Origin of the sequence: Streptococcus himalayensis (genome assembly GCF_001708305.1) — a bacterium.
Taxonomy (GTDB): Bacteria; Bacillota; Bacilli; order Lactobacillales; family Streptococcaceae; genus Streptococcus; species Streptococcus himalayensis.
On sequence record NZ_CP016953.1, the window covers coordinates 475,001 to 572,500 of the forward strand.

Consider the following 97,500-nt stretch of genomic DNA (forward strand, 5'->3'; position numbering starts at 1 on the left):
ACAGTCATGGATAACATGCATTACATGTTGGGTTCCCCCATTCGGACACCCCTGGATCTTCGCTTACTTACAGCTCCCCAAGGAATTTCGTCGTTAGTCACGTCCTTCTTCGGCTCCTAGTGCCAAGGCATCCACCGTGCGCCCTTATTAACTTAACCTTATTTCTTAACCTAATTCTTTCAAATTAGAAAACTCATTAATTCACAGCGTTTTCGGTTTATTTTCTTGTTACTATTTGATATAGATATTCAATTTTCAATGTGCAAATCTCTACAACTGTCTCCAGTTGTATGGAGCCTAGCGGGATCGAACCGCTGACCTCCTGCGTGCAAAGCAGGCGCTCTCCCAGCTGAGCTAAGGCCCCACAAGACCTCTCAAAACTAAACATGACGACCAATATGCAGTTCCTTTTCCTTAGAAAGGAGGTGATCCAGCCGCACCTTCCGATACGGCTACCTTGTTACGACTTCACCCCAATCATCTATCCCACCTTAGGCGGCTGGCTCCTTACGGTTACCTCACCGACTTCGGGTGTTACAAACTCTCGTGGTGTGACGGGCGGTGTGTACAAGGCCCGGGAACGTATTCACCGCGGCGTGCTGATCCGCGATTACTAGCGATTCCGACTTCATGTAGGCGAGTTGCAGCCTACAATCCGAACTGAGACTGGCTTTAAGAGATTAGCTTGCCGTCACCGACTTGCGACTCGTTGTACCAGCCATTGTAGCACGTGTGTAGCCCAGGTCATAAGGGGCATGATGATTTGACGTCATCCCCACCTTCCTCCGGTTTATTACCGGCAGTCTCGCTAGAGTGCCCAACTAAATGATGGCAACTAACAATAAGGGTTGCGCTCGTTGCGGGACTTAACCCAACATCTCACGACACGAGCTGACGACAACCATGCACCACCTGTCACCTCTGTCCCGAAGGAAAACTCTATCTCTAGAGCGGTCAGAGGGATGTCAAGACCTGGTAAGGTTCTTCGCGTTGCTTCGAATTAAACCACATGCTCCACCGCTTGTGCGGGCCCCCGTCAATTCCTTTGAGTTTCAACCTTGCGGTCGTACTCCCCAGGCGGAGTGCTTAATGCGTTAGCTGCGGCACTGAGTCCCGGAAAGGACCCAACACCTAGCACTCATCGTTTACGGCGTGGACTACCAGGGTATCTAATCCTGTTCGCTCCCCACGCTTTCGAGCCTCAGCGTCAGTTACAGACCAGAGAGCCGCTTTCGCCACCGGTGTTCCTCCATATATCTACGCATTTCACCGCTACACATGGAATTCCACTCTCCCCTTCTGCACTCAAGTTAAACAGTTTCCAAAGCGTACTATGGTTAAGCCACAGCCTTTAACTTCAGACTTATCTAACCGCCTGCGCTCGCTTTACGCCCAATAAATCCGGACAACGCTCGGGACCTACGTATTACCGCGGCTGCTGGCACGTAGTTAGCCGTCCCTTTCTGGTAAGATACCGTCATACAATGGATTTTCCACTCCCATCGCTGTTCTTCTCTTACAACAGAGCTTTACGATCCGAAAACCTTCTTCACTCACGCGGCGTTGCTCGGTCAGGGTTGCCCCCATTGCCGAAGATTCCCTACTGCTGCCTCCCGTAGGAGTCTGGGCCGTGTCTCAGTCCCAGTGTGGCCGATCACCCTCTCAGGTCGGCTATGTATCGTCGCCTTGGTGAGCCTTTACCTCACCAACTAGCTAATACAACGCAGGTCCATCTGGTAGTGATGCAATTGCATCTTTCAAATGCTTACCATGCAGTAAGCACTATTATGCGGTATTAGCTATCGTTTCCAATAGTTATCCCCCGCTACCAGGCAGGTTACCTACGCGTTACTCACCCGTTCGCAACTCCTCCGCTCGGTGCAAGCACCAAGCTTCAGCGTTCTACTTGCATGTATTAGGCACGCCGCCAGCGTTCGTCCTGAGCCAGGATCAAACTCTCATTTAAAAGTTTGAGCTCTTCACTCATTCTGTCCACCGACAGATTTATTGTTTCTTGTGTTTGACTGACTAAGCTTTCGCTCAGTCGCCCTGCACATTGGTTCGTCTTGTTCAGTTTTCAAAGGTCTTTGTCGCTCTCTCGCGACAACTATCTTAGTATATCACCTATCCATTCCTTTGTCAACACTTTTTTTCTTTTTTTTTGTTTTTTTTTGAACTTTTTTCATTCTTTTCTTCCATTAATTCTAATTCCCCCTCTAAAACAACTTCCCTATCACCCCCTTACCTTTCTTCTTCTTGGAGACTGATTTCAATAATCTTTTCAATATAGGATCGATAACTTCTATAATCCATCCGTAAATGTAAGCCGCTTTTGTAATAATAGCCTAAATAGCTCCCTGCGTGTTTGTCGTATCTTTTCATTTCTTCTCCTTTCATCTCTACTACCTACTCCCAATCCGATAGGTACTCCCGTAACTCTCGTAGGAGTTCCCGGCGCCCCTTGAAGCGTTCATCGGCTATGAGGCGATCGTATCTTTCTTGAGAGGCTTGACTGAGGCTGGAGCGATACCGAGTCAACTCTGCCTGTAATAGATACTGATCATCTGGTAGTAATCCTCCTTGGGTTAACTTATGTCCTATCTCGCTTACTTCTTCATAGGCCATTCTGTTTAATTTTCGTTTTTGGCTTTCTTGTTTGCGGATAACATCTAGCACATGGTTGCGAAACTTTGTTTTATAGTAAACATACAATTTCTCTTCCCCTAACTCAGGGTATTGCTTGAGTAATTGATACAACACGAGCATCCCTTCTTGTTCCCAATCTTCTTGTTCCCACAACTGGACATAGTAGTCTTTTCGGCATCGTAGGACTATTCCTCTGACTTTGGCATACATAGCTTCAAACTGTTCCATCATTTTCTGTCTCACTTTCTTATTCTGTGAAATCAGTATAGCATCCTATGGAGCGCTTTAGGGGGTTTGCCCTCTTCTGTTTCTTAAACTCCCCCTAATGACAAGCACGTAGACAAAGTTAGACACTTCAGGCACAGTTTGGAGCAGTTCAGAGAAATGGTCTATGGGCAGAAGAAAAAACTGACCTTTGTACTTTAAGATTTAAATCCAACCAAAGTCAGTACATTTCTTGATAATCGGTGCAAAGCATCCAAAATCCTTTCTTTAAATACACCAAAGAATCTAGAAAAAAGCTCGTCAGAAACATCAAATGAAATGCTTTTAGTTATAGAAACGTTAAACTTTATGAAACGAATTCATCTTTTTTGAACATCGAAAAAGAGAAGACCAGATTAGTCCTCTCTAGATGCTCATTATAGATTACCCAATACAGTTGACAAGAGGTAAAAAAATCCACTTGAGATATCTCAAGCGGATTAGCAATAGTCCGTACGGGATTCGAACCCGTGTTACCGCCGTGAAAAGGCGGTGTCTTAACCCCTTGACCAACGGACCATGTATATATCATATCGAAAAAAAATGAAAAAGTCAATCTTTAATTTTCGAAATATCGAGAAAATTTTCTAAGATAGTTTCTCTGTAAATTTCAAACTGTTCATCTAAAATCTTTGGCATTCAAGCTTTTATTCAACTATAGAATCACAAACGCCAATATTTTTTCAAATCAACTACATATTATGTTCGCTACCTAATTGATTAACCAAAAATAAGCTAATACTGGATTGCTCAACCTGACAAAATCAGCACTCTTTTCTCACTTGCATAAATAATCATATTATCTTTCCTATTCTATCCTTGAATAAGCTGATGAGAATTTACCTGCGTTTAGATGCCGTTATATTTCCCAATTAACATAAAAAATATGTTTTCTTGATTTTCTACCTATTGCTAATAAATTAAACTTCAGCTAGTCGACAACAGAATATATTCTCTTTCCTTTACCTAAACTAATAAACCCCATAAGATTTCCTGTTTTAAGTAATTTTTGTATTACTCTTTTCTGCAAGAAAATCTTATGAGGTTTTTCATATTGAAACTTTTATGTACACTATCTATCACATGGCATTGCTAGTGATGACTAGTCACAGCAGCCTAATTGCTGAAATAGGGGAAATAAATAGCTCTCTTCTCCTTCACCTCGCCGTTTTAATCCATCACGACTCAAGTTTAATAAAGAGTAGGAAAATTGACGAATAGCCTCTTTTTCTTCTCTCTCTAATGTCCATTCAGAGAACTTTCGGCGTAATGATTTATAATCTCGACCAAATTGTTGAAAGAAGGGTGCTTCTTGCAGTAATACTTCCAATTGATCAAGTTCTATTAGGAGCCCTAGATGGAAAGCGGCTGAAGCGAATGTCCGATTAAACTGCTGCGTGCAGACGCTCCGAAATTCAATCGTTCCTCTCGTCGTTAAATCTTGATATTGATAGCTCCTATGTGTTAAAAAATCACGTTCAGATGGCTGAATCACCCGTTTTTCACCAGCTAGGTTAAAAGCTTCTATAGTTTCTTGTTCCAAATAGTTTGTCACTTGAATGGGGTAAAAATAATAACTTTCTCCTTCTCGTTCTGCTGTAAAAATAACAGAATGATCCAGATACTCGAAAAATTCATCCTCTGTTTTAAAATCACGCGGAAAAACGCCCACATTTTCTGAAAAAATACCATGCATAGAATCTTCCCAAAAGACATCTCGTGCAATTCTAGTCGTCCATTCTGAACCCCAAAATTCTGAATTAGCAAATAAGAAAGCCTTGGCTACTTCCACTTGATTAAAGGCATTTATCACTCGAAGATAATTCTTTTTCGTCACATCTAGTTGAACTTGGCTGCCGCAAATAAAGGCTCCATATTCTGGGTAGTCATGAAGAGAAGCATCCTGTACTCTTTGAGGTAAAGCAAGGTATTGCATCAGCATTTCATAACGCGGAGATGCCACTGGTCGATTGTCATTTTGAGCCCATTGGGGGTGAACTCCCCATCCTTCCAATTCATGGCCATGCACCCGTAGATAGGATTGAATTGTCGATAAATAAGCCTTAAATCGATTTTCAACCTCACCAATCACTCGAGCTTTCCCGAAAGCAAATTCTAAAATATTGTAAGAAACTTCAAAAAGAAGACAGTCCCCTGTCTGCGGACATAAAAGCTGGATGGGATTTCCATTTCTATCATACTTCTCAATAAGAAAATGAAATTCCTCTGCTACATGTTTCATCATCTCTTGGCAAACAGTAATATCCGTAGAGTCCGCTTTTTTATTGACAATCGGGAATTCTAGTTCAATTCCAATAAATAAATCCACATCGTCCTTTAAAGAAGTTGTATACCTCTCTCGTAATAGTTCTATTGAACGTTTCATAAAACTCTCCTGAAAACCTTTTTTCTATTATATCAAATATTTTAGTTTCTTACTAACTGTTTATGCTTTTTTATCAATAGAAAAAAGAAAAACACCTACTTACGAAATTGTTTTTCTTAAAAGCAATTTCGTAAACAAGCGTCTACGGAATGATATCAGATGATGAGTGTTCCCGCTGGGAAATCCCAGCGGTAGACCAGAGCTAGACTAAGAATGCAAATGCATTCCATCATCATAACACTCAACAAAATTGATGATCTTATACAAGTTCAATGATTGCCATTGGAGCAGCATCCCCACGACGTGGTTCTGTTTTAAGGATACGAGTGTATCCGCCATTACGCTCAGCATAACGAGGTGCTAATTCAGAGAACAATTTTTGAAGAGCTGTTGTTGATGTATATTTATCAGTAGCTTCATCATAGTTTTCTGATGCAATTTCGTTACGTACAAACGCTGCTGCTTGACGACGAGCGTGCAAATCACCACGTTTACCTAGAGTAATCATTTTTTCAACTGTTTTACGGATTTCTTTCGCACGAGCTTCAGTTGTTACGATAGACTCATTGATAATCAAATCTGTTGTCAAATCGCGAAGCATTGCTTTACGTTGTGAGCTAGTACGTCCTAGTTTACGGTAAGCCATGTATTCCTCCTTTATTTATCGTTTTTTAGGCCTAAACCAAGATCTGCCAATTTAACTTTGACTTCTTCAAGGCTCTTACGACCTAGATTTCTTACTTTCATCATTTCAGGCTCAGATTTTTCTGTCAAATCAAAGACAGTATTGATTCCAGCACGTTTCAAACAGTTGTATGAACGCACAGATAAATCCAATTCTTCAATTGTACGATCCAAGATACGGTCATCTGACGATTTATCAACCTCTTTCATCACATCGGTAGCCTTCGCTACTTCTGTCAAATCTGTAAAGAGATCCAAATGTTCTGTCAAAATACGTGCAGAAAGTCCTAGAGCATCTTCAGGGATAATCGTCCCATCCGTCATGATTTCAAGAGTTAGTTTGTCAAAACCATCATTGCTACCAACACGAGCTGGCTCAACTTGGTAATTAACTTTTTTCACTGGCGTATAGATTGCATCTACCGCAAGTGTTCCCACTGGTGCATCATCTGCCTTATTTTCATCCGCTGGAACATAACCACGACCAGTATTTACTGTCATGATTGCTTTAAAGTGTGCTCCTTCACTAATGGTAAAGAGATAATGATCAGGGTTTACAATTTCAATATCACTATCTGTCAAAATGTCTCCGGCGGTAATTTCCGCTGGACCTTCCACATCAAGCTCAATTGTCTTTTCGTCTTCGACGTAAGATTTTACAGCAATCCCTTTGACGTTCAAAATAATTTGCATCACGTCTTCACGGACTCCTGGAACTGTATCAAATTCGTGTAACACTCCTTCAATATTGATAGAAGTAACTGCTGCTCCTGGTAAAGAAGCAAGAAGGACACGACGAAGAGAGTTCCCAAGCGTTGTACCATAACCACGTTCTAGTGGTTCTACTACAAACATGCCATAATCTTTATTTTCATCAATTTTTGTTATATTTGGTTTTTCAAACTCAATCATTTAGTTACTCCCTCTTAAACGAAAAGCAGTGTAAGATTCTGAATTATACACGGCGACGTTTTGGAGGACGAGCACCATTGTGTGGTACAGGAGTCACATCACGAATTGCTGTTACTTCAAGACCAGCGGCAGCAAGAGCACGAATAGCAGACTCACGACCTGAACCTGGACCTTTTACAGTAACTTCAACTGATTTAAGACCGTGTTCTTGTGCTGATTTAGCAGCTGCTTCAGATGCCATTTGAGCCGCAAATGGTGTAGATTTACGAGAACCTTTGAAACCAAGGGCACCAGCTGATGACCAAGCAATTGCGTTACCATGCACATCAGTAATCATAACAATAGTGTTATTAAATGTAGCGTGAATATGAGCAATACCAGATTCGATATTCTTTTTCACACGACGTTTACGTGTTGGTTTAGCCAATTTTTTTACCTCCTATTTTATTTTTTCTTACCTGCAATCGCAACAGCTTTACCTTTACGAGTGCGAGCGTTATTTTTGGTGTTTTGTCCACGGACAGGAAGTCCACGACGGTGACGAATACCACGGTATGAACCGATTTCCATCAAACGTTTGATATTCAAGTTTACTTCACGACGAAGGTCACCTTCAACTTTGATTGCATCTACTTCGCGACGGATAGCGTCTTCTTGATCAGATGTCAAATCTTTCACACGAATATCTTCTGAGATTCCTGCTGCTGCAAGAATTTTCTTAGAAGTTGGAAGACCGATACCGTACACGTATGTAAGTGATACGACTACACGTTTGTCATTTGGAATGTCAACTCCAGCAATACGAGCCATGTTTTCTCCTTTCTAAATTATCCTTGACGTTGTTTGTGTTTTGGATTTGCTGGGCAAATTACCATAACACGACCATTACGGCGAATAACTTTACAGTATTCGCAAATTGGTTTGACCGATGGTCTTACTTTCATTTCTTATCCCTCCAATTTTTTCGACTATTTAAAGCGGTAAGTGATACGTCCACGTGTCAAGTCGTATGGACTCATTTCCACAGTAACACGATCTCCCGCTAAAATACGAATATAGTTTTTACGAATTTTACCAGAAACTGTTGCTAAAATCTGATGTCCATTTTCAAGTTCAACCGTAAACATAGCATTTGGCATGGTATCGACTACCTTACCTTCTACTTCAATCACATCGTCTTTTGCCACGCAAAAGTACCTCCCTAAATTTCGATTCGCACCTCTGCATACAGAGGTAACAATTATAAGTCAGACTATCTCATTTTACCACTACTTCGCCACTAATGCAAGTAGGAAAACCACTTTTATTGCAATTTTGTAAGGACTTTTTCGATATCTGCAAAGACTGTATCGATTTCTTGATTTCCTTCAATATCATGTACAAGACCTTTAGCACGGTAATGTTCGATAATAGGCTCACCTTGTGCAATATTCACATCTAAGCGGCGTTTGACAGTTTCTGGCTTATCATCTTCCCGTTGATAATAATCCTCTTCGTTGTAATCACCTGCAGGTGGGTTGAATACCTTATGGAAGGTTTCCCCGGTTTCTTTATGGATAATCCGACCGCTCAAGCGCTCTAATAGGCTTGCTGGGTCAACTTGAATGTTGATGACCCCCTCAAGCTCAATCCCAAGACTTGCAAGAGTTTCATCTAGAGCATGTGCCTGCTCAATTGTCCGCGGATAACCATCTAGTAAAAAACCGTGTGCCTTGATATCGTCCTGTGCCAAACGCTCTTTGACAATCCCATTGGTCACTTCATCTGGTACCAGTTCACCCTTATCAATGTAAGACTTGGCAAGTACACCCATCTCTGTTTGATTTGCCATAGCAGCACGGAACATATCCCCTGTTGAGATATGAGCAACATGAAATTTGTCAACAATTTTTGCTGCTTGTGTCCCTTTACCTGCACCCGGTAAACCCATAATCAAAAGATTCATGATTGTTCTCCTTATTTTGTTTTTAAAGAAAGCTATTCACTTGGAATAAATTTCTTTAAAAACAAAATAGAAGGCTGGGGATTCCAACGAATCCACAGCACTGCTATTTTTAATGTTTCTACTCAGTTTCCATAAAGCCAGTGTATTTCCGTTTAAGGAGATACCCTTCCAACTGTTTCATTCCCTCGATACCAGTCGAGATGATAATCAAAAGACTCGTACCTCCAAGAGCAATCGCATCTGAAAGTCCAAAAACATCTTTTGCGACAATTGGTAAAATAGAAATGAAACCTAGGAACAGAGATCCTACAGTCGCTAAGCGGCGAAGGAGTTTTGTCATATACTCTTCCGTTCCCTTACCAGGACGAACGCCATGGATATAAGCACCACTCTTTTGCAGATTTTCCGCTGTTTTTTCAGGGTTAATCTGTACAAATGTGTAAAAGAAGGTAAATAGAATGATCAAGAGTGCATACATGGCAATTCCGCTTGGAGTTGACGTTGCAAATAAGTCTTGAATCGTTCGTACCCATTGTCCATCATGTCCTGTTGAACGCAAAAATTGCAAAATAGCTGCCGGAGCGGCTGTAATAGAACTTGCAAAGATAACAGGAATAACTCCTGCTGGGTTTACTTTCAACGGAAGATAAGAACTAGAAGGTGCACCTTGCGCCCGTTTGGTATACTGAATAGGAATCTTATATTCTGCTTGTTGAACAAAGGTTGTAAAATAGATAATCAACAAAACTGCTACAACCAAAATGCTGACAAAGATAATGGAAGATTGAATCCGTTCACTTGGAACATTGACAAAGTAATCTTCATAGATTCCTTTAATCATACCAGGAATTGCAGAAACAATCCCGGCAAAGATAATCATGGATACGCCATTTCCATATCCCTTATCTGTGATTTGCTCTCCTAGCCAGGTCACAATCATGGATCCTGTCGTAAGAATCGAACCAATCAAAAGATAGGTCTGCCAGTTTGGAGTCGCCACTAATTTTGCACTCGATAGAGTGTGAAAACCAGCTGTAATCCCAATCGATTGCACAAAGGCAAGGACAAGGGAAATGTAGCGTGTCGCTTGATTCAGCTTTCGGCGTCCAACCTCCCCCTGTTTTCCCCACTCTACAAACTTAGGAACGATGTCCATCTGCAAGAGTTGCACAACGATAGAAGCTGTAATGTAGGGGCTGACTCCTAGTGCAAAAACCGAGAAATTTTTCATCGCATTTCCTGACACTAGGCTGAGCATATTCAAGAAGGATAGCCCACTCAAGGCTTCTAAACTCTTTGCATTCACTCCCGGCACAGTAATATTTGTTCCTGCACGAAAGACAAAAATGATGAATAGAGTAAAGAAGATTTTCGAACGGACTTGCTTAATTTTTAGAGCATCCTTTAATAACTTAAAAAACATAGGTCACCTCTCTTAGATGACTTCAACTGAACCACCTTTAGCAGTGATAGCTTCTTCAGCTGATTTAGAGAATTTAGCTGCTTTCACAGTCAACTTCTTAGTCAATTCGCCGTTACCAAGAATTTTAATTCCTGATTTTTCAGCTTTAACGATACCTGCTTCCACCAAAACAACTGGTGTTACTTCAGCACCATCTTCAAATACGTTCAATTGATCAAGATTTACAATTGCATACTCTTTTGCATTGATGTTTGTAAATCCACGTTTTGGAAGACGACGGAACAATGGAGTTTGTCCACCTTCAAAACCTAGACGTACGCCACCGCCACTACGAGCTTTTTGACCTTTTTGTCCGCGACCTGAAGTTTTACCGTTACCTGATGATGTCCCACGACCAACGCGGTTACGAGTTTTACGAGAACCTGTAGCAGGTTGCAATTCATGAAGTTTCATTTTTTCTTTCTCCTTATGTGTAAAATGCTAGCGCCTTTAGGCTGGGTAAGGCCTCAACCTAAAAACTCGCCTATACTAAATGATTGACAGCAAGCCGCAAAGATTTCTCTATGCGACTTCGTCCTGTGTTTATATAATGAAGTGCGCAAGTTTCAACTAGAAATAGATTATCTTTCTCTGTCACTCCCGCAAAAACAAGAATTTTATTCTTGCCTTATTTTACTTCTTCTACTGTTACTAAGTGAGATACTGCTGTGATCATACCACGGATAGCAGCGTTATCTTCTTTAATAACTGAGCTGTTCAATTTGCCAAGTCCAAGTGCTACAACAGTTTTACGTTGTGACGGAATGCGTCCGATTGGAGACTTAGTCAAAGTAATTTTAATTTGAGCCATGTTATCCCCTTTCTTAAGCCAAGTCAGAAACTGAAATACCACGAAGGGCAGCAACTTCTTCAGCGCGTTTCAATTGTTTCAATCCTTCAACAGTTGCACGAACAATGTTGATTGGAGTGTTAGAACCAAGTGATTTAGAAGTGATATCAGCCACACCTGCCAACTCGATAACGGCACGAACCGCACCACCTGCAGCAACTCCAGCCCCTTCTACAGCTGGTTTCAACAATACACGAGCTCCACCAAATTCAGATGTTACTTCGTGAGGAATTGTTGTTCCAACCATTGGTACTTCAATCAAGTTTTTCTTCGCATCTTCTACTGCTTTACGGATAGCTTCTGGTACTTCTTGAGCTTTACCAGTACCAAAACCTACACGACCGTTGCGATCTCCTACAACTACAAGAGCTGCAAAGCGAAGACGACGTCCACCTTTAACAACTTTTGTAACGCGGTTAATCGCAACTACGCGTTCTTCAAGTTCAACTGCATTGTCTTTAAATGCCATTTTTTAGTGTCCTCCCTATTAGAATTTCAATCCGTTTTCACGAGCTGCATCAGCCAAAGCTTTTACACGTCCGTGATATAGATATCCACCGCGGTCGAACACCACTTCAGTAATACCTTTAGCAACTGCACGTTCAGCAACTAGTTTACCAACAACAACGGCTTGTTCAGTTTTAGTTCCTTTTGAAACTTCTTTGTCAAGAGTTGAAGCGCTTGCGAGCGTTACACCCGCTACGTCATCAATTACTTGAGCGTAGATGCCTGTATTAGAACGGAATACGTTCAAACGTGGGCGATCAGCAGTTCCAGAGAGTTTTCCGCGTACACGTTTGTGGCGTTTTTGGCGGATTTTATTTTTATCTGGTTTCGAAATCACAATTTTCACCTCTTAATTTTTTTCGTGTGCTTTATGCACAGGTTAAATAGTACTGACGGAAGATTGAAACAATCAATCCATCAACCTTATTTACCTGTTTTACCTTCTTTACGACGAACGAATTCACCAACGTAGCGGATCCCTTTACCTTTATATGGTTCTGGAGCACGTAAGCTACGAACGTAAGCAGCTGTTTGTCCAACTACTTCTTTTGAAATTCCACTAACTACAATTGTAGTTGGGTTTGGAAGTTCAAATGTAATACCTGCAGGAGCTTCTACTTCATCTGGATGAGATTTACCAACAGCCAAGACAAGTTTTGTTCCTTGAAGTTGTGCACGGTATCCAACCCCACGCATTTCAAGTTCTTTTTTGAAGCCTTCTGATACACCAACAACCATGTTGTTCAAAAGGGCACGACTTGTTCCGTGGATTGTTTTCATTTCTTTTGAATCGTTTGGACGGTGAAGAGTTACTTCAGTACCTTCCACACGGATTTCAATATCTTGTGAGAACTCACGAGTAAGTTCCCCTTTAGGTCCTTTTACAGTTACCACACCGTTGTTTTGCGAAAGCTCAACACCAGCTGGCAATGTAATCACTTTATTACCAATACGTGACATATTTTTTCTTTCTCCTGTTAGATTATCAAGCCAATAAGGCTCGTTTTCACGGGAGCTTATGATACTAAGGACGTAAAGAGCAAAGCGAAATTAGGAAATCGACGATTGTTCGATGAACAAGAGAAGATTTATCTGCTTCGCACGGCTCTTAGTCCCTGTTTTCATCCGTAATATTCGGATGGAAAGTATCCTAAGCTAAGTTTCTATTTGATAAATGATTTGAACTCGGACTAAAATCCTCGTATCATTCTATTACCAAACGTAGGCGATTACCTCACCACCAACATTCTTTTGACGAGCTTCTTTATCAGTCAACAAGCCTTCAGAAGTTGAAAGGATGGCAATTCCAAGTCCGTTTAAAACTTTTGGAAGATCTTCACGTTTTTTGTAAATACGAAGACCTGGTTTTGAAACACGTTTCAAGTTTGTGATAACTTTTTCACCATTTGGTCCGTATTTCAAGAATACACGAATAACACCTTGTTTGTCATCTTCGATGTACTCAACGTTTTTTACAAAACCTTCACGTTTAAGAATTTCAGCAATTCCTTTTTTGATGTTTGATGCAGGCACTTCAAGCACTTCATGTTTTGCTTGGTTGGCATTACGAATACGTGTCAAAAAGTCTGCAATTGGGTCAGTCATAACCATTTTAAATTTCTCCTCTTACTAGTAGTTTGAAGTCTTCACTTGCTAGTTAATTTAGGATACAAAGAGCTCACAACCATTGAAAAATAGGACAATTAGTGTAGGAACAGTGCTCCTAGACAACTACCTTTTCAGAAAAGGTCATAGCTCGTGTTCAAATCAGCTAGTGTGATAATGTTGTATCTTATTTGAGCACGGACTAAAATCCTAGTGAAAAAGACAGTCCGCCTTGAGTTCTTAAAAAACTCTACGTCAGACTCCTATTTTCATACGGATTTTTTAATGTCCGTTGCATCATGTTATTACCAAGAAGCTTTGGTAACGCCTGGGATTTGTCCTTTGTATGCTAATTCACGGAAGCAAACACGGCACAATTTGAACTTGCGGTATACTGAGTGTGGACGTCCACATTTTTCGCAACGAGTGTAAGCTTGCGTAGAGAACTTCGCTGGGCGTTTGTTCTTAGCAATCATTGATTTTTTAGCCATTAGATTTACCTCCTATATTATTTTGCAAAAGGCATTCCAAGGCCTGTAAGCAATTCGCGTGACTCTTCGTCAGTGTTAGCAGTTGTTACGATAACGATATCAAGACCACGAGTCTTATCAACATCGTCAAAGTTGATTTCTGGGAAGATCAATTGTTCTTTCACACCAAGTGTGTAGTTTCCACGTCCGTCAAATGATTTTGTTGGCACACCATGGAAGTCACGAACACGTGGAAGTGATACAGTAACCAATTTATCCAAGAATTCATACATACGTTCGCCACGAAGGGTTACTTTTGCACCGATTGCAACACCCTCACGAAGACGGAAGCCGGCGATAGATTTTTTAGCTTTCGTGATAAGTGGTTTTTGTCCTGAGATAAGTGCAAGCTCTTCAGCTGCTTTTTCAAGATTTTTAGCGTTTGATACAGCGTCTCCGACACCCATGTTCAAAACGATCTTATCTACTTTTGGCACTGCCATAACGGATGAATAGTTAAATTTCTCTGTCAAAGCAGGAACTACTTCATTAAGATATTTTTCTTTTAAACGATTAGCCATGTTACTTCTCCTTTCCTTCGTGATTAATCAAGCACTTCGCCTGATTTTTTATTGTAACGAACTTTTTTGCCATCTACAAATTTGTAGCCAACACGTCCTGCAACACCATTTTTGTCAAGAACTTGTACGTTTGACACATGGATTGGTGCTTCTTTTTCAACGATAGCACCTTGAGGGTATTCGTTATTTGGTTTTTGGTGTTTTTTAACGATGTTTACACCTTCAACAACAACTTTGTTTACTTTTGGAAGAGCTGTAAGGACTTTAGCTTCAACGCCTTTGTCTTTACCAGCGATTACGCGAACTTTATCGCCTGATTTTACAAACATTGGTTTCTCCTTTTATTTCTTACGCCCACAAGGGCACCCTGAAAGAAATCCTTTCAGGGGACTGCGTTTGTTTTTTGATTAAAGTACTTCTGGGGCAAGTGACACAATCTTCATGAATCCACCCTCACGCAATTCACGTGCAACTGGACCAAAGATACGTGTTCCGCGAGGTGTTTTATCTTCACGGATAATAACCGCAGCATTTTCGTCAAACTTGATGTAAGAACCATCAGCACGACGAGCACCTGATTTAGTACGTACGATAACTGCTTTTACAACGTCACCTTTTTTAACCGCACCACCAGGAGTTGCTTGTTTTACAGATGCTACGATGACATCACCAATACTTGCGAATTTACGTTTTGAACCACCAAGAACTTTGATTGTCAAAATTTCGCGAGCACCGCTGTTGTCAGCAACTTTCAAACGAGTTTCTGTTTGAATCATTTCACTTTTCTCCTTTCAGGTTTGATTAGATGATGACCGCTTCTTCAACGACTTCTACAAGACGGAAACGTTTTGTAGCTGAAAGCGGACGAGTTTCCATGATACGAACGATATCGCCTTCTTTAGCGACGTTGTTTTCATCATGAGCTTTGTATTTTTTAGAGTAGTTAATACGTTTACCATAGACTGGGTGGTTACGTTTTGTTTCAACTACAACTGTGATTGTTTTGTCCATTTTGTCAGAAACGACACGTCCGACAAGAACTTTACGATTATTGCGTTCCATTGAAATTCTCCTTCCCTAGTCTATTATTTAACTTCTGATTGAACAGTTTTGATACGAGCGATTTGTTTTTTCACTTCTTTCAAGCGTCCTGTTTGTTCTAATTGACCAGCAGCTGCTTGGAAACGAAGTTCGAACAATTCTTTTTTCAATTCATTTTCACGCTTCGCGAGCTCTTCTTGAGAAAGTCCACGAAGTTCTTTAACAAATTCTTTTACTTCATTAAGTTTCATGTCTTCTCCTTACTCTGCTTCACGTTTTACGAATTTGCATTTCACTGGTAATTTGTGGCTTGCAAGACGAAGAGCTTCACGTGCGATTTCTTCTGAAACGCCAGCTACTTCAAACATCACTTTACCACGTTTAACTGGTGCTACCCAACCTTCAGGTGCCCCTTTACCAGATCCCATACGTACCCCGATAGCTTTCGCTGTGTATGATTTGTGTGGGAAGATTTTAATCCAAACTTTACCACCACGTTTCATGTAACGAGTCATCGCGATACGGGCTGCTTCGATTTGACGGTTTGTAATCCAGTGGCTAGTTGTAGCTTGAAGACCGTATTCACCGAAATCTACTTGTTTTCCGCCTTTTGCTTCACCGCGCATTTTTCCACGGAATTCACGACGGTGTTTAACACGTTTAGGTACTAACATTGGTTATTTACCTCCTTTAGTGTTTTTGCGAGCTGGAAGAACTTCCCCACGGTAAATCCATACTTTAACACCAAGTTTACCGTAAGTTGTAAGAGCTTCTTCCCAAGCGTAATCAATATCCGCACGAAGTGTGTGAAGTGGAACAGTTCCTTCAGAATATCCTTCTGCACGGGCGATATCAGCACCGTTCAAACGTCCAGATACTTGAGTTTTGATTCCTTTTGCTCCAGCACGCATAGCACGTTGGATTGCTTGTTTTTGAGCACGACGGAAAGCGACACGTTGCTCTAATTGACGAGCAATTCCTTCACCAACAAGGTGTGCATCCAAATCAGGTTGTTTGATTTCGATGATGTTGATGTGGACTTGTTTTCCAGTCATTTTGTTTAATTTGACACGAAGAGCATCAACGTTTGATCCACCTTTACCAATAACCATACCTGGTTTTGCAGTGTGAAGTGAAACGATGACTTTATTAACTGCGCGTTCGATTTCAATAGTTGAAACTGCTGCATCAGCCAATTCTTTTTGAACAAATTTGCGGATTGCAAGATCCTCATGAAGGTAATCCGCGTATTCTTTTTCAGCATACCATTTGGCATCCCAGTCACGGATGATGCCGACACGCATACCAATTGGATGTACTTTTTGACCCACGATTTTACCTCCTTATTTTTCTGCAACAACCACTGTAATGTGGGCTGTGCGTTTGTTGATTGGTGAAGCTGAACCTTTCGCACGTGGACGGAAACGTTTCAATGTTGGTCCTTCGTTTGCGTATGCTTCAGATACTACCAAGTTTGCTTTTTCCAAACCAAAGTTATTTTCAGCGTTGGCAATTGCTGAGTTCAATACTTTCTCAATAATGCCTGCAGCTTTGTTTGGAGTGAATTTCAAGATTGCGATTGCGTCAGCGACGTTTTTACCACGGATATTGTCAAGAACTAGACGAGATTTACGAGGTGAAACGCGCACTGTACGGGCCATTGCTTTAGCTGAAGTAATTTCTGCCATGTTTTTCTCCTCTCTTATCTACGTGTTTTCTTATCGTCAGCTGCGTGACCTTTGTAAGTACGAGTTGGTGCAAATTCACCAAGCTTGTGACCTACCATGTCCTCTTGGATGTAAACAGGTACGTGTTTACGTCCATCATAAACTGCGATTGTGTATCCGATAAAACTTGGGAAAATCGTTGAACGACGTGACCAAGTTTTGATTACTTTTTTCTTTTCGTCGTTTGCTTGAGCTTCAACTTTTTTCATCAAATGCTCATCGACGAAAGGTCCTTTTTTAAGACTGCGTCCCATTGTATATGTTTTCTCCTTTAAAATATGTACCACAGCGGCCTGCCTTGCAACTGCAAGGCTACCGAGCTGGCGGATATGCTTATGCTACTTGTAACAGATTATTTTTCGTTACGACGACGAACGATAAGCTTGTTAGATTTTGCTTTCTTGTTACGAGTTTTAAGTCCAAGAGCAGGTTTGCCCCATGGAGTAGATGGTGCCTTACGACCAACTGGTGCTTTACCTTCACCACCACCGTGTGGGTGATCATTCGGGTTCATAACAGAACCACGAACAGTTGGGCGAATACCTTTCCAGCGGCTACGTCCCGCTTTACCAAGGTTTACAAGTCCGTGTTGTTCGTTACCGACAACACCAACTGTCGCACGACAAGTTCCAAGAATCATACGAACTTCGCCTGATTGCAAACGAACAAGTGTATATTTACCTTCTTGTCCCAATACTTGAGCAGATGCTCCAGCAGCACGAACTAATTCTCCACCACGACCTGGTTTCAACTCGATGTTGTGGATAAGAGTACCGACTGGAATATTTGCAAGTGGAAGTGCATTTCCGACTTTGATATCTGCTTCAGGACCTGAAACGATACGTTGACCGACTTCAAGACCTTTAGGAGCAATGATGTAAGCTTTCACACCGTCAGTATAGTGCACAAGTGCAATATTAGCTGAACGATTTGGATCGTACTCGATTGTTTTTACGACTGCTTCAACAGCGTCTTTATTCCGTTTGAAGTCAATCAAACGGTAGTGACGTTTATGTCCGCCACCTTGGTGACGAACGGTGATACGACCGTTGTTGTTACGACCAGCTTTGCTCTTCAATGAAACAAGCAAAGTTTTTTCTGGAGTGCTAGTAGTGATCTCAGCAAAATCCAAAGAAGTCATATTACGGCGACCATTTGTAGTTGGTTTATAAACTCTGATTCCCACGATATTTCCTCCTTAGATTATTCTGCATCAGCAGCTGCAAACAACTCGATTGCTTTTGAATCAGCTGTAAGCGTGATGATTGCTTTTTTCGTTTTAGAAGTAAAACCAGTATAACGTCCAACACGTTTTGCTTTTGGTTTTACGTTAATAGTGTTCACATTTGCAACTTTTACACCTTCAAATGCTGCTTCAACAGCTTGTTTGATGAGAAGTTTGTGAGCACGAGTGTCTACTTCAAAGACATATTTGCCTGCTTCAAGCTGAGCCATTGAGCTTTCAGTGATGACAGGCTTTTTGATTACGTCATACAAATTCATTATGCAAGAACCTCCTCAATTTTAGAGATAGCTGCTTGAGTGACAAGAAGTTTGTCTGCATTTGCAATATCAAGAACGCTTGCAGTTGTAGCAGTTGCAACTTTTACGTTTGGAAGGTTACGAGCTGAAAGTGCTGCGAATTCATTTCCTTCTTCAAGAATTACAAGAACTTTTGTATCAATGCTAAGTGCTGCAAGAACTTTTGCAAATTCAGCAGTTTTTGGAGCTGTAAATGAAAGGCTGTCAACCGCTACAAATTTGCTGTCAGCAACTTTTTCTGAATACACAGATTTAAGTGCCAAGCGACGAACCTTTTGTGGAAGTTTGTAAGCGTATGAACGTGGAGTTGGTCCGAAGACTACGCCACCACCACGCCATTGTGGAGAACGGATAGACCCTTGACGAGCACGTCCAGTTCCTTTTTGACGCCATGGTTTGCGTCCACCGCCTGATACTGCAGAACGGTTTTTAACAGCGTGAGTTCCTTGACGAAGGCTCGCACGTTGGCTGATGATGACATCAAACACAACTGCTTGGTTTGGTTCGATACCAAAAACTGCATCGTTAAGAACTACTTCACCAGCTTGTTTACCAGTTTGGTCAAATAATGTTACGTTTGCCATTGTGACTGATTTCCCCTTTCTTTATTATTTACCAGCTTTAACTGCTGATTTGATGGTGATAAGAGATTTCTTAGCACCTGGTACGTTACCTTTGATAAGGATAACGTTTTTCTCTGGAACAACTTGTGCAATTTCAAGATTTTGAATTGTTACACGGTTGCCACCCATACGTCCTGCCAAGTGTTTGTTTTTAAACACACGGTTTGGCGCAACTGGCCCCATTGAACCAGGACGACGGTGGTAACGAGAACCGTGAGCCATAGGTCCACGAGATTGTCCGTGGCGTTTGATAACACCTTGGAAACCTTTACCTTTTGAAGTTCCTGTTACATCAACAACATCTCCAGCTGCGAAAGTGTCAACTGTGATTTCTGCACCTACTTCCAAGCCTTCAATGTTTTTGAATTCACGAATGAAGCGCTTAGGAGCCGTGTTAGCCTTAGCTACATGTCCTTTAGCAGGTTTGTTGCTCAATACTTCGCGAAGGTCATCAAAACCAACTTGAACTGCGTTGTATCCGTCTGTTTCAACTGTTTTTACTTGAAGAACAACGTTTGGAGCTGCTTCAACAACAGTTACAGGGATTAATTCGCCAGCTTCAGTGAAGATTTGAGTCATTCCCACTTTTTTCCCTAAGATTCCTTTTGTCATGAGAAAATGTTTCCTTTTCTATAAAGTTATTCAAAAAGTTTTTAACGAGCGTTTTTTATGCTCAAATCAAGATACATAGGACTTGGGCGAACAAGGCAAAACAAGAAAGTTCCTCAGAAGCCCTAAGACTTCAAGGACATATAGTGTTTTACACCATCCGTAGTCCATGTTCTATTACAATTTAATCTCTACGTTAACGCCACTTGGTAAATCAAGTTTCATAAGAGCATCAACTGTTTTTTGAGTTGGGTTCACGATGTCGATCAAACGTTTGTGAGTACGCATCTCAAATTGTTCGCGAGAGTCTTTATATTTGTGAGTCGCACGAATGATTGTGTAGAGGCTACGTTCAGTTGGAAGTGGGATTGGTCCTGCAACTTCTGCACCTGTACGAGTAGCTGTTTCTACGATTTTTGCAGCTGCTGTATCAAGTGTACGATGTTCGTACGCTTTCAAGCGGATGCGGATTTTTTTGTTTGCCATCTTTTTCTCCTTTTCGTCTATTTAAGATAATAGGCTAGCTCCACAAGAAAACCGACAAGTGATTGCGTGGCAATGCAACCGAGCGTGTCGCAACCTCTTGTATCAAAGCTACAGCCGTATTTTTCACGGCACCATAGTAGAATAACACAAAGAACTAGAGATTGCAAGGGTTTTGCTTGTTTTTTTCGAAGAAATTTAATGAAATGGCTTTCTTAGTTGAAAATGCAAAAAAAGGCGGACAGAAATCGGAATTTCATAGTCACCGATTGCTGCCACACCTTTATTTTTACTACTAGAAAGCTCGGTTTCTTTTGATGACAAACTGATTGTCAGATTGACAAATGAGAACATCTGCTTGAGTTTGGTAAGGTTCGTAGTAAATTCTGTATTGGTTTCGTCGCTCCTTTTCCATTGCTTTGACGAATTCTCGACTGCGATTACGGCGAGAAACATCTCGCTCCAATCGTCTGGCGAGTGATGTTTCTTCGTCCGTATATAGGTAAATTCTCATATCAAACAAATCTGGTGACAAAAAAGCAACAGACATCCCTTCCACGATGAGAATTGGCTTTTTTCCTGACAAACGCTTGCTCGGTTGCCAGTCTTTTCCAATCGTCAAAATATTTAAACCAGCTTGCAGAGCTTTTATATCACGCTCTAAACTGCCCAATTCATGAGCAAGAGACATACAAGCTGTCACTTTCTGATTTGGAAATGCCCGAGGTGCCACTAAATCACGCACCGAACCATCTAGGACATAGACATTCGTTTCTAACAGATTGGCTCTCTCTTTGCCAATCAAGGCCCAAAGCTCCTGTGCTGGCACGCTTTTCCCTGAACCGCCATGACCATAAATTCCAAGAGTTTGTAGGTCCCTCTTATCCATTTTCTGGTAGAGAACGTTTAGCAGAACGTGGACAAACCCTACTAGAGATAGAAAAATTTTTATTTTTGGAGTTAACTACCATATAACAGAAATTCTTAGAAATGCTGATATAGCTGTATTGTTAAGAGTTTTTTTATTTCTCAAGTAAAAGAAAAAAGATTGAAGAAAATTGTCCAAAATGGACTTTTTCTTCAATCTGAGTTTAGAAAGACTTCTTTTTCCATGATTAAAAATTACGTTTTGAACTGTTGTAGCCATAACGCTCGATAAAGTCTTCACGGAATTCCAAAAGATTGTCATCCATGATTGCCTGACGAACATTCTTCATGAGCTTAATCAAGAAGTAGAGATTGTGGTAGCTAGTCAAGCGAATACCAAAGGTTTCGTCTGCCTTGAGCAAGTGACGAAGATAAGCCCGCGTATAGTTGCGACAAGTGTAGCAATCACAATCATGGTCAAGTGGGGTGAAATCTTCTGCAAATTGAGCATTTTTCACTACCAAACGACCCTCGCTGGTCATACAAGTCCCATTTCTTGCAATCCGTGTCGGCAAGACACAGTCAAACATATCTACTCCACGAATTACCCCATCAATCAAGCTATCTGGTGCCCCCACTCCCATAAGATAACGTGGTTTATTTTCTGGCAAGAGGGGCGTTGTGAAATCAAGCACCGCATTCATCTCTTCATGCGACTCACCAACAGCCAGACCACCAATCGAATAGCCTGGAAAATCCATGCTCACCAAATCATGGGCAGATTGACGACGAAGATCTTCAAAACCAGCTCCCTGCACAATGCCAAACAAGCCTTGGTCATGTGGACGGCGATGTGCTTTCAAGCCACGTTCAGCCCAACGACTAGTCCGTTCGATTGATTTTTTCACATAATCATAGGGCTGGTAGAACTGCGGGCATTCGTCAAAACTCATCATAATATCACTTCCGAGATTATTTTGAATGGAAATCGCCTTTTCTGGTGATAGAAACATTTTTGAACCATTAAGGTGGTTCTTAAAAGTGACCCCTTCTTCAGTAATATTTCGGCTATCCGCTAACGAATAGACTTGGAAACCACCACTATCTGTCAAAATAGCTTGGTCCCAGTTCATAAATTTATGCAAACCACCTGCACGTGCAATCAACTCATCCCCTGGACGAAGCCAAAGGTGATAGGTGTTGGATAAAATAATGCCTGAACCCATTTCTTTGAGCTCCTCAGGCGACTGGGTCTTAACCGTTGCCTGGGTCCCAACTGGCATAAACATAGGTGTTGGAAAGGTCCCGTGTGGTGTGATAATCTCCCCCAAACGAGCCCCTGTGTGCTTTTCTTTTTTGATCAACCGATATTGAATAGGTGATGTCATTGCTATACCTCCGACTCTGGGAAAGACAGTCCCAGATCTTTTTTATACTTACAAACCTCAACCTGTCAACTTTCAACTATCCCTAGGTTAATCTCAAAACAGATTGAAGATGAAGTATGTTCTTCAGCCGACTTTGCCGACTGAGTTCTGTATGATTGTATCAAAAATCTTAAAAAATAAAAAGGCTTTTCCTTAGAATGGGCAATTTATGATATACTAGAGGGAAAGAAATGGAGGTTTTCGATGGATATTCGTGCCATTCGAGCAGAAGCTCGTCAAGTTCAAGCGACAGTAAAAGGCATTCGCTTACTCTTTCTAGTCCCAATTCTCACTACTATTTGCTCATCCTTGTTCAATTTTTTTAGTCCCAATGTTTTCTCTGTTCAGAGCCAATTGCAGCCACAGACTTTCTTCAGTCTCCTCTTCAATCGGTCTCTCTTTCCAATCGTCATCAATTTTGTCCTTTTGATTTTTATCACTTCTGCTTTCTCAGCTTTATCGGAAGTTCTACGCGGGAAACAAAAGGAAGTGAATTTTCAAGATTCGATTCGTCTATTTCAAGGAGATGTGTTTGGAGCTGTTTTTTCGACCCTCTTTGTCAAACGATTTGTCCTCTTTCTCTGGAGCTTGGTTGCTACGATTGGCCTCTTTCTAATTTGCTATTCAAGTATTGTAATTCTCAATCTTGCCTTTTCCTATCCTAATGGCATTCCTTTGGCCTTAGAAGGGCGTTTTGGAGAGCTGGGAAATTATTTGATAGCTGGATTGATCCTGATGTTCATCGGTTTAGCCATTAGCATTCCTCAAATCTATGCCTATTCCCAAGTGGAATTTATCCTTTGTGACCAATTAAAATCCAATCACTATCAAGGCCCTTGGGCCATCCTAAGAGCAAGCCGCCGAATGATGAAAGGATACAAAGGAAGTCGATTTATCCTGGATCTGAATTTCATAGGCTGGTATATCCTATCTAGCTTTACCTTTGGTATTTTAGCTATTTATGTATATCCTTATATATATGCTAGCCACGCTATTTTTTACGAACACTTAAAAGCTAAACAAGCTAACCTATAAAAAGAGAGAGCTCATTTGTGAAAAGAACCACTTCTAATGAACTGTATAAAAAGGTCTATACTGTTCATATCAGAAAGTTCTTTTCATTTTGAGACTCTCTTTTTTTGCTTATTTAATCTTCTTTCTTACGAGTGCGAATCCAAGTTGCAACTCCTGCCATTAAGACACCTACAAAATGGACAAGACTGGAAGCTTCACCTGTTTTTGGCAAACTGGATAGCTTCTTATCTGAAGAAGAGCCATTTTTGTTCTTCCTTATATCTGCCATTTTTTGGATCTTATCCATATCCTTATCACCTATCGATGGAGCATGCATGCTATTTTCCCTTGATAGGTTCTGATTCGATCTTTGCTCCAATTGAGACTTGTCATTTTTTTCTTCTTTTGGAGAATTAGATGGAGGATTATGATTGACATCATCTGAAATTTTAGGATTGCTTTCCTTTGGCGGTTGAGGCAATTGCCCATCACTTTCTGGGGGCATTGGCGAATTTTGAGGATTTTTAGGTAGTGGGGATTCTGGAACTATAAGTTTTTCCTTTTTCGGAGCTGAAGGTTGCCCTTTTTCAGATTTCACTGGAGGAGTTTTTGGAACCTCTGGTACTTTGGGGGCTGGTTGTTGTGGAATTGGATCTACCTCTGGCTGAACTGGAGGCATTTCTGGAACCTCTGGTACTTTGGGGGCCGGTTGTTGTGGAATTGGATCCGCCTCTGGTTGAACTGGAGGCATTTCTGGAACCTCTGGTACTTTGGGGGCCGGTTGTTGTGGAATTGGATCCGCCTCTGGTTGAACTGGAGGCATTTCTGGAACCTCTGGTACTTTAGGGGCCGGTTGTTGTGGAATTGGATCCGCCTCTGGCTGAACTGGAGGCATTTCTGGAACTTCTGGTACTTTGGGGGCCGGTTGTTGTGGAATTGGAAGTGGCGTAGCGACTTTCGTACCAATCTCAACAATCTGAGTTACAGCTTCTTTCGTGACTGTATTTGACAACACTCTGCGCGATAATTCCTTGTCACCTTGGGTTTTGATTTCTTCAATAATCGTCCGTTCCCCTTTTACGCCAAAGACTTTCACTCGACGTTCACCTTGTGGTAACTCTGGATTTGATTCTTCTTGTACCCCAAATGGAATTTCTTCCGTTCGTGCTTCTTGAATTGTTTTAATAGCTGGAGTTAATGGAGTAAGCGGTTCAGTTTTTCTTTCTTCCTTAGTACCAACTTCGACAATCTGAGTCACCGCAGGTTTCGTAATCATCTCAGACACCTTTGTCCGTGACAACTCCTTATCTCCCTGTTTTTTGACCTCTTCAACAATCGTTCGGACACCCTTTACACCAGCAACTTTCGTTCTACGCTGACCTTTTGGCAACTCTGGATTTGATTCTTCTTGTACCCCAAATGGAATCTCTTCGGTTTTAGTTTCCTTGATTGTCTGAACCACAGATGTCAACGTGGTCAAGGGACCTACCTGCTGTGCTTGCAGCTTCTCAAACAAATTCTCAAATTTCTTTTGTTTCGGATAGATATCCTCTGCTAGGAAATGATTAAAATCAGCAAATTTCCCCGTTTCAATCGTTGCATAGGGAGTTCCTGTAAACATGGACTTGAGAATCTCTTCTAACTCTGTATTATTCGGATATTTCCGACGTTTTTGCTCCAATTCACGCGCAATTCGTTCAACTTCTCCAAACTGCGTCACAAAGTAAAGATTATCTCGAATCCGACGCAGTTCCTGATCGTTTGTATCTGGCGATTTTAGCTTCTCAAAGGTATCTGTATAGGCTCCTAATAACTCTTTAATGTCTTGCCACACACGCATACTTGTCCCATAAAGACTTGGATCGGTCAATTCTGGTAATGTTCTGAGCGTTTTAAGAATCTCTTTCGCTTTTTTTAGCGTGCCCTTTTCTTCTGCCTTTAAATCTTCAAGGTTTTTTTGTTTGGCATCCGCTAAAACGCTATCTAGTTGACTTTCAACCTGAGCTTGCTCTAATCGTTCATTTAATGCTACGCGATGGTCCGCAGTCAAGAAACCAAGAGCTGCAATCTCTTTTGCAATTTGCTGACGTTTGTCAAATATCACTTTATTGTTAGCTGATCGAGTATCTGCCTCGCGTAAAATAGCCTCAACCTCTTCGACGCTAGATCCATTTTCAACTCGATTGACAAAATCCGTACGCTCTTGAGGGTCAAGATCATTTTTCCCGAGTAGCTCTCTTCTAGCCTCTTCCTTTTTCTGTTTGAGCATTTCCTGTGCTTTGACTGCTCCTACAGCCTCCGCTTGAAGAGTATCTAATTCTTCCTTACTCTTAGCATTTTGGATTTTTTCCAAATAACTATTTTTTAGAGCTGTTGGAAGCGAAAGCTTTTTAACAGCTTCTTGTACAGTCTTTTTATAAACAGCTAGATTATTTTTGGCTTCGACCTCTTCATAACTCTTTTGAAATTCTTTTGTCAGCTCCTCATAGTCTTGCTTTTTAGCAACTTCCTCTAGTCTTTTTATATAGTCAGGACCAGCATCTTTTAAAATATTTTTTGCCGTTTCCAATGTCTGCTTCAATAGCTTTGCGTAATCCTCTGCAACCGCATGTTTGTAATTTTGAAATTCTACATTGTTATCAGAAGAATTCGCCTTTGCGACCAATTCATCCTTGATGGACTCAAGCGTTTGTACCTCTACATCTTTAAAATCCTTTTCAACAATTTCCTTTAGTTGTGAAAATGCCTGTGATTTCTCTATCGTTGCATAAGATTTACTATAGCCTTGACGACCTGTATCGTGATTTGCTAAAGCCTTTAGTTGCTTATACAGGGTTTTCAAGTCTGTCTTTAACTGGGTATGTTGGTCTAACATTTCTGCAGAAACTCGTACAACAGGGGAAACCTGAGGTACGGCTGATAAAAGTGCCACACTAGTAGCCACTAGACAAAATTGTTTTTTCATATCTATGTCTCTCTTTCTAAGCTCTCACGAACTACCTTCTAATCGCTCTCATTATACATGAGACGAAAGCTTCAAACAAACCTAGATAAAATACAGATAATAGCCTTTTCATAGACTTTTTTGAAAAACATAGATGATTGATAGAAAAGGTTCCTCTAGTACGAACATTTCTTATCTAAGCTGTCCTTCTACCATTTTTCCCCGTACAATCATTCAGGTGTGTATTTTGTGTAAATTTTAACGAGCTATCGATTTGAGAATTCTACTCTATCAAAATCAGACTAGGCAACGAAACCTAGAGTTCAGCAAGGTGAGCTACCCACATCAGATTTTGATTTTTGACGATTATAAAGCTCAGTAAGGCATGTGAACAATGGCAGAGTTGGATGTGCCTAGTCCATCACTCTAATCACTGCGATAAGATGCTAAGAAAACATTCTTCATACTCATTTAATTTCAAAAATAGCTAAACCATATATAAAAATTTATTTTTTGCTATGAAATGAAGTGGACTAAATAAGTCAAACAGGATGCTTTTTCAGCAAATGAAAAGGATAGTGATAAAAAAGAGGTAGGAAACATCTAAGAAAGGCCCAAAATCGCTACCTTTGATTTTCATTGAGTATCAACATAGAAAAACGCATGATAGCAAGACTTCAAAAAGCTTGCTATCATGCACTTTTTATCACATCTACTATTGACACAACCTCTTTAGGATATTTCTAGTCTTCTTTCAGCTGAACACCATTAGCAATCAAGCGCTCTACACTCACCTTGCCAATCCCTTGCAAAGCCAACAAATCCTTTTTCTTAAATGACTGAAAATCTTCTGGTCGAATCAAGCCTTCTTCAAGCAAGGATTCAACGGCTCCACTTGGTAAACCTGCAAATAGCGGATTGCGTTCAGTATGAAGCTCAAATTCTGCCTGATAATACTCTTCATAGTGCTTCCGTAACCATTCAAAGACAATTTCTGTCCCAAACAGAAACTCCTCTAATCCATCGAATAAGGAAAGACTTGAAACTTCGAAATACCCCTCTTTTGAAATCGAAAACATCGTACGTGCACTTTTTACATCTCTAGAAAAGTCAAGAGCAGCTAGAAAATTCTCATCCAGATCTATCATTTTCTTAAAGAGATGCTGGGCATCCAGGCTCCGCTCTGTGATAATCGCCAACACAAGGAGTTTCCCAATCATCTCCGCATCCTCTTTGTGTTCTTTCTGGTTTGCAAATTTCACAGCCTTATCCCATTGGTAAAGAAAACAATAAAGTACCATCATCATATACCGACTTCCCAAATTATCACTAGGGTTCATCCGATAGAGTTCTTCAAAATGTTTCAAAGCCTGTGGATACATTTTTTGGTTAAAATACTGAAAAGCCAAACGATTTTTCAAACGCATGTAGGGCCGTTCTTTGAAATTCACCCAACCAGACCGTTCTCCTTTTAACCACTTTTTCCGCTCCTGACTCTCGAATTCCTTGAGTTGGGATAATACTTCCAATTGGTTAACTGACTCTACTTCCAACTGGGCAATCTTTGCATCTATATTCTCTTTGTCTCGTTCTAGAATCTGTTGAGCGAGTTGTAAACGTCTTGTATCCTCTCTTTCGTAGGCTAATTCTTCCAGCAAATCAGACAATTCCATGAAACCTGCCTGGCCTTGACGTTTTTTCTGATTTTGCTCATTGTATAGGTTCATATAAGCTGCAACCGCTTCTTCAACACTTTCATATTCTGTGAGGTGCTCCTCTAAAAATGTTTCAACATTCCCAAATAATTCCTCTGTTAAATAACTCATTCCGTTTTCCTTTATTTTTTACAAAAACAATGCTACTTTTTTCAATCCATTCATCAGCTATGTTCAATTGCTTGACAAATCAGTTGAACAGTCGCTTCTAAACTCAGCTCAGCTGACAGCAAGACTTCTTCTGCCCATCCAAGATAATCCTTCTCTTTCCACCACCGCTTCATATCGTCCGGTGTAAAATCAGCCCTTTTGGAGCGAGTAGCATGCCGCTTAACCGTTTCTTCAAAGGGGATATCATAGTAATAGGCATAGACACGAGGAGCAAACAGCTGACGCAATTGCGCTAGCATCTCCCCATAAATATCAGCTTCATAAAAGCCTTCAACAATGACCAGCAAATCCTCTGCATACCCGAAACGTGCGATGGTTTCTGTCAGCCCAATGGATAGATTTCCTGGCTCAACTTTTTCTTTCAACATGGTTCTTCTAACATTATCTTGAGAAACCACTAAGGTTTTACGGTCATAGTGATGTTGCATGGCCTCTGCCAGACTCGTCTTTCCTGAACCAGAATTGCCGCGGATAATGACCAAGGTAGACACTAGCTTACTCCTGTCATCAAGCGAACGTATTCTCGCTTGATACAACGATTCATCACCACATCGTCACGACCGGCAGTTTCTAAAATAGCGGCTGCCTCTTCGTTTTGAAGCTCTAATTGGGCCCAGAAAATCTTGGCATTTGTTTCAACAAACTCCCGTGCCACATCTGGCAAAAACTCGCTTCTACGAAAGACATTCACGATGTCAATCGCTACAGGCACATCCGCCAGAGTTGCATAGACCGTTTCCCCTAAAATCTCGCTGCCAGCTAGACGAGGATTGATTGGGATAATCTGATAGCCCATGTCCTGCATAAATTTCGCAATGCGGTTGCTGACTGTTTCTTCACGATTGGACAAGCCAACCACTGCAATGGTCTTACTATTAGCTAGATAACTCTTCACTTGTTCGTCTGTTGGATTTTGAAATTCGTACATGGTACTTCCTCCTTTTTCCTCTATTATACCACATTGAAAAGGCTTTCGAATAGAAAATGCAAAAAGAAGAGCCCTTTACGAGCCCTTCTTTCGGAGATTATTATGAAAAAGTTTAGGATGTTATCAAAATAAAGTTAGGAGGTCTTTATTTGATGGTATTAGTATATCGCCTGTAGCTTAAAATAACCTAAAACGAGATTATTTTGCTTCATACCAGGTTTTTCCTGCATTTTCATCTGCCTCCAGGGGAACGGAGAGAGCAATAGCGGTCTCCATCGTTTCTTTGACCAACTGACGAATAACGGTCAACTCCTCATTAGGCACTTCAAGGACAATTTCATCGTGGACTTGCAACAGCATCCGCGTTTTAAACTGACCATCGGTCAAAGCCTGATCCAAACGAATCATAGCAATTTTTAAAATATCAGCGGCACTTCCTTGAATAGGAGAGTTAATCGCTGTTCTCTCCGCAAAACTACGCACATTGAAATTCCGAGAATTGATATCTGGAATTTCGCGACGGCGGTGAAAGAGGGTTTCTACATAGCCTTTATCCCTTGCTTCCCGCACGACCGTTTCCATATACTCCTTGATTTTAGGATAGCGTTCAAAATACATATCAATGTAAGATTTCGCTTCTTGACGTGTGATGCCAAGGTTATTGGACAAACCAAAGTCTGAAATCCCATACACCACCCCAAAATTCACAGCCTTGGCATTTCGGCGGTCATTAGAGGTGACATCCTCGGCCTTTTCAATACCAAAGACCCGCATAGCTGTCGAGGTATGGATATCCGCTCCATGGTTAAAGGCATCAATCAAATGCTCATCTCCTGAAATGTGGGCCAAAACCCGCAATTCAATCTGGGAATAGTCCGAACTCAACAGCACACTGTCCTTCCACTCTGGCACAAAGGCCTTACGAATCAAGCGTCCTTGATCCAAGCGAACAGGGATATTTTGCAGATTTGGGTCAATGCTGGACAGGCGACCTGTCTGGGTCAAATCCTGCACATAACGCGTATGAATCTTCCCGTCTGCTAAGATGGAATCTTGCAGGCCAATCACATACGTTGATTGCAGTTTGGCAATTTGGCGATATTCCAAGATTTTGGCCACGATGGGTGCAATGGGAGCCAAACGCTCCAAAACATCAACTGCTGTCGAATAGCCCGTTTTGGTTTTCTTAGTCATCTCCAAAGGCAATCCTAACTTTTCAAAAAGAATCACACCCAGCTGCTTGGGGGAATTGATATTAAATTTTTCGCCAGCCATCTCGTGGATTTCTTGGGTCAAACGAGCTAAGACAATCTCATTTTCTGCCTGCATGTCTTGAAGAGTGGCCTTCTCCACTCGGATTCCTGCGATTTCCATCTTGGCAAGGACATAGGCCAAAGGCTGCTCCATTTCTTCTAACAAGGCCATTTGCCCGTGCTCTTGCAAAGCCTCTCTCATCGGCTGCTCTGTCTCGACCAGCACTGCTACCTTCCTTGCTAAATGGGCAAAAAGCACATCCTTTTCTGGAACAGCTTGCTTGGCCCCACGGCCGTAGAATTCTTCATCCGTCGGAAGAATCGTTGTTCCATACAAGTTCGCGATGGTTGAGATAGCATTATCTTCTACGGTTGATAGAAGGTATTTAGCCAAACGACTATCAAAAGCTGGACGCACAAGGTTAATCCCCAGTCGGCTCAATAGCACCTTGGCCCGCTTGAAATCATACACACAGAGAGCTGTACTCTCTAAAAACTCCTTAAAAACGGGCTGGGTCAGAAGGGTCAAGTCATGACTGACATAGATTTTCTCCTTATTGCCCCAAGCAAAGCCAACCATTTCTTCCGTATGGTAATTGTCCTTCACGAGCTCAAAATGGAAAAATTGGTCTTGAGAGAGCATGGTTGGGTCAACACTTGTCACCTCTGTAAAAGCTACTTCCGTCGTATCAGTGGTTTCCTCAGCCGCATTCATCGCTTTTTTCAGCTGGGTAAAGCCCATTTCATCATAGAAACGTCCAAGTTCCTCGACCTTGGGACCCTTGTAGGCTAAATCTGTCAGGCCAATTTCAATCGGTGCTTTTGTATCAATGGTCGCAAGCGTCTTAGACAAGAAGGCAATGTCCTTGTCATTGATGAGATTTTCCTTCATCTTGGACTTCTTCATCCCCTCGATATTTTGGTACAATCCTTCTAAACTACCATATTCCTTGAGCAACTTCAGACCTGTTTTTTCTCCAATCTTCGTCACTCCAGGGATATTGTCCGAAGAATCTCCCATCAAGGCTTTTAAGTCAATAAATTGAGCAGGCGTGATGCCCATCTTTTCCATCAGATACGCAGGAGTGAAGGCTTCAAACTCTGCGACCCCTTTTTTCGAAATCTCAACCACCGTATGATCATCTGCCAGCTGAATCAAGTCCTTATCCCCGCTGACAATGGTCACAGAAAAACCATCAGCCTCTGCTTGTTTGGCCAAGGTTCCGATAATATCATCTGCTTCGTACTGCTCCAAATCATAATGCTGAATGCCCAGTACCTCAATCATCTGGCGAATAAAAGGAAATTGCTCACGAAATTCATCTGGAGTTTTGGCACGACCGCCTTTGTAGTCTGCATACATCTCTGTCCGAAAGGTCGTCTTGCCCGCGTCAAAAGCGACTAAAATGTGGCTTGGCTGAATCCGCTCCAAAAGATGATGGAGCATAAGATGAAAGCCATAAATCGCATTGGTATGAAGGCCACTCGGACTCTTAAATCGATCCATCTGCTGGTAAAGGGCAAAAAAGGCCCGAAAAGCGACGGAAGAACCGTCAATCAGTAATAATGTTTTCTTCGTTTCCATAAACCTATTATACCATAGACCTAGGCAGAAGCGAGCAAATCACCATCATAGAAAAACTCGCTGACATCTTAGCTAAAGATTCCAAGCGAGTTTTAGGCTAATTTATCTGATGCTGCGGCTCAGGAAGGTAAGTATACAGTATCACACGTTCATTTCAAACAGAATCAATAGACTGTTTTTTCTGTCTCAGGATCAAAGAAATGAGCCTTATTCAAATCAAATCCAAGCTCTATCTGACTCCCCGCTTTCAAATGATCTCGCGCATCTACACGCGCGATGAATTCATTGTGTCCTAACTGACAATACAAATGAGCTTCAGAACCAAGTAATTCTGAAACCGAAATGGTCGCTCTCACAACTGAATCTGGAAATGTTTTAAGAAATGCAACTTCCATATTCACATCTTCTGGTCGAATACCAAAAATCAGTTTCTTACCTGCATAGCCTTTATCGCGTAGTACTTTAAGGCAACCTTCAGGTACCTTCAACCGCAATTCTTCAGCTACAATTTCATGGCCTTCTAAAGTCACATCCATGAAGTTCATGGCTGGGCTTCCGATAAATCCTGCTACAAATTTATTGACTGGGTGATGGTAGAGCTCTTCTGGACTGCCAACTTGCTCAACGCGACCAATCGTTCCTGTACCTGCTTCATTTTTCGTAGCAGACATGATAACGATACGGTCTGCCAAGGTCATCGCTTCTGTTTGGTCATGGGTTACATAAATCGTAGTCGCACCGATACGACGGTGGATTTTTGCGATTTCTGCACGCATGGATACCCGCAATTTCGCATCCAAGTTTGACAAAGGCTCATCCATCAAGAATACTTTGGCATCACGGACAATCGCACGTCCCATAGCTACCCGCTGACGTTGCCCCCCTGACAAATCTGCTGGTTTTCTTTGCAAGAATTCTGTCAGAGATAGGATTTCCGCAGCTTCGCGTACCCGTTTGTCGATATCTTCCTTGGAATACTTACGAAGTTTCAGTCCAAAAGCCATGTTATCGTACACTGTCATGTGCGGATATAGGGCATAGTTTTGGAAAACCATGGCAATATCCCGGTCTTTTGGAGCTATGTCATTCACCAAGTCTTGGTCGATATACAACTCTCCTTCAGTAATATCTTCAAGCCCAGCAATCATGCGGAGCGTTGTTGATTTCCCACAGCCAGACGGTCCAACGAAAACGATAAATTCCTTGTCCTTGATATCCAGATTAAAATTTTCAACTGAATAATGTTCACTATTTGGGTATTTTTTATAAATACTTTTTAATTTTAATTCGACCATGGCAACTCCTTTTTGTATGTTAAGCGTTTTCATTTCTATTATATCACTTTTCCTTGTTTAGTCAAACGTTTGCATAGCTTCTTCTAAAAGTTTACAATAAAAACAAAAAATGATGAGAGTCTCGTTCTCAACCTCCTGAAAGGTCAGATTTTCAACAATTTGGTGTAATATAGCGAACCTTCAAGCATACTCCATAAAAATCAAAATCTGACTAGGGAGTTTGGGACAAAAAATTTTCACGTTAGAAATTCTATAGCTTCATATAGTATCTTTTACTAAAATAGATACAAAAAGCGAACAAAGAGAGAGTTTTAAGATTTTAACTCTTCCTTTGTTCGTTTTTTACTTTTCTAATCAGACTTTTGTCCCAAACTCGGTGATAGATAAAACTAGCGTAGCTTGTGTCCTAAAAACCGCAGGGATAACTGAGGTTAGCTGAGGATTATTTCATAATCCTTATTTCCAACCTTCAACAGTTCTCTGGACTGTTGAAGCAAGGTAAATTAACGACGTCAGATTTTGATTGTTGATGAGTATTAAAGATTATTGAGAAACACGGTAGTAAAACTGACCTTGCTCCGCAAAACTGTTCATTCCAACACCTGTCCAAATTCTGTCTTTCTTAGAATCAGATGTATCTGTAAAATTCTCATGATTTTCAATCGTCACACCAGCGGGGATAAATTCGATAAGAAAACCTCCTGTTTCACCTCCATAGATACCTCCTGAAGCCGTTCCATAATCTGTCGCAGATAGACCATAGCCTTCATAAACATCTGATACAAGACCCTTATCGTCAAAAGTTAAGGTATTTCCTTCTTGGTCCTTCCAGGTACCTTTCACCGTCTGATAAGCCCCATTGACTAATTCCGTGATATTCATCTTACTGCTTTCTTCTTTCGTTATTTTTGTAGAACTTGTGCTTCCATCACTACTTGAAGCGCTGTCCATAGCCTTTTCACTACTCGAAACTGTCGTCTGAACTTTACTGCTGCTCGCGTCTCCTTCTGGCTGAGCTTGATTTGAACAGGCTCCTAAAACAAGAGCAAGAACAGATAAACCGACAAGATAGATTCTTTTTTTCATGATTGACTCCTCTCTGTTTACTTTTCCTACTCCCATTATATACCTTTTTATTGTTTAGAGCAAAAAAAGCCGAGTTTTCTCGACTTTTTCTTTACTTCAACAACAAAATGCTCAAAAGAGCTAAAATAGCTGGGCCACCTTGTTTGAGGAGAATAGACTTATTAGAGGTTGCTGCTCCATAAAGGGCAGCGCCAATCACATACAGGACAAAAATCGTAACGATTTCCAAGCTGTGTGAAATGAAAATCCCGTAGAGAAGAAAAATTGCTAACAAGCCATTGTAAATGCCTTGATTTTTAAAGAGAACCGTCACAGAGGGGCGAGCTAGCTCATCCTTAGCCATATTGAAAGTCTGACTAGTCTTGTCAGAAGTAGTGGCAATAGTCTCTAAGTAAAAAATATAGAGGTGCTCAAGGGCAACAAGAGTTGCTAAAATAGTCGTAATCAGGGACATAGGATTTCCTTCTTTCTAATCTTTTTCAATAGCAAGATTTTCCAAACCAACAACCAGCTTATCCAGCAAGGTTTGAAGGGTGATACTTTCCTCCTCGGAGAGAACCCCTTCCATTTGCTCTTTTACGGCCAAGTGATGACTGGGCGGTGCAGTGATAAGCTGTTCTTTGGCAAAATCCGTCACATCAACCAGAATTTCACGCTGATTTTTGGGATTGCGCGTTCTGCTCACATAACCTTTTTCTTCTAAAATCTTAAAATGCCGAGTCAGGGCTGCCTGATCGATTTTTAGAGCGTTCTGAACCTGAATCTGGTTACAAGGTGCCTCTTTTAACAAGACCTGCAATAACTCATAGCGTGTCAAACTGATGCCCAAGCCTTTTTCAAACAACTGAGTCACCGCTTGATCCGTTACATGAAGCTGGTAGAGAATGTGATGGATGGCTGTCATGCTATTTCCTTTTTATAATTGATTTGTCAATCATTGACTAGTCAATTATAAACCGCCAAAAAGAAAAAATCAAGCTATTTGCTTGATTTTCTGAAAAACTTAGTTTGATTTACGTGAATAGGCTAATCCCAACATACTTAATAATCCTGCTCCTACAAAGCCTAATAAACTCACATGATCCCCTGTTTTTGGAAGTAGTTTACCTTTTTCAGATTTTGCAGCTGTTTGGCTAGTACTGCTAGCATTCTCTGGTTCGTAAACAATACCATATTGAGAGAACTGGCTCATGGTAAAAATGACTTGATTAGTCCTTGCATCGTAACGAAACGCAAGATCTTCTATCGTACCTGTCTCTGGCAAGTAATAAATGACTTTTAAGACTTTTCTTCCTTTTGCAACTGGAAGTGTCACTGTAGCATTCTCACTGAACTGCACTACATTGCCATTTTCATCCAGAGGATTAATGTCATACAAATCGACATCCTTCATCGAAAGTCCATTTGGTAATTGTGCATTTGTGACTGGCGTACTACGAATACTCTTAATACGCTCAGCATCTTGGCTTGATACAGTCACCGTCACACCCGCTGATGAACCTTGAAGAACAGATGGAGCTGATGGTGCACCTAGCGGAATTTCAGCTATTAAAGTGCTATCTGTACCCACAGGTTGGCTCGTCGTAGTTCCTGATGGGCTAGCTACTGTCTCTGATGGTTGAGCGCTGTTCTCCTTATCTATTGGAAGAGGCACATTTTTCTTAGGAATCGAGCCGTGCTCTGCTTTATAGTCTGCCCAAGCTTTAGCAAATGTATGAATATAATCATAAGCTGATACACCTCTACCAATAGTCTCTGCAAGTTTTCCATCAGGTTTAGTTAAACGAAATTTATAGGGAGGAATTTTATCTTGCTCGGTCACTATATAATCCGACAATTCTTCAAAAGATAAGCCATATTCGGCTAAGATAACTTGTAAATCGTAACTAGAATCTTCTTTTTGGACCTTTCCTTGAAGATAGGTATCCAAAGCCTGTTCTAAACGTTCTCGTTTCGTCTTCAGTTCTGACTCAATTTTACCTAGCTGAGGTTCTTTTTCTGCAAGTTGCTTTCTCAATTCTTGCTTTTCTTCTTCTGTTAACTGTTTCCAATCAACATCATAAGTTCTGAGACCTCCTTCGGGTATAGGTTCTTTATTTGGATCTGTATCCAATAATCTAAATTTTAAAACACCAACCTCATATTCAAGTGATTGTTTCAGTAGCCATAATTGCTCCAATTCTTGATTTAACTGTGCAATTTCTGCTAAAGAATCCGACGATGTTTGCATAGGAACGCCATTTTCCTCTGCATAAACCCCGACAAGCGGACTAATAGTATTTAATACGGTTATAGTCGTCAAGCTTACAGCAATTTTTTTAATATTCATCTTATTCTCCTTTTGGCTATATAATATTGTTTTGAGACTATTTTATCACAAAATATAGTTTGCGGTCAAATATTTTTATTATTTTTATAGTCTGTAAGTAGGTTCTTTGTCACCCAAAATACCTGTATCATAGAATAAAAGGAAAGAACATGACGAATTACAATTTACAAAAATACATAGGTTCTCGAGTAAGGGTTTTGCGAAAACGGAGAAAAATGAGCCAGCAACACCTTAGTGAATCTGCTGATGTGGGTACTGATTACATCTCAACACTCGAAACCAAAGGTTCCAACATTAAAATTGATACCCTAGAAAAAATCATTATTGGACTAGAGGCAAGCCCAGCTGAATTTTTCCAATTTCATACTAACCTCGAGAATCCTGACTTATTGGAGTTTGTAGAAGAAATCTCTACGCTAGATTCAGAAGAACAAAAGGAATTACTCCATTCTTTTAAAACAATTCTATCTATTATAAAACAGAAAAAGGCAGATTAGTGTACCGACCTCCCTATTGTTAGATTTTGGTCTAACTTTTGGGAGCGTACATAAAATCCACCTTTTTATTTTTATATCTTCAAAGTTTTGATATCCAATAATATCGAAATTTCCTGATTGACAGGTGATGGGTAGGCTTGAAAATTAATACTTTGAATACCGGCATGGATTGCTACCTCCACATCCAGCCGACGGTCCCCGATGTAGTAGGTGCTAGCCTTGTCTAAATCATATTTCTCCACTAGATAATCAATGGCAGCTGGATGAGGCTTTCTCGCAAAGCCATCTGCACTGGTCACAATTTTCGTGAAATACTGGGCAATCCCCAAATCAGCTAAGACCTGATGGGCATTGGCTCCCTTGTGGGTGTAGACAAAGTTAGCAATTCCTGCGTCTTCTGCCCAAGTCAACACTTCTTTGGCCCCTGCCATTAGATGAATCTGCGCATTTTTCTCCTGCAAGCTACTACCGCGGTAGGCATTCAGCTTACGTGCGTCCAAATCATTTTCTGCCGCTACCTTTTCTAGCAATTCCCAGACCGAATGCTGTAAAATAAAGCTCCGAATCGCCTCACGATTAAACTCCAAGTCATAATGAGCATAGGTTTCCTCAATACCTGCCAAAATCGCATCATAGGAATCCAGTAAGGTGCCGTCTAAATCCCAAATAAAGCTCGTCATATCGTCCTCCTTTGTTTTCATTGAAAAAATACTATCTATGATATACCTAGTGTAGCTTAAATTTTAGAATGCTGGAACTTGTTACGCAGACCTAGCACTTTTTGGGAGTGGGACTCAATCGTTATTTCGAAGAAATCGATTTTCCTCACTCCTTTATCTTTAGGTTCAGGCTAAACGAATCCACTGGATTCGTTTACTCCCACCCACCACCACAAGTTGACTGGCTTTCACAATTGAGAATTGCGAAAGGTTGGAAATAGAGCTAGCGAACATTTCGCTAACCTCTTCTACTAGAATGTTGATTTATCAACGTTCTACAAACCAGACAACTTGTGATAGTTTGCAATATGGCTATAACTCTCGGTATTTCTTGAAGTAGTTCATGCTCTAGACAATACTGGACTTCCTGCGAAATTGCAAACCTAACTCTCTGTTGATAATTCCAGCAATGAAATACATTCATAATCCCAACCATTTACGATGATGGCGATAAGGTATCAAAAAGACTTTGAAGGTTTTGAATGTGCAAAGATATTTTCTATCTTGATTCTGACCCTTGAAAGCAAGCAATTATAAATTTACTTAATTCCCGTGGTGTCTGTTCCCCCTAGGTTCACAATCACTTGTTCTTTTAGGGCATGAAATTTTTTCTTACCAGAGTAACTAGGAAGATTACTTTTTTAAGGCGGTTTCTCTTGACTTCTGTCGCATCAACGATAACCGTTTCCTCTGCTTTCATACTTCAGTTGATGTGCTTTCTATCAACACGACCAATATAACTTCAAATATAGAGCGTTCAAGACCAATAAGACGCTTAAAATGAGGTTCACTTAATGTTTTACTTGCTTCATCATTCCTAACTTTATTATATCACTTTGTTTGACAAGGAGTCTATTCTATAAATCCACTAAAAAGAAACACCGTTTTTAGCAAAACAAATGAATACGTTATTTTACTATAGGTATGCTATAATATTCTCTATTAAAATAGAACGAAAAAGAGGAAATATGAAACAGAAAACAACTCTATTGCATTCTCTTGGGCTAACACTTTTTAGTACTACTTTACTATTGAATATTGAGCATGTAGCTTTTGCCGATGATTCAATGAATGTGACCGACAGCTATATTGATTACAATTCAGATTCTTCTCCGCAAACACTTGATTCATCCATTGAAGCTGCATTGCAAAATGGGGTTATCCTAGTTGAGACTGAAGAATAAGTATTTCATAATAAGAATGCAGCCAATCAAGATACTAAGTTACAAATCAACGCTATCAACCAAGTAATAGAATCCTCTAAAAGTGAACATCCAAAATATCATCAAGAACTACAAAATTACCAAACTTATCTTGAGGAGACCATCACTAAAATTGGTGAAACAGAAAAGCAAAAAACACAATTATAAACTAAAACTAGTCAACATTTATTTGATATGGTAAAAACTTTTTTTCTAAATTATTACCTAAAAAGAAAAATTAACCCCTAATAAAGCTAAGAAAAGAAGGTAATCATGTCACTAAGAAAACTACTTAAACAGCTATTTTTATCTACAATAATATCTATGCTATCAACGTTTTGGTTATACAACCATTTGGGAACTCACACTGTCTATTACTTTAAGCACTCCCACCTTACCCCTAAAAAAGGCATTCCGTTTATATTAGTTGATTATTTATATTATCATATAAATCCAGACTTTGTAGAAAGAAAATCAGAAAATGGGATATTTAGATACTCTTATGATGGTATTAATTACATTACATACCTCCATTTAAAAGATAGTGAGAATTATAGCTATTCATTGTCACAAGTTAATTATTTTAATTATAAATATAAACTAAGAATGCCAGATCCATTAAAAACTGATGGAGAAAATGCGTATTACTTCTTTGATCGTAATTTTAATCCTTTAGAAAAAACACATTATCCAAGTAATAGCGTCAAGCAAACCTCCTTTTCTGACGAGGAAAAACATTTAATGTATCAAACCACTAATCAAACTGCTAGCCAATTATTGGATAATCTCCCCACTCCTATCATCGATTTACAGTGGTTCTTTGATTGGACTTATAAAGGACATAAAATAGTGAAAATTTTTCTACTATCCTTTCTAATGACGAATTGCTTGACTGGCATTAAAATATGGTGGAAGCGAAGATTAAAAAGAAACAGTGATACATCAAGTCAATAGGAAACAAACATGAAAAAACTACGAATCATACTTGCTATAATATTTTCTTGCCTCATCCTTTGGGGTGTTGGAAAGCTGTATATCGCCTATAATCTATCTCATTATGCAGGTTACTATGTCCAACAGTTACCTCGGAAAGAGGGGACAAATCCTGAATTGGTTATTATATTAAGTCGTCTAGATGATATAGAGAAACCTACTAGAAATAAATTATCCTACGATTTCGATGGGAATGGTGCTATTTTATTGGATAACTCTTTAATATTAAGTCGAAGATCATATATTCATCTTTGGGATCATACTGAAGATAAGAAATATGTTTTTAATAAATTAGGCGGTTTTTCTTATTATTACACGGATGATATCGACAATACAAATTCTGATATACAATATCAAAAAGAAGCTGAATTACTTCTGGATAAAATCTTGTCCCCAATCCTAGAAGCGCAACCCAAACCTAAAATAAACCTTCAAAAGTTGTTTAATGAGAAGTATTATAAACAATTTAATTAAAAACTTCCTACTTAAATCCATTTAACTCTAGATAAATTTCTCGAATTATTCTACTGAATTTTCCTACGAGAAGTTTGGAGACTATCTCCAGATATAAACAATGGTTTACGGGGAGTTCATGACAAGTGATTTTTTTGAATGGTCATTTCAGAAATCTTTGTTACCGACATCAGGTATACCATCGGTCATTATGATGGATAATGCTAGGTTTCAAGGGAACAAACATTTACCTCTTTCTCCCCACTCACCTGGGTACAATCCTATCGAGAAAAACCAGGCTTATATCAAAAAATACCTCAGAAAAGCATGACCAAATGGCGATACTTTTCTTGAGGTCTTTTCTTATTTCTGTTGATTATATCTAGTAAAAATCTTTTTTATACTCATTTAACATCAAAATCTGACTAGGCAACGAAATCATAGCTAGAACTGAAGTTCAGCAAGGTGAGTTAACGACGTCAGATTTTGATTTTTGACGAGTATTAAATGGTTTGGAGAGCTTACGCTCCTATTCTTTTTTTATAAAGCAGTCCCAAAAATAGCCAGCGAAAGGCATTGTCTAAAAGCGTTCCAGCCCAGATACCGGGTAAGCCAAGACCCAAGGTCACGCCAAGCAGGTAGCCTGTGCCAATTCGAATTCCCCACATACCAATCGTTGTCGCGTAAAAAGGAAGTTTGCCATTGCCTAAGCCCTGCCATACCGCCGTGTAGATGACAGTTCCTATTGTAAATGGCGTCCCTAAAAGCGAGAAGAGGATAACCAAGAGACTGGCAGCGACTGCTTCCTTATCCTGTGTATACAACTGCGTTAAGGGAGTTCCAAAAGCGTAAATCAAAAGCGCCAATGGCAGCATGAAACCAAGGGTTAACCAATAGCTTTTCCTTGCTATCTGGCTAATTTCCTCTCTATTTCCCTGACCCAAGCTACGTGCTACCAAGAGGACGGTCGCTGTTGCAATCCCAAATGCTGGCATATAATTGAACTGGGTGAGTACCTCGCCAATCGCATTCCCTGCGACAGCCTGCGTTCCAAAGCGTACGACAAGGGCGATAATGACGACATCGCCTGCCCGCATCATGAGACGCTCTCCTGCCGCTGGTAAGGATAGGCGAAGCAACTCCCTATCTAGGCTCCAGCTAGGCTTAGCAAAGGAAATCGTGAGGGATTTCCACAAGACCACAACCCCCACTAGGCGAGCCAAAACGGTTCCTAGAGCAACACCTACAATCCCCCAGTCAAGGATGAAAATAAAAAAACTAGAGAAAAATGCATTTAAAACATTGGTTAGCAAGCTAACATACATGGGCAAACGAGGATTGCCAGTCGTGCGTACCAAGGCCCCCAGACTGGTCATTAAGCCTAAAAAGACAATCGTCCCACCTACAATGGCTAGAAAGATGCCTCCTGCTTCTGCCACAAGTTTTTCAGTTCCTAATAAACTGAGAATCTCTTGTCCAAAGCAAAGGGAAATCAAGCCCAGGATGAGACTCATCAATAGGGTCATTGTCAGTGCTCCCGTTGCATGATTAGCCTGTGATTTTTGGTCCCCTGCACCCATACTGCGTGCTAACACACTTGAAATAGCTGCTCCTAAGGCAATAAAAATGGCCTGATAAATCGCAATGATATTTCCTGCGACAGATACGCCTGAGATAGCGACTAAGCCTAAACTAGCCACCAAGTAACTATCCACCATCCCCATGAGCATTTGCAAGACATTTTCTGCCATAGCTGGCAAGGCTATCTGCATTATTTTTTTGTATTCTACCATATCGCAAAGAGGCGAAGAGCTTGCTCCTGCCTCCACTTTCTATTATTTTTAACAATGATTTCTGACTAAACTCCTAGGTAGCGCTCAACTTCTCTTTGCATATCAGCTGCTGCAACAACTGTCTTATGGCGAACAGGGGCTGTTTCTAAACCGTCTACTGCTGGTGGAAGAGCCACTCCTGATAAACTCTGTAAAGTTGCAAGAGCCTCAAAATCACTCAAGCCTGTTTCTCCTGTGATGGCTTCCACTGCAACAACGGGGAATTTATAAGGACTAGCCGTTGAAGCAATCACTGTTTTTCTGCTGTCTTGACTGGCTATGGCATATTTTTGGTAGACGCTAGAAGCAACTGCTGTATGCGGATCTTCGATGTAGCGAGACATATCATACACACGCTTAATTTCTTGAGCGGTCTCTTCTTCCGTCGCCCATTCTGCTGCAAAGAGGTCCAATATCTCTGGATCTACTGGGTCTAATTGGTACTGACCCTCTCTTGATAAGGCTGTCATCAATTGAGCTGTTTTTGCCGCATCATTTCCTAACAGGTGGAAAACCAGGCGTTCCAAGTTTGATGAAACAAGGATGTCCATGGACGGACTGGTTGTTACCTTAAAGGCACGTTTCTTATCATACACCTTGGTCTTAAAAAAGTCGGTCAAGACGTTGTTTTCATTCGAAGCACAAATCAATTTTCCAACTGGTAAGCCAATTTGTTTGGCATAAAAAGCCGCAAGAATATTCCCAAAATTGCCTGTTGGAACTGTGAAATTGACTTCCTGTCCTGCTACAATTTCACCTGCCTTAACCAATTGCGCATAGGCATAGACATAGTAAACAATCTGTGGCACAAGGCGACCAATATTCATTGAATTAGCAGATGAAAATTGCATCTTCTGTTCTGCTAATTTCGCACGCAAGGTTTCATCGTTAAACATTTCCTTGACATTGGTCTGTGCATCGTCAAAGTTTCCGTCAATAGCAACCACATGGGTATTGTTGCCTGTTTGAGTGGTCATTTGCAATTCTTGAACTTTGCTGACACCATCTTTGGGATAAAAGACAATAATTTCAGTCCCTGGAACATTCGCAAAACCAGCCATCGCAGCCTTTCCAGTATCGCCAGAAGTTGCTGTTAAAATGACGATTTTATTTTCCAATCCATGCTTTTTAGCTGCTGTTGTCATCAAGTAAGGCAAGATAGACAAGGCCATATCCTTAAAGGCAATCGTTGAGCCGTGGAATAACTCGAGATTGTATTGTCCATCTAGCTTTACCAAGGGTGCAATGTGCTGATCATCAAACTTGCTGTCATAGGCATTGGTAATGCAATAATCTAATTCAGCTTCCGTAAAATCATCCAGGAATGCTCCTAAAATGACCTTTGCTACTTCCTGATAAGACAGGTCTTTCAAACGTTCAAAGTCCAATTCTACTTTAGGATAGGTCAGCGGGGTAAAGAGGCCTCCATCTGTTGCCAAACCTTGCAAAATAGCCTGACTGGCGGTTACGGTATTGTGGCTATCTCGTGTTGATTGATATACTAATGTCATCTTCCTAGTCCTTTTTCGTGGTATTTCTACTATTATAGCATGTTTTTTCAGAAAATTCTCGCATCGTGATGAGAAAAATAGATTTTACATTTAACAATCCGCTTCATCTAAAATTCTAACAAAAATCTGACTATACCGTTCTGCCTTATCTGTATCTAACTGCTCCAATTGCTTGATCAATAACTGCATATTGGGTCCATATTTAGGCTGCTTAGGTTCTGTCAGGGAAATCAAATCAGCAATGGTCACCTTCAATACTTCCGCAATAGAGGATAGTTTGTCAATACTGATATTTTGTTTTTCCATCCTCTCCATTTTGGAGATAAAATTCACAGAAAGGTCACTATATTCTGCTAATTTTTCCTGGGTCAACCCCCGCATAATTCTATATTTACGAATGTTTTGCCCTAGTTCTAATTTATGTTCCATACCTAGTCCATCCTTCATTCTTTATATAATAAAGATAGGACTTTTTAAAAGGTTTCTAAACCCAATATAGAAACAGTTTTAAACTTGAATTATAGTACATGTTTTGGTATAATCCTGTTATATTCATCAATAGGAGGATTTTTTATGAAATTATTCAGCGGCATGTTCCAAAAAGCAGGAGCTAAAATCATCTATCTATTCGTTCTGATTGCATTAATTGTTGGAGGATGGCTTTTCATGACTCGAAATGCCAATCAAACAAAAATCAATTCGACTGTCGTATCTGCCAAATTAGAGGCTGCCAAAGAACTTACGACTGCCAAATATATCTATACAGATGTTGAAGAATACAATAATACTCAAAAACTATTCGGTACTCTCGACATCCCATTTTTAACCTCAAAACACCTCATGATTAGTTTTAACGGCATTATCCATGCAGGAATTGATTTGAAGGATATTAAGGTGGATGCACACGGGAAAAACATTGCAATTCAGCTACCGAAACCCAAAATTCTCTCTCATGAACTAGATGAAGAGTCTATCAAATACTATGACCAGTCTTCAGGACTCTTTAATCCCATTACGATTGAGGATTCTACCAAAGCAAAAAAAGAATTGAAAGAAAACATTGAAGAAAAAGCTATCGAGAATGGACTGTTAACAGAAGCGACCGAATCTGCCAAGAAGAGTATTACCGAACTGCTAACATTCGATGATACGATTAAACAAGAATACACTATTACATTCCCATAAAGCCTAAAACTCGGCTCTATAATATCTGTAGTGGGTAAATCCACTGTGGAGATTATGGAACCTTTTTCAGTGTAGAAAAAAAAGTTCCATATGACCTATAATGAAAAGCGACAAAACCATCATTTAGAAAGACTCATATGGAACAACTAAATCTTATCACAAATTTTCTCAAAATGAAAGACAAAAATATCACGATCACTAATGAATGCGACATGGGAACACACTTAGAACTCCACGGTCACTTGGATTACACAGCCCCTAAATGCTCTTCCTGCAAGGGACAAATGGCTAAGTACGACTTCCAGAAAGCCTCTAAAATCCCCTACTTAGAAACTGCTGGCTACCCGCTACTTATCCGCCTTCGAAAGCGTCGTTTCAAGTGCAAAGACTGTGGGAAAATAGCGGTCGCTGAAACTCCTATTGTTAAGAAGAACCATCAAATCTCTGTCGCTGTCAACCAGAAAATCGCACAATTACTCATCGAAAAGCAAGCAATGACACATATCGCACACAGACTCTCCATTTCAACATCTACAGTTATTCGAAAACTCAATGAGTTTAAGTTTGAAACGGATTGGGCTAAGCTTCCAGAAGTCATGTCCTGGGATGAGTATGCCTTCAAGAAAGGGAAAATGAGCTTTATCGCTCAAGATTTTGACACAAATAACATCATCGCTATCCTTGATGGAAGAACGCAAGCAACCATCCGAAATCACTTTCTGAGATACCCTAGACAGGTCAGAAACCGCGTTAAATTCATCACTATGGACATGTTTAGCCCTTACTATCAACTAGCCAAACAACTTTTTCCTCATGCTAAAATCGTGCTTGATCGTTTCCACGTTGTGCAACATCTCAGCCGTGCTATGAACCGTGTCCGCATACAAATCATGAATCAATTCGATAGAAAATCCCAGGAATACCGTGTCTTAAAACGCTACTGGAAACTGGTACAACAAGATAGCCGTAAACTCAGTGATAAACGATTTTATCGCCCTACATTTCGCATGCATTTGACCAATAAGGAAATCTTAGACAAGCTCCTATCCTACTCAGATGAGTTACGACAACATTATGAACTCTATCAACTTCTTTTATTCCATTTCCAAGAGAAGAACTCAGAGCATTTCTTTGACCTAATTGAGCAAGAAAGAGCCACTGTTAACCCTATTTTCCAGACGGTATTTAAGACCTTTCTAAAGGATAAGGACAAGGTTTTAAACGCTTTGGAATTGCCTTATTCCAACGCTAAATTGGAAGCTACCAATAATCTTATCAAAGTCATTAAACGAAATGCCTTTGGTTTCAGGAACTTTGAAAACTTCAAAAAGCGGATTTTGATTGCCTTAAACATCAAAAAAGAGAAGACCAAGTTGGTCCTCTCTAGATGTTAGCTGACATCTACCCACTACAGTTGACAAAGAGCCTAAAACTCTCGCGGTAAATGACGCGAGAGTTTTTGATTATCCCTGTTTTTGTTTGAAATGATAGTAAGCTCCAAACATCCCTGCTGTATTTTGGTGTTGGGCAAAAACAATCTTGGTTTTTTCGGCGATACTGGATACAAGATTGGCTTTCACAGCCGCTTCGATTTTTGGTTTTAAAATCGCTTCTTGCCCCATGATACCACCGCCTAAAATCACCACTTCTGGATTGGCCACATAGCAGATATTGGCAATTCCTTTTGCCAAATAATGCACCATACGGTCCACTCCCTGCACGCAGAGCGGATTGCCTTTTTGAATTTCTTGGAAAATCCGCCGTCCATTCCAATCTTTGACATCATCACCATGGGCTTCTGCCACATAGCGAACCAAGGCAGTCGTTGACGCCAAATCTTGGAAAGCTCCGTCTGGTAAGTGGAGATAGCCCACTTCACAGGCCGAATTGCTAAAACCGTGGAAAACATGGGAGTCAATCAAGAGACAACCCCCGATACCTGTACCGACTGTCAAGCAAACAGCTACCTTTGCCCCTTTCCCACTTCCTGAAACAACCTCAGCAAGCCCTGCGCAATTGACATCATTTTCAATCTCACACGGAATGCCAAACTGGGCTTCTAAATCTTTTTTAAACTGCGTACCAGCATAGTTTGGAATTTGTGGTCCAGCGTAGAAAATCTCTCCCTTATCTGGATCGACCATTCCTGCTGAGGAAATGCAAATGCCAGATAAACTAACTTCTTCCAAGTAAGTTGAGACAATCGTCGCCACCTTTTTCAAAATCTCTGGACCGCCTTTATGAGCCTCTGTCGGCATTTCTTGGCTGACCAACAAATGAGCTTCCTCATCAATCAAACCGTACTTGATACTAGTCCCACCAATATCAATGGCAACATATTTTTTCATGAGTCACCTCTTCTCCTCTTCCTCTAGTAAAACGAGCTTAGTGTAGCAGACACCTTAGTTGAACGGGTACTACTCACCGTTCGCACCCCACCCAACTATGCAGGAGACACCAACATCGCATTCGTTGAAATCGTGCTGCTAATTACGCTCCCAAGAAACGCTCTTTGGTTTCACGAATTAAGCGGGCAGCTCCTTCGACAACGGCTTTATCAGACTCACATACTGGAGTTAAAGGTGCACGTACGCTTCCTAGATTTAATCCTTCGTTGATACGCAATACTTCTTTGATCACCGCATACATATTGCCATGTGCAGCTACTAAATGCTTGATAATATCGTTAATCGCAAATTGCAATTCTTTAGCTGTTTCCAAATCCTTGTCTGCAATCAATTGGTTGAGTTTCAAGAAGAGTTCTGGCATGGCACCGTAAGTTCCTCCGATACCAGCAGCAGCACCCATGAGACGACCACCTAGGAATTGCTCATCTGGACCATTAAAGACGACATGGTCATCGCCACCAAGACTAGCAAAGGTTTGGATATCCTGAACTGGCATAGAAGAATTTTTCACCCCAATAACCCGTTCATTTTTGAGCATTTCTTTGTAAAGACTAGGAGTGAGGGCTACACCTGCCAACTGAGGAATATTGTAAATCACAAAATCCGTATTTGGAGCTGCTGCACTCATGTCATTCCAGTATTGGGCAACAGAGTATTCTGGCAAGCGGAAATAAATCGGTGGAATTGCCGCAATCGCATCCACTCCAAGACTTTCTGCATGGCGTGCCAATTCGACGCTATCTTTTGTATTGTTACAAGCAACATGGGCAATAATGGTTAATTTCCCTTTGGCAACAGCCATGACTTCTTCCAACACGACTTTACGGTCGGCCACACTTTGGTAGATACATTCGCCAGAAGAACCATTGACATACAAGCCTTGCACGCCTTTTTCGATAAAGTATTCTGCTAGGCTACGAACGCCTTCTCGGCTAATCTCCCCATTTTCATCATAACATGCATAAAATGCAGGGATAATTCCATGGTATTTTTCTAAATTTTTCATTTGTTTTCTCCATTACAAAAGAAAGAACATCTGCTTTCTTTGTCTTTCTATTACGTAAAAGTCCAACCCAAGAGAGGGTCTTTTCTAGGTTATGAAAACCTCATCTGACCCATCTTGCGAAGGAATTTTTCATCTAATTGGTATTCGTAATTCCCTTATTGAGGGGAATTGTCATATTTTCTAAAAATCGGCTCCAGAATTCCAAGTTGTAGATAAACTAAACTTGAAAATCCTGCTAACAAGAAGAACATGCCTCCAAAGACAATGGTCCAGCTTGATCCTATGAGTAAAAAGGTAAGCAAGGCAACAAAGCCTAACATCCCAAAAGTCCACAAGAAATGCAGACCTGCCAGCACGAAAGCGGTTTGTAAGAGTTCTTGCAAGCTTTGTTCAAAGCGTGCCGCCAAAGGATAGGCATAGAGCATCACCATGATCATCAGGAAAAAAAGCCCAAACGCCAGCATTTTCATCCCTTGAAATACCATCGCTGTCTGACCTCTAAAAAGTAGGAAGTTCATCAAGCAAATGATACTGACCAAAATCTCAATCCCCCCTAAAGCCAGACCGTGCTTCCATTCTGCCTTAAAGGTATGGACATAGAGGCGAATCACTCGAACTCCTCGACTTTCTCGCACTTCTTGCAAGCTTCGATACAGGCTAATTTTAGCAATGCCAATCGTCACAATCGGTAAACAAGAAATCAGAAACAAGAGATTGAGCGTGACTAAATCCAAGATTTTTTCACAGACTCTCATCAGCCAATTATCGGTATTAAAAATAGATGATAACAACTGTGTACTCCTATTTCTCATTTCTCGTCTCCCTCTTTTAGTCAATAAGCACTTTCACTACGCATTTCTTGACCCGCTCACCTGCCCGATCATACAGATTAGGCTGGTGCGGTTCATTTGGTAGGAAAATGGCAATATTCTCTTCTGTCAGATGAAGAGGAGTCGCTAGGTTACAAGAAACAAAACCAATATCGCTCTCTTCTTCGTAATCCTTGATAACTTCTTTCACCTGCTGACCGTAATGCATCAATTCTCGACCTTCTAGTAAAAAGTGGAAATCTGCAAAACGTTCATGGTATTCAAAACAATCATCTGGCTCTTGATTAAGCTGATTATCCTGTATAAAGAAGAACACCTTGTCTTCATTGATGGCGTAGCGCCCTAAAGCAAAACTCGCCATATCATGTGTTAACAAATAATCGATCGCTTGATCCAGATGGGGATGCAAACCACGATAACGACCTATCTGTTGTAATTGATCAAAAATCATCCGATTTCCTCATTTTCTACAATTCCTTGAAATAAATTTGGGAGTGTTGGAAACCTGGCTCGTTTTTATTGCTGGCTTAGGGTGATAACCCCCACCGAGCAAACAGTAAAAACTCTGCTTTGCAACACCTACCGATTGAAAATCCATTGGACTAAGCTGAACACAAAGCTCCGCTTTGCCTATTTCCAACTTAGAATGGTGCACTGCACTGTGTGGAAAGCAAAACGAGGTTTTGCAACATCCACCGATTGAAATAGTTCACTGGACTAAGCTGAACACAAAGCTTCGCTTTGCCTATTTCCAACTTAGAATGGTGCACTGCACTGTGTGGAAAGCAAAACTGCGTTTTGCCTATTTCCAACTTGAAACAATCCACTGGATTGTTTCAACCTTTCACAGCTCCCATGGTGATTCCTTGTGTGAATGATTTTTGGAACATGAGGAAGACGGCTACGATTGGGACGGCTGCCATGGCTGCTCCGGCCATGATAAGTCCGTAGTCAGTTGCCATTTCGGCCTGCATGGTCGCAACCCCTAGTGAGATGGTCAAGTTTTGACGGGATGTCAACATAACCAACTGCATAAAATAGTCATTCCAAGAATTGATAAATGTGAAAATCGCAAGAGCTGCAAACCCTGGTTTAACGATTGGGAAGGCTACACTCCAGAAGGTCCGAACTTCGCCACAACCGTCAATCTTAGCTGATTCCAGCAATTCTGTTGGAATATTTTCACTGAATTGTTTCATGAGGAACACCCCAAACGGCCAACCAATCAATGGTAAAATAACCGCAGCAAGTGTATCATGGATTCCCAAGAAATTGACAATCCGTACAAGTGGTACCAAGACAACTTGTTTTGGAAGGGCCATAGCGGCAATGAAAATCGCAAAGAGAATGCGTTGGCCATAGAAGCGTTTCTTAGCAAGAACATAACCTGCTAGAGAAGATGTCACACAGACCAAGAGCATAGTAGCTAGCGAAATGAAGACACTATTCCACATCCATTGAAGGGCAGGATTTTGCACCATCAAGCGTTCAAAGTTTTCCATGGTTGGCATTTTAGGCCACCACTGAGGCGGAATCACAATCGTATCTGGTTGAGATTTAAAGGCTCCTGTCAAAATCCAGTAAAATGGGAAAATAAAGAGCACTGTCAACAAAAGCAAAATGATTGTTGAAATCACTGTAAATGGAGTTAATTTTTTCTTTTTCATACAAACCTCCTAGTATTCCACATCATTTCCAAGAATCTTGAATTGGGCAAAGCTGATAAGGGCAATCATGACCGCAAGGAAGACACCCATCGTATTTGCATAGCCATATTCAGAGAGCTTGAAGGCTTTTTCGTATAGGTAGTACATCAAGGTACTAGTTGAGTAGTTTGGTCCTCCAGATGTCAAGAGCTGAATGAGCGCGAAACATTGGAAAGAGTTAATCGTTGTGATAATGGCGATATAGAGTGTTGTTGGCAACAGGCTTGGCCATTTGATTTTCCAAAAGACTTGCAATTCTGTCGCACCGTCCACACGCGCCGCCTCAACAAGAGAATTGTCGATATTTCCCATTGCAGCGATATAGAGGATAATCGGTTGACCGACAGATGTGGTCAAGAGAATGACAATGATAGCGAGCAAAGCCCAGTGCTTATCTCCAAGCCAACTGATATTTTGTTCAATTAAGTGACCAGATTTGAGCACGAAGTTCAAAATCCCTGATAGTGGGTCATAAATCCATTTCCAAACAACCGTTACGGCAACACTCCCTGTAACAACAGGTAGGAAGAAGACAAAACGGTAGAAAGAACGGGCAATCGCATTTTGACTATAAGTTTGAGACGCCACAAAGAGTGAAAATAGAACTACGACTGGCACAGAGCCAATAACGATAATCACTGTATTGATTAAGGATTTGATAAATACAGGATCTTGGAACATCCGCGTATAGTTGTCCAAACCGATAAAGGTAAAGGATGTCATCGAATAGTTAAAGAAACTAGTGATAAATCCCATAATCATCGGTGCTAAAACAAACACGATGAAGAATACTAAAACTGGTGCTAAAAATGCATACGAAACTAAGGTTTCCCTCATTCTTATTTTATTAACCTTCACATTAAACACCTCTCCTTTTTTGAAATGCTAGAGTTATGTATATCATACAAACTCTGAGTATGACGGATTTAACTCGAAGAGTTGGAAATCACGTCCACTTCTCCTAAAATATCCTAAACTTTTTGATAAAAATTCCCCCTTTTTCATTCGAAAATCATTGAAGAGAAAAAGGGGGATAGTGGGATGGTTGAGAAGGAGACCACCCCTTCTAACCCGAGATTGATTCAGACAACTGTGTAGTCATTTTTATGGATACAAACAGTCATCACTATTAAGCATGGTTATCATCAAACTCATTCACATTCATGAATCATAACCTATGCAGAACTCTAAAACCTTGCGGGTCGGTCAACAGTATTTATTCTATAAACAAATACTGTCTATCCTACTCCTTATTGCATTGCTTTTTTAATGGTTTCGTTCGCTTTTTCAGTGAATGCTTTCAAAGCGTCTTCAGCTTTTTCATCTCCGTTTGATACTGATTGCAACATTGGGAACCAAAGTGTTCTCATTTCTGCAAATCCATCAATTGTGTTGTAGTATGGTGAATAGTATTGAGTCCAAGAACTTAGAGTTTCCATACGTTTGTCATCATACAATTTACCAAATGAAGTACGAACTGGGAATGCTCCTGTACGTTGTACGTCTTTTGGTCCCCATTCTTTATCATCAGCGATGAATTGAAGGAATTTCTTAGAAGCTTCGACTTTCTTGTCGTCTTTGTTGTTGAAGACTGCAAAACCATTGATAAGGTATTCAAGTGCTGGTTTACCGCTATCTGATGGGAATGGTACTTCAACAACTTCTACTTTACTTGCTTCCAAAAGTTTACCTTGGATACCATTTTGTGATGGTGCCCAAAGAATAGTGTATGAAGTTTGTCCGTTAGCGAAGTTTTGGATGTCTGCTCCACCATCAAATTGAGAACCGTTAGATAGAAGGCCATCTTTAATCCAGCCAGATGCTGTTTCAAGACCTTTTACAAATTTTGGATCATCTGTTGTATATTTGCTAACAGCTTCGTCTGTGATAGAACCACCGTAAAGGTTTGCGATGAAGGCACGAGTACCTTGGTCACCCCCTTGACCACTAGCAAAGAGTGACCCTGGTGTGTAACCTTTGTCTTTAAGCGCTTTCAAAACTTTTTCAAAGTCAGCAGTTGTCCAACCTTCTTTTACAAGGTCAAGAACTCCAGCATCTTCGAGCATTTTCTTGTTCATCGCCATGTAGAATGGTGCTGAACTGATTGGATACATGTAAGCTTTGTCGCCTGCCTTGCTGGCATTGATAATGTTGTCGTTGTTAACATCTTTTACAAAGTCGTCTGTAAATAGGTCATTCAAATCAGCCAATTTACCATTTTTACCGTATTGAATGATACGACCTGGTGCGTCAAAGAGCACATCTGGTGCAGTTCCTGCTTCGATAGCAGTGGTAATTTTTTCTGGTCCAGATTTGAAGTCGATGGTTTCCAATTTAACTTTTACATCTGGGTTTGCTTTTTCAAATGCATCGATGATTGATTTTTCATAAGTACCAACGGCATCTGTCGCATTTTCCTGTGTAAATACTGGGAAAGCCCACCAAGTGATTTCTGTTTTGCCTGAGTCATCAGACATACCTTTATCAGCGCTACCGCCTGAATTTCCGCAGGCTGCAAGAGATACAATAGCAGCGCCTGTCAACAATGAACAAAATAGTTTTCTAAATTTCATCCTTTTTCTCCTTTTTTTCTAGGTCCTTATAGGACAGTGACACGACAATAGGGTTTCTAGTTCTTTTCTTTTTCGACTAAATCACCACTTCCCCTTTTGATAGTTGCTTAGCATCCATCTTATTTTTATAACCAATAATGATCCCAACACATATTTAGTAGGTAATTCGTTTCTGTGTTTCTACGTCAAACAAGTGCGCTTTTGGCATCTTGATTGTGAAACGAATTTTTGAACCTGGAGTCAAATAATGACTGGCTTCTACCTTAGCAGAAATCTCTTGTTTTCCAACTTTGCAGTACAAGACAGAGTCACTTCCCAAAAGCTCAGATACGACAACCTCAGCATCTACGACGCTACTTGGGAATGTAGTTTCAACGATAAGATCTGCTGAAATGTCCTCTGGACGAACACCAAGAATCACTTTCTTGCCTTGATAGCCTTTTTCTGCCAACAATTTCTTTTGAGGTTCTGTCAAACCAACATTGAAGGCTGCACCGTCTGTCAATGTATCTCCGTCCACCTGTACTTCAATGAAGTTCATCGCTGGGCTTCCGATAAATCCTGCCACAAATTTATTAGCTGGTTCGTTGTAGAGTTCTTGCGGTGTACCGACTTGCTCAATACGACCAATCGTTCCTGTACCTGCTTCATTTTTCGTAGCAGACATGATAACGATACGGTCTGCCAAGGTCATCGCTTCTGTTTGGTCATGGGTTACGTAAATCGTAGTCGCACCGATACGACGGTGGATTTTAGCGATTTCTGCACGCATGGATACCCGCAATTTCGCATCCAAGTTTGACAAAGGCTCATCCATCAAGAATACTTTGGCATCACGGACAATCGCACGTCCCATAGCTACCCGCTGACGTTGTCCCCCTGACAAGTCTGCTGGTTTTCTTTGCAAGAATTCTGTCAGAGATAGGATTTCCGCAGCTTCGCGTACCCGTTTGTCGATATCTTCCTTGGAATACTTACGAAGTTTCAGTCCAAAGGCCATGTTATCGTACACTGTCATGTGCGGATACAGGGCATAGTTTTGGAAAACCATGGCAATATCCCGGTCTTTTGGAGCGATGTCATTCACCAAGTCTTGGTCGATATACAACTCTCCTTCAGTAATATCTTCAAGCCCAGCAATCATGCGGAGCGTTGTTGATTTCCCACAACCAGACGGCCCAACGAAAACGATAAATTCCTTGTCCTTGATTTGTAAATCAAAGTTTTCAACGGAATAGAAATCACTATTTGGATACCGTTTGTAGAGATTATTAAGTTTCAATGTTGTCATACGTCATCTCCCTTATTTTTTTAATGCAGCGATAAACCGCTGAGTTATTTCTTTTGGTCTAGTAATAGCTCCACCTACGACAATGCCACAAACGCCTAAATCTTGTACCGCTCGAGCTTCCGCTGGTGAATGAATCTTACCTTCGGCAATCACATCAACCCCTGCATCGCATAATTGTTTCATCAACTCAAGGTCTGGTCCATCAGCCTGACGACTATAAGAGGTATAGCCCGATAGAGTTGTACCAACAAAGTCTACACCGGCTTCCACAGCAGCCATGCCTTCTTCATAAGTGCTAATATCTGCCATCAACAACTGATCTGGATACTTATCTTTGACCTGCCTGATGAACTCTGCCACCGTTAGACCATCGTAGCGTTCTCGTTTGGTACAATCAAGTGCAATGACCGCAATATCTAGAACAGCTAACTCATCCACTTCTTTCATAGTCGCGGTGATAAAGGGCTCTTGCGGTGGATAATCCCGCTTGATAATGCCGATAATCGGTAGTTCTGTCACTTCCTTAATCTGCTCAATATCTCGAACACTATTGGCACGAATACCAACTGCGCCTCCTTCTTCGGCAGCTTTGACAAGAAGTGGCATTACACCCCCTTCTTCCGTGTATAGAGGTTCATGGGGTAGAGCTTGGCAGGAAACAATCAAGCCTCCTTGAATCGCCTTAACCAGCTCTTCTTTTGTCCATTTTGACATAAATCCCTCCTAAATCTTTTGCTTTTAAAGCGCTTTCTTTTTCTGATAAAAAGTAAATCTACCTTAACTTTTCGAAATCAGCCTCACTTAAACTCTGTAAACAAAGACTTACTTTCAAAATGTGTGCCACAGAGCCAGTTAAAGACCTTATTGTTTGTATAAACGAACATTCCTTCGTGAGCGTATTCTGGCATGAGGTGGTATTCTTTTTCACATTCCAAGCGGTTATACATGGCAAATTGTGTGATTGGGTAACAAACATCATCATCAAGACCTGTAATCATCTTGACAGAGCCTTTAATCCGATGCGCCAGATTTTTCACATCAATATAGCCCAGTGTCGCAAAGACTTCTTCTTCTGTCTCATGGAATGGATCATGGAATTTGAAATAGCGGAACAACTCATCGTAAGCCTCGCTGGTATTGCCAATCTCCAAGACCCGTCTGAAATCACAGAGGAAGGGATAAATCGCAACGGTATTAGTAATTCGTGGATTAAGAGCCGCCGCAACAAGGGCTAAGGCACCCCCTTGGGATCCACCATAGCTCGATAGACGAGTTTCATCAACTCGCTCAAAACCAGCCACCAGCTCTACCAAACTATAAATATCCAAATACACATCCTTGTAGAAAAGATGGTCTGGACCATCCACTACACCGCGGATAATCTGTCCCTTGACTGTATTTCCTCGAACATCTCGAGGCCCATCAAGAGAGTAACCAGACTGACCACGCACATCCATGGAGACAATCCCATAACCTGCTGTCGTATAAGACAACATATCTGCCCAGTCATATCCTCTACCCATGTAGCCATGAAAATGGAAAATCACAGGAGATTGGTCAGCTCCCTTTGGCAAAACCATCCGAGCATACACCTTACCACCATTGGTCCCGTCAAATTGAATCTCATAGCAATCAACCGTCGGAAGGCCGAAGTCTTTCTCAATCAGTCGATGGTCCACAGGAAGTTTCAACTCTGCAATGGCACCATTCCAAAATTCGTCAAAATCCGCAGGAACCTCATCACGACCACGATAGGTCTTCATCTCCTCTAGCAACGCTGGATTTTTCATAATTATCTCCCTTTTTCTTTCTTTGTAAGCCCTTACATAAATGTTAACATATTATGAAAATAATTTCAAGAGGATTTGATTAGTTTTTTTATTTTTCTATTAAAAATATTATAACATAGGCATTCTAATACTCTCTAAAAAAGAGGCTGAGCACTCGCTCAACCTCTGGCTGATAACTTATTTACGGCGTCCTGGACGCTCTTTGTAACCATAGTAGGCATCTTGAATAATTTCTTGCATGTGATCAACCATTGGCAAACGTGGGTTTGCTGGTGAACATTGGTCTTCGTAGGCAAGGAAGGCCAAATCACGCGCTGATTCTTTCCATTCTTTTTCATCGATCCCTTGATCTTTGAAGTTCATCTTGATGCCAATACGCTCACCGAGTTCATACACAGCTTTGGCATAAGATTCTACCCCTTCTTCTGGTGTTGAAGCTGGAAGACCAAGCATTTTGGCAATATCTTGGTATTTCTCGTCTGCACGGTAGTAATTGTACTTCGGCCATGTCGCAGTCTTGGCTGGACGAGTACCGTTGTAACGAATGACGTACGGCAAGAGAATGGCATTAGTGCGTCCATGGATAGTGTGGAATTTACCACCAATCTTATGAGCCATTGAGTGAGAAATTCCTAGGAAGGCATTGGCAAAGGCCATCCCTGCAATGGTAGAAGCATTATGCATCTTCTCACGAGATTCAAAATCAGCATTCTTCACAGAACTTTCAAGGTTTTCAAAGACCAGTTTAATCGCTTGTAACGCAAGTCCATCGGTGTAGTCATTGGCCATCTGTGATACGTAGGCTTCTGTCGCATGCGTCAAGACGTCCATACCTGTATCAGCTGCAATAAAGCCTGGAACTGTCATGACAAGCGCTGGATCTACAATCGCTACGGTCGGTGTCAATGAATAGTCTGCAATTGGGTACTTACGATTATTGGCCTTATCAGAAATAACCGCAAATGGTGTGACTTCTGATCCTGTACCAGATGTCGTTGGAATAGCGACAAACTTGGTTTTCTTGCCTAATTCTGGGAATTTGAAGGCGCGTTTGCGAATATCCATGAATTTTTGCACTAAGTCATGGAAGTCAACTGTTGGTTGCTCATAGAAGAGCCACATGACTTTGGCAGCGTCCATCGGAGAACCTCCCCCAAGAGCAATAATGGTATCTGGTTTGAAGCTCCGCATCAACTCTGTACCCTTATAAACCGTTGTAATATCTGGATCAGGCTCTACATCCGCAAAGATTTGGTACACCACCTTATTGCGACGAAGTTCAAGCTGTTCAAGAATTCGCTCTAAGAATCCAAGCTCAACCATGGCATGGTCTGTGACAATCATCACCCGTTCTACATCACGACATTTTTGAAGGTATTGAATAGAATCGCGCTCGAAGTATGTTTTTGAAGGAACTTTAAACCATTGCATATTATTTCTACGTCTTCCTACTTTTTTGATGTTCAAGAGATTAACAGCACTTACGTTGTCACCGACTGAGTTGCGTCCGTAAGAACCACAGCCCAGTGTCAAGGATGGCAAGAAGGCATTGTAAACATCCCCGATTCCACCAAAGGTAGATGGAGAATTACAGATAACACGAATAGCACGTACGGCTTTCCCGAATTCTTTGGTCAATTCTTCGTCTGCTGTGTGGATTGCTGCAGAGTGACCAAGTCCATGGAATTCCACCATTTGGCGTGCTTTGTTAATTCCGTCCTCACGAGATTCTGATTTCAAAACAGCGATAACTGGAGATAATTTTTCGCGTGTTAGCGGTTCTTTTTCGCCTATTTCTTTACACTCTGCTGCAAGGATATTAGTTCCTTCTGGTACGCTAAATCCTGCTTGCTCCGCAATCCAGACTGCTGATTTTCCGACAATATCTGGATTGAGTTTCGCTTCGGCACAGTTTTTACCATTGGCTTTTGCCCCAAAGCAGAACTCTTCTAGCAAGGCTTTTTCTTTTTTATTTACAAAATACGTATGATAGGATTTGAATTCTGCGACAAATTCATCGTAGATTTCTTTGTCGATAATCACTGCTTGCTCAGAGGCACAAACCATACCGTTATCAAAGGATTTAGACATAACAATGTCATGAGCTGCCTGACGAATATTAGCAGTTTTTTCGACATATGCAGGAACATTCCCCGCACCTACCCCAAGAGCTGGCTTGCCGCAAGAATAAGCCGCTTTTACCATGGCATTTCCACCGGTTGCAAGGATCGTTGCAATGCCATCATGATTCATCAAGGCAGAAGTCGCTTCCATAGATGGTAGAGTAATCCATTGAACACAGTTCTCAGGAGCACCTGCCGCAATAGCTGCATCACGAACAATTTGAGCTGCATGAGCTGAAGAGGCTTGTGCAGATGGATGGAAGGCAAAGATGATTGGATTACGAGTTTTTAAGGAAATTAAAGATTTAAAAATCGTTGTTGAGGTTGGATTTGTCGTTGGAGTAATCCCACAAATCACTCCCACTGGCTCTGCAATCAAGGTCAAACCATTGACATCATCTTCTTCAATGATTCCAACTGTTTTCGTATGACGCATGTTGTTGACAACGTGCTCACAGGCAAACAAGTTTTTTGTTGCCTTGTCTTCAAAAACACCGCGCCCTGTTTCTTCAAAAGCATGAAGCGCTAATTCTCCATGGGCATCCAGCGCTGCAACAGAGGCTTTTGCCACGATATAGTCTACCTGATCCTGCGTCAAGGTGCGCATTTGCTCCAATGCGACAAGCCCTTTTTGGACCAATTCATCCACATGGGTTTGGGCAGCCAAGACTTTGTCTTCTGGTGCTACTGTTTTCTTATCAGCCATAGTTTCCTCCAATGGTTCAAGGTTTGACCTTGTTAATTATTTCACAAGATTATTATACCGTATTTTAATTCTTTTGTAAACACTTTCAAGAACATTTCACAAAGTTTTTTTGATTTCTTTGTGAAAAAATTATCCAAAGACTAATTTATAGATATTTTTCTCTCTATTTTGTGAAATAATTTTTTAAATTTTTTTATTTCACAAGATTTCATTTTCTGGATTTTCTTGGGAATAGGGCACCATTTTTAGTAAGCGTTTTCATAATATCGGTAGAAGAAAACCGAGTTTCCTCAGTTTCCTAACCTTAATCGATTATTTTCCACCTTTAACAGGTTTTTTAGCAGCTTCTTTCAGAGCCTCTTTTATTGTTTGAGCATACAGTTTAGCTCCCTCTGCCATTGTATCTCCGTCCCCACCAAAGTGGATATTGTCACTTCCTGCCCAGATTTGTGGATTTTCTTTAGAGGTTGTATACCAATCTGCAATTGTGATAAAATCATATTCTTCTGCTAGTGCTAATTCAACCTGTCTATGTTTTTCGGCAATTGGATCTGCATAACTTCCTGAATTTCCATCATAAGGGGTCACAAAAATCAAGCTATAGCCTTTCGGCAACATTTCTACCGTTTTTTTCAATTCTTCTTCGTAATTATTTACGACATTGACACCGGTTGTAATCACCACATTTTTAACCAAGTTTCCATTTTCTATGGAATTTTTTAAAATGTCATTTGCTTGGGCAATATTACGACTTCCTTGTGAATCTAATTGGGCATCTGGAAAGGCTTCTTCTAAGGCTTTCGCAGCACGTAAGGAAACAGAGTCTCCGATTAGCATCATGCCATCTGCTATTTCAAATTTAGAGGCTTTCGCATTTTCAGCCAGGCGTCTGGTTGTCATCATTTTTTTGTCTGATTGATTTAAAGCATTGACCATCAAGTCTGTCTCAAAAGGACCTACTTTCGGTGCACGAGCGACTACAACCAATAAAACAACTGTCAATAAAACGGATAGAGATAGCAGGGGTTTGATCATTGCACTAAAATCAAATTCCATACCAAAGAGTTTTGGTTTTCTACCTGCAATCATCGGCTCTAAGATATAAAAGGACAAGGCCGCAAAGCTAAACGATAAGATTGTTGTCGAGAGAACTGTTAATCCATTATTCATTACTTGTGAGAAAATCACATAAAAGGGCCAATGGAACAGATAAACTCCATAGCTCGTATCAGCAATAAAACTGATGATTTTTGGCTCTTTTGCCTTTGGAGTCTTTTCGTGCAAAATCCGCGTCATCAAAATCATCGTAGTCCCTAGTATCGTAGACGCTAAGAAGCCGACTAAATAAGTCCAAAGATTATCAAATTTCAACACGAGGCTAAGCACGCATAAAACAACAAAGCTTCCGACTAACCCCCCGAGCACTTTTTTCAAAGGCATCGAACGCGTTAAACGCTTCAAGATTCCTCCGACATTGTTAACGCCTGTTACAGTTGCCAAGGCACTTCCCATAAAGAAGGGGAAGACATGGGTAAAGGTTGAAAAGTAGATGGTTGAGTAATTGGGTGACAAAAAGGCACCTGCAAACATAGCTCCAAAGCTGAGGACAAAGAGCACAATAGAGGTCAGAAAAATCATCCCTCGGTATTGACCGACCGTTTTACTGCGTTTTCCTAAAAACCAAGCAAAAACTCCCCATAATACATAATAATGAACTTCCAGCGCCAAACTCCAAGTATGGACAAACAGATGGGGAATAAATTGAGCTTCGTAATTGCCCCCTGAGAGAATCTCATAGATATTGGTCACAAAGCCCAGAGCAGCCGCAATTTGCATGCCAATGCTCGCCACAAAGTCTTGTCTTACTAAAAATGTAAAGGGAATGGTCACCAAAACCATAAGTACGAGAGGCGGAACGATGCGATAAAAACGACGCTTTAAAAATCCGAGCAAATCAATACGATTACTCCGAGCAAACTCATCAATCAACAGAGCTGTAATCAAGAACCCAGAGAAGGTAAAGAAAATATCAACCCCGATAAATCCACCTGGAAAGAGTTCTTTAAAATAATGGTAGAGTAAAACCAATAACAGTCCTGTTATCCTCACCAATGAAAACCACTTAATGCGCATTTTGATAAATCCCCTGTTTAAATTTTCCTTTGTAGACTGCCTTTCCTTCTGTTGTCAACACTCCTTGCCCTTCTGGTTGACCATTCACAAAGTCTCCCTCGTACTTCCAACCAGCCTTGGCTGTAAAGGTCCCCTTGCCATTAAAGGAGCCATTTTTAAAACTCCCTTTATACACATCTCCATTTTTAAAGGTTAGGGTTCCTTGACCATTCATTTTTCCACGGACAATATTACCGTCATACTTGATCGTCTTATTATCCAAGGTCAGTACTCCTTGGCTCGGAATGCTTGATGTAAATACAATCAAGGCAAAAATCACAATCATCATCACCGAAAAAATCTCAAAATTTTGGCGTGTGAGATAGATGCTATATTTTTCGTATAAGTCTTTCATTCTTTCCATACCACTAGTTTTTTCGTAATTTCTCCAACCATTCTTGGCAGCCTTGTTGAACGATGTCATAGGTTTCTTGAAAATCACCCGTGTACCAAGGATCTGGGACGCTCTGAGAGGTAAAGGGAACAATCTTGTCCTGATACGCTTCTTTTGCCATCGCTTTTAAATCTTCGATATTGGAGCGATCCATGCCAATAATATAATCAAACGTTGCAAAATCCTCTGCTGAAATCTGTTGCGACGTTTTGTGTCGATCATAGGCAATCCCGTAGTCTTGCAAGATTTTCTGAGTGCCTTGATGAATAGGATTGCCATGTTCCCAACTAGAGGTCGCGCGACTTTCAATCTGTAATTCATCTGTCAAACTCTTCATCACAAATTCTGCCATAGGGCTTCTGCAGATATTGCCCAAACATACAAAAACAATTTTTTCCATATCGACTCCTCTATTCCATTATAGCGTAAAATAAGGAAAATATCTGTTCAAAACTTTCTGATTTCAAGAAGTTTTTCTATCTGTTGCACCAAAATCCTGTCATGGATAAAAAAAGCCCTCGAAAGGACTTTTTTATCTGGTCGGTACATAAGCCAACTGATCCCCGTGTGCAGCTAGGAAATCTGTCAACTCTCCGTCTGGAACACGACGAAGGTAGAGATTGGCACGAAGGGTAGAATCGTCTTCGCGACAGGTTGACAGTACGAGGTAATGGTCTTTTGCGTTTACTTTGACATTTGGTTTTTTGATACCAGCAAGATCATAGACATTTTGCAATTGATTTTGGAAATCTTCATCGCTGTCAAAGGATGTTCGGTAAAAGGCTGTATTTTCTGGTACAATCACCATAGCCACAGCTTCATAATAAAACTTGCGTTCAGGTGTTTCAACGACTACATAAGGATGTTCATTAAAGTAAGTTTGGTCACTGTAAAAGTTAACATCATTAAACATCCGACTATCTGGCACTAAACTACCACGTGCATGGCCAAATAGCCATGTCAAGCGATCGCTGAAGTCTTTTTTATTGTCCGTATCCATAAAGACGGTCCCCATGAACGGCTCATATCCACCATCAAAGGTCTTGTCTAGGTAGGTTGCATTGTCTGTCCCTTGTACAACTGGCTCATCCAAGTTGGTCCCTGGTGCATAGACGTAGGCGATAGTCTCTGCGTTGGTTTGAACCAAGGGTTCAAATCGTTGATTGAGGTAATCTTTTTCTTCTTGAGACACCGTGTAAGGTTTTGCGGCAGCGTTCGTTGTTGTTTGGTTTGCTGTCGGAGTTGTCGTAGTCGTTTCTGGGCCACTTAAGAAGGTTTTCCAAACGAAAAATCCTAAAGCTGCTAGAAAGACAAGGATACTCAAAATTAGGGAAATGCTAAGCCCTTTTTTGGATTTTCGACGAGATGATCGACTCATAATTCATTCCTTCCTCTAAAAAAATATCACTAGAGCAAAGCTCTAGTGATATGCATTTAGCTCAAAACTAAATTATTTTACTGCAGAAGTTTTTGGAAGAGCTTTAGATGTAGTACCAGCTTTAGCTGTTACTTTAGCTGCTTCTTTTTTATCTGCTTTAGCATCGCTATGGTCGTCGATGAAAATAGCTTGGTTTCCTTTATCATCTTCAACAATCATTTTATCATGCTTAGTGTCACCACCTGTTTGGTCAAGTGCTCCTGGCTCATCAATGATTGCAACACGTTCGTCTGGGTTCCCTACAACTGTACCCACTTCCTTATCAGCTGTTACTGCTCCTGGGAAGTTATCTGCTGCAAATGCAGTACCGATTGATGCAGCTGCAAGAAGAGCTGCTGCGCTTGTCAATAAAACTTTTTTCATTTGTTTTATCTCCTTCTATATTTTTAAATTATAACATAGTTACCTACGTTGTACTTTCATTATAGACCTATGTATATCTGTTGTCAAGTGTTTTTGTAAAAAAACTTAACTTTTTTTAATTTTTTTGTAAAAAAGCCTCTTTTTTACGCTCTTTTAGAAGAAAAATAGGCGTGAAATTTCATCTTATTTTCACTTTGTTTTCTAGAAAACGAACATTCTTTAATATTTTTACAATCTTAGCCTTTTGATTTCCGTACAATTGTAAAGCTAGCATCTTTAAAAGTTCCAATTTTAAGTATACACTTTTGGAAACTCAGTGCCTGAAATGTCGGACATCGGTGAAAATCATGGTGAGACCATGTTTATCTGCTGCTGCAATGGATTCTTGGTCACGGACGGAACCCCCGGGTTGGATAATAGCCTTGATACCAGCTGCCGCGATTTCTTCGATATTATCTGCAAATGGGAAGAAGGCATCACTAGCCAGAACGGCTCCCTCTAGGCGGTCTTTTGCTTGTTCAATGGCAATTTTAACGGAAGCCACACGATTGGTTTGCCCAGGTCCAACACCTAGCACCATATGGTCATTTGTGATGATAATGCCGTTTGACTTGACATATTTGATGGACTTCCAAGCAAACTCAAGGGCTGTTTGCTCTTCAGAACTCGGCTGACGCTTGGTGACAACCGTCCAGTCGCTTGGGCTTTCTGCTACAACATCTTGATTTTGGACAAGAAGTCCACCTAGCACACCAGTCACTTCTTTTTCAGCTGTACTGGCTAGGTGCTGGCTAAAATCAAGCTCCAGAATTCGAAGATTTTTCTTTTTATTGGTTAAAATCTCCAAGGCTTCTGGTGTGTAGCTTGGTGCGATGATGATTTCAAGGAAAATCGGGTGCATTTTTTCAGCAGTTGCCGCATCCATCTCACGGTTCAAGACGACAATGCCACCAAAAATTGACACAGGGTCTGATGCATAGGCGTAGTCCCAAGCTGTTTCAATATTATCTGCCTGCCCAATGCCACATGGATTCATGTGTTTGAGGGCTACAACAGTTGGGCGATTCTGAAAATCACGGATAATACGAATCGCTGCATCAGCATCTCGAATGTTATTAAAGGATAATTCTTTGCCGTTCAGTTGCTTGCTAGCTGCAATCGAGTAAGCAAGGGGCAGGGCTGTTTGGTAGAAGTCTGCATTCTGTTGCGGATTTTCACCGTAGCGCATCGGTTGTTTAAGTTCATAGGTTAGAGTGAGCTTCTCTGGCTTTTCTTCTCCGACTTGATGGGTAAAGTAGTCTGCAATTAGAGCATCATAGGCTGCGGTATGGCGAAAAACTTTTGCCGCTAGACGCTTGCGGGTGGCAAGACTGGTATCAGCTGTTGCTTGCAATTCCTCCAATACCCCTTGATAATCTGCTGGATCAACGACCACAGTTACACTGGCATGATTTTTTGCAGCTGAGCGAAGCATGGATGGTCCACCGATGTCAATATTTTCTACTGCTTCCGCATAGGTGACATCTGTTTTTGTAATCGTTTCTTTGAAGGGATAGAGATTCACCACCACTAGGTCAATCAAGTCAATCCCCTGTGATTTTGCCGCTTCTAGATGACTATTTACATCTCGTCTCGCTAACAGACCCCCATGAATCTTAGGGTGGAGGGTTTTCACCCGCCCATCCATCATCTCTGGAAATCCTGTCACCTCATCAATCGCAATCGTCGCTACACCTGCCGCATCTAAGGCTGACTTGGTTCCGCCAGTCGAGATAATGTCCCAGCCCAATTGGACTAATTCCTGTGCAAATGCTACAATGCCTGTCTTATCCGATACACTAATCAAGGCTTTTTTTGTCATGATTTCTCCTTATTTTTTGTTACTTATTCGTTGATTTTCTTTCGTCGATGCGTGGCAGTACAGATGAGTTAGTCCTTAGCTCCTGTGCTTTAGTCGTTCGTACTCTCTAAGCCCATCAGGAGCTCCTCTATCACCTCTGGATAGAGTTGGTATTCCATCGCATGAATGCGCTCTTCAAAACTCTCAAGGGTATCATCTGCAAAAATCGGCACCCGCTCTTGTCTGATAATCTGACCGCTATCAACACCTGAATCCACCCAATGAACAGTCACGCCAGATTGAGTAACACCTGCATTCCAGGCATCTTCAATGCCGTGAGCTCCTGGAAATTCTGGCAGATAAGCTGGATGAATGTTGATCATCCGCCCCTCATAGCGAGATAGCATGGTGTCTGCCACGATTTTCATATATCCTGCTAGGACAACCAAGTCTACTTGGTGCTGGTCTAATAGCTCCACAATCGCATGTTCATAAGCTGCTTTATTCTCAAATTCCTTGAGTTCAAAGGCATAAGCTGTTACACCAAGCTTCTTGGCTCGCTCGAGTACATAGGCATCTCGGTGATCCGAAAAGACAAATTCAAGAGGAAATCGCTCCGCAATCACTTGAAAATTAGACCCATTCCCTGAAGCAAACACAGCTATTTTCTTCATTGGATGACCACACTTTGATTTGTTTTTTCAATGATACGGCCAATTTCATAGACTTCCTCATCCACAAGTTCCTTGATACGCGGTACATCTTCTGCTGCTACTGCAAGAACCATTCCTAAGCCCATATTGAATATTTCAAACATTTCTGCATGAGGAATATGACCGTATTTCTCCAAGGCCTTGAAAATCGGCAAAACAGGCACCTGACTTTCCTCAATCACAGCGGCTAGCTCTTCGCCAAACATCCGCGGAATATTTTCGATAAAACCACCGCCTGTAATGTGGGCAATCCCATGCACTAAACCTTCCTTAATTAGAGGAAGAAGTGTCTGAACGTAGATTCGTGTCGGTTCAAGCAAGACTTCCTTGATAGGCTTCCCTTCTAATTCAGGCAAGCATTCCTCGCCTGTATAATCTGCGAAAACACGGCGAACAAGAGAGTAACCATTTGAATGAATACCACTGGAAGCAAGACCCAACAGAACATCGCCTGCCACGACCTTAGAGCCGTCAATGATTTGGGATTTTTCTGCAATACCAACGGCAAAACCGGCTAAATCATAATCATCTTCACCATACATTCCAGGCATTTCAGCCGTTTCTCCACCAATCAGAGCAGCACCTGCTAGACAGCAACCATCTGCAACTCCCTTGACAACCTGCTCAAGTTTTTCAGGGATGTTTTTCCCAGTCGCAATATAATCTAAGAAATAAAGCGGTTCTGCACCTGCTGCGACAATATCATTGACACACATGGCTACACAATCCTGACCAATGGTATCGTGTTTGTCGTACTGAATAGCCAGCATCAGCTTAGTCCCAACTCCGTCTGTTCCAGAAATCAGGACAGGTTCTTTGACCGAGAGTTTACTCAAATCAAACATGCCCCCAAAGCCCCCGAGAGCCCCCATAACGCCTAAACGCTCTGTCTTTTTAACATGCTTTTTGATGCGCTCAACTACTTCATATCCAGCTTCCACATCCACACCTGATGCTGCGTAGGAATTTTTTGACATCCTTTTCTCCTTTCTTATCACTAAATACAGCAACTAAACGACTAACATTTAGTAGAAACTCGTTTTTTCTGCCAGACTTTCCAAATACCGCTCCTCGTAATCATACAGCGGAATCGGGTACTTCCCATCAAAATAAGCAACACAGAGACCACCATTTGGAGCATCTGTTTCCATTCCTACTCCCTCAATCAAGCCCTCTAAGGATAGGAAGGTCAAGCTATCTGCTCCAATAATCTCGCAAATCTCCTCATTGCTATGATTGGCCGCAATCAATTCGCTCCGATTTTGAATATCAATTCCGAAAAAACAAGGGTACTTGAGAGGAGGGCTTGCAATCGCTACGTGGACTTCTGCCGCTCCTGCATCTCGCAATAATCGGACAATTCGCCGACTAGTTGTTCCACGAACAATCGAATCATCGACCATGACCACGCGCTTATTCCTGACAATGCTCGATACGGCAGATAATTTCATCCGTACCCCTTGCTCCCGTAATTCCTGGGTTGGTTGAATAAAGGTCCGCTGAGTATATTGGTTCTTAATCAAGCCCATTTCGTAAGGCAAGCCTGATTCTTCCGCATAACCACTAGCCGCAGACAAAGAAGAATTTGGCACACCGACCACAATATCTGCTTCAATTTTTGCTTCTTGTGCCAAACGGCGTCCCATTTTTTTTCGTGCCGCATGAACATTGACCCCATTGATCACACTATCTGGTCGTGCGAAATAGACATATTCCATGGAACAGATAGAGAGCTGGGTATCGTCTGTGTAGCGATCATGTTGAATTCCTTGATCATCTATGATGACCAACTCCCCTGGTTTTACATCTTCGATCCAATCTGCGCCAACAACTTCAAAGGCACAAGTTTCACTTGAAACAACCCAAGCTCCATTTTTCATCCGACCAATCGAAAGAGGACGAAAACCATTTGGATCAAGCGCTGCAATCAGCTTATCTTCCGCCATAATCAAATAGGCAAAGCCACCCTTAACTTGATTGAGAGCCTCCTTGATTTTAGCAAGGAGCGTTTCTTTTTGACTTCGACGAATGAGGTGCATGAGAATTTCTGTATCAGAAGAACTAGCAAAGATAGCCCCTTGCGCTTCTAATTCTCTCTTTAAACTTTGAGTATTAGTTAAATTCCCATTATGAGCCAAGCCTAATTGCATATCAAAAAAGTCAAATAGAAAGGGCTGAACATTATTGATTGACGCACCGCCTGCTGTTGCATAACGAACATGACCAATAGCTGCTTGACCTGTCAAGGCTTCCAAATCTTCTTGATGCTTAAAGACTTCAGAGACCAGGCCTAAGCCACGATGACGGCGCAAGGTTCCTGCTTGATTGGCCAAGATGCCCGCTCCTTCCTGACCACGGTGTTGCAAACTATGCAGTCCAAAATAGGTCACTTGGCTAGCCTGTGGATGGCCCCAAATACCAAACAAGCCACATTCCTCATTGAGCGATTTTACTTCGTATGTCATATCATCCTCTTATTTCTTTGTGAAATACCGTACAGCACTTTCAAACAGCTTCTGGTCTTTTTCTCCCGGAATATTTTGGAACAAACCAGTTTCATAACGTTCAGAATGTCCCATTTTTCCAATGATTTGTCCGTTCTTGCTGGTAATCCCTTCAATCGCATAGAAGGAGCCATTTGGATTGTAACGACTATCCATACTTGGCTGCCCTTCAAAATCTACATACTGGCTGAATATCTGCCCTTGATCACGAAGTTCTCTAAATTCTGCTTCTGTCACAACGAATTTCCCCTCTCCATGTGATACTGGGATGGCATGAATAGCACCTACTTCCACACCAGCTAACCACGGTGAATTAGTGTTTGCAATACGCGTTTCCACCATTTTCGCTACGTGCTGATTGGCATCATTGTAAAAGAGAGTTGGGCTCGTCTCGCCTGCCTCTTCAAAATTACCATAAGGAAGAAGACCTGATTTGACAAGAGCTTGGAATCCATTACAAATACCGATAATCAGACCACCACGCGCAATAAATGCGTCAATCGCAGCCCTTATTTTTTCATTGAGCAAAATATTCACAATAAATTTTGCAGATCCGTCTGGCTCATCTGCCGCTGAAAATCCACCTGCAAAAAAGAGAATATGGGCTTGGCTAATGGATTGAACCATTCTCTCAACAGACTGAGCCAGTGCTTCTTCATCCAGCGTTACAAATGGTTCTAAGCGCACCTTAGCACCAACTTGTTCAAAGGCCTTAGCCGAATCATACTCTGAGTTTGTTCCCGGAAAAACGGGAATATACACCAAGGGTTGGCTGATTGTTTCTTTATTTTCACGCACAAAATCGGTCACAACTGGTGCTACTTCTGCCATAAGGCTGTCCTGCTCAAATACAGTCGGATAAATATCCTCGAAAGTCCTCTCAAAACTTGCTAACAAATCAGTAATCGGTAAATCAACACCATTGATGACGAGGCTTGCTTCACTCGTTGTCTGTCCGATTTTCAAAACTCCCTCAATCTCATCTGGGCTAGTAAAGACAAAGCCACCCAACTGCCCCTGTAAGCTGTTTTCAAGCTGAGGAAGGTCAACGCTTGCTCCAATCTGGTTGCCAAAGGTCATAAGTGCAAGTGTTTCTGCTACACCACCGTATTTTACAGCAGCTGCAGCTGTTATCTTGTATTTTGCTTGAATGTGAGTGAAGGTTTTGAAATTTTCTTTTATGGTCTCAAAATCAATTTCTGCAGAAATAGCAGTCCCTGGAATGTAATAGATGTATTCTCCAGTAGCCTTAAATTCTGGCGATAAAATCCGTCCAACCGTTGAAGTCGTCACTCCGAAGGCTACTAAGGTCGGAGGAACGGTTAATTCTTCAAACGTTCCAGACATCGAATCTTTTCCCCCAATTGATGGGAGACCTAGTTGAATCTGAGCTTCAATAGAGCCAAGAAGCGCAGCGACTGGTTTTCCAAAACGTTCTGCCTGCTTGTCCATTCTCTCAAAATATTCTTGATAAGAGAAACGGGCTTTTTCCCAATCACTTCCTGTTGCCACCAAGCGACTGGTTGCTTCAATGACCGCATAAGCTGCTCCGTGGTAGGGAGACCATTCTGCAATCAAGGGATTATAACCTTGTGCCATCACAGAAACGGTTTCTGTCACACCATGCGCAACTGGCAATTTCTGAACGGAACTTTCCGACGGTGTGATTTGATAGCGACCACCAAGAGGATGATTGACCGTTGAACGACCGACAGAACTATCAAAAATGGTTTGTAAGCCCTTTTGACTAGCATGATTTAAATCAGATAATACAAACTGCACATCCTCTTTCAATGTATGGATGGAGGTTACACGTTGCTCTGGCAGAACACATGGACTATCTGTAACCTTCGCATCCACAACTACTCGCACACCGTTACTATCAAGGAAAGAACGTTCAATATCGACAATCTTCTGCCCTTTCCAAGTCATGACAAGATGTGGCCTTTCTGTCACAGTTGCTACAGGGACAGCTAGGATATTTTCTTTAGCCGCAAAGGTGATGAAAGTCTGCACATTTTCTGGTGCAACAACGACTGCCATACGCTCTTGACTTTCTGAAATGGCAATTTCTGTCCCATTCAATCCCTGGTATTTGAGTGGTATCTTATCCAAATCAATCTCTAAACCGTCTGCCAACTCCCCAATCGCAACGCAGACTCCGCCTGCTCCAAAGTCATTGGATTTTTTAATCAGACGGGTCACTTCTTTCTCTCGAAAAAGTCGTTGAATTTTCCGCTCTTCAATGGCATTTCCTTTTTGAACCTCTGCACCGGCTGTTTCAACAGATGTAGCCGTCTGAACTTTTGATGATCCTGTCGCTCCACCAATCCCATCTCGACCAGTTTTCCCACCAAGAAGAATGATGACGTCCCCTGCTACTGGTTTTTCACGAATCACATTTTCACGAGGAGCAGCACCAACAACCGCACCTAACTCCATCCGCTTTGCGACAAACCCTGGATGAAAATATTCCCGGACATAAGTCGTTGCGAGACCAATCTGGTTTCCATAAGAAGAATAACCATGGGCTGCTGTTTTTGAAATAACCTGCTGCGGTAATTTTCCTAATCGAGTCTGAGACAAGGGTTGGGTAATATCACCCGCCCCTGAAATTCGCATGGCTTGGTAGACATAGGAACGACCTGAGAGCGGATCGCGAATAGCTCCGCCAATACAGGTTGCAGCACCACCAAAAGGCTCAATTTCTGTCGGATGATTATGGGTTTCATTTTTAAACATGAGTAGCCATGGCTCTTTTACCCCATTCACATCTACGTCAATCTCTACTGAGCAGGCATTGATTTCATCGGACACTTCAAGGTCTTCCAAACGGCCATTTGCTCGTTCATACCGTCCAAAAATCGTTGCCATATCCATCAAGGTTTGTGGTTTATTGTCACGACCTAATTCTGTTCTCATAGCAAGATATTTCTCATAGGTCGCCTGTAATTGATCTTGAAATTGTGATGCTGAAAAATCAATCTGACGCAATTCTGTCTCAAAGGTTGTGTGACGACAATGATCTGACCAATAGGTATCCAAAACTTTCAACTCTGTTTCCGTCGGACAACGTCCAATCGAAGCAAAGTAATCTTGAATAAAGAGCAAATCAGCTACTTCCATAGCAAGTCCTTGATTTTGTTTATACTGAGCAAAATCAGCCTCTGTGTAATCCTTGAAAAAATCAAGCACTGGAATAACCGTATTCGAACTGGAGAAATTAGGATCTTCCAACTCTTTCGTAACATCCTTAAAACGAGAATCGACAGGATTGAGCAAATAAGCCTGAATCGCTGCTACATCCTCATCGCTCGTATCAGCATTTAAAAGATAGAGCTGAGCAGTTTTTACGAGTACATCACTACCTGCGCCTAAAAGAAACAGGGCTTCCTGACTGCTCGCTGCACGCTGATCAAATTGACCAGGAAGAGCTTCAATCGCAAAGAAACGACTAGCAGCAAGACTTGCTGCCACTTCTTGCTCTGACAATACAATATCTGTTACTTTTTCTGAAAAAACACGCTCCTCAGCTAACGTCATCAAATCTTCACTCAGACCAAAGACATCATAGACCTGCACCAAGCGTACATTCGTCAATGAGTCAACCCTTAAACGCTCCTGCAATTCCCTCAATAAACTCTCTGCCTTGATTTGAAAACCAGCTTTTTTTTCGACAAAAATTCGTTTCTCCATCTTAGTCCAACTCCTGTAATTTTTCCCATACAATTTGATACACATCCGTCATATTTCCTAACCCACGGCGAAAAACATCCTTATCCATATGGTGTCCTTCGGCATCCCAGAGCCTACAATTATCTGGAGAAAATTCATCTGCTAAAATAATCTTTCCGTCTTGATCCTTCCCAAATTCCAGCTTGAAATCAATCAAGGTCAAGCCAATAGCTGCAAACCACTCTATCAATAATTGATTGATTTTCCTCGTTTCTGCCTTGATATAAGTAAGTTCTTCGGTTGAAGCAATATCCAGAAAAGCTACATGTTCATCATTGATAAAAGGGTCATCTAGCTCATCTTTCTTGTAATAAAATTCTACAATTGGCTCCACCAACTTGAGCCCTTCTGCCACACCAAAGCGCTTTGAAAATGAGCCCGCTGTATAATTTCGCAATACTACTTCTAGCGGGATAATCGCCACTTTTTTATTCAGTTGCTCCGTATCTGATAGTTTTTCTAAAAAGTGAGTGGCAATTCCTGCTCGATTTAATTTTTCAAAAATCAAAGACGAAATCTGATTGTTCAATTGCCCCTTACCAAGCACTTGTTCCTTTTTTAACCCATTTAAAGCCGTCGCCTGGTCCTTATACACTGCAACAATCACCTCATCATTTTCTGTTGCATACAGATCCTTAGCTTTTCCCGAATATAATAATTCTTTACCAGTCATTTTATTCGCCTTTCGAAATTTTATGGCTTAAGTCTAACATAAAAAATCAAGTCTTTCAAGTAAAATCCGTATTATTTAAAGTTAAAAACCAAAAAAAGACCAGCTTTTGCTGATCTCCTTTGTCTGATTTCAAAAAATAAAGATAATTTCTTCGGTTTTAGCGAGTTTTTCGCTCAATCAAATCAAGTATATCTTGGATATTTTGCAGGTCATCAATCTCCTCATCTGAGATTTCAAGGCCAAACGTATCTTCGATGGTCAAGATAAATTCCATTAAATCAACCGAATCCACCTGTAAATCATCTTTGAGGCTCAAGGCTGGATGAATGTCCAATTCCTGCCCTTTTCGCTCTTCAATGATAGCCACCAGTTTTTGATAGATTTGCTTATCTGTCATCTGATTCTCCTGAAAATTCTGCTACTGCCTTTTCCACGACAGTTGTTTCTAGCATGGTGCGGATTTGGCGAAGGGTGCTATACACCGCCTTAGCGTCACTAGAACCGTGCGTCTTCACGACAGGCGCTGCTACACCAAATAAGACTGCTCCACCCACATCTGAGTAATCCAAGGACTGCTTGAGCTCTCGAAGACTGCCCTTGAGCAACATAGCTCCTAATTTAGCTCTCCAGCCTCCTGCAAGAATACTGGATTTCAACTGCCCCATGATGCCCATAGCTGTACCTTCCATCGTCTTTAGCACAGCATTGCCCGTAAAGCCATCCGTCACCACCACATCAGCAACTCCTGTCATCAAATCACGTGCCTCAACATTGCCAATAAAATGAATAGCCTCATCGCTAGCCAGCAACTCATAGGTCTCCTTGCGAAGCGGGTCGCCCTTACTGCTCTCTGTCCCGTTATTTAAAAGTCCCACACGAGGACGCTTGATTCCCCGAACTTGCTCAGCATAAAAGGACCCCATAACAGCATATTGGTGCAAGTGCTGCGGTGTATTTTCTGCATTTGCCCCCAAATCCATCATATCAAATCCCTTACCATCTACGGTCGGCAGGGTCGATAACAAGGCCGGACGGTCAATACTCTTCATACGCCCAACGATGAAAAATCCAGCCGCTAGAAGTGCCCCTGTATTTCCAGCAGATAGGAGGGCATCTGCCTCTTTTTGCTTAACCGCACGAGCAGCTAGCACCATACTAGCATTTTTCTTGCGTCGAATGGCTCTAGTCGGCTCATCATCCGAATTGATTTTTTCATCGGTATGCACAATACTCACACGCTCATGTTCGATTAAATACTTCTTGATTTTCGCTTCATCTCCGTAGAGAATGATTTCGATATCTGAAAATGCTTGGATGGCTTGATTGACCCCTTCAACGATGGATTGGGGAGCGTAATCACCGCCCATGGCATCTACTGCTATTTTTTTCATTCTGGCTCCTTTAAAATACTTCCCCAGTCTCCCAGAGAATCAATAAATTTCTTGGCTTTCAAGTGAATGCCAACGTACTCTTCATAAATCTGATCAATGACCATCCGGAGGGCTTTTTTGAGTTCAGGATTGAGGGAAATTTTTTCCAATTCTTGAAATTCCACCGCTTGAAATTGGTCCAAGAGAAAGACCACATTGGGATGAAGGCAGGCACGATATGAATCTTCCTGATAATGCTCGGGGCAAAGCACCCCGCCAAAACGAAAGGAAAAATCAAATGGCAAGCCTACCCGATGGCAAAAACAGCACTCGTGAAAATTCAAGGATACGCCAAAACGGCTTAAAATCTGAATTTCAAAAATATTGGTCAAAACCTCATAATCCAATCCCTGCTCCATCAGCTCCAAAGTCTTTTGCAAAAAAGCAAAGAGGGCAGGGTCATAACGATTGTCCTCCAGACTAGCATCTGCCAAGGCTGCTACATAGGTGGCATAGCTCATGGTAAATAAATCACTGTTAATCGCCTGAAAACTGCTCACATCATGATAATCTTCGATATAACTCAGCCCATCATCATTGATTTTCAACAAAAAATCCGCCAAAACCAAGGGCTGAATTACTGGACTCAGCTTGGAATTTGTCGCATGTTTCACAAAAAACATCCGCTTCCCACTTTTTTCCGTGAAAATTTTGACCAGCTTATCATGCTCCCGAAAATTACGATTGTAAAGGACAATTCCCTTACTACTGATGGACTCTATCATAGATTCATATAGTCTTTCAAACGTTCCAAAGCTTCTTGAATGGTGTCCATGCTTGCAGCGTAAGACAGGCGGACATAACCTTCACCATACTCCCCAAAAGCAGCTCCTGGGATAAAGGCAACAGCTTTCTCACGCGCAAAATCCTGCAAAAAAGCAAAGGAATCTTGAGTATAACCTTGGGGAATCTTAGCAAAAATGTAAAAGGCACCATCTGGCTTGATAATGGTAAAACCAAGGGCGGTCATCTTCTCAATGATATAATCTCGCCGCTTGATGTACTCTACTTTCATCGGCTCTGCGTCATTATGCCCAACAGTCAAGGCTTCAATTCCTGCATACTGGGCCATGGTATTCGCAGCTGTCACCAAGTATTGGTGGCTCTTGATGATTTGAGCAGTGAAAATTTGCGGAGCAAAAATAAAGCCTAAACGCCAGCCCGTCATGGCGTGAGATTTTGACAAACCATTGATCACAATCGTCTGTTCCCTTAAAAATTCTGCCAAGGAGGTATGCCCCTCTTCTGTATAGGTCAATTCCGAATACACTTCATCGCAGATCACAAAAATATCATATTTTTTCAAAACCTCTGCAAAAGCAGCCATCTGCTCTCTGGAGTAAGTCACGCCTGTCGGATTGGCAGGGTAATTCAAAATCACCGCCTTGAGCTTGTCTCCTTGTTCCAAAATGGCTTGCTCCAGCATGTCTGGAGTGAGAATGAAATGATTGGCTGTCGTATCGATCTCAACAATCTCAGCTCCCATCAAGGTCACAATAGGCTCATAGCCAGGGTAAGCTGGCGCAGGAAGAAGCACCACATCCCCCTCCTCTAAAATAGCACTCAGAGTCGCTGACAAGGCCTCCGTTGCCCCAATCGTCACGAGAATTTCATTCTCTGGATGATAGGACAGACCATATTTATCCTTGACAAAACGACTCGCTGCTTGCCGCAATTCCAACAGACCACTCATTCCTGTGTAATAGCTCTTATTCTCATCAATTGCACGTTTTGCAGCTTCTTTGACATGTTCTGGCGTTGGAAAATCAGGCTCTCCCAAGGTCAAACGCAAAATCCCCGGAATATCTGAAATGGACTGGTCAAACTGACGAATCAAAGAAATCTCAATCTTGTCCAATTGTTTATTAAATCGTTTGCTCAACTCCATAGCCACCTCCAAAAATCTAATAGACTTATTATACACTAAAAACCGTGGGAGAGCAAAAGAGGAAGAGGATTTTTCATAGCACTTCACACGATAAAACGAGGCAGAAATAACCCCACCTCGTCTTTGCTTTTCTACAAATACATTTCACATATATTGAAGAATAGTTGATTTTTTACAAATCACTGCTATCCCATAAAGATAAATCAATGACTTTATCATATCTAGCCAATGTTTCATCATCGTAATGGTGAATGACCTCTATCAAAGTGCTGGGAATAGATAGTAAAATTTCTGAAATCTGACTAGCGTTTTCCTTGTCAAGATTTGATTTTACCTCATCGGCTAAAATCAGCTGGCTATCATGATATAAACTACGAGCAATTTCTAATCGTTGCTTTTCGCCACCTGACAGTTGATTGGCATGTATGAGCTGATTTTTTAAAGCCAAGAGATTGACCGCACTCAACACTTCGTTCATCTTTGATTCCTCGATCGGTTGACCAAGGGCAATATTTTCTTCAAGACTGAAACCATCAAAACCATAGGATTCTTGCAAAATATACGCTATTGATTGAGAAAGATGATCTTTTTCCACCTGCTGATGAGAAAACGTAACCTCTCCTGAATCTGGTAAAATATCCCCATAAATCATATTTAAAACCGTTGTTTTTCCGCAACCACTGGGACCGATTATGGCAATTTTTTCACCTCTTTCAACCGTAAAAGATAATTGGTGAAAAAGCTTCTTGTCCCCAACTGTCAGATTGACATTATTCACAATGATAGGAAATAAAGGTTGAGAAGTTTTGAGGATGCTAGCTGTAGCATCTCCTTCAAGTAAGAACTCATATTTATCCCTAAGTTGCTGCGTTGATTTATAAGTGTTGAGGTAGTAGGATAATTCATTGAACTGGTAACCTATATTATAAGCAACCAGATAAATAGCCACAAAGCTAGAACCAGATAGAGAACCCTGGTAGGTCATGATACCCCCGATTATAATCGGAACAACAGAGCAAAAGGCATCAATGCTGTTGATCAGCATATTGTTAACAGTTCTTTGTTTTTCATAGTGAATATCTTGACTCACTCTTTTTGATAAAGCATCCTTAAACCGCGCAAAGAAAAAATCACTAGCGCTATAATTTTTAATCACTCGTTCTCCGCCAATAATATTGGTCACTTGAGCTAGGTAATCTTGGTTCGAGTTAGCTTTGTCCTTAGAAAGCTGATTTAATTTCTGACTGCCAATCCCACTACAAAGAGCTGGAATAGAATAGAAAAAGATAAAAATAAGACCTAGCCAAAAATTAGTCAGCAAGGCATAAATAACAGAAACTGTCGTAAAACCTATCGAAGATAGAATAATCAGGCTAGGTTCAAGATAATCATTTTCCAGCTGTTTGACATCATTTTCAAGTTCAGACAGTATATCTGATTTACGAATATTTTTATCATAAAGAAAATGGCCAAACAGTTTACCTTTCATATTCAAGGTGAAATCTGCTACTATTCGTGCGTAGTAATATCGTTTTCCAGCAAGACCGGTCAAAATGACAAAGTTTCCGACAATCCCTATGGCTAAAGCCCTCCATAAATCATCAAGAGAGGCTTTCTCAAAGCTAGCTACAATCAAGGAAATCAAACTTGGATTGATAATAGCCTCTAACCAAGTGATCGCAATAAAACTAACATACAAGATTAAGTATTTTTTCGAAATCCATTTACTAAGCATATCTAAGAAACCTTTCAAAGTGATTCACTAATTTTGATAATCGATTCTTGTCCTTACTCAACTCAATAATTTTATAAATGCAGTATTCCATCATATCTTGTTTTTGGCATTCAAGAAATTTTCCTTCTTCTGAAATTATTTGTGAATAACCGTCTATCATATTGGCAACACATTCCATACACATATCTTTACACCAACAATCTTTGCATTGAGCAAAGGTGTCTTTATTATTGAATTGAGCAACTTTGTCACTGTTGTGCGTACCCCAAAATCTAAAACAGGATTTTCTTGTTCCATCTACATCAAATGTTACGGTAGTTTCTGGATCAATATCATCACAGAATGATTTGGTCTTACTTTTAAAAATCATTGAAAGCAAAACATCATAAACAATTGGGCTAATGTAGTTTTTTACTTTATTGTTGATAATATCATCAAGTGACTGATCAATAAATGTTTTTTGAACCTCTTCCGTCATCTCCATTTCTTTAACAACTAGAACCTTATTTTTACTAAATACATGATTGATATTAAATCTAACTTCCATATTGATGAAATAGTTATAGATATCCTCTTTTTGAAACCCTAATTTTTGGTGCATCCTTGTATATGTTGAAGCCAACTCAAAATTCTCATAATCTATTTTTTTCAAGTAGTCAATAAACTTCATCGTTCGTCTATGACTTCCTTTACCTCTTAATTTATCATGAATTAACTCTGGACCATCAAGACTAACTGTTAAAAAAGGATGATAACAATCAATCATCGATTTAACTTTTTGGTTCAATACAGTACCATTTGTTACAGTTTCAATTTTCTTAATTTCGATATTTTTAGAAAGTTCTTTTATTATATATACAAATAAATCAATATTTAAAAACGGTTCGCCACCAAAAAGTATCAATCTATTAATGACTTGAATTCCATCATTACATAATTCTTCAATAATTTTATTTGCTGTAGTTACATCCATAAGTTGATTTGTCATTCCATAATTACCACCATCTGCATAACAATAAACACATGAAAGATTACAATTATTAGATATATTTATGACAACTTTTTTTAAGATACCCTCATCATGTTCCCGAACTATATCCATCTCCGAAGCAATTTCCGAAGTTGATAACGTAAAATTTTCTGAATTAAAATAATAGATATTCTCATCTGTTGAAAAAGCTTTTAACATAAATAGTACTCCTATCTCAAAAAAGGAGGAAATTGTCCTCCTCTCAACTAATACAAGATGGTGCTTAACGACCACCACCACAAGAGTGACTAGGACCACAAGTATTAAAAATAACAACTGACTGTTGGTCTAGTAATTCTTGCAAATCAATAATTTCCAAATTATCCATTTGCTTATCCTCCTTTATTTGATAACTGAAGTATATCACTAAATAAGAGAAAAGGAGAATTTTCCCATATCTGCACATTAGATTTTATCTTCCAAATTTTTTTCAGATGTTGTTCATACTTTTCTGCAATATGATTACTTCCAGACAATTTCATTGCTCCTATACACTTTTTCATTTCAATAATAGCCCTATTATCTTGATTTTTCTTATAGTTGTATAGATTCTGAGCATAAAGAAAAACCAAACGTTCATACATTTCTGTTTCCTTAAAAAAACAATAATGTAGTTGCTTTTCAAAATATAGGGCATCTATTAGCTTATTGCGCTCAATACAAGTGATATAGGCATTTAAAAACATTGTTGACATTAGCCTTCTATGCGTAGGAATTTCTTTAAAAAAATCAGTTCTCCTGCTCATTTCTCTAGATAAAACCATAAAAGCTTTATGGTTAAGTACATCTAAAGTGTTCATAAATAATAATAATTCATAGCATCCCCAATACTCTACACTAAAAAGGTAATCCGTCAAATAGTTTAAATCCTGTTTTGTATACTGGCACTCCCCAGATAGGTCTTGTAGCCTAATTTTAACTAAAATCGTATTTAAAGCATAGAATTTATCCTTTCTATCTCTCTTTTCCATTTGGGAGATTAAAAGCTTTTTCATACCTTGAATATCTCTCGTTGAAATATACTTGCTAATTTGTTCTAAAAGATCATTTAATTCATCTCTGTGGAATTCATGCACAGCATACATGAATTCATCAATAGGCATATTAATTTCATCTAAAATAAGCATAAACTTAGTAATTGTCAAATCAGTATCTCCATTCTCAAACCGAGATAGTTGAGATTTTGATATGCCAGCATTTGTAATATCTTTTAAACGTAGTCCTCTTGACACTCTAAATTTTTTAAAAATTTCTCCAAAATTTTTCATGTTGCTCCTTTTTGTTGCACAAATGGGAATCAATTTTTACCAACACTATTATACCATATAATATATTAAAAAATAGAAATGAGGATAGATACATGAAAAAACAATCATTTTTAGCTTTGCTTTTTATCATACTCGAAAGTATCATTGTAATTGGTATCGGTTAAATATTTAAAAATACGCATCCTTATAAATGCTAAATTCCCTATTTACTAAAACTTCTCACAAGCGACTTCACACGATAAAACGAGGCAGGAATAACCCCACCTCGTCTTTTTTAGTAAAAATGCTTTTGCCATTCGCCATCTACTTTTTTTGAGTAATAAAACTCCGATAAGGTTTCATCTTCCATCATCTCAAGACTGAGAAGCAGGTCATAAGCTAATTCCATTTCAGGAAGTTTTGATTTCTCCACCCACGAAACCTCTCCTTCGCTTGATGACACCAAGTCTCCTGAAAATTCTGTTGCCTTGTAACAAAAGACCAGATAGCGAATGCCCACATCCGTCTGCCAATGCTTCACTCCCACTAACTGTGGATTTACAATCGTTAAGCCCGTCTCCTCAAAGACTTCACGAACCACAGCTCCATGGAGCGACTCCCCTTTTTCGATATGTCCGCCTGGAAAAGCATAGCCTGACCAAGCATACCGTTCTGGAGAGCGGTATTGGACTAGGACCTGCCCAGTCTTTCTATCCTCCACCAAGCACATATTGGTTAAAATCACTTCTTCTGAACGTGCCATAACTTCCCTTAAATCTCAAACAAAGGGGATAACGGCCGTTTTTCATGAATACGGATAATGGATTCTGACAAGAGTTCCGCCGTTGAAATTTGAACAATCTTATCAATCAATCGCTCTTCAGGAATGGCAATCGTATCTAAGACAACCAAGTTTTTAATAGCTGATTTCTCGATATTTTCCATGGCAGGACCGGACAAGACAGGATGGGTACAAGACGCATAAACCTCTACCGCACCCGCTTCTGCTAAGGCATCCGCCGCGTGACAAATGGTTCCCGCTGTGTCAATCATGTCATCAATCAAGATGCAGGTCTTGCCGTCCACTTTTCCGATGATATTCATCACTTCACTAGTATTCATCTTATCGACACTGCGACGTTTATCAATGATGGCAATCGGCGTTTTCAAAAATTCTGCTAATTTACGAGCACGCGTCACACCCCCATGATCGGGACTGACCACAACGTAATCGCTCCCCTTCATACCACGACGCTCAAAATAATCCGCAATCAAAGGCGCTCCCATCAAATGGTCAACTGGAATATCAAAGAATCCTTGGATTTGTGCCGCATGCAAATCCACCGTCAGCAAGCGATTAACCCCTGCAACTTGGAGCATATTTGCGACTAATTTTGAAGTGATTGGTTCACGTGCACGAGCCTTGCGATCCTGACGAGCGTAGCCATAATAAGGCATCACAACACTGATAGACTCTGCACTAGCCCGTTTGAGGGCATCCACCATGATTAGAATCTCCATCAAATTATCATTGACGGGTGAACTAGTGGATTGTAGGATATAGACATGTTTCCCACGAATCGATTCCTCGATATTGACCTGAATTTCCCCATCAGAAAATTGACGAACATTTGACTTCCCAAGCTCCATTCCAATCTTTTTAGCAACCCGTTCCGCTAGGTCGCGGTTTGACGACAAGGCAAAGAGCTTTAAATCAGAAAACGACATGACTTCCTCCAATATCTATTCAGTCCTGAGGGAGGCTAATCCCCCTATTTTCTCCGTCTACTATTCTAACGCTTTTTTGCTAAATTTTCAATCAAAAATACAAGAGAAATCAAGACTTTATCCCTTTTGAAAAAGAATTCGTTCGATTTTTGATCTCAAGACCTGCAATCCTTTATAAAAATCAAAATCTGACTAGGCAACGAAACCTAGAGTTCAGCCAGGTGAGCTACCCACGTCAGATTTTGATTTTTAACGAGTATAAAATAATTATCAGATAATGCAAAGTCAGAACCACTCCTATTACTAGATGACAACCAAGACTGCTAGAGCATTCCTCGACTATTTATCCAAAGCTACTTCAGCAATCCCAGCCTAGAAGAAAAACTTGCAAACAAGACAAGTGGAAATCCCAAATTAAGAACAGAGGCACTTTCCTGCCCTAACATTCAAAGCCAAGCAAGCTAATACTCATTTGATTTCAAAAATAATCAAACCATATATAAAAATTCGTTTTTTGCTATGAAATGAAGTGGACTAAGTAAGTCAAGCATGATGCCTTTTCAGCAAATGAAAAGGACAGTGATAAAAGATGTTGGAAACATCTAAGAAAGTCGCAAAATCGCTAACTTTGATTTTCATTGAGTGTAAACAGCCCACTCACCCCTGCACCAACAAGCAAAAATAAAACTATAAAAAGTGATTTGGGACAGAGCATTTCTCTCTATCTCAAATCACTTTTTTATTCTGATAACAGGCCTAAGCGATATTTCCATTTTAAAATACGGCGTACAGACTGATTGATCCTTTCTTCGCTCAATTTTCCAGCTTCTATTTTATCCAAAAGATAAGGGATTTGAGTATCGTAATGAGACCCTAAAATAAAATCATTGCCAGCCTCTATGACACGATAGGCTGCTTCTTCCTGCGATATGAAATCTGCCAAACCAGCCATGTCCAAATCATCTGTCATAATCACACCATCAAAGTGTAAATCTTTTCGTAACAGCTGATTGATTTTCGGCGAGATAGAAGCAGGAACAGGGTCAATCTCTGTCAAAATATTATGAGAAACCAAGACACTATCCGCCCCAGCTTCTATCCCTGCTTTAAAGGGTAAAAATGCCTCTTTTTCCAACTCTTTCACAGTTCTAGAATCATAGATTAAGTCCGTATGGGAATCTCCATTATCACCATATCCCGGAAAATGCTTTAAGGTTGAGCCAAATTTTTGACGTTTCATAACCTCGACAACGGTCTTTACATACGAGGCTGTCGTGTCAATATCCTCGCCAATCGTCCGATCATAGATAAAAGAGGTAGAATTCGTCGCATAATCCGCCACCGGAGACAATCCTGTCTGAATTCCAATGGATTTCAAAAGCTTGGCTTTTGAAATGGTATCCTCTTTAATGGCTTCCAATCCTTTTCCAGAATGATACAGTTCCATCGGCGATAAAAATGGCTCTGGTAAGATGGCACTGACTCTCGTCACAAGACCTCCCTCTTCATCCGAACCAATAATCAAAGGAATCGGTGTGTGCTTTTGTAATCGATTGGTCAATGCCTTGACATCCTCCAGCTCCCGACCTTCAAAATCACGACCAAATAGGATAAAACCTCCCACATGATACTTTTCAAGATCTTTGACAGCTGTCTCCTCGTCTGGCAAACGCCCAAAAAACAAGGAGCCCACCTTTTCCTCCAAGGTCATCTTATCAAGATAAGTCGCAATGATGTCTGACTCTTTCGATTGCTTCGTCACCTGGTGTTGCTTTGCTTCATTTTGCAAACTTCTTTTTTCAGCCTGCAACTGTGTATACATCAAAGTAGCGGCACCGATAACCACAACAGCTAAAAACAATGTCATATAAATAAGTTTTATAGGTTTTCTCATAAAACGACCTCACTATCCCCTCTTCTATCACAAAGAATACTCCTCAGATACAATATATCATAATACCTTTCTTCTGTCACTTCATTTAATGCTCTTTAGCAACATTCAATGACTAATATCCATAAGAAAACATGCAACGGTATTCCTAACCGTTGCACGTCAGAATGTCCCTGTCAAAAAAGGGAGAGAACAGAATCTTTTCTAGCCTGATTTCCCTTATAAGCCCACACGTTCAAAGATATCATCCACTCGTTTGGCATAGTAGGACGGGTCAAAGAGTTCATCAATTTCTGCTTGGCTAAGGCGTTCTGTCACTTTTTCATCTGCTTCAAGCAGGGGTTTGAAGGCTGTTTGATTGTCCCAAGCGTAGGCGGTTTTAGGCTGTACCAAATCATAGGCCTCTTCACGTGTCATCCCTTTTTCAATCAAGGCTAACATGGCACGTTGACTGTAAATCAAGCCGAAGGTAGACTCCATGTTACGCTTCATATTTTCTGGAAATACCGTCAAGTTTTTGACAATATTTCCAAAACGGTTGAGCATATAGTCAATCAAAATAGTCGTATCTGGCGTGATAATCCGCTCTGCCGATGAATGGGAAATGTCACGTTCATGCCAAAGTGCTACCTTTTCAAAAGCTGTCACCATGTGACCACGAATCACACGCGCAAGTCCTGTCATATTTTCAGATCCGATTGGATTGCGTTTATGGGGCATAGCTGAGCTTCCTTTTTGACCCTTGGCGAAGAATTCTTCTACCTCACGTTGTTCAGATTTTTGCAATCCACGGATTTCCGTTGCCATACGTTCGATAGATGTTGCAATAGTCGCAAGGGCTGCAAAGTATTCTGCATGAAGGTCGCGAGGAAGAACCTGCGTCGAAATTTCCTGCGGACGAATACCTAATTTTTCACAAACATATTCCTCAACAAATGGAGGGATATTGGCAAAATTTCCTACCGCACCAGAGATTTTTCCTGCTTCCACACCCTCAGCAGCACGCTCAAAACGCTCGATATTGCGCTTCATCTCGCTGTACCAAGTAGCAAGTTTGAGCCCAAAGGTCGTTGGCTCTGCATGCACCCCGTGAGTACGCCCCATCATAATGGTATACTTGTGTTCACGCGCCTTATCAGCTACAATGTCCGTAAAGCGACGCAAATCCTCACGAATAATGTCATTGGCCTGCTTGTAGAGGTAACCGTAAGCCGTATCCACCACGTCTGTTGATGTCAAGCCGTAGTGCACCCACTTGCGCTCATCACCCAAGGTTTCAGATACCGCACGAGTAAAAGCTACCACATCGTGGCGGGTTTCCTGCTCAATTTCCAAAATACGATCAATGTCAAATCCTGCATTCTCACGGATTTTTTCCACATCTTCCTTGGGAATCTCTCCCAACTCAGCCCAGGCCTCATCAGCCAAGATTTCCACCTCAAGCCAAGCCTTGTATTTATTTTCCTCTGTCCAAATCGCCCCCATTTCAGGGCGAGTATAACGTTCTAGCATTTTTTCTCCTCGTCTTTAAGTTGTTCCTGAAGTAATTCTGATACTTTATTCAATGTCTGAACATACCATTCATAGGCCGCATTATAGTTTCCATATGAATTCAATCCATAATCCTCAGATTTAATATTGATTCCGGGTATATGATTATAATTATTTTTAGATTTATCTTTCCACTCACGGATAGCAACGTTTTCAGATTTAAATGCTTCTGTGAATATATTTACTTTTTTTTTAAGTATATCATTTATTTTTTGATCCTTAACATTACCGTATACTAAACCTATTGAATTTTTATTAACTAAAAATTCGCACTGAAAATCATTGTCTTCATTACTAAATACACGATAATACCTAGAAGTAACTTGATTACCACTATGTCTATAATTAAATTTATTCTCTGTATTTTTATTGTAATATGTAAATCCTTTCCAAAATTCTTCGTTCTCAGTATTCTGTTCAACAGTTTTCTTTCCGCTTGATACTACTCCAGAGATTTTTATTTTTTCACCTAACTTTCCCCAATTATTTTTAAAAATATCAAATAATGCATCTTTAAATGGACTAAAGTCATCTGGTATTTCAAGATCGCCAGTGTCAATTAACTCAGGTATATTAAAATTTTCCGAAGTAGCTAAATAATCATAAACTTCCTTGTATTTCATTTGTAAACATAAAGTAGCTAGTAACTTAACCATATCTTCTGAATTCTCAATCTTACTAGCTTTACTTAAATCATTAATACTAAGTAATAAACTAAACGAATTAAATAGACGCTTTATATTTCGAGGATTACTCCCGATTGAATTTAATATTAAATTCTTTATCTGTTCAATTTTCTGCGATATATCATGACTATGTAAGTCTTTAAATAATTCTTTGATATAATTTTCCATATTGTAAACATGGGTCGGAACAATAAATGGAACTTGAATTATTTTCTCAAAAAAGGAATCTATCTTATCCTCTTCAATTTCATCCTTGTATTTTAATCGTACACCTTTAGCAACTACATTATAATCAATCGCAAGGACAAATACACATTTATCACTTTCTAAAAAGAGTTTCATAACCTCCAACAACTCTACTGCTCGTAAAGGGTTCAGACGATCTAAATCATCAATAAAAAAAACAATACGCTCCTTTCTTTGTTTCTCTAGAACTTTGTTAACCAATTCTTTAAAACCATTATTTAGTTCACGCAACGCTTGAATAGAAGGCTGTAATAAGATATCTTTTTTACTGGTATCACCAAATCTAAATTTTTCTTCAATACCGCTAATATCTACAAACCCTAAAGTTGCATTGCTAATAGCTGTAGAAATACCTGCAATAGCAATATTTCCAATGATATTAAAAATATCACTTTTTGTTTTTTCATATTCCTTACCTTCTCCTAATTTAGAAGAAAGTTCTGTCACTAATTCTACTAACAAAGAAATACTTAAGTTCTCCTCAAAATTAAATTGTGAATACTGCCAAGTATTTAAAAACACCGTTTCAACCTTATTATCTAATTTTTCTTTAATCTGTTGCATAATACTAGTTTTTCCAACACCCCAATCCCCTTGAATGGCGAGAGTCATTGGAGTCTTACAGTTCCTAATAAAATCAGTTAGTCCATCAATATATTTTTTAATCTCAAATAAATCTTTTACCGATGGTGTGTCTGTCACTGTACTATGTGTCATAATTATCTCCTAAAAAATAAAATTAATATCAGGATTTTTACATATTTTTCAAATTATTTCAAAGCAAATATAGCATTATAACATTATTTGAGCGTTTCCCTTTTATTTTTTCATACCTAGTATGATTGTAGCACAAAGTAATCATAATTCCATAGTTTTCTCCCTTACTCAAAATCTTCCTTGCTAATCTCCGCCGACGGATAGTGTGATAAGGTATCGAGATCCATATCAAGTGGTAAATCATAAATAGCTAGATAATCGTTTGGTAATTTCGCCTGTAACTCTTGGAACTTAGCTCTTACTTTTTCCTTATCTTGACTAGCAAAAAGAACTTCGACAACTGCCACTTGGTCTACAAAAGCATGAACGATGATTTGATGCATAAGAACCTCCTACTGTTTTATAAAACAACCTCATCCACCTGCTCCGTCAACAGGGTAATATGCCCCATCTTCCGATTGTGCTTGGCTTCTGCTTTGCCGTAGAGATGTAGGTGAGCTTGCGGATGCTTAGCCATGAACCTTTGCACCACCTCCATATCCTGACCCAAGACATTGAGCATGATTGCTGGTGCGTGGAGCTGGATTTTAGGCAAAGCTTCGCCTAGAATGCCCAAGATATGCGTATCAAACTGGGAAAAATTACAGGCCTCAATGCTGTAATGCCCCGAATTATGAGGGCGTGGTGCGATTTCATTGACCAAAATAGTTGAGCCTGCCACAAACATCTCTATACATAGTGTACCAAAAAGTTGCAAGTCTGTGGCAATTTTTCTTGCCATTTGGACAGCTTTTTCTGCTAAATTTTTAGAAATACGGGCTGGGACAATGGTTTTAGCGAGAATATTGTTGCGATGACTATTTTCTTGAACTGGAAAAACGGTCAGCTCTCGTCCATTTCCTGAAACCAAGACGGAAATTTCCATGTCAAAGGGAACAAAATCTTCCAAAACGCAGTCGGTTTGGTCTGCCAAGACTTTTGCCTGTGCTAAACTTGCCTCATCATGAATGACGACTTGGCCATGACCGTCATAGCCACCTGTCGCTGTTTTCAACACTCGCTTGGTCGCAAAGTCATAATCTGACAAATCGCTACTGGAAGTAATCACTCGATAAGGGGCTAGCCCTACACCTGCCTGCTTCAAAAAGTTTTTTTCTGCAATCCGATTTTGGGAAATTCGTAGCAAGTCCGTTCCTTGAGGTAAGAGCACCTTGTCTGCTACTGCATCAAGACTGGCAGCATCTACATTTTCAAATTCATAGGTCAAGACGTCACAGCGCTCTACCAAGGTACGTAGGGCCTCTACATCTGCATAATCCGCCACGATGACCTCACTCACTCGAGAGGCTGGGCAATCCGCTACTGGATCGAGCGTAATCACCTTATGACCACGGTAAATAGCAGCAATTGCCATCATTTGACCCAACTGTCCGCCACCGATAATCCCAATTGTCTTAGATAAGGTCATGGCTTGACTCCTCTGCAATTCTTCCTTGCTTTTCAGTAAATGCGATTAGTTTTTCATGCAAATTTGAATTTTCAAGCGCCAAAATCCGCACCGCAGACAAGGCTGCATTGGTCGCTCCGCTATCTCCAATTGCCATAGTCATAACAGGCACGCCACCTGGCATCTGCACAATGGAGTAAAGCGAGTCAATTCCACTCAGTACCCGTGATTTAATTGGCACACCAATGACTGGCAAGGTCGTCTTTGCTGCTACCATTCCTGGTAAATGGGCCGCACCACCTGCACCTGCAATAATCACCTTGATGCCTCGTTCACGAGCTTTTTCGGCATGATCAAACATCAAGTCAGGTGTTCGATGGGCAGAGACCACCTTTTTTTCATAAGAAACTCCAAATTCATCCAATACCTGCGCTGCTTTTTTCATGGTTTCCCAATCTGAAATAGATCCCATGATAAGGGATACCTGTATGTGTTCCATATTTTTCTCCTACTGATTTGCCTTATTGCCAATGTCTGTCCGATAAAACAGTCCTGTCGTGTCTTGCTCTTCCAACTGCTGATAAATAGTCTTTTGAGCTTGTGACACGGTGCCTTGCGTTGTGACGAGCATATAGACTCGACCCCCATTTGAAACAAGTTCTTGGTTCGTATTGAAGGAAGCACCTGCATAATAGGTTTTAATGTCTCCGCTAGTCTTTTCTGGTAAGCGTACCCCTTTTTCATAGGCAAGAGGATACCCCGCACTTGCCACCACCACACCAAGAGTTACCCCCTCTTCAAGCCACGTAAAATTAGGCACTCTTCCTGCTAATAAGTCTGTGATATTTTCTGCAAAATCAGATGTCAACCGTGGTAGAATGACCTGCGTTTCAGGATCCCCAAAGCGAGCATTAAACTCAATAACCTTCGGACCTTCATCGGTCACAATCAAGCCGGCATAAAGCACACCGAGATAGGGACGTCCTTCAGCTACCATCCCTTTTAAAACAGGTCGAATAATCTCAACCACAGACTGCTCAACCACACTAGCTGGCAGATGAGAAACTGGAGCGTAAGCACCCATACCCCCTGTATTTGGTCCTTTATCGCCATCAAAAGCCCGTTTGTGATCCTGTGCTGTCGGCATCAGATAGAAATCCTCTCCATTGACAAAAGCAAAAAGAGAAAATTCTTCGCCGCTTAAATATTCTTCAATAACCACACGCGCACCACTATGCCCAAATTTATGATCCAGCAGCATATCCTGCGCCGCTGCGACTGCTTCTTCAACCGTTTCAGCAACGACCACACCTTTACCAAGGGCTAGGCCGTCTGCCTTGACCACAATCGGCGCCCCTTGCGCTTCGATATAAGCCTTGGCTGCTTCAAAATCAGAAAAGGTCTCATAGCGAGCTGTTGGTACCCTATATTTTTTCATAATGGATTTGGCAAAATCCTTGGACCACTCTAATTCTGCTGCATTTTTTCTCGGTCCAAAAGCGACTAAACCAGCTGCCTCAAAGGCATCCACAATACCTGCTGCCAAAGCATCATCTGGTCCTACAAAAGTCCAGCTAATAGCTTCTTTTTGGGCAAATGCAATCAATTTCGAATGTTCGGAAATAGCAATATCGAGCAACTCAATGCCGTCTGCAATCATTCCATCATTTCCCGGTGCAACAAACACCCTATCAACAACTTTTGACGCTACTAATTTCTTTGCAATCGCATGCTCACGACCACCCGAACCGACAACCAATAAGTTCATTCTTAAAACCTCTTTACGAATTATTTGATTAAATTATAACACAATCATTCGTTTATTGTCTTGTGAAATCCCAATTCTTAGCAAAATTCTTTCACATCTTTTACGAATAAACTAATACCAAGTTTATGTAAAGGAGTTCTATGAAACAATCTCTTCTTTTCCTAGCTATCTGTCTCACCCTGATTTCTACAAGTCAAGCAAGCCAAGTGCAGGCGATGACCATGCAAAAAGACATGTTCAACAGTCATCCATCCCTTCCTTATATTACTCCAAACCAAACATTATTTCCAAAAACTCTCTCTTCGACAATTCAAAATCCATTGCTGCCAACCATAGATAGCCATTGCTCAGATGGATATCTGACGATTTCCATTCAAGGAATTTCTACACATGTCCACCAAGTTTCCTTACAAATAGCTTTGGAGCAGGCCGAAAACCATAAATACCACTGGTATAAAGCTGAAAAACAAGCCGACGGAAGCTATATTGCTCACCTTTCTCTGAAAGACTACCACTACCAGACAGGAGACTATACAGTGTATCTTTATAATCAGGAAACAGTGAACTCTCCTCTCACTGCCCTGGCCTACACTCAGTTTTCTGTCCAACCAGAACAGCTGCCACAGGCAGAAAAACTTCAGCCAAATTTGAAAATCGAGCAGATTGATCCCATCTCAGCGACCTACCAGCTCTCCCTTACCGAAACAGAGCAATCCAAAATCGTCCAATCTGCACAAGCAATAGTCTGGAGTAAGGACGAAACCAATGCACACACCTATCCTCTCACCCTCACTAGCCCAGGAAAATGGAGCACGCTAGTGGATAGCAGACATCATCAACTCTTTTCAGGCCATTACCACAACCAAATCACGATTACCTATCTGGATCATAGTCAAGAAACCTATTACCTTCGAGATGTCCAGTTAGAAACGGAGCATCTCACAGCCACTCTCAAAACAACTCCTTTATCCGCTGATACATACGAATTCCTCATTAGCGATACCAAAGGAGTGGGGGAATTACAGCTCGTCAGCTATTCGGAAACCGTCGCACCAGTCTGGAGCACCGTTACTCAAAAAGACAATGGTCTATATCATGCTCTTCTTTCGACACAAGCATTTGTAGCAAATGAATCTGTCCATAGCGAACTTTATCGGACTATTGGGGGAAATCCCTTTAAAATAGCCGAACTTTCTTTTACAATGGATAAACCAAGCAAGAAAGAAAGTCCAATCCTTCTTTCCTCTTCAGTCGATAATACCTATCCCGTAGGTCAATGCACCTGGGGTGCCAAAGAACTCGCTCCTTGGGCTGGAAATAACTGGGGAAATGCCAAAGATTGGAGTCAGACTGCTCAAGCATTCGGATTTAAGATTGGAAATCAACCAAAAATCGGAGCTATCATTTGCTGGGAAGGCGGAGACTACGGCCATGTTGCTGTCGTCACAGATGTCCAATCCCCAACCAACATTCAAGTACTCGAATCAAATTTCGACCATCACATGAACATTTCCAACTACCGTGGTTGGTTCGACCCCACTATCTGCCAAGGAAAAGTCAGCTATATTTATCCACCAGAAAAACCATGATTTCACCTGAAATTCATGGTTTTTTCTATGACTAATTAACTTTCTTTCTTGACAGATAAGCTGCGACAAACACTGGTAAAGCTCCTAAGATTGAAATAATCGTAGGCATGGTACCTGTCTTGGGCAATTGCTTTTGATTCCTGTTTTTTGAAATAGATCCCGATGCGTCACTGATTTTCGTCTTTTCTTCCCTTACAATTCTATGCGATGACGCAGTTTCCTCGCTTGATGAAGAAGTACTTTCTGTCACACTTGGAATACTCTCAGCAGTAGCAGAACTGGAACTTGTCGTTGTTGGTTCCTTATCTGAAGCATCACTACTTGACGATACAGTGCTGTCTGAAGACGGATTTGTAGCATTTTCAGAGGATGAATTCATATCTCCAAGCGATGACGCAGCTTCCTCACTTGATGAAGAAGTACTTTCTGTCGCACTTGAAATGCTCTCAGCAGTAGCAGAACTGGAACTTGTCAGTGTTGGTTCCTTATCTGAAGCATCACTACTTGACGATACAGTGCTGTCTGAAGACGGTTTTGTAGCATTTTCAGAGGATGACGTGCTAGATTCTGTTGATGGAGCAGTAGATGCAAATGTTTCTTGGTCGAATTTTTTAAAAATAGCTAACAAATTCTCTTTACGACTCTCTATGCCTTCCTCTGTCTCCTCATCTCCAAACCGTAATGCGTCTAACACAGACAGATAGGGTTCTTTTTGATCAATCAAATCCACCCATGTTTGGTGGCGTTTGTCCTTCGGTAAAGCATTGATTTTATCAATTAATTGATTATAAGCAGAGACAGCTTTTGTCATCGCATCATACTTCTTCTCAGCAAGCGATAGTAGAGATAGGGCAGCATCCCTCTTTTCCTCTATCACCTTACTATCTCCTGTATACCTAATTTCATCTAAAGCATTATAGAATTTATAAGGTAAATCCACAGATCTCACTTTTTCCTTGCTTGCAAAAAACTCCTCACTACTTGGTCGTGATGCAGATACAGATGGTGACTTTGTTATAGGTTTAGATCCAGCAGGTCCAGTTATAAGAGAAATTGTATAACTATGTTTTTCCCCGCCTTGTTTCTCTTCAAATTGATTCGCTTGGATTAAAATATCGTTGATGACCGTCATTTGCTTCAACAAATGCTCCCATTGTTGAATCTTTTTCTGCTTGGTAGCCTCTAACTCTTCAAAAGTTTGAAATGCTTGAGATAACCCAGCAATCGTAAAGTCATCATAAGAAGTATAACCATTTTCATTTACAAATAAATCAGAAATTTCTCCTGAAATGTTGATATTTTCTAATTTCTGAACGGCTGCGGCTATGGTCGATTTCTTACCATTGACTTCTTTTACCGCCTGAGCAATCGCTTTTTCGTCTGCTATTTTGCCTTTAATGCGGTTTTCTAGTAAAGTTAATTTTCTCAACACATCTTCTCGATCTACAGAAGTGTATTGAATACTTCCCCAAGCAAAACGCAACATTCCATCAGCAAAATCAATAAACTGTTCCTTACGAGTTTCTTCTGGCTGTGCATTAAAATAGGTCACTACCTCATTATATTTTTCTCTTGCTTCTTTTAAATCGTCATAACTTTTCTCCAAATTACGTAAATCATGAAAGGCTAACTGCTGATCTCGAATCATTTCGTTTTCATCACGACTAGCATAAGAATTGATTAAACTACGGAATTCATATCCTACAGAGGGCTCTATTATATTATTAACGGTAGGATAACCGTATCGAATATCTGATTTTGGAGAGCTGTTAAATACTGATAATCTTCCTAAATCTGAAAATCCTAATTTATGCTCAATTCCTTTACTCGCATAAAACGCATTCCACTCGGTCAAGACTTTATCAATTAACTCATATTTGAATTGTACAGTAGAAAGTTTTCGCACCAATTCATCTTTTTCTTGACTGATATACGTGTCAAGACTATCCAGCTGATAAATTTCAGAAGAGAGAATTTTCTTAATCTGATCTTCACTCAAATCATTATTCTTCAACTTCAAAATCGCTGCTACGACTTCATCACGTTTCGCTTCTACTTCTTGAATAGATGCTTGATGTTCCTGTTCCTCTGTACTGACACTGCTGTTATCCGTCTCTTCATCCGCGTACGCAACGACAGGCACATGATGAGAAAGATTCTGACCCACTGTCGCTGTACCCAATCCAATCGAAACAACCCCTACCGCCAAGGTTCGAATGCTAAATTTTGTATATTTCATACTTATTCTCCTTAGACTTTTAAACCCATCAAATCCTGTTTTATCACTTGATTCTAATGCAAAAACAATTCAGATATGACTGTTTATTAATTATTATTATTTTCTTTTTTATTTTACCCCCCCCCCACTATATTTTGTCAAGAGTTTTTTGAGAATACACAAAAAAGAGAGGAACCCCTCTCTTTTCATTCTTAATTCGGATAGATGTAAGTCACAACACCTTGAGCAATCGTTGGATCAAACCAACCACGATAATTACCAATACTCATATTACCATTGTAGTTCGATTCAGAAACTTGAATACGATTCGTAGATTCAACAGCTGTTACCACGGCTACATGTCCATAGCCACCATCATTCCAAGAAGCAATCGCTCCTACTTGTGGTACAGAACCTGTTCGGAAACCTGCTGCTGCTGCACTAGCTGCCCACTGACCGCCATTTCCCCAGTAATCTCCTGCCCAAGGAGCAAGAGTTTTAGCTCCCCATGTACATTGGCCGACTGGATAAGTCACAGCAGATGAATTGTACGTTGGACGAGACACTGCTGGAGCCGGTGCTGCTTCCTGTACGGCTGGTTGAGATACTACAGGAGCCGGTGCTGCTTCTTGTGCTACAGAAGGAGCTGCTGGAGTTTGTTGAGCCGCTTGTACTTGAGCTGCTAAATTTGTATTAGCAGAGGCTGCCATTTCTTGTGCTTTTCTCTCTTGTTCAGCCTTGTAAGCTGCCTCTCTCGCTGCTGCTTCTGCTGCTGCTTTTTCTGCTGCTGCTTTTTGTTCAAGAAGAGCACTCTTTTCACCTTCTGCTGTCGCTTTTTCAGCAGCTAAATTTAATTGAGCAACTTTCAATTCAGCTTCTTTTGTTTCTAATGCCTTTGCATCATCTGCCAATGTTTGTTGGTTGGCAATAACAGTGTTAATCGCTTCATTGTTTTCCACTTGTTTTTCAGCAATTGCTTCTTTGTCTTGCTTTTGCTGTTCCAACATTTTATTATTAGCTGAAACAATTTCACTCATAGCAGATACACGGGAAACAGCTTCGGTAATCGATTTTGAATTGATAATCGTATTGATATAGTTCGTTGCTGTTCCGCTTGTTTGAGCACTACGTGCTTGATTGGCAAGCGATTCATTACGAGCAACGATATTTTTAGAGAGAGTTTCAATTTCTGCTGACAATTTTTCTGACTCAGCCTGTAATTTTTCATTCTCAGCTTGCAATTTCTCTTGCTGTGCCTGAATACTTGAAACTTGACCTTGAATTTGATCAACCTGAGCTTGAGCAGATTGTTGTTGTGCTGCTATACTATTGATTTTGTTATTTTGAGCTGCAATCTTATCATCCGTAGAATCAGCAATTACAGTCGTTAAACTAGCACCTTGCGATAATATGATTGTACTTAATAAAATCGAAGTAACAAATTTTTTCTTCATAAAATTATAAACCCTTTCTTATAAGACAATCCTAATTATACCAAAAAAAGAGCGAAGATATATTACGCCCTTGTTACATTTCAGTATCCTTCATATCATAAATATATTTTCTCCATAAGCGGTTGTAAAATCAGCATCAATCCCAAATTAAACACAAGCGTCGGAGCTAGCATATACACTATAAAATGGCTCAGCACGCCCATTGAAATACCAAGAAAACTCGCCATTGCAAATGTAAAACTGTCAAAAAAAACAATCAACAGCAAAACCGATAAACACCGAGTCCAACGATTACGCATCAAAATATCACTAAAATGATTGATAAAAATCCCCATGCTCGGCAAAATAAAAGTAACCATCCCAATCAAATGGAAATAATAAGCATCGTACAAAATCCCAATGAGAAATAACAAACCAATCGTCAATAAATCTGGCAAGTTAATCGATAAAAATAGAAGGCTAATCAACAATACATGGGCGACAGGATAAATCATAGGGAAAAAAGATTGTACAAGATTAGAAATATGAGTATCCATTAACATAAGTAGCAATAAGATTAAAAACGGCTTGCATAAATACCTTACTATTTTCATACTATTTCCCTACAACTGTCACTACTCGCAAATCAGATAAATCCGCACTTGGTTTCACTAAAATTTCTTTCGTTAGATAATCAGGCAACTCAATGATTGCTACAACAGTTCCAACCGAAATATCCGATACACTTTTTTCGCTCAAACCGCTGGTCGCCACCTTATCTCCTTCTTTCAAACCCTCATAAGAATTCAATTGACCTACAACAAAAGCTTGTTTTTCTGCATTATAACCCTGCAAAATTCCATAGACCATCCCCTTGTCCGTCTTGATTTGAACAGAAATATTCTCAGAATTCTTCTCATTCGTCAATAAATGAACCAAACTAGAATGAGGCTGAACATCAACCAAATTTCCTATCAGGCCACCCTTTGCTACCACCAACATTCCTTTTTCCAAACCATTTTTCGATCCAGCATTGATTGATAATTCCTCCAACCAAGAAGAAGGATGTCGAAAAATAACATCCGCAGAAAGCGAAACACCACCTTTTAAAGACGATTTCATATCCAATAATGCACGCAGTTGGTCATTTTCTTCTTCTAAATGATGCAGTTTAGCTTGATTGGTATCCACTTCATACAAAGATTGCTTTAAATCTCTATTTTCTTGATAAGTTGATACCAAGTGCATCGTATCCTCTTTTACCATTTCCAATATTTGAAAAGGTTTC

The 97,500-nt window shown here is 40.6% G+C and carries 99 protein-coding genes, 2 tRNA genes, 2 rRNA genes and 1 pseudogene (2 of these 104 only partly in view); 9 read left to right on the plus strand and 95 right to left on the minus strand.

The window, feature by feature from the left end; genetic code table 11:
* From BFM96_RS02270 to tgt, 38 genes are all read right to left on the minus strand, one after another.
* Positions 1 to 158: ribosomal RNA gene (locus tag BFM96_RS02270) — 23S ribosomal RNA — on the minus strand; it reaches 2,747 nt to the left of the window's first position.
* A 133-nt stretch (positions 159 to 291) separates the two neighbouring features.
* Positions 292 to 364: transfer RNA gene (locus tag BFM96_RS02275), tRNA-Ala, on the minus strand.
* 54 nt (positions 365 to 418) lie between these two features.
* Positions 419 to 1,966: ribosomal RNA gene (locus BFM96_RS02280) — 16S ribosomal RNA — on the minus strand.
* The 16S and 23S rRNA genes sit together here with 1 tRNA gene alongside, the layout of an rRNA operon.
* A 275-nt stretch (positions 1,967 to 2,241) precedes the next feature.
* Complete coding sequence (locus tag BFM96_RS11195; protein WP_188595337.1) at positions 2,242 to 2,382, minus strand: hypothetical protein; 141 nt, start codon at positions 2,380 to 2,382, stop codon at positions 2,242 to 2,244.
* 24 nt (positions 2,383 to 2,406) lie between these two features.
* Positions 2,407 to 2,877: a sigma-70 RNA polymerase sigma factor region 4 domain-containing protein gene (locus BFM96_RS02285; RefSeq protein ID WP_223245866.1), complete on the minus strand. Its 471-nt coding sequence runs from the start codon at positions 2,875 to 2,877 to the stop codon at positions 2,407 to 2,409.
* Positions 2,878 to 3,357: 480 nt separating this feature from the next.
* Positions 3,358 to 3,429, minus strand: a tRNA-Glu gene (locus BFM96_RS02290).
* 583 nt (positions 3,430 to 4,012) lie between these two features.
* Positions 4,013 to 5,296: a gamma-glutamylcysteine synthetase gene (locus BFM96_RS02295; protein ID WP_068989782.1), complete on the minus strand. Its 1,284-nt coding sequence runs from the start codon at positions 5,294 to 5,296 to the stop codon at positions 4,013 to 4,015.
* A 259-nt stretch (positions 5,297 to 5,555) separates the two neighbouring features.
* Positions 5,556 to 5,942 carry a 50S ribosomal protein L17 gene (rplQ, locus tag BFM96_RS02300; protein ID WP_068989785.1) on the minus strand — a complete coding sequence of 129 codons (387 nt, stop codon included), beginning with the start codon at positions 5,940 to 5,942 and terminating at the stop codon, positions 5,556 to 5,558.
* Between the two features lie 11 nt (positions 5,943 to 5,953).
* Positions 5,954 to 6,892, minus strand: coding sequence for a DNA-directed RNA polymerase subunit alpha (locus tag BFM96_RS02305; protein ID WP_068989792.1), 939 nt, complete (start codon positions 6,890 to 6,892; stop codon positions 5,954 to 5,956).
* Between the two features lie 43 nt (positions 6,893 to 6,935).
* The gene (rpsK, locus tag BFM96_RS02310) at positions 6,936 to 7,319 is read right to left on the minus strand and encodes a 30S ribosomal protein S11 (protein ID WP_001118385.1); all 384 of its coding nucleotides are present in this window, start codon (positions 7,317 to 7,319) and stop codon (positions 6,936 to 6,938) included.
* A 17-nt stretch (positions 7,320 to 7,336) separates the two neighbouring features.
* Entirely contained in the window at positions 7,337 to 7,702 is a 366-nt protein-coding gene (gene rpsM / locus BFM96_RS02315) for a 30S ribosomal protein S13 (RefSeq protein ID WP_005591288.1), read from the minus strand.
* Positions 7,703 to 7,719: 17 nt separating this feature from the next.
* Positions 7,720 to 7,836, minus strand: coding sequence for a 50S ribosomal protein L36 (gene rpmJ, locus BFM96_RS10780; RefSeq protein WP_001808836.1), 117 nt, complete (start codon positions 7,834 to 7,836; stop codon positions 7,720 to 7,722).
* 24 nt (positions 7,837 to 7,860) lie between these two features.
* Positions 7,861 to 8,079 (minus strand): translation initiation factor IF-1, encoded by a 219-nt coding sequence (infA, locus tag BFM96_RS02320; RefSeq protein ID WP_001029883.1) that lies wholly within the window; start codon positions 8,077 to 8,079, stop codon positions 7,861 to 7,863.
* Positions 8,080 to 8,195: 116 nt separating this feature from the next.
* Positions 8,196 to 8,837 carry an adenylate kinase gene (locus BFM96_RS02325; protein ID WP_068989795.1) on the minus strand — a complete coding sequence of 214 codons (642 nt, stop codon included), beginning with the start codon at positions 8,835 to 8,837 and terminating at the stop codon, positions 8,196 to 8,198.
* A gap of 118 nt (positions 8,838 to 8,955) precedes the next feature.
* Positions 8,956 to 10,260, minus strand: a complete 1,305-nt coding sequence (secY, locus tag BFM96_RS02330; protein WP_068989796.1) for a preprotein translocase subunit SecY — start codon at positions 10,258 to 10,260, stop codon at positions 8,956 to 8,958.
* A gap of 12 nt (positions 10,261 to 10,272) precedes the next feature.
* Complete coding sequence (rplO, locus tag BFM96_RS02335) at positions 10,273 to 10,713, minus strand: 50S ribosomal protein L15 (RefSeq protein ID WP_068989799.1); 441 nt, start codon at positions 10,711 to 10,713, stop codon at positions 10,273 to 10,275.
* A gap of 214 nt (positions 10,714 to 10,927) precedes the next feature.
* Positions 10,928 to 11,110 (minus strand): 50S ribosomal protein L30, encoded by a 183-nt coding sequence (gene rpmD, locus BFM96_RS02340; RefSeq protein WP_006154793.1) that lies wholly within the window; start codon positions 11,108 to 11,110, stop codon positions 10,928 to 10,930.
* 13 nt (positions 11,111 to 11,123) lie between these two features.
* On the minus strand, positions 11,124 to 11,618 hold the full coding sequence (gene rpsE / locus BFM96_RS02345; RefSeq protein WP_068989802.1) for a 30S ribosomal protein S5: 495 nt from the start codon (positions 11,616 to 11,618) through the stop codon (positions 11,124 to 11,126).
* 18 nt (positions 11,619 to 11,636) lie between these two features.
* Complete coding sequence (gene rplR / locus BFM96_RS02350) at positions 11,637 to 11,993, minus strand: 50S ribosomal protein L18 (protein ID WP_145939702.1); 357 nt, start codon at positions 11,991 to 11,993, stop codon at positions 11,637 to 11,639.
* An 86-nt stretch (positions 11,994 to 12,079) separates the two neighbouring features.
* Positions 12,080 to 12,616 (minus strand): 50S ribosomal protein L6, encoded by a 537-nt coding sequence (rplF, locus tag BFM96_RS02355; protein ID WP_068989808.1) that lies wholly within the window; start codon positions 12,614 to 12,616, stop codon positions 12,080 to 12,082.
* A gap of 252 nt (positions 12,617 to 12,868) precedes the next feature.
* Positions 12,869 to 13,267 carry a 30S ribosomal protein S8 gene (gene rpsH, locus BFM96_RS02360; RefSeq protein ID WP_068989811.1) on the minus strand — a complete coding sequence of 133 codons (399 nt, stop codon included), beginning with the start codon at positions 13,265 to 13,267 and terminating at the stop codon, positions 12,869 to 12,871.
* Positions 13,268 to 13,566: 299 nt separating this feature from the next.
* Complete coding sequence (locus BFM96_RS02365; RefSeq protein WP_001085697.1) at positions 13,567 to 13,752, minus strand: type Z 30S ribosomal protein S14; 186 nt, start codon at positions 13,750 to 13,752, stop codon at positions 13,567 to 13,569.
* A 17-nt stretch (positions 13,753 to 13,769) separates the two neighbouring features.
* Positions 13,770 to 14,312: a 50S ribosomal protein L5 gene (gene rplE / locus BFM96_RS02370; protein ID WP_003026536.1), complete on the minus strand. Its 543-nt coding sequence runs from the start codon at positions 14,310 to 14,312 to the stop codon at positions 13,770 to 13,772.
* A 23-nt stretch (positions 14,313 to 14,335) separates the two neighbouring features.
* On the minus strand, positions 14,336 to 14,641 hold the full coding sequence (gene rplX, locus BFM96_RS02375; protein WP_068989813.1) for a 50S ribosomal protein L24: 306 nt from the start codon (positions 14,639 to 14,641) through the stop codon (positions 14,336 to 14,338).
* Between the two features lie 78 nt (positions 14,642 to 14,719).
* Positions 14,720 to 15,088 carry a 50S ribosomal protein L14 gene (gene rplN, locus BFM96_RS02380; protein ID WP_068989814.1) on the minus strand — a complete coding sequence of 123 codons (369 nt, stop codon included), beginning with the start codon at positions 15,086 to 15,088 and terminating at the stop codon, positions 14,720 to 14,722.
* 25 nt (positions 15,089 to 15,113) lie between these two features.
* On the minus strand, positions 15,114 to 15,374 hold the full coding sequence (rpsQ, locus tag BFM96_RS02385) for a 30S ribosomal protein S17 (RefSeq protein ID WP_000440801.1): 261 nt from the start codon (positions 15,372 to 15,374) through the stop codon (positions 15,114 to 15,116).
* A 23-nt stretch (positions 15,375 to 15,397) separates the two neighbouring features.
* The gene (gene rpmC, locus BFM96_RS02390) at positions 15,398 to 15,604 is read right to left on the minus strand and encodes a 50S ribosomal protein L29 (protein WP_068989816.1); all 207 of its coding nucleotides are present in this window, start codon (positions 15,602 to 15,604) and stop codon (positions 15,398 to 15,400) included.
* A gap of 9 nt (positions 15,605 to 15,613) precedes the next feature.
* Positions 15,614 to 16,027 (minus strand): 50S ribosomal protein L16, encoded by a 414-nt coding sequence (gene rplP / locus BFM96_RS02395; RefSeq protein ID WP_068989818.1) that lies wholly within the window; start codon positions 16,025 to 16,027, stop codon positions 15,614 to 15,616.
* A gap of 3 nt (positions 16,028 to 16,030) precedes the next feature.
* A complete protein-coding gene (rpsC, locus tag BFM96_RS02400; protein WP_068989821.1) occupies positions 16,031 to 16,684 on the minus strand; it encodes a 30S ribosomal protein S3 in 654 nt (217 codons plus the stop codon).
* A gap of 12 nt (positions 16,685 to 16,696) precedes the next feature.
* A complete protein-coding gene (gene rplV, locus BFM96_RS02405; RefSeq protein ID WP_068989826.1) occupies positions 16,697 to 17,041 on the minus strand; it encodes a 50S ribosomal protein L22 in 345 nt (114 codons plus the stop codon).
* Positions 17,042 to 17,055: 14 nt separating this feature from the next.
* Entirely contained in the window at positions 17,056 to 17,334 is a 279-nt protein-coding gene (gene rpsS, locus BFM96_RS02410) for a 30S ribosomal protein S19 (protein ID WP_000533765.1), read from the minus strand.
* A 98-nt stretch (positions 17,335 to 17,432) separates the two neighbouring features.
* Positions 17,433 to 18,266: a 50S ribosomal protein L2 gene (rplB, locus tag BFM96_RS02415; protein WP_068989833.1), complete on the minus strand. Its 834-nt coding sequence runs from the start codon at positions 18,264 to 18,266 to the stop codon at positions 17,433 to 17,435.
* 17 nt (positions 18,267 to 18,283) lie between these two features.
* Positions 18,284 to 18,583: a 50S ribosomal protein L23 gene (locus BFM96_RS02420; RefSeq protein WP_068989835.1), complete on the minus strand. Its 300-nt coding sequence runs from the start codon at positions 18,581 to 18,583 to the stop codon at positions 18,284 to 18,286.
* Positions 18,583 to 19,206: a 50S ribosomal protein L4 gene (gene rplD, locus BFM96_RS02425; protein WP_068989838.1), complete on the minus strand. Its 624-nt coding sequence runs from the start codon at positions 19,204 to 19,206 to the stop codon at positions 18,583 to 18,585. The genes BFM96_RS02420 and rplD overlap by 1 nt, the downstream gene beginning before the upstream one ends.
* 24 nt (positions 19,207 to 19,230) lie before the next feature.
* Complete coding sequence (gene rplC / locus BFM96_RS02430; RefSeq protein ID WP_068989843.1) at positions 19,231 to 19,857, minus strand: 50S ribosomal protein L3; 627 nt, start codon at positions 19,855 to 19,857, stop codon at positions 19,231 to 19,233.
* Positions 19,858 to 20,031: 174 nt separating this feature from the next.
* Entirely contained in the window at positions 20,032 to 20,340 is a 309-nt protein-coding gene (gene rpsJ, locus BFM96_RS02435) for a 30S ribosomal protein S10 (RefSeq protein ID WP_018371344.1), read from the minus strand.
* A gap of 292 nt (positions 20,341 to 20,632) precedes the next feature.
* The gene (locus BFM96_RS02440) at positions 20,633 to 21,226 is read right to left on the minus strand and encodes a uridine kinase family protein (protein ID WP_068989845.1); all 594 of its coding nucleotides are present in this window, start codon (positions 21,224 to 21,226) and stop codon (positions 20,633 to 20,635) included.
* A gap of 226 nt (positions 21,227 to 21,452) precedes the next feature.
* Positions 21,453 to 22,592, minus strand: a complete 1,140-nt coding sequence (gene tgt / locus BFM96_RS02445; RefSeq protein WP_067088573.1) for a tRNA guanosine(34) transglycosylase Tgt — start codon at positions 22,590 to 22,592, stop codon at positions 21,453 to 21,455.
* 243 nt (positions 22,593 to 22,835) lie between these two features.
* Here tgt and BFM96_RS02450 point away from each other — a divergent pair, with 243 nt between their 5' ends.
* Entirely contained in the window at positions 22,836 to 23,666 is an 831-nt protein-coding gene (locus BFM96_RS02450) for a DUF975 family protein (RefSeq protein ID WP_068989847.1), read from the plus strand.
* Positions 23,667 to 23,778: 112 nt separating this feature from the next.
* On the opposite strand, the gene BFM96_RS02455 is transcribed toward BFM96_RS02450, so the two are convergent.
* The 10 genes from BFM96_RS02455 to BFM96_RS02500 form a co-directional block, all read right to left on the minus strand.
* Positions 23,779 to 26,610 (minus strand): G5 domain-containing protein, encoded by a 2,832-nt coding sequence (locus BFM96_RS02455; protein WP_068989850.1) that lies wholly within the window; start codon positions 26,608 to 26,610, stop codon positions 23,779 to 23,781.
* 722 nt (positions 26,611 to 27,332) lie between these two features.
* Positions 27,333 to 28,415: a hypothetical protein gene (locus BFM96_RS02460; RefSeq protein WP_068989852.1), complete on the minus strand. Its 1,083-nt coding sequence runs from the start codon at positions 28,413 to 28,415 to the stop codon at positions 27,333 to 27,335.
* A gap of 53 nt (positions 28,416 to 28,468) precedes the next feature.
* A complete protein-coding gene (locus BFM96_RS02465) occupies positions 28,469 to 28,966 on the minus strand; it encodes a kinase (protein WP_068989855.1) in 498 nt (165 codons plus the stop codon).
* On the minus strand, positions 28,966 to 29,403 hold the full coding sequence (locus BFM96_RS02470; RefSeq protein WP_068989858.1) for a CoA-binding protein: 438 nt from the start codon (positions 29,401 to 29,403) through the stop codon (positions 28,966 to 28,968). The genes BFM96_RS02465 and BFM96_RS02470 overlap by 1 nt, the downstream gene beginning before the upstream one ends.
* 198 nt (positions 29,404 to 29,601) lie before the next feature.
* On the minus strand, positions 29,602 to 32,241 hold the full coding sequence (gene polA / locus BFM96_RS02475; RefSeq protein ID WP_068989861.1) for a DNA polymerase I: 2,640 nt from the start codon (positions 32,239 to 32,241) through the stop codon (positions 29,602 to 29,604).
* A 164-nt stretch (positions 32,242 to 32,405) separates the two neighbouring features.
* The gene (locus BFM96_RS02480; RefSeq protein ID WP_068989864.1) at positions 32,406 to 33,536 is read right to left on the minus strand and encodes an ABC transporter ATP-binding protein; all 1,131 of its coding nucleotides are present in this window, start codon (positions 33,534 to 33,536) and stop codon (positions 32,406 to 32,408) included.
* A gap of 543 nt (positions 33,537 to 34,079) precedes the next feature.
* Positions 34,080 to 34,622, minus strand: a complete 543-nt coding sequence (locus BFM96_RS02485; RefSeq protein ID WP_188595297.1) for a DUF6287 domain-containing protein — start codon at positions 34,620 to 34,622, stop codon at positions 34,080 to 34,082.
* 91 nt (positions 34,623 to 34,713) lie between these two features.
* Positions 34,714 to 35,076, minus strand: a complete 363-nt coding sequence (locus BFM96_RS02490) for a DUF1304 domain-containing protein (RefSeq protein WP_068989868.1) — start codon at positions 35,074 to 35,076, stop codon at positions 34,714 to 34,716.
* A gap of 15 nt (positions 35,077 to 35,091) precedes the next feature.
* Positions 35,092 to 35,526 carry a MarR family winged helix-turn-helix transcriptional regulator gene (locus tag BFM96_RS02495; protein WP_068989871.1) on the minus strand — a complete coding sequence of 145 codons (435 nt, stop codon included), beginning with the start codon at positions 35,524 to 35,526 and terminating at the stop codon, positions 35,092 to 35,094.
* A gap of 99 nt (positions 35,527 to 35,625) precedes the next feature.
* On the minus strand, positions 35,626 to 36,951 hold the full coding sequence (locus BFM96_RS02500; protein ID WP_068989874.1) for an LPXTG cell wall anchor domain-containing protein: 1,326 nt from the start codon (positions 36,949 to 36,951) through the stop codon (positions 35,626 to 35,628).
* A 149-nt stretch (positions 36,952 to 37,100) separates the two neighbouring features.
* Between BFM96_RS02500 and BFM96_RS02505 the strand changes: the two genes are divergently transcribed.
* The gene (locus BFM96_RS02505; protein ID WP_068989877.1) at positions 37,101 to 37,448 is read left to right on the plus strand and encodes a helix-turn-helix domain-containing protein; all 348 of its coding nucleotides are present in this window, start codon (positions 37,101 to 37,103) and stop codon (positions 37,446 to 37,448) included.
* Between the two features lie 71 nt (positions 37,449 to 37,519).
* Here BFM96_RS02505 and BFM96_RS02510 read toward each other — a convergent pair whose 3' ends face one another.
* Positions 37,520 to 38,128: an HAD-IA family hydrolase gene (locus tag BFM96_RS02510; RefSeq protein WP_068989880.1), complete on the minus strand. Its 609-nt coding sequence runs from the start codon at positions 38,126 to 38,128 to the stop codon at positions 37,520 to 37,522.
* A gap of 1,007 nt (positions 38,129 to 39,135) precedes the next feature.
* On the opposite strand from BFM96_RS02510, the gene BFM96_RS02515 reads away from it, so the two are divergent.
* From BFM96_RS02515 to BFM96_RS11315, 4 genes and pseudogenes are all read left to right on the plus strand, one after another.
* The gene (locus tag BFM96_RS02515) at positions 39,136 to 39,351 is read left to right on the plus strand and encodes a hypothetical protein (RefSeq protein WP_068989882.1); all 216 of its coding nucleotides are present in this window, start codon (positions 39,136 to 39,138) and stop codon (positions 39,349 to 39,351) included.
* A gap of 291 nt (positions 39,352 to 39,642) precedes the next feature.
* Complete coding sequence (locus BFM96_RS02520) at positions 39,643 to 40,323, plus strand: hypothetical protein (RefSeq protein ID WP_068989884.1); 681 nt, start codon at positions 39,643 to 39,645, stop codon at positions 40,321 to 40,323.
* Between the two features lie 9 nt (positions 40,324 to 40,332).
* Positions 40,333 to 40,836, plus strand: a complete 504-nt coding sequence (locus tag BFM96_RS02525) for a hypothetical protein (RefSeq protein ID WP_068989887.1) — start codon at positions 40,333 to 40,335, stop codon at positions 40,834 to 40,836.
* A 100-nt stretch (positions 40,837 to 40,936) separates the two neighbouring features.
* Positions 40,937 to 41,146: pseudogene (locus BFM96_RS11315) on the plus strand (IS630 family transposase); the annotation flags it as partial.
* Between the two features lie 190 nt (positions 41,147 to 41,336).
* On the opposite strand, the gene BFM96_RS02535 reads toward BFM96_RS11315, so the two are convergent.
* The 3 genes from BFM96_RS02535 to BFM96_RS02545 form a co-directional block, all read right to left on the minus strand.
* Positions 41,337 to 42,608, minus strand: coding sequence for an MATE family efflux transporter (locus tag BFM96_RS02535; RefSeq protein ID WP_068989892.1), 1,272 nt, complete (start codon positions 42,606 to 42,608; stop codon positions 41,337 to 41,339).
* 65 nt (positions 42,609 to 42,673) lie between these two features.
* Positions 42,674 to 44,158, minus strand: coding sequence for a threonine synthase (gene thrC / locus BFM96_RS02540; protein ID WP_068989895.1), 1,485 nt, complete (start codon positions 44,156 to 44,158; stop codon positions 42,674 to 42,676).
* Between the two features lie 90 nt (positions 44,159 to 44,248).
* A complete protein-coding gene (locus tag BFM96_RS02545) occupies positions 44,249 to 44,587 on the minus strand; it encodes a helix-turn-helix domain-containing protein (protein WP_068989898.1) in 339 nt (112 codons plus the stop codon).
* Between the two features lie 144 nt (positions 44,588 to 44,731).
* Here BFM96_RS02545 and BFM96_RS02550 point away from each other — a divergent pair, with 144 nt between their 5' ends.
* Positions 44,732 to 45,343: a DUF4230 domain-containing protein gene (locus BFM96_RS02550; protein WP_068989903.1), complete on the plus strand. Its 612-nt coding sequence runs from the start codon at positions 44,732 to 44,734 to the stop codon at positions 45,341 to 45,343.
* Between the two features lie 137 nt (positions 45,344 to 45,480).
* Positions 45,481 to 46,737: an ISL3 family transposase gene (locus BFM96_RS02555; protein WP_068989905.1), complete on the plus strand. Its 1,257-nt coding sequence runs from the start codon at positions 45,481 to 45,483 to the stop codon at positions 46,735 to 46,737.
* 69 nt (positions 46,738 to 46,806) lie between these two features.
* On the opposite strand, the gene BFM96_RS02560 is transcribed toward BFM96_RS02555, so the two are convergent.
* From BFM96_RS02560 to purD, 39 genes are all read right to left on the minus strand, one after another.
* Entirely contained in the window at positions 46,807 to 47,691 is an 885-nt protein-coding gene (locus BFM96_RS02560) for an ROK family protein (RefSeq protein WP_068989906.1), read from the minus strand.
* Between the two features lie 142 nt (positions 47,692 to 47,833).
* Entirely contained in the window at positions 47,834 to 48,757 is a 924-nt protein-coding gene (locus BFM96_RS02565) for a dihydrodipicolinate synthase family protein (protein ID WP_068989909.1), read from the minus strand.
* Positions 48,758 to 48,912: 155 nt separating this feature from the next.
* Positions 48,913 to 49,569: a YesL family protein gene (locus BFM96_RS02570; RefSeq protein WP_068989912.1), complete on the minus strand. Its 657-nt coding sequence runs from the start codon at positions 49,567 to 49,569 to the stop codon at positions 48,913 to 48,915.
* A 16-nt stretch (positions 49,570 to 49,585) separates the two neighbouring features.
* Positions 49,586 to 50,038: a YhcH/YjgK/YiaL family protein gene (locus BFM96_RS02575; RefSeq protein WP_068989915.1), complete on the minus strand. Its 453-nt coding sequence runs from the start codon at positions 50,036 to 50,038 to the stop codon at positions 49,586 to 49,588.
* Positions 50,039 to 50,423: 385 nt separating this feature from the next.
* The gene (locus tag BFM96_RS02580; protein WP_068989917.1) at positions 50,424 to 51,254 is read right to left on the minus strand and encodes a carbohydrate ABC transporter permease; all 831 of its coding nucleotides are present in this window, start codon (positions 51,252 to 51,254) and stop codon (positions 50,424 to 50,426) included.
* Between the two features lie 9 nt (positions 51,255 to 51,263).
* The gene (locus BFM96_RS02585) at positions 51,264 to 52,151 is read right to left on the minus strand and encodes a carbohydrate ABC transporter permease (protein ID WP_068989921.1); all 888 of its coding nucleotides are present in this window, start codon (positions 52,149 to 52,151) and stop codon (positions 51,264 to 51,266) included.
* Between the two features lie 392 nt (positions 52,152 to 52,543).
* Entirely contained in the window at positions 52,544 to 53,866 is a 1,323-nt protein-coding gene (locus BFM96_RS02590) for an ABC transporter substrate-binding protein (protein ID WP_068989924.1), read from the minus strand.
* A gap of 154 nt (positions 53,867 to 54,020) precedes the next feature.
* Positions 54,021 to 55,157 (minus strand): ABC transporter ATP-binding protein, encoded by a 1,137-nt coding sequence (locus tag BFM96_RS02595; RefSeq protein ID WP_068989927.1) that lies wholly within the window; start codon positions 55,155 to 55,157, stop codon positions 54,021 to 54,023.
* A gap of 12 nt (positions 55,158 to 55,169) precedes the next feature.
* Positions 55,170 to 55,871, minus strand: coding sequence for an N-acetylmannosamine-6-phosphate 2-epimerase (locus BFM96_RS02600; protein ID WP_068989929.1), 702 nt, complete (start codon positions 55,869 to 55,871; stop codon positions 55,170 to 55,172).
* A gap of 83 nt (positions 55,872 to 55,954) precedes the next feature.
* On the minus strand, positions 55,955 to 56,947 hold the full coding sequence (locus BFM96_RS02605; protein WP_068989932.1) for an acetylxylan esterase: 993 nt from the start codon (positions 56,945 to 56,947) through the stop codon (positions 55,955 to 55,957).
* A gap of 177 nt (positions 56,948 to 57,124) precedes the next feature.
* Positions 57,125 to 59,776, minus strand: coding sequence for a bifunctional acetaldehyde-CoA/alcohol dehydrogenase (gene adhE / locus BFM96_RS02610; protein WP_068989934.1), 2,652 nt, complete (start codon positions 59,774 to 59,776; stop codon positions 57,125 to 57,127).
* Between the two features lie 312 nt (positions 59,777 to 60,088).
* A complete protein-coding gene (locus BFM96_RS02615) occupies positions 60,089 to 61,909 on the minus strand; it encodes an acyltransferase family protein (RefSeq protein WP_068989936.1) in 1,821 nt (606 codons plus the stop codon).
* Complete coding sequence (locus BFM96_RS02620; RefSeq protein ID WP_068989944.1) at positions 61,899 to 62,312, minus strand: MORN repeat-containing protein; 414 nt, start codon at positions 62,310 to 62,312, stop codon at positions 61,899 to 61,901. The genes BFM96_RS02615 and BFM96_RS02620 overlap by 11 nt, the downstream gene beginning before the upstream one ends.
* A gap of 4 nt (positions 62,313 to 62,316) precedes the next feature.
* On the minus strand, positions 62,317 to 62,742 hold the full coding sequence (locus BFM96_RS02625) for a low molecular weight protein-tyrosine-phosphatase (RefSeq protein WP_068989954.1): 426 nt from the start codon (positions 62,740 to 62,742) through the stop codon (positions 62,317 to 62,319).
* A 132-nt stretch (positions 62,743 to 62,874) separates the two neighbouring features.
* Entirely contained in the window at positions 62,875 to 63,720 is an 846-nt protein-coding gene (srtB, locus tag BFM96_RS02630; protein ID WP_068989955.1) for a class B sortase, LPKTxAVK-specific, read from the minus strand.
* A 72-nt stretch (positions 63,721 to 63,792) separates the two neighbouring features.
* Positions 63,793 to 64,143, minus strand: a complete 351-nt coding sequence (locus BFM96_RS02635; RefSeq protein WP_068989959.1) for a hypothetical protein — start codon at positions 64,141 to 64,143, stop codon at positions 63,793 to 63,795.
* A gap of 313 nt (positions 64,144 to 64,456) precedes the next feature.
* Positions 64,457 to 66,004 carry a bifunctional phosphoribosylaminoimidazolecarboxamide formyltransferase/IMP cyclohydrolase gene (gene purH, locus BFM96_RS02640; RefSeq protein WP_068989965.1) on the minus strand — a complete coding sequence of 516 codons (1,548 nt, stop codon included), beginning with the start codon at positions 66,002 to 66,004 and terminating at the stop codon, positions 64,457 to 64,459.
* Positions 66,005 to 66,093: 89 nt separating this feature from the next.
* Complete coding sequence (gene purN / locus BFM96_RS02645) at positions 66,094 to 66,657, minus strand: phosphoribosylglycinamide formyltransferase (RefSeq protein WP_068989967.1); 564 nt, start codon at positions 66,655 to 66,657, stop codon at positions 66,094 to 66,096.
* Positions 66,654 to 67,673 carry a phosphoribosylformylglycinamidine cyclo-ligase gene (gene purM / locus BFM96_RS02650; protein WP_068989972.1) on the minus strand — a complete coding sequence of 340 codons (1,020 nt, stop codon included), beginning with the start codon at positions 67,671 to 67,673 and terminating at the stop codon, positions 66,654 to 66,656. The genes purN and purM overlap by 4 nt, the downstream gene beginning before the upstream one ends.
* 48 nt (positions 67,674 to 67,721) lie before the next feature.
* Complete coding sequence (purF, locus tag BFM96_RS02655; RefSeq protein WP_068989975.1) at positions 67,722 to 69,161, minus strand: amidophosphoribosyltransferase; 1,440 nt, start codon at positions 69,159 to 69,161, stop codon at positions 67,722 to 67,724.
* A gap of 9 nt (positions 69,162 to 69,170) precedes the next feature.
* Positions 69,171 to 72,896, minus strand: coding sequence for a phosphoribosylformylglycinamidine synthase (locus BFM96_RS02660; RefSeq protein ID WP_068989978.1), 3,726 nt, complete (start codon positions 72,894 to 72,896; stop codon positions 69,171 to 69,173).
* 1 nt (position 72,897) lies between these two features.
* Positions 72,898 to 73,608 (minus strand): phosphoribosylaminoimidazolesuccinocarboxamide synthase, encoded by a 711-nt coding sequence (purC, locus tag BFM96_RS02665; RefSeq protein ID WP_068989980.1) that lies wholly within the window; start codon positions 73,606 to 73,608, stop codon positions 72,898 to 72,900.
* A 157-nt stretch (positions 73,609 to 73,765) separates the two neighbouring features.
* Positions 73,766 to 74,005 (minus strand): phosphopantetheine-binding protein, encoded by a 240-nt coding sequence (locus BFM96_RS02670; protein WP_068989982.1) that lies wholly within the window; start codon positions 74,003 to 74,005, stop codon positions 73,766 to 73,768.
* Complete coding sequence (gene plsX / locus BFM96_RS02675; RefSeq protein ID WP_068989985.1) at positions 73,995 to 74,999, minus strand: phosphate acyltransferase PlsX; 1,005 nt, start codon at positions 74,997 to 74,999, stop codon at positions 73,995 to 73,997. Before plsX ends, BFM96_RS02670 begins: the two co-directional genes overlap by 11 nt.
* Positions 74,996 to 75,763, minus strand: coding sequence for a DNA repair protein RecO (recO, locus tag BFM96_RS02680; protein WP_068989986.1), 768 nt, complete (start codon positions 75,761 to 75,763; stop codon positions 74,996 to 74,998). Before recO ends, plsX begins: the two co-directional genes overlap by 4 nt.
* Complete coding sequence (locus tag BFM96_RS02685; protein ID WP_068989987.1) at positions 75,760 to 76,926, minus strand: pyridoxal phosphate-dependent aminotransferase; 1,167 nt, start codon at positions 76,924 to 76,926, stop codon at positions 75,760 to 75,762. The genes recO and BFM96_RS02685 overlap by 4 nt, the downstream gene beginning before the upstream one ends.
* 172 nt (positions 76,927 to 77,098) lie before the next feature.
* Positions 77,099 to 78,661 carry a streptosactin export ABC transporter GggC gene (gggC, locus tag BFM96_RS02690; RefSeq protein ID WP_068989989.1) on the minus strand — a complete coding sequence of 521 codons (1,563 nt, stop codon included), beginning with the start codon at positions 78,659 to 78,661 and terminating at the stop codon, positions 77,099 to 77,101.
* Entirely contained in the window at positions 78,654 to 79,850 is a 1,197-nt protein-coding gene (gene gggB / locus BFM96_RS02695; protein ID WP_083201731.1) for a streptosactin maturase GggB, read from the minus strand. The genes gggC and gggB overlap by 8 nt, the downstream gene beginning before the upstream one ends.
* Positions 79,851 to 79,914: 64 nt before the next feature.
* Positions 79,915 to 80,019 (minus strand): streptosactin, encoded by a 105-nt coding sequence (gene gggA, locus BFM96_RS11570; protein ID WP_444544637.1) that lies wholly within the window; start codon positions 80,017 to 80,019, stop codon positions 79,915 to 79,917.
* Between the two features lie 4 nt (positions 80,020 to 80,023).
* Positions 80,024 to 80,959, minus strand: coding sequence for an Rgg/GadR/MutR family transcriptional regulator (locus tag BFM96_RS02700; protein ID WP_083201732.1), 936 nt, complete (start codon positions 80,957 to 80,959; stop codon positions 80,024 to 80,026).
* A 274-nt stretch (positions 80,960 to 81,233) separates the two neighbouring features.
* On the minus strand, positions 81,234 to 81,701 hold the full coding sequence (locus BFM96_RS02705) for an 8-oxo-dGTP diphosphatase (protein WP_068989995.1): 468 nt from the start codon (positions 81,699 to 81,701) through the stop codon (positions 81,234 to 81,236).
* A gap of 8 nt (positions 81,702 to 81,709) precedes the next feature.
* Positions 81,710 to 82,666, minus strand: a complete 957-nt coding sequence (locus BFM96_RS02710; protein ID WP_068989998.1) for a ribose-phosphate diphosphokinase — start codon at positions 82,664 to 82,666, stop codon at positions 81,710 to 81,712.
* Between the two features lie 739 nt (positions 82,667 to 83,405).
* Positions 83,406 to 84,533, minus strand: coding sequence for a glycoside hydrolase family 3 protein (locus BFM96_RS02715; protein ID WP_223245867.1), 1,128 nt, complete (start codon positions 84,531 to 84,533; stop codon positions 83,406 to 83,408).
* 243 nt (positions 84,534 to 84,776) lie between these two features.
* On the minus strand, positions 84,777 to 86,069 hold the full coding sequence (gene purB, locus BFM96_RS02720; protein WP_068990003.1) for an adenylosuccinate lyase: 1,293 nt from the start codon (positions 86,067 to 86,069) through the stop codon (positions 84,777 to 84,779).
* Positions 86,063 to 87,757 carry a KAP family P-loop NTPase fold protein gene (locus BFM96_RS02725; protein ID WP_068990012.1) on the minus strand — a complete coding sequence of 565 codons (1,695 nt, stop codon included), beginning with the start codon at positions 87,755 to 87,757 and terminating at the stop codon, positions 86,063 to 86,065. Before BFM96_RS02725 ends, purB begins: the two co-directional genes overlap by 7 nt.
* 164 nt (positions 87,758 to 87,921) lie before the next feature.
* Entirely contained in the window at positions 87,922 to 88,140 is a 219-nt protein-coding gene (locus BFM96_RS02730; RefSeq protein ID WP_068990015.1) for a phosphoribosylaminoimidazole carboxylase, read from the minus strand.
* A 17-nt stretch (positions 88,141 to 88,157) separates the two neighbouring features.
* Entirely contained in the window at positions 88,158 to 89,225 is a 1,068-nt protein-coding gene (purK, locus tag BFM96_RS02735; protein ID WP_068990024.1) for a 5-(carboxyamino)imidazole ribonucleotide synthase, read from the minus strand.
* Positions 89,212 to 89,703: a 5-(carboxyamino)imidazole ribonucleotide mutase gene (gene purE / locus BFM96_RS02740; protein ID WP_068990025.1), complete on the minus strand. Its 492-nt coding sequence runs from the start codon at positions 89,701 to 89,703 to the stop codon at positions 89,212 to 89,214. Before purE ends, purK begins: the two co-directional genes overlap by 14 nt.
* Positions 89,704 to 89,712: 9 nt before the next feature.
* Positions 89,713 to 90,972 (minus strand): phosphoribosylamine--glycine ligase, encoded by a 1,260-nt coding sequence (gene purD, locus BFM96_RS02745; protein ID WP_068990029.1) that lies wholly within the window; start codon positions 90,970 to 90,972, stop codon positions 89,713 to 89,715.
* Positions 90,973 to 91,112: 140 nt separating this feature from the next.
* On the opposite strand from purD, the gene BFM96_RS02750 reads away from it, so the two are divergent.
* Entirely contained in the window at positions 91,113 to 92,561 is a 1,449-nt protein-coding gene (locus BFM96_RS02750) for a CHAP domain-containing protein (RefSeq protein ID WP_068990032.1), read from the plus strand.
* 31 nt (positions 92,562 to 92,592) lie between these two features.
* On the opposite strand, the gene BFM96_RS02755 is transcribed toward BFM96_RS02750, so the two are convergent.
* The 4 genes from BFM96_RS02755 to mreC form a co-directional block, all read right to left on the minus strand.
* Positions 92,593 to 94,800, minus strand: a complete 2,208-nt coding sequence (locus BFM96_RS02755) for a hypothetical protein (RefSeq protein WP_068990035.1) — start codon at positions 94,798 to 94,800, stop codon at positions 92,593 to 92,595.
* Between the two features lie 191 nt (positions 94,801 to 94,991).
* The gene (pcsB, locus tag BFM96_RS02760) at positions 94,992 to 96,233 is read right to left on the minus strand and encodes a peptidoglycan hydrolase PcsB (RefSeq protein WP_068990038.1); all 1,242 of its coding nucleotides are present in this window, start codon (positions 96,231 to 96,233) and stop codon (positions 94,992 to 94,994) included.
* A gap of 95 nt (positions 96,234 to 96,328) precedes the next feature.
* Positions 96,329 to 96,826 carry a rod shape-determining protein MreD gene (gene mreD, locus BFM96_RS02765; RefSeq protein WP_068990041.1) on the minus strand — a complete coding sequence of 166 codons (498 nt, stop codon included), beginning with the start codon at positions 96,824 to 96,826 and terminating at the stop codon, positions 96,329 to 96,331.
* Position 96,827: 1 nt separating this feature from the next.
* Positions 96,828 to 97,500, minus strand: partial view of a rod shape-determining protein MreC gene (gene mreC / locus BFM96_RS02770; RefSeq protein ID WP_068990042.1) — the 3' portion only. Its footprint extends 134 nt past the window's final position; the window shows 673 of its 807 coding nt (coding positions 135–807); its start codon lies off the right edge, out of view — the gene reads right to left on this strand; it ends in the stop codon at positions 96,828 to 96,830.

What these genes read in the sequence shown, in the direction of transcription:
- BFM96_RS11195 (WP_188595337.1), bottom strand. Translation starts at nt 2,382, where the DNA reads ATGAAAAGATACGACAAACACGCAGGGAGCTATTTAGGCTATTATTAC.
- BFM96_RS02285 (WP_223245866.1), bottom strand. Translation starts at nt 2,877, where the DNA reads ATGATGGAACAGTTTGAAGCTATGTATGCCAAAGTCAGAGGAATAGTC.
- BFM96_RS02295 (WP_068989782.1), bottom strand. Translation starts at nt 5,296, where the DNA reads ATGAAACGTTCAATAGAACTATTACGAGAGAGGTATACAACTTCTTTA.
- rplQ (WP_068989785.1), bottom strand. Translation starts at nt 5,942, where the DNA reads ATGGCTTACCGTAAACTAGGACGTACTAGCTCACAACGTAAAGCAATG.
- BFM96_RS02305 (WP_068989792.1), bottom strand. Translation starts at nt 6,892, where the DNA reads ATGATTGAGTTTGAAAAACCAAATATAACAAAAATTGATGAAAATAAA.
- rpsM (WP_005591288.1), bottom strand. Translation starts at nt 7,702, where the DNA reads ATGGCTCGTATTGCTGGAGTTGACATTCCAAATGACAAACGTGTAGTC.
- rpmJ (WP_001808836.1), bottom strand. Translation starts at nt 7,836, where the DNA reads ATGAAAGTAAGACCATCGGTCAAACCAATTTGCGAATACTGTAAAGTT.
- BFM96_RS02325 (WP_068989795.1), bottom strand. Translation starts at nt 8,837, where the DNA reads ATGAATCTTTTGATTATGGGTTTACCGGGTGCAGGTAAAGGGACACAA.
- secY (WP_068989796.1), bottom strand. Translation starts at nt 10,260, where the DNA reads ATGTTTTTTAAGTTATTAAAGGATGCTCTAAAAATTAAGCAAGTCCGT.
- rplO (WP_068989799.1), bottom strand. Translation starts at nt 10,713, where the DNA reads ATGAAACTTCATGAATTGCAACCTGCTACAGGTTCTCGTAAAACTCGT.
- rpmD (WP_006154793.1), bottom strand. Translation starts at nt 11,110, where the DNA reads ATGGCTCAAATTAAAATTACTTTGACTAAGTCTCCAATCGGACGCATT.
- rpsE (WP_068989802.1), bottom strand. Translation starts at nt 11,618, where the DNA reads ATGGCATTTAAAGACAATGCAGTTGAACTTGAAGAACGCGTAGTTGCG.
- rplF (WP_068989808.1), bottom strand. Translation starts at nt 12,616, where the DNA reads ATGTCACGTATTGGTAATAAAGTGATTACATTGCCAGCTGGTGTTGAG.
- rpsH (WP_068989811.1), bottom strand. Translation starts at nt 13,267, where the DNA reads ATGGTTATGACTGACCCAATTGCAGACTTTTTGACACGTATTCGTAAT.
- BFM96_RS02365 (WP_001085697.1), bottom strand. Translation starts at nt 13,752, where the DNA reads ATGGCTAAAAAATCAATGATTGCTAAGAACAAACGCCCAGCGAAGTTC.
- rplE (WP_003026536.1), bottom strand. Translation starts at nt 14,312, where the DNA reads ATGGCTAATCGTTTAAAAGAAAAATATCTTAATGAAGTAGTTCCTGCT.
- rplX (WP_068989813.1), bottom strand. Translation starts at nt 14,641, where the DNA reads ATGTTTGTAAAATCAGGCGATAAAGTTCGCGTAATCGCTGGTAAAGAC.
- rplN (WP_068989814.1), bottom strand. Translation starts at nt 15,088, where the DNA reads ATGATTCAAACAGAAACTCGTTTGAAAGTTGCTGACAACAGCGGTGCT.
- rpsQ (WP_000440801.1), bottom strand. Translation starts at nt 15,374, where the DNA reads ATGGAACGCAATAATCGTAAAGTTCTTGTCGGACGTGTCGTTTCTGAC.
- rpmC (WP_068989816.1), bottom strand. Translation starts at nt 15,604, where the DNA reads ATGAAACTTAATGAAGTAAAAGAATTTGTTAAAGAACTTCGTGGACTT.
- rplP (WP_068989818.1), bottom strand. Translation starts at nt 16,027, where the DNA reads ATGTTAGTACCTAAACGTGTTAAACACCGTCGTGAATTCCGTGGAAAA.
- rplV (WP_068989826.1), bottom strand. Translation starts at nt 17,041, where the DNA reads ATGGCAGAAATTACTTCAGCTAAAGCAATGGCCCGTACAGTGCGCGTT.
- rpsS (WP_000533765.1), bottom strand. Translation starts at nt 17,334, where the DNA reads ATGGGACGCAGTCTTAAAAAAGGACCTTTCGTCGATGAGCATTTGATG.
- BFM96_RS02420 (WP_068989835.1), bottom strand. Translation starts at nt 18,583, where the DNA reads ATGAATTTGTATGACGTAATCAAAAAGCCTGTCATCACTGAAAGCTCA.
- rplD (WP_068989838.1), bottom strand. Translation starts at nt 19,206, where the DNA reads ATGGCAAACGTAACATTATTTGACCAAACTGGTAAACAAGCTGGTGAA.
- rplC (WP_068989843.1), bottom strand. Translation starts at nt 19,857, where the DNA reads ATGACAAAAGGAATCTTAGGGAAAAAAGTGGGAATGACTCAAATCTTC.
- rpsJ (WP_018371344.1), bottom strand. Translation starts at nt 20,340, where the DNA reads ATGGCAAACAAAAAAATCCGCATCCGCTTGAAAGCGTACGAACATCGT.
- BFM96_RS02440 (WP_068989845.1), bottom strand. Translation starts at nt 21,226, where the DNA reads ATGGATAAGAGGGACCTACAAACTCTTGGAATTTATGGTCATGGCGGT.
- tgt (WP_067088573.1), bottom strand. Translation starts at nt 22,592, where the DNA reads ATGACATCACCTATTCAATATCGGTTGATCAAAAAAGAAAAGCACACA.
- BFM96_RS02450 (WP_068989847.1), top strand. Translation starts at nt 22,836, where the DNA reads ATGGATATTCGTGCCATTCGAGCAGAAGCTCGTCAAGTTCAAGCGACA.
- BFM96_RS02455 (WP_068989850.1), bottom strand. Translation starts at nt 26,610, where the DNA reads ATGAAAAAACAATTTTGTCTAGTGGCTACTAGTGTGGCACTTTTATCA.
- BFM96_RS02460 (WP_068989852.1), bottom strand. Translation starts at nt 28,415, where the DNA reads ATGAGTTATTTAACAGAGGAATTATTTGGGAATGTTGAAACATTTTTA.
- BFM96_RS02470 (WP_068989858.1), bottom strand. Translation starts at nt 29,403, where the DNA reads ATGTACGAATTTCAAAATCCAACAGACGAACAAGTGAAGAGTTATCTA.
- polA (WP_068989861.1), bottom strand. Translation starts at nt 32,241, where the DNA reads ATGGAAACGAAGAAAACATTATTACTGATTGACGGTTCTTCCGTCGCT.
- BFM96_RS02480 (WP_068989864.1), bottom strand. Translation starts at nt 33,536, where the DNA reads ATGGTCGAATTAAAATTAAAAAGTATTTATAAAAAATACCCAAATAGT.
- BFM96_RS02485 (WP_188595297.1), bottom strand. Translation starts at nt 34,622, where the DNA reads ATGAAAAAAAGAATCTATCTTGTCGGTTTATCTGTTCTTGCTCTTGTT.
- BFM96_RS02490 (WP_068989868.1), bottom strand. Translation starts at nt 35,076, where the DNA reads ATGTCCCTGATTACGACTATTTTAGCAACTCTTGTTGCCCTTGAGCAC.
- BFM96_RS02495 (WP_068989871.1), bottom strand. Translation starts at nt 35,526, where the DNA reads ATGACAGCCATCCATCACATTCTCTACCAGCTTCATGTAACGGATCAA.
- BFM96_RS02500 (WP_068989874.1), bottom strand. Translation starts at nt 36,951, where the DNA reads ATGAATATTAAAAAAATTGCTGTAAGCTTGACGACTATAACCGTATTA.
- BFM96_RS02505 (WP_068989877.1), top strand. Translation starts at nt 37,101, where the DNA reads ATGACGAATTACAATTTACAAAAATACATAGGTTCTCGAGTAAGGGTT.
- BFM96_RS02510 (WP_068989880.1), bottom strand. Translation starts at nt 38,128, where the DNA reads ATGACGAGCTTTATTTGGGATTTAGACGGCACCTTACTGGATTCCTAT.
- BFM96_RS02515 (WP_068989882.1), top strand. Translation starts at nt 39,136, where the DNA reads ATGAAACAGAAAACAACTCTATTGCATTCTCTTGGGCTAACACTTTTT.
- BFM96_RS02520 (WP_068989884.1), top strand. Translation starts at nt 39,643, where the DNA reads ATGTCACTAAGAAAACTACTTAAACAGCTATTTTTATCTACAATAATA.
- BFM96_RS02525 (WP_068989887.1), top strand. Translation starts at nt 40,333, where the DNA reads ATGAAAAAACTACGAATCATACTTGCTATAATATTTTCTTGCCTCATC.
- BFM96_RS02535 (WP_068989892.1), bottom strand. Translation starts at nt 42,608, where the DNA reads ATGGTAGAATACAAAAAAATAATGCAGATAGCCTTGCCAGCTATGGCA.
- thrC (WP_068989895.1), bottom strand. Translation starts at nt 44,158, where the DNA reads ATGACATTAGTATATCAATCAACACGAGATAGCCACAATACCGTAACC.
- BFM96_RS02545 (WP_068989898.1), bottom strand. Translation starts at nt 44,587, where the DNA reads ATGGAACATAAATTAGAACTAGGGCAAAACATTCGTAAATATAGAATT.
- BFM96_RS02550 (WP_068989903.1), top strand. Translation starts at nt 44,732, where the DNA reads ATGAAATTATTCAGCGGCATGTTCCAAAAAGCAGGAGCTAAAATCATC.
- BFM96_RS02555 (WP_068989905.1), top strand. Translation starts at nt 45,481, where the DNA reads ATGGAACAACTAAATCTTATCACAAATTTTCTCAAAATGAAAGACAAA.
- BFM96_RS02560 (WP_068989906.1), bottom strand. Translation starts at nt 47,691, where the DNA reads ATGAAAAAATATGTTGCCATTGATATTGGTGGGACTAGTATCAAGTAC.
- BFM96_RS02565 (WP_068989909.1), bottom strand. Translation starts at nt 48,757, where the DNA reads ATGAAAAATTTAGAAAAATACCATGGAATTATCCCTGCATTTTATGCA.
- BFM96_RS02570 (WP_068989912.1), bottom strand. Translation starts at nt 49,569, where the DNA reads ATGAGAAATAGGAGTACACAGTTGTTATCATCTATTTTTAATACCGAT.
- BFM96_RS02575 (WP_068989915.1), bottom strand. Translation starts at nt 50,038, where the DNA reads ATGATTTTTGATCAATTACAACAGATAGGTCGTTATCGTGGTTTGCAT.
- BFM96_RS02580 (WP_068989917.1), bottom strand. Translation starts at nt 51,254, where the DNA reads ATGAAAAAGAAAAAATTAACTCCATTTACAGTGATTTCAACAATCATT.
- BFM96_RS02590 (WP_068989924.1), bottom strand. Translation starts at nt 53,866, where the DNA reads ATGAAATTTAGAAAACTATTTTGTTCATTGTTGACAGGCGCTGCTATT.
- BFM96_RS02595 (WP_068989927.1), bottom strand. Translation starts at nt 55,157, where the DNA reads ATGACAACATTGAAACTTAATAATCTCTACAAACGGTATCCAAATAGT.
- BFM96_RS02600 (WP_068989929.1), bottom strand. Translation starts at nt 55,871, where the DNA reads ATGTCAAAATGGACAAAAGAAGAGCTGGTTAAGGCGATTCAAGGAGGC.
- BFM96_RS02605 (WP_068989932.1), bottom strand. Translation starts at nt 56,947, where the DNA reads ATGAAAAATCCAGCGTTGCTAGAGGAGATGAAGACCTATCGTGGTCGT.
- adhE (WP_068989934.1), bottom strand. Translation starts at nt 59,776, where the DNA reads ATGGCTGATAAGAAAACAGTAGCACCAGAAGACAAAGTCTTGGCTGCC.
- BFM96_RS02615 (WP_068989936.1), bottom strand. Translation starts at nt 61,909, where the DNA reads ATGCGCATTAAGTGGTTTTCATTGGTGAGGATAACAGGACTGTTATTG.
- BFM96_RS02620 (WP_068989944.1), bottom strand. Translation starts at nt 62,312, where the DNA reads ATGGAAAGAATGAAAGACTTATACGAAAAATATAGCATCTATCTCACA.
- BFM96_RS02625 (WP_068989954.1), bottom strand. Translation starts at nt 62,742, where the DNA reads ATGGAAAAAATTGTTTTTGTATGTTTGGGCAATATCTGCAGAAGCCCT.
- srtB (WP_068989955.1), bottom strand. Translation starts at nt 63,720, where the DNA reads ATGAGTCGATCATCTCGTCGAAAATCCAAAAAAGGGCTTAGCATTTCC.
- BFM96_RS02635 (WP_068989959.1), bottom strand. Translation starts at nt 64,143, where the DNA reads ATGAAAAAAGTTTTATTGACAAGCGCAGCAGCTCTTCTTGCAGCTGCA.
- purH (WP_068989965.1), bottom strand. Translation starts at nt 66,004, where the DNA reads ATGACAAAAAAAGCCTTGATTAGTGTATCGGATAAGACAGGCATTGTA.
- purN (WP_068989967.1), bottom strand. Translation starts at nt 66,657, where the DNA reads ATGAAGAAAATAGCTGTGTTTGCTTCAGGGAATGGGTCTAATTTTCAA.
- purM (WP_068989972.1), bottom strand. Translation starts at nt 67,673, where the DNA reads ATGTCAAAAAATTCCTACGCAGCATCAGGTGTGGATGTGGAAGCTGGA.
- purF (WP_068989975.1), bottom strand. Translation starts at nt 69,161, where the DNA reads ATGACATACGAAGTAAAATCGCTCAATGAGGAATGTGGCTTGTTTGGT.
- BFM96_RS02660 (WP_068989978.1), bottom strand. Translation starts at nt 72,896, where the DNA reads ATGGAGAAACGAATTTTTGTCGAAAAAAAAGCTGGTTTTCAAATCAAG.
- purC (WP_068989980.1), bottom strand. Translation starts at nt 73,608, where the DNA reads ATGACTGGTAAAGAATTATTATATTCGGGAAAAGCTAAGGATCTGTAT.
- BFM96_RS02670 (WP_068989982.1), bottom strand. Translation starts at nt 74,005, where the DNA reads ATGACAGATAAGCAAATCTATCAAAAACTGGTGGCTATCATTGAAGAG.
- plsX (WP_068989985.1), bottom strand. Translation starts at nt 74,999, where the DNA reads ATGAAAAAAATAGCAGTAGATGCCATGGGCGGTGATTACGCTCCCCAA.
- recO (WP_068989986.1), bottom strand. Translation starts at nt 75,763, where the DNA reads ATGATAGAGTCCATCAGTAGTAAGGGAATTGTCCTTTACAATCGTAAT.
- BFM96_RS02685 (WP_068989987.1), bottom strand. Translation starts at nt 76,926, where the DNA reads ATGGAGTTGAGCAAACGATTTAATAAACAATTGGACAAGATTGAGATT.
- gggC (WP_068989989.1), bottom strand. Translation starts at nt 78,661, where the DNA reads ATGCTTAGTAAATGGATTTCGAAAAAATACTTAATCTTGTATGTTAGT.
- gggB (WP_083201731.1), bottom strand. Translation starts at nt 79,850, where the DNA reads ATGTTAAAAGCTTTTTCAACAGATGAGAATATCTATTATTTTAATTCA.
- gggA (WP_444544637.1), bottom strand. Translation starts at nt 80,019, where the DNA reads ATGGATAATTTGGAAATTATTGATTTGCAAGAATTACTAGACCAACAG.
- BFM96_RS02700 (WP_083201732.1), bottom strand. Translation starts at nt 80,959, where the DNA reads ATGAAAAATTTTGGAGAAATTTTTAAAAAATTTAGAGTGTCAAGAGGA.
- BFM96_RS02705 (WP_068989995.1), bottom strand. Translation starts at nt 81,701, where the DNA reads ATGGCACGTTCAGAAGAAGTGATTTTAACCAATATGTGCTTGGTGGAG.
- BFM96_RS02710 (WP_068989998.1), bottom strand. Translation starts at nt 82,666, where the DNA reads ATGTCGTTTTCTGATTTAAAGCTCTTTGCCTTGTCGTCAAACCGCGAC.
- BFM96_RS02715 (WP_223245867.1), bottom strand. Translation starts at nt 84,533, where the DNA reads ATGACATTGTTTTTAGCTGTTGTGGTTATCGGTGCCGCTACTTTGATG.
- purB (WP_068990003.1), bottom strand. Translation starts at nt 86,069, where the DNA reads ATGCTAGAACGTTATACTCGCCCTGAAATGGGGGCGATTTGGACAGAG.
- BFM96_RS02725 (WP_068990012.1), bottom strand. Translation starts at nt 87,757, where the DNA reads ATGACACATAGTACAGTGACAGACACACCATCGGTAAAAGATTTATTT.
- BFM96_RS02730 (WP_068990015.1), bottom strand. Translation starts at nt 88,140, where the DNA reads ATGCATCAAATCATCGTTCATGCTTTTGTAGACCAAGTGGCAGTTGTC.
- purK (WP_068990024.1), bottom strand. Translation starts at nt 89,225, where the DNA reads ATGACCTTATCTAAGACAATTGGGATTATCGGTGGCGGACAGTTGGGT.
- purE (WP_068990025.1), bottom strand. Translation starts at nt 89,703, where the DNA reads ATGGAACACATACAGGTATCCCTTATCATGGGATCTATTTCAGATTGG.
- purD (WP_068990029.1), bottom strand. Translation starts at nt 90,972, where the DNA reads ATGAACTTATTGGTTGTCGGTTCGGGTGGTCGTGAGCATGCGATTGCA.
- BFM96_RS02750 (WP_068990032.1), top strand. Translation starts at nt 91,113, where the DNA reads ATGAAACAATCTCTTCTTTTCCTAGCTATCTGTCTCACCCTGATTTCT.
- BFM96_RS02755 (WP_068990035.1), bottom strand. Translation starts at nt 94,800, where the DNA reads ATGAAATATACAAAATTTAGCATTCGAACCTTGGCGGTAGGGGTTGTT.
- pcsB (WP_068990038.1), bottom strand. Translation starts at nt 96,233, where the DNA reads ATGAAGAAAAAATTTGTTACTTCGATTTTATTAAGTACAATCATATTA.
- mreD (WP_068990041.1), bottom strand. Translation starts at nt 96,826, where the DNA reads ATGAAAATAGTAAGGTATTTATGCAAGCCGTTTTTAATCTTATTGCTA.